The 115,343-nt window shown below is 40.1% G+C and carries 110 protein-coding genes, 2 tRNA genes and 1 pseudogene (1 of these 113 running past the window's edge); 54 read left to right on the forward strand and 59 right to left on the reverse strand.

Going from position 1 to position 115,343, the window contains the following annotated elements; genetic code table 11:
- Positions 1-307 (forward strand): FAD-dependent oxidoreductase (locus tag IEV36_RS00005; protein ID WP_188393539.1); only part of this gene is annotated, 307 nt, incomplete at its 5' end.
- Positions 308-355: 48 nt separating this feature from the next.
- On the opposite strand, the gene IEV36_RS00010 is transcribed toward IEV36_RS00005, so the two are convergent.
- The 6 genes from IEV36_RS00010 to IEV36_RS00035 form a co-directional block, all read right to left on the reverse strand.
- Positions 356-2,380, reverse strand: coding sequence for an esterase/lipase family protein (locus IEV36_RS00010; RefSeq protein WP_005257040.1), 2,025 nt, complete (start codon positions 2,378-2,380; stop codon positions 356-358).
- A gap of 121 nt (positions 2,381-2,501) precedes the next feature.
- On the reverse strand, positions 2,502-3,401 hold the full coding sequence (locus IEV36_RS00015; protein WP_005257042.1) for an ABUW_2363 family tetratricopeptide repeat lipoprotein: 900 nt from the start codon (positions 3,399-3,401) through the stop codon (positions 2,502-2,504).
- A gap of 112 nt (positions 3,402-3,513) precedes the next feature.
- The gene (cysE, locus tag IEV36_RS00020) at positions 3,514-4,326 is read right to left on the reverse strand and encodes a serine O-acetyltransferase (RefSeq protein WP_005257044.1); all 813 of its coding nucleotides are present in this window, start codon (positions 4,324-4,326) and stop codon (positions 3,514-3,516) included.
- Positions 4,319-5,158: an RNA methyltransferase gene (locus tag IEV36_RS00025; protein WP_005257045.1), complete on the reverse strand. Its 840-nt coding sequence runs from the start codon at positions 5,156-5,158 to the stop codon at positions 4,319-4,321. The genes cysE and IEV36_RS00025 overlap by 8 nt, the downstream gene beginning before the upstream one ends.
- 13 nt (positions 5,159-5,171) lie before the next feature.
- Positions 5,172-8,735: a DNA polymerase III subunit alpha gene (gene dnaE, locus IEV36_RS00030; RefSeq protein ID WP_005257047.1), complete on the reverse strand. Its 3,564-nt coding sequence runs from the start codon at positions 8,733-8,735 to the stop codon at positions 5,172-5,174.
- 417 nt (positions 8,736-9,152) lie between these two features.
- Positions 9,153-10,583 (reverse strand): pyridoxal phosphate-dependent aminotransferase, encoded by a 1,431-nt coding sequence (locus IEV36_RS00035; RefSeq protein ID WP_005257059.1) that lies wholly within the window; start codon positions 10,581-10,583, stop codon positions 9,153-9,155.
- 240 nt (positions 10,584-10,823) lie between these two features.
- On the opposite strand from IEV36_RS00035, the gene msrB reads away from it, so the two are divergent.
- The 4 genes from msrB to IEV36_RS00055 all read left to right on the forward strand — a co-directional run bounded on the left by msrB (position 10,824) and on the right by IEV36_RS00055 (position 13,291).
- The gene (msrB, locus tag IEV36_RS00040) at positions 10,824-11,243 is read left to right on the forward strand and encodes a peptide-methionine (R)-S-oxide reductase MsrB (RefSeq protein WP_004771736.1); all 420 of its coding nucleotides are present in this window, start codon (positions 10,824-10,826) and stop codon (positions 11,241-11,243) included.
- On the forward strand, positions 11,240-11,728 hold the full coding sequence (locus IEV36_RS00045; protein WP_004771737.1) for a glutathione peroxidase: 489 nt from the start codon (positions 11,240-11,242) through the stop codon (positions 11,726-11,728). Before msrB ends, IEV36_RS00045 begins: the two co-directional genes overlap by 4 nt.
- 21 nt (positions 11,729-11,749) lie before the next feature.
- Positions 11,750-12,595, forward strand: a complete 846-nt coding sequence (locus tag IEV36_RS00050) for a helix-turn-helix transcriptional regulator (protein ID WP_227591678.1) — start codon at positions 11,750-11,752, stop codon at positions 12,593-12,595.
- A 72-nt stretch (positions 12,596-12,667) separates the two neighbouring features.
- Positions 12,668-13,291, forward strand: coding sequence for a LysE family translocator (locus IEV36_RS00055; RefSeq protein WP_005257064.1), 624 nt, complete (start codon positions 12,668-12,670; stop codon positions 13,289-13,291).
- Positions 13,292-13,340: 49 nt separating this feature from the next.
- Here the strand turns inward: IEV36_RS00055 and IEV36_RS00060 are convergent, their stop codons facing one another.
- The 3 genes from IEV36_RS00060 to IEV36_RS00070 all read right to left on the reverse strand — a co-directional run bounded on the left by IEV36_RS00060 (position 13,341) and on the right by IEV36_RS00070 (position 18,321).
- Positions 13,341-16,493 (reverse strand): efflux RND transporter permease subunit, encoded by a 3,153-nt coding sequence (locus tag IEV36_RS00060; protein WP_005257069.1) that lies wholly within the window; start codon positions 16,491-16,493, stop codon positions 13,341-13,343.
- 1 nt (position 16,494) lies between these two features.
- A complete protein-coding gene (locus IEV36_RS00065; RefSeq protein ID WP_004771743.1) occupies positions 16,495-17,685 on the reverse strand; it encodes an efflux RND transporter periplasmic adaptor subunit in 1,191 nt (396 codons plus the stop codon).
- A 183-nt stretch (positions 17,686-17,868) separates the two neighbouring features.
- Complete coding sequence (locus tag IEV36_RS00070; protein WP_004771744.1) at positions 17,869-18,321, reverse strand: Lrp/AsnC family transcriptional regulator; 453 nt, start codon at positions 18,319-18,321, stop codon at positions 17,869-17,871.
- A gap of 152 nt (positions 18,322-18,473) precedes the next feature.
- On the opposite strand from IEV36_RS00070, the gene IEV36_RS00075 reads away from it, so the two are divergent.
- Both IEV36_RS00075 and IEV36_RS00080 read left to right on the forward strand, forming a co-directional pair.
- Positions 18,474-19,094 (forward strand): LysE family translocator, encoded by a 621-nt coding sequence (locus IEV36_RS00075; RefSeq protein WP_005257070.1) that lies wholly within the window; start codon positions 18,474-18,476, stop codon positions 19,092-19,094.
- 193 nt (positions 19,095-19,287) lie between these two features.
- On the forward strand, positions 19,288-21,492 hold the full coding sequence (locus tag IEV36_RS00080) for a TonB-dependent receptor (RefSeq protein ID WP_032863871.1): 2,205 nt from the start codon (positions 19,288-19,290) through the stop codon (positions 21,490-21,492).
- A 45-nt stretch (positions 21,493-21,537) separates the two neighbouring features.
- Here IEV36_RS00080 and dapC read toward each other — a convergent pair whose 3' ends face one another.
- The 4 genes and pseudogenes from dapC to IEV36_RS00100 all read right to left on the reverse strand — a co-directional run bounded on the left by dapC (position 21,538) and on the right by IEV36_RS00100 (position 27,146).
- Positions 21,538-22,707, reverse strand: a complete 1,170-nt coding sequence (gene dapC / locus IEV36_RS00085) for a succinyldiaminopimelate transaminase (RefSeq protein WP_004771749.1) — start codon at positions 22,705-22,707, stop codon at positions 21,538-21,540.
- Between the two features lie 25 nt (positions 22,708-22,732).
- Entirely contained in the window at positions 22,733-25,396 is a 2,664-nt protein-coding gene (gene glnD / locus IEV36_RS00090; protein ID WP_005257074.1) for a [protein-PII] uridylyltransferase, read from the reverse strand.
- A 22-nt stretch (positions 25,397-25,418) separates the two neighbouring features.
- Positions 25,419-26,636, reverse strand: coding sequence for a formate-dependent phosphoribosylglycinamide formyltransferase (gene purT, locus IEV36_RS00095; RefSeq protein ID WP_171068022.1), 1,218 nt, complete (start codon positions 26,634-26,636; stop codon positions 25,419-25,421).
- A 120-nt stretch (positions 26,637-26,756) separates the two neighbouring features.
- Positions 26,757-27,146 (reverse strand): annotated as a pseudogene (locus IEV36_RS00100) (tautomerase family protein).
- Between the two features lie 187 nt (positions 27,147-27,333).
- Here IEV36_RS00100 and IEV36_RS00105 point away from each other — a divergent pair.
- Positions 27,334-27,798 carry a hypothetical protein gene (locus IEV36_RS00105; RefSeq protein ID WP_005257082.1) on the forward strand — a complete coding sequence of 155 codons (465 nt, stop codon included), beginning with the start codon at positions 27,334-27,336 and terminating at the stop codon, positions 27,796-27,798.
- A gap of 64 nt (positions 27,799-27,862) precedes the next feature.
- Here IEV36_RS00105 and IEV36_RS00110 read toward each other — a convergent pair whose 3' ends face one another.
- Both IEV36_RS00110 and IEV36_RS00115 read right to left on the reverse strand, forming a co-directional pair.
- Positions 27,863-28,180 carry a hypothetical protein gene (locus IEV36_RS00110; RefSeq protein ID WP_005257085.1) on the reverse strand — a complete coding sequence of 106 codons (318 nt, stop codon included), beginning with the start codon at positions 28,178-28,180 and terminating at the stop codon, positions 27,863-27,865.
- A gap of 202 nt (positions 28,181-28,382) precedes the next feature.
- Positions 28,383-29,087 carry a Crp/Fnr family transcriptional regulator gene (locus IEV36_RS00115; RefSeq protein WP_005257087.1) on the reverse strand — a complete coding sequence of 235 codons (705 nt, stop codon included), beginning with the start codon at positions 29,085-29,087 and terminating at the stop codon, positions 28,383-28,385.
- Positions 29,088-29,193: 106 nt separating this feature from the next.
- On the opposite strand from IEV36_RS00115, the gene IEV36_RS00120 reads away from it, so the two are divergent.
- Positions 29,194-29,727, forward strand: a complete 534-nt coding sequence (locus IEV36_RS00120) for an Mpo1 family 2-hydroxy fatty acid dioxygenase (RefSeq protein ID WP_005257089.1) — start codon at positions 29,194-29,196, stop codon at positions 29,725-29,727.
- 135 nt (positions 29,728-29,862) lie between these two features.
- Entirely contained in the window at positions 29,863-30,432 is a 570-nt protein-coding gene (locus IEV36_RS00125; protein WP_005257090.1) for a hypothetical protein, read from the forward strand.
- Between the two features lie 88 nt (positions 30,433-30,520).
- Here IEV36_RS00125 and ychF read toward each other — a convergent pair whose 3' ends face one another.
- The 7 genes from ychF to IEV36_RS00160 form a co-directional block, all read right to left on the reverse strand.
- Entirely contained in the window at positions 30,521-31,612 is a 1,092-nt protein-coding gene (gene ychF / locus IEV36_RS00130; protein ID WP_005257091.1) for a redox-regulated ATPase YchF, read from the reverse strand.
- A 94-nt stretch (positions 31,613-31,706) separates the two neighbouring features.
- Positions 31,707-32,366 (reverse strand): methionine ABC transporter permease, encoded by a 660-nt coding sequence (locus IEV36_RS00135; protein WP_005257093.1) that lies wholly within the window; start codon positions 32,364-32,366, stop codon positions 31,707-31,709.
- Positions 32,347-33,417, reverse strand: coding sequence for a methionine ABC transporter ATP-binding protein (locus IEV36_RS00140; RefSeq protein ID WP_005257094.1), 1,071 nt, complete (start codon positions 33,415-33,417; stop codon positions 32,347-32,349). The genes IEV36_RS00135 and IEV36_RS00140 overlap by 20 nt, the downstream gene beginning before the upstream one ends.
- Before the next feature lie 11 nt (positions 33,418-33,428).
- Positions 33,429-34,259, reverse strand: coding sequence for a MetQ/NlpA family ABC transporter substrate-binding protein (locus IEV36_RS00145; protein WP_005257097.1), 831 nt, complete (start codon positions 34,257-34,259; stop codon positions 33,429-33,431).
- A gap of 35 nt (positions 34,260-34,294) precedes the next feature.
- Complete coding sequence (locus IEV36_RS00150) at positions 34,295-35,707, reverse strand: LLM class flavin-dependent oxidoreductase (RefSeq protein WP_032863874.1); 1,413 nt, start codon at positions 35,705-35,707, stop codon at positions 34,295-34,297.
- Positions 35,707-36,930, reverse strand: coding sequence for an SfnB family sulfur acquisition oxidoreductase (locus IEV36_RS00155; protein ID WP_005257101.1), 1,224 nt, complete (start codon positions 36,928-36,930; stop codon positions 35,707-35,709). Before IEV36_RS00155 ends, IEV36_RS00150 begins: the two co-directional genes overlap by 1 nt.
- A 13-nt stretch (positions 36,931-36,943) precedes the next feature.
- On the reverse strand, positions 36,944-38,155 hold the full coding sequence (locus IEV36_RS00160) for an SfnB family sulfur acquisition oxidoreductase (protein WP_005257102.1): 1,212 nt from the start codon (positions 38,153-38,155) through the stop codon (positions 36,944-36,946).
- Positions 38,156-38,513: 358 nt separating this feature from the next.
- Between IEV36_RS00160 and IEV36_RS00165 the strand changes: the two genes are divergently transcribed.
- The gene (locus IEV36_RS00165) at positions 38,514-39,284 is read left to right on the forward strand and encodes a glutathione S-transferase family protein (protein WP_005257103.1); all 771 of its coding nucleotides are present in this window, start codon (positions 38,514-38,516) and stop codon (positions 39,282-39,284) included.
- 460 nt (positions 39,285-39,744) lie between these two features.
- A complete protein-coding gene (locus IEV36_RS00170) occupies positions 39,745-40,215 on the forward strand; it encodes an Lrp/AsnC family transcriptional regulator (protein WP_004771770.1) in 471 nt (156 codons plus the stop codon).
- 43 nt (positions 40,216-40,258) lie between these two features.
- Here the strand turns inward: IEV36_RS00170 and IEV36_RS00175 are convergent, their stop codons facing one another.
- Together IEV36_RS00175 and IEV36_RS00180 are read right to left on the reverse strand one after the other, a co-directional pair.
- On the reverse strand, positions 40,259-41,008 hold the full coding sequence (locus IEV36_RS00175; protein WP_004653079.1) for a YebC/PmpR family DNA-binding transcriptional regulator: 750 nt from the start codon (positions 41,006-41,008) through the stop codon (positions 40,259-40,261).
- Between the two features lie 142 nt (positions 41,009-41,150).
- Positions 41,151-41,696 (reverse strand): 1-acyl-sn-glycerol-3-phosphate acyltransferase, encoded by a 546-nt coding sequence (locus IEV36_RS00180; RefSeq protein WP_032863876.1) that lies wholly within the window; start codon positions 41,694-41,696, stop codon positions 41,151-41,153.
- 277 nt (positions 41,697-41,973) lie between these two features.
- Between IEV36_RS00180 and IEV36_RS00185 the strand changes: the two genes are divergently transcribed.
- From IEV36_RS00185 to IEV36_RS00210, 6 genes are all read left to right on the forward strand, one after another.
- A tRNA-Ile gene (locus tag IEV36_RS00185) sits at positions 41,974-42,050 on the forward strand.
- A gap of 99 nt (positions 42,051-42,149) precedes the next feature.
- On the forward strand, positions 42,150-42,581 hold the full coding sequence (locus IEV36_RS00190; RefSeq protein WP_005257105.1) for a hypothetical protein: 432 nt from the start codon (positions 42,150-42,152) through the stop codon (positions 42,579-42,581).
- A gap of 266 nt (positions 42,582-42,847) precedes the next feature.
- Positions 42,848-43,738, forward strand: a complete 891-nt coding sequence (locus IEV36_RS00195; protein ID WP_005257107.1) for a LysR family transcriptional regulator — start codon at positions 42,848-42,850, stop codon at positions 43,736-43,738.
- A 159-nt stretch (positions 43,739-43,897) separates the two neighbouring features.
- Positions 43,898-45,478, forward strand: a complete 1,581-nt coding sequence (gene mdlC, locus IEV36_RS00200; protein WP_005257108.1) for a benzoylformate decarboxylase — start codon at positions 43,898-43,900, stop codon at positions 45,476-45,478.
- Positions 45,479-45,521: 43 nt separating this feature from the next.
- Positions 45,522-47,213 carry a D-lactate dehydrogenase gene (gene dld / locus IEV36_RS00205; protein WP_005257109.1) on the forward strand — a complete coding sequence of 564 codons (1,692 nt, stop codon included), beginning with the start codon at positions 45,522-45,524 and terminating at the stop codon, positions 47,211-47,213.
- 46 nt (positions 47,214-47,259) lie between these two features.
- Entirely contained in the window at positions 47,260-48,390 is a 1,131-nt protein-coding gene (locus tag IEV36_RS00210; RefSeq protein ID WP_005257110.1) for an alpha-hydroxy-acid oxidizing protein, read from the forward strand.
- Between the two features lie 94 nt (positions 48,391-48,484).
- On the opposite strand, the gene IEV36_RS00215 is transcribed toward IEV36_RS00210, so the two are convergent.
- The 7 genes from IEV36_RS00215 to IEV36_RS00245 all read right to left on the reverse strand — a co-directional run bounded on the left by IEV36_RS00215 (position 48,485) and on the right by IEV36_RS00245 (position 57,530).
- Positions 48,485-49,954: an aldehyde dehydrogenase family protein gene (locus tag IEV36_RS00215; protein WP_005257111.1), complete on the reverse strand. Its 1,470-nt coding sequence runs from the start codon at positions 49,952-49,954 to the stop codon at positions 48,485-48,487.
- 4 nt (positions 49,955-49,958) lie between these two features.
- Positions 49,959-51,287 carry an MFS transporter gene (locus IEV36_RS00220; protein WP_004771781.1) on the reverse strand — a complete coding sequence of 443 codons (1,329 nt, stop codon included), beginning with the start codon at positions 51,285-51,287 and terminating at the stop codon, positions 49,959-49,961.
- A gap of 659 nt (positions 51,288-51,946) precedes the next feature.
- Entirely contained in the window at positions 51,947-52,240 is a 294-nt protein-coding gene (locus tag IEV36_RS00225) for a hypothetical protein (RefSeq protein WP_005257112.1), read from the reverse strand.
- 268 nt (positions 52,241-52,508) lie between these two features.
- Positions 52,509-53,558 (reverse strand): fimbrial protein, encoded by a 1,050-nt coding sequence (locus IEV36_RS00230; RefSeq protein WP_005257113.1) that lies wholly within the window; start codon positions 53,556-53,558, stop codon positions 52,509-52,511.
- The gene (locus IEV36_RS00235; RefSeq protein ID WP_005257114.1) at positions 53,555-56,125 is read right to left on the reverse strand and encodes a fimbria/pilus outer membrane usher protein; all 2,571 of its coding nucleotides are present in this window, start codon (positions 56,123-56,125) and stop codon (positions 53,555-53,557) included. Before IEV36_RS00235 ends, IEV36_RS00230 begins: the two co-directional genes overlap by 4 nt.
- A 55-nt stretch (positions 56,126-56,180) precedes the next feature.
- On the reverse strand, positions 56,181-56,915 hold the full coding sequence (locus IEV36_RS00240) for a fimbrial biogenesis chaperone (protein ID WP_005257115.1): 735 nt from the start codon (positions 56,913-56,915) through the stop codon (positions 56,181-56,183).
- Positions 56,916-56,996: 81 nt separating this feature from the next.
- Complete coding sequence (locus IEV36_RS00245) at positions 56,997-57,530, reverse strand: fimbrial protein (RefSeq protein ID WP_005257123.1); 534 nt, start codon at positions 57,528-57,530, stop codon at positions 56,997-56,999.
- Between the two features lie 485 nt (positions 57,531-58,015).
- Here IEV36_RS00245 and IEV36_RS00250 point away from each other — a divergent pair, with 485 nt between their 5' ends.
- Both IEV36_RS00250 and IEV36_RS00255 read left to right on the forward strand, forming a co-directional pair.
- Positions 58,016-58,363, forward strand: a complete 348-nt coding sequence (locus IEV36_RS00250) for a hypothetical protein (protein WP_004771788.1) — start codon at positions 58,016-58,018, stop codon at positions 58,361-58,363.
- A 135-nt stretch (positions 58,364-58,498) separates the two neighbouring features.
- Entirely contained in the window at positions 58,499-58,711 is a 213-nt protein-coding gene (locus IEV36_RS00255; protein ID WP_005257124.1) for a hypothetical protein, read from the forward strand.
- A gap of 44 nt (positions 58,712-58,755) precedes the next feature.
- Here the strand turns inward: IEV36_RS00255 and bioB are convergent, their stop codons facing one another.
- Both bioB and queG read right to left on the reverse strand, forming a co-directional pair.
- The gene (gene bioB, locus IEV36_RS00260; RefSeq protein WP_005257125.1) at positions 58,756-59,745 is read right to left on the reverse strand and encodes a biotin synthase BioB; all 990 of its coding nucleotides are present in this window, start codon (positions 59,743-59,745) and stop codon (positions 58,756-58,758) included.
- 79 nt (positions 59,746-59,824) lie between these two features.
- The gene (gene queG / locus IEV36_RS00265; protein ID WP_005257126.1) at positions 59,825-60,949 is read right to left on the reverse strand and encodes a tRNA epoxyqueuosine(34) reductase QueG; all 1,125 of its coding nucleotides are present in this window, start codon (positions 60,947-60,949) and stop codon (positions 59,825-59,827) included.
- Between the two features lie 23 nt (positions 60,950-60,972).
- Between queG and IEV36_RS00270 the strand changes: the two genes are divergently transcribed.
- A complete protein-coding gene (locus tag IEV36_RS00270) occupies positions 60,973-62,466 on the forward strand; it encodes a bifunctional ADP-dependent NAD(P)H-hydrate dehydratase/NAD(P)H-hydrate epimerase (RefSeq protein WP_005257127.1) in 1,494 nt (497 codons plus the stop codon).
- Here IEV36_RS00270 and ruvC read toward each other — a convergent pair.
- Positions 62,463-63,008, reverse strand: a complete 546-nt coding sequence (gene ruvC / locus IEV36_RS00275; protein ID WP_004771796.1) for a crossover junction endodeoxyribonuclease RuvC — start codon at positions 63,006-63,008, stop codon at positions 62,463-62,465. The two genes, IEV36_RS00270 and ruvC, sit on opposite strands and share 4 nt — an antisense overlap.
- Before the next feature lie 320 nt (positions 63,009-63,328).
- Here ruvC and IEV36_RS00280 point away from each other — a divergent pair.
- From IEV36_RS00280 to IEV36_RS00320, 9 genes are all read left to right on the forward strand, one after another.
- Positions 63,329-63,405 (forward strand) — tRNA-Met (locus IEV36_RS00280).
- Positions 63,406-63,594: 189 nt separating this feature from the next.
- The gene (locus IEV36_RS00285; RefSeq protein WP_004771797.1) at positions 63,595-63,828 is read left to right on the forward strand and encodes a hypothetical protein; all 234 of its coding nucleotides are present in this window, start codon (positions 63,595-63,597) and stop codon (positions 63,826-63,828) included.
- A gap of 107 nt (positions 63,829-63,935) precedes the next feature.
- Positions 63,936-64,145: a cold-shock protein gene (locus IEV36_RS00290; RefSeq protein ID WP_004661816.1), complete on the forward strand. Its 210-nt coding sequence runs from the start codon at positions 63,936-63,938 to the stop codon at positions 64,143-64,145.
- 647 nt (positions 64,146-64,792) lie between these two features.
- On the forward strand, positions 64,793-65,002 hold the full coding sequence (locus IEV36_RS00295; protein ID WP_004771798.1) for a cold-shock protein: 210 nt from the start codon (positions 64,793-64,795) through the stop codon (positions 65,000-65,002).
- A 475-nt stretch (positions 65,003-65,477) separates the two neighbouring features.
- A complete protein-coding gene (locus tag IEV36_RS00300; protein ID WP_004771800.1) occupies positions 65,478-65,690 on the forward strand; it encodes a cold-shock protein in 213 nt (70 codons plus the stop codon).
- Between the two features lie 636 nt (positions 65,691-66,326).
- Positions 66,327-67,745, forward strand: coding sequence for an NAD(P)/FAD-dependent oxidoreductase (locus IEV36_RS00305; protein WP_005257129.1), 1,419 nt, complete (start codon positions 66,327-66,329; stop codon positions 67,743-67,745).
- Positions 67,746-67,918: 173 nt separating this feature from the next.
- Entirely contained in the window at positions 67,919-68,080 is a 162-nt protein-coding gene (locus tag IEV36_RS00310; RefSeq protein WP_005257131.1) for a hypothetical protein, read from the forward strand.
- A gap of 128 nt (positions 68,081-68,208) precedes the next feature.
- Positions 68,209-68,643 (forward strand): putative hemolysin, encoded by a 435-nt coding sequence (locus IEV36_RS00315; RefSeq protein WP_005257134.1) that lies wholly within the window; start codon positions 68,209-68,211, stop codon positions 68,641-68,643.
- 186 nt (positions 68,644-68,829) lie between these two features.
- Positions 68,830-69,402 (forward strand): FxsA family protein, encoded by a 573-nt coding sequence (locus tag IEV36_RS00320; RefSeq protein ID WP_005257137.1) that lies wholly within the window; start codon positions 68,830-68,832, stop codon positions 69,400-69,402.
- 49 nt (positions 69,403-69,451) lie between these two features.
- Here the strand turns inward: IEV36_RS00320 and IEV36_RS18735 are convergent, their stop codons facing one another.
- Complete coding sequence (locus IEV36_RS18735) at positions 69,452-69,637, reverse strand: hypothetical protein (RefSeq protein WP_005257139.1); 186 nt, start codon at positions 69,635-69,637, stop codon at positions 69,452-69,454.
- Between the two features lie 244 nt (positions 69,638-69,881).
- On the opposite strand from IEV36_RS18735, the gene IEV36_RS00325 reads away from it, so the two are divergent.
- Positions 69,882-70,139, forward strand: coding sequence for a hypothetical protein (locus IEV36_RS00325; protein WP_004771808.1), 258 nt, complete (start codon positions 69,882-69,884; stop codon positions 70,137-70,139).
- A gap of 57 nt (positions 70,140-70,196) precedes the next feature.
- Here the strand turns inward: IEV36_RS00325 and metK are convergent, their stop codons facing one another.
- Positions 70,197-71,363, reverse strand: coding sequence for a methionine adenosyltransferase (metK, locus tag IEV36_RS00330; RefSeq protein WP_004771809.1), 1,167 nt, complete (start codon positions 71,361-71,363; stop codon positions 70,197-70,199).
- Positions 71,364-71,746: 383 nt separating this feature from the next.
- On the opposite strand from metK, the gene tkt reads away from it, so the two are divergent.
- The 3 genes from tkt (at position 71,747) to IEV36_RS00345 (ending at position 74,853) form a co-directional block, all read left to right on the forward strand.
- Positions 71,747-73,735: a transketolase gene (gene tkt / locus IEV36_RS00335; protein WP_005257141.1), complete on the forward strand. Its 1,989-nt coding sequence runs from the start codon at positions 71,747-71,749 to the stop codon at positions 73,733-73,735.
- A 69-nt stretch (positions 73,736-73,804) separates the two neighbouring features.
- Entirely contained in the window at positions 73,805-74,338 is a 534-nt protein-coding gene (locus IEV36_RS00340) for a DUF3916 domain-containing protein (RefSeq protein ID WP_005257145.1), read from the forward strand.
- A gap of 17 nt (positions 74,339-74,355) precedes the next feature.
- Positions 74,356-74,853: a hypothetical protein gene (locus IEV36_RS00345; RefSeq protein WP_005257146.1), complete on the forward strand. Its 498-nt coding sequence runs from the start codon at positions 74,356-74,358 to the stop codon at positions 74,851-74,853.
- Between the two features lie 9 nt (positions 74,854-74,862).
- Here IEV36_RS00345 and IEV36_RS00350 read toward each other — a convergent pair whose 3' ends face one another.
- Complete coding sequence (locus IEV36_RS00350) at positions 74,863-75,273, reverse strand: OsmC family protein (protein WP_005257147.1); 411 nt, start codon at positions 75,271-75,273, stop codon at positions 74,863-74,865.
- 227 nt (positions 75,274-75,500) lie between these two features.
- Here IEV36_RS00350 and IEV36_RS00355 point away from each other — a divergent pair, with 227 nt between their 5' ends.
- Positions 75,501-76,079: a YceI family protein gene (locus IEV36_RS00355; protein WP_005257148.1), complete on the forward strand. Its 579-nt coding sequence runs from the start codon at positions 75,501-75,503 to the stop codon at positions 76,077-76,079.
- A 134-nt stretch (positions 76,080-76,213) separates the two neighbouring features.
- On the opposite strand, the gene IEV36_RS00360 is transcribed toward IEV36_RS00355, so the two are convergent.
- Entirely contained in the window at positions 76,214-76,891 is a 678-nt protein-coding gene (locus tag IEV36_RS00360; protein ID WP_004771815.1) for a LexA family protein, read from the reverse strand.
- A gap of 136 nt (positions 76,892-77,027) precedes the next feature.
- Here IEV36_RS00360 and IEV36_RS00365 point away from each other — a divergent pair, with 136 nt between their 5' ends.
- From IEV36_RS00365 to IEV36_RS00385, 5 genes are all read left to right on the forward strand, one after another.
- Positions 77,028-77,432 carry a hypothetical protein gene (locus IEV36_RS00365; RefSeq protein WP_005257149.1) on the forward strand — a complete coding sequence of 135 codons (405 nt, stop codon included), beginning with the start codon at positions 77,028-77,030 and terminating at the stop codon, positions 77,430-77,432.
- A gap of 162 nt (positions 77,433-77,594) precedes the next feature.
- Positions 77,595-78,143 carry a hypothetical protein gene (locus IEV36_RS00370; RefSeq protein WP_005257150.1) on the forward strand — a complete coding sequence of 183 codons (549 nt, stop codon included), beginning with the start codon at positions 77,595-77,597 and terminating at the stop codon, positions 78,141-78,143.
- 204 nt (positions 78,144-78,347) lie between these two features.
- Positions 78,348-79,571 (forward strand): hypothetical protein, encoded by a 1,224-nt coding sequence (locus IEV36_RS00375; RefSeq protein ID WP_005257151.1) that lies wholly within the window; start codon positions 78,348-78,350, stop codon positions 79,569-79,571.
- Positions 79,572-79,750: 179 nt separating this feature from the next.
- The gene (locus IEV36_RS00380; protein WP_004771820.1) at positions 79,751-80,146 is read left to right on the forward strand and encodes a hypothetical protein; all 396 of its coding nucleotides are present in this window, start codon (positions 79,751-79,753) and stop codon (positions 80,144-80,146) included.
- A 61-nt stretch (positions 80,147-80,207) separates the two neighbouring features.
- Positions 80,208-80,756: a hypothetical protein gene (locus tag IEV36_RS00385; RefSeq protein WP_005257152.1), complete on the forward strand. Its 549-nt coding sequence runs from the start codon at positions 80,208-80,210 to the stop codon at positions 80,754-80,756.
- 90 nt (positions 80,757-80,846) lie between these two features.
- Here IEV36_RS00385 and IEV36_RS00390 read toward each other — a convergent pair whose 3' ends face one another.
- Positions 80,847-81,353, reverse strand: a complete 507-nt coding sequence (locus tag IEV36_RS00390; protein WP_005257153.1) for a GNAT family N-acetyltransferase — start codon at positions 81,351-81,353, stop codon at positions 80,847-80,849.
- A 136-nt stretch (positions 81,354-81,489) separates the two neighbouring features.
- On the reverse strand, positions 81,490-82,023 hold the full coding sequence (locus IEV36_RS00395; RefSeq protein ID WP_005257156.1) for a lecithin retinol acyltransferase family protein: 534 nt from the start codon (positions 82,021-82,023) through the stop codon (positions 81,490-81,492).
- 174 nt (positions 82,024-82,197) lie between these two features.
- On the opposite strand from IEV36_RS00395, the gene IEV36_RS00400 reads away from it, so the two are divergent.
- Entirely contained in the window at positions 82,198-82,935 is a 738-nt protein-coding gene (locus IEV36_RS00400; protein WP_005257158.1) for a phosphodiester glycosidase family protein, read from the forward strand.
- A 49-nt stretch (positions 82,936-82,984) separates the two neighbouring features.
- Here IEV36_RS00400 and IEV36_RS00405 read toward each other — a convergent pair whose 3' ends face one another.
- From IEV36_RS00405 to putA, 4 genes are all read right to left on the reverse strand, one after another.
- Positions 82,985-83,212 (reverse strand): hypothetical protein, encoded by a 228-nt coding sequence (locus IEV36_RS00405; RefSeq protein WP_004771827.1) that lies wholly within the window; start codon positions 83,210-83,212, stop codon positions 82,985-82,987.
- Between the two features lie 249 nt (positions 83,213-83,461).
- Positions 83,462-84,547 (reverse strand): tRNA (uridine(54)-C5)-methyltransferase TrmA, encoded by a 1,086-nt coding sequence (gene trmA, locus IEV36_RS00410; RefSeq protein WP_005257160.1) that lies wholly within the window; start codon positions 84,545-84,547, stop codon positions 83,462-83,464.
- Between the two features lie 83 nt (positions 84,548-84,630).
- On the reverse strand, positions 84,631-85,104 hold the full coding sequence (locus tag IEV36_RS00415; protein WP_005257161.1) for a GrpB family protein: 474 nt from the start codon (positions 85,102-85,104) through the stop codon (positions 84,631-84,633).
- Between the two features lie 115 nt (positions 85,105-85,219).
- Positions 85,220-88,981 carry a trifunctional transcriptional regulator/proline dehydrogenase/L-glutamate gamma-semialdehyde dehydrogenase gene (putA, locus tag IEV36_RS00420; protein WP_005257162.1) on the reverse strand — a complete coding sequence of 1,254 codons (3,762 nt, stop codon included), beginning with the start codon at positions 88,979-88,981 and terminating at the stop codon, positions 85,220-85,222.
- Between the two features lie 120 nt (positions 88,982-89,101).
- Here putA and IEV36_RS00425 point away from each other — a divergent pair, with 120 nt between their 5' ends.
- Positions 89,102-89,593, forward strand: coding sequence for an Lrp/AsnC ligand binding domain-containing protein (locus tag IEV36_RS00425; protein WP_004771832.1), 492 nt, complete (start codon positions 89,102-89,104; stop codon positions 89,591-89,593).
- A gap of 44 nt (positions 89,594-89,637) precedes the next feature.
- Here IEV36_RS00425 and putP read toward each other — a convergent pair whose 3' ends face one another.
- Positions 89,638-91,134 carry a sodium/proline symporter PutP gene (gene putP, locus IEV36_RS00430; RefSeq protein WP_005257163.1) on the reverse strand — a complete coding sequence of 499 codons (1,497 nt, stop codon included), beginning with the start codon at positions 91,132-91,134 and terminating at the stop codon, positions 89,638-89,640.
- Positions 91,135-91,605: 471 nt separating this feature from the next.
- On the opposite strand from putP, the gene aspA reads away from it, so the two are divergent.
- On the forward strand, positions 91,606-93,054 hold the full coding sequence (gene aspA, locus IEV36_RS00435) for an aspartate ammonia-lyase (protein WP_155757680.1): 1,449 nt from the start codon (positions 91,606-91,608) through the stop codon (positions 93,052-93,054).
- A gap of 71 nt (positions 93,055-93,125) precedes the next feature.
- Here aspA and gcvH read toward each other — a convergent pair whose 3' ends face one another.
- The 5 genes from gcvH to gltS all read right to left on the reverse strand — a co-directional run bounded on the left by gcvH (position 93,126) and on the right by gltS (position 98,418).
- Positions 93,126-93,500, reverse strand: coding sequence for a glycine cleavage system protein GcvH (gcvH, locus tag IEV36_RS00440; protein ID WP_005257168.1), 375 nt, complete (start codon positions 93,498-93,500; stop codon positions 93,126-93,128).
- An 87-nt stretch (positions 93,501-93,587) separates the two neighbouring features.
- Positions 93,588-94,613: an AraC family transcriptional regulator gene (locus tag IEV36_RS00445; protein ID WP_005257172.1), complete on the reverse strand. Its 1,026-nt coding sequence runs from the start codon at positions 94,611-94,613 to the stop codon at positions 93,588-93,590.
- Between the two features lie 128 nt (positions 94,614-94,741).
- The gene (locus tag IEV36_RS00450; protein WP_005257174.1) at positions 94,742-95,182 is read right to left on the reverse strand and encodes a MaoC family dehydratase; all 441 of its coding nucleotides are present in this window, start codon (positions 95,180-95,182) and stop codon (positions 94,742-94,744) included.
- Positions 95,182-97,029: an ABC transporter ATP-binding protein gene (locus IEV36_RS00455; protein WP_005257176.1), complete on the reverse strand. Its 1,848-nt coding sequence runs from the start codon at positions 97,027-97,029 to the stop codon at positions 95,182-95,184. Before IEV36_RS00455 ends, IEV36_RS00450 begins: the two co-directional genes overlap by 1 nt.
- A gap of 159 nt (positions 97,030-97,188) precedes the next feature.
- A complete protein-coding gene (gene gltS / locus IEV36_RS00460) occupies positions 97,189-98,418 on the reverse strand; it encodes a sodium/glutamate symporter (RefSeq protein ID WP_005257177.1) in 1,230 nt (409 codons plus the stop codon).
- 542 nt (positions 98,419-98,960) lie between these two features.
- On the opposite strand from gltS, the gene IEV36_RS00465 reads away from it, so the two are divergent.
- The 11 genes from IEV36_RS00465 to IEV36_RS00510 all read left to right on the forward strand — a co-directional run bounded on the left by IEV36_RS00465 (position 98,961) and on the right by IEV36_RS00510 (position 106,481).
- Positions 98,961-99,278 carry a hypothetical protein gene (locus tag IEV36_RS00465; RefSeq protein ID WP_004771845.1) on the forward strand — a complete coding sequence of 106 codons (318 nt, stop codon included), beginning with the start codon at positions 98,961-98,963 and terminating at the stop codon, positions 99,276-99,278.
- Positions 99,279-99,411: 133 nt separating this feature from the next.
- On the forward strand, positions 99,412-99,606 hold the full coding sequence (locus IEV36_RS00470) for a hypothetical protein (RefSeq protein WP_004771846.1): 195 nt from the start codon (positions 99,412-99,414) through the stop codon (positions 99,604-99,606).
- Between the two features lie 93 nt (positions 99,607-99,699).
- Positions 99,700-100,005, forward strand: a complete 306-nt coding sequence (locus IEV36_RS00475) for a hypothetical protein (protein WP_005257178.1) — start codon at positions 99,700-99,702, stop codon at positions 100,003-100,005.
- A gap of 304 nt (positions 100,006-100,309) precedes the next feature.
- Positions 100,310-100,639, forward strand: coding sequence for a four-helix bundle copper-binding protein (locus tag IEV36_RS18740; protein WP_081402409.1), 330 nt, complete (start codon positions 100,310-100,312; stop codon positions 100,637-100,639).
- Between the two features lie 314 nt (positions 100,640-100,953).
- On the forward strand, positions 100,954-102,816 hold the full coding sequence (locus IEV36_RS00480; RefSeq protein WP_005257181.1) for a non-contractile tail sheath protein: 1,863 nt from the start codon (positions 100,954-100,956) through the stop codon (positions 102,814-102,816).
- 228 nt (positions 102,817-103,044) lie between these two features.
- On the forward strand, positions 103,045-103,377 hold the full coding sequence (locus IEV36_RS00485; RefSeq protein ID WP_004771849.1) for a hypothetical protein: 333 nt from the start codon (positions 103,045-103,047) through the stop codon (positions 103,375-103,377).
- A 108-nt stretch (positions 103,378-103,485) separates the two neighbouring features.
- Positions 103,486-103,770 (forward strand): hypothetical protein, encoded by a 285-nt coding sequence (locus IEV36_RS00490; protein ID WP_004771850.1) that lies wholly within the window; start codon positions 103,486-103,488, stop codon positions 103,768-103,770.
- An 84-nt stretch (positions 103,771-103,854) separates the two neighbouring features.
- Positions 103,855-104,304 carry a hypothetical protein gene (locus IEV36_RS00495; RefSeq protein WP_005257182.1) on the forward strand — a complete coding sequence of 150 codons (450 nt, stop codon included), beginning with the start codon at positions 103,855-103,857 and terminating at the stop codon, positions 104,302-104,304.
- 141 nt (positions 104,305-104,445) lie between these two features.
- Positions 104,446-104,727, forward strand: coding sequence for a hypothetical protein (locus IEV36_RS00500; protein WP_004771852.1), 282 nt, complete (start codon positions 104,446-104,448; stop codon positions 104,725-104,727).
- Between the two features lie 179 nt (positions 104,728-104,906).
- Positions 104,907-105,158 carry a hypothetical protein gene (locus tag IEV36_RS00505; RefSeq protein ID WP_004771853.1) on the forward strand — a complete coding sequence of 84 codons (252 nt, stop codon included), beginning with the start codon at positions 104,907-104,909 and terminating at the stop codon, positions 105,156-105,158.
- A gap of 150 nt (positions 105,159-105,308) precedes the next feature.
- Positions 105,309-106,481: a type I restriction endonuclease gene (locus IEV36_RS00510; RefSeq protein WP_004771858.1), complete on the forward strand. Its 1,173-nt coding sequence runs from the start codon at positions 105,309-105,311 to the stop codon at positions 106,479-106,481.
- Positions 106,482-106,531: 50 nt separating this feature from the next.
- Here IEV36_RS00510 and IEV36_RS00515 read toward each other — a convergent pair whose 3' ends face one another.
- The 9 genes from IEV36_RS00515 to IEV36_RS00555 all read right to left on the reverse strand — a co-directional run.
- Complete coding sequence (locus IEV36_RS00515; RefSeq protein WP_005257183.1) at positions 106,532-107,782, reverse strand: mechanosensitive ion channel family protein; 1,251 nt, start codon at positions 107,780-107,782, stop codon at positions 106,532-106,534.
- A gap of 117 nt (positions 107,783-107,899) precedes the next feature.
- Complete coding sequence (locus tag IEV36_RS00520) at positions 107,900-108,439, reverse strand: DUF2058 domain-containing protein (protein ID WP_004771861.1); 540 nt, start codon at positions 108,437-108,439, stop codon at positions 107,900-107,902.
- 3 nt (positions 108,440-108,442) lie between these two features.
- Positions 108,443-109,123 (reverse strand): YoaK family protein, encoded by a 681-nt coding sequence (locus IEV36_RS00525; protein WP_005257185.1) that lies wholly within the window; start codon positions 109,121-109,123, stop codon positions 108,443-108,445.
- Positions 109,124-109,129: 6 nt separating this feature from the next.
- A complete protein-coding gene (gene sstT, locus IEV36_RS00530; protein ID WP_005257187.1) occupies positions 109,130-110,332 on the reverse strand; it encodes a serine/threonine transporter SstT in 1,203 nt (400 codons plus the stop codon).
- A gap of 196 nt (positions 110,333-110,528) precedes the next feature.
- On the reverse strand, positions 110,529-112,229 hold the full coding sequence (locus IEV36_RS00535; protein WP_005257188.1) for a SulP family inorganic anion transporter: 1,701 nt from the start codon (positions 112,227-112,229) through the stop codon (positions 110,529-110,531).
- A gap of 85 nt (positions 112,230-112,314) precedes the next feature.
- On the reverse strand, positions 112,315-112,626 hold the full coding sequence (locus IEV36_RS00540) for an ArsR/SmtB family transcription factor (protein WP_004771865.1): 312 nt from the start codon (positions 112,624-112,626) through the stop codon (positions 112,315-112,317).
- Between the two features lie 564 nt (positions 112,627-113,190).
- The gene (locus IEV36_RS00545) at positions 113,191-113,757 is read right to left on the reverse strand and encodes a TetR/AcrR family transcriptional regulator (protein ID WP_005257190.1); all 567 of its coding nucleotides are present in this window, start codon (positions 113,755-113,757) and stop codon (positions 113,191-113,193) included.
- A gap of 479 nt (positions 113,758-114,236) precedes the next feature.
- A complete protein-coding gene (locus tag IEV36_RS00550; RefSeq protein WP_005257193.1) occupies positions 114,237-114,752 on the reverse strand; it encodes a hypothetical protein in 516 nt (171 codons plus the stop codon).
- 32 nt (positions 114,753-114,784) lie between these two features.
- Positions 114,785-115,343, reverse strand: partial view of a linear amide C-N hydrolase gene (locus IEV36_RS00555; protein ID WP_005257195.1) — the 3' portion only. Its footprint extends 497 nt past the window's final position; the window shows 559 of its 1,056 coding nt (coding positions 498-1,056); its start codon lies beyond the right edge, outside the window; it ends in the stop codon at positions 114,785-114,787.

The raw sequence follows: 115,343 nt of genomic DNA on the forward strand, positions 1-115,343 counted from the left end.
TGGCGCTCAAGTAACGGCATTAAAATACAAAGACCGTGCGACTGATGTTGAACATACGGTCGAGCTTGCAGGGATCTTTGTACAGATTGGGTTATTGCCAAACACGGATTTCTTAAAGAACAGTGCTGTCGAGTTGAGCAACCGTGGTGAGATCGTGATTAATGATCGTAACGAAACCAGTGTTAAGGGTGTGTTTGCCGCAGGCGACTGTACGACTGTGCCATACAAGCAAATTATCATTGCCACAGGTGAAGGCGCTAAAGCATCACTTTCTGCCTTTGATTATATGATCCGTTCTGGCGTATAAAGGATGTGATCGAAAAAAAGCCCCAATATTGGGGCTTTTTTATGGCATTTAGTTCTTTGGTTTATATAAACCATGATCAACCAGATGTTCGCGTAAAATACGACGAAGTTCTAATACAGCTTCAGGGGTTTCCTGAATGGAATGACCACCTTTGAAAATCTTTTCAGACACAGCACCATCTAGATGTGCACTTTTATAAGGAACAATTCCGTCGGTAATGACATTCGGATCATCACTCTTGGTAATGTTGCCCATAATTGAATGGAAAACTAGACCTTTTTCTGGTGGAATTGTGGCGGTTAATTCCATAAATTTGGATTTTTTACTCAGATCACTTGGCCCATTCTGGATCACGTCATTGGTCAAGGTTTTGACGAAATCCTTAAGATCCATATCATCACTAGTAAGTGTATCCGCTAAGGTTGTCAAGAATGTAGCAGGGAGCTTGATAATCTTACGGGCTGCCAAGGTAAACCAGCGATCAGCATAGTCTGTACCACGATGTGGGGCTGCCAAGAAAATGGCACGATCAAAGTTCGTAATCGGTTCCATCTTGAGACGCTCGCCGATCACAGGATGCTTTCTCAAACGCGCCTGTTGGCGGCTGTTCATCATGGTCAATGCTTCTTTGGAAATATCAGCATTGCTGACCAAAAGACGGCTGATAATGCCACCCATACTATGACCAATTAAAACAGCATCCTGAGCAGCTGCGTCTTTAGGATTGAGTGAGCCAAAAGCTTGCTTTAACACAGCATAGATTTGAAAGCGACTTTCCAGAATAGGCATATTGGTCGAATAGAAGACTTGCCAAACCTGATAATGCTCGCGCAATACTGCATCACCCATAATGTCGTTGGTTACGGCAATCCACGCTTCAGGACTACTTGCCAGACCATGCACCAGTACAATCACTTTTTTGTTCGGATTATAAGGTTCAAGCATATATAAATGCGGCATAGTGAGGTGCTGATCGCGGTCAATTAAAGTTAAATAAGCAGCAGTCCCTAAATTATTTTCAGCCAGCCAAAGCCCATAAGGCGCAGAGAAATTGGCGGCCAGAGAGTATTCTTTTCCAGCAATATTTACTTTCTCGACGCTATATGGATCGTAAACCTTGACTTCAAATTCTGGACTATTAAGCACATCGTCAACCGTTGCGGTTGTCTTTTTAGGTTGTGCAATAATGGTTGCAGCCAGATAACGTGCCTTATGAATATTTGGATTAACCCCATTGGGATAGCTATAACTTAATGGATCAAGGATGTATTTATTTTCACCATGAGCAGCACTATCGGTCGAAGGAAATACAGCCACGAAATCTGAACCGAAACCATCTCGACGGTTAATGGCTCTTAAACCAGAAAAGTTCATGTTATAGCTAGAAATAAACTTCTCGAGCTGCATGTTCTGCAAGCGTTGATAGGACTGAATATCAATGGTGTATGTGCTTTTACCAATTTTAATCGTTGGTGTAATGGTTTTGGATGGGTTTCTTAAACTATGGACATTAACCATTTTTGTCAAAGCCTGATTATAGAAATCCCGAATTTGAACTTGTCTGTTATCAAAAATTCGTTCCTGCGGCTGACGGGCAGTCTTAAATAAATAAGCATAACTGTAGCGAATACTTTTATCTAAAGCTTCAAGCTCCTGATCCAGACAGTTTTCATAGGTTTTCTGAATAGCTTTTTGTTCTTCTTCAGCTTTATGTTTGGTGAGTTTACTGACTTTACATTCAGAGGAGTCAGAAAGACTCATGGCTTTTGAAAGATATAATTCGCTGGCAGTAGATAAAAGTTGCTCATCCTGAATCTGCGGAATCTTATGCAGATCTGCAATACATTCATTAGGAGTCTGCATGCAGACTTTTGCTTCTTTGCCAGACATCGACAGGACATTTAGGCTGGCTTCGCTCAATTTTTTCTGTGTCAGAATACTATTACGCTCGTTCGCGATCGTCACATTGAGGTCTTGCTGTTTTAGACTGACGACCTGACAACCACTCATCACCATAGTACTGAGTAGGCTGATCGCAAATAAACGTTTATTCGGGGTAAATGCTAGCTTCATAAATCAGCAAGTTGGCTGGGAGATTGTAGCTATAATACGAAAATCGAATGTTTTTTCAATCATCCATAAAAAAATAGACTGTACACGACAGTCTATTTTTCATTACAGAATGGGACAGTAATTAGTTCAATACTTGCCAAACATTCCAGCGTTTTCCAGATTCAACTTCTTTGATCAAACGATCAGTAACTTCAGCTTCATCTGGGTAATTGATTTTGTAGTTCTTTAAGGTTTGAAGCGCATTTTTCTTTTGCTCTAACCAGAGATAGTTGTTAGCAGCAGAAAGATAAGCTTCTTGAACACCGCCTTTCATTGCCTTATCTAAATAAGGAATCGCTTCACGTTGACCGCCACCTTCAGACAAGCCAAAACCGAACCAGAAGTTCGTTTCAGCATCATTCGGGTTCATTGCAAGAATACGTTGAGCATAGGTCAATGATTTGGTGGTGTACGCTGTACCCAAATCCATATTACGTGCCATCACGCTTGCTTTAAAAGCACGTGTCAGTACGTCGATAGACGCATTTGGTTTTTCTGCCAAAGCATCTAATTTTTGAGTTGTTTCTTTCAACTTGGCTTCATAGCCTTTACGTTCTTGACGGTCAGGGAAGCGAGGTGGATAGTGGCGTGCCTTACCTTCAACCAGTTGTAGGAAGTCATCAATCTCAGTCACATCGACTTCATTTTCACCAGCAAGAACTGCATATTTTACATTGCGTTGTTTGCTGTCGATCGTCGGAACGATGAGTTTGTTGATATCTAATGTGGTGGTTTTTGATGGATCATTTTGTAATGACACAATCATTTTAGTCACAGGCTGAGCAGCAGCATCTTTAATTGCAACTTCGAAGCTTGGTGGCGCATCATATTTGATTGGATTTAAAGCATAGAACGGTGCTGTCGGTTCTGGCTCTTTGAATACAAATGGCTCAGAAGCTTTATCTTTTTTGACTGGGGCGATGCCACAGGCGGTTAAAAAAGAAGTTGAAAGTACAAGTAATGCCAAAGGCTTAAAATTCATGCTTACATCCATTAATTTTAGTTAAATGAGAAGTAGATCGTTGGTTTCACCAGTCTAGGAAAAGCAAAACCAACTTGCAATGATAAGCTTGTTACATTTCTTATATATTCGCTTAGGTTGCTGAAGTTTTGTTCTGTGCTTCACATTCACGTCTAACTTCTTCAATAATTTTAAGTTCTTCTTTACTCAATGGTTGATTTTTAGAACTTTGAGGTGAGAAACTCGGATCCAGTTCTGAGAGACGCTGGCACAGCACATTCATACGTTTTTCGTTTTTCTGCATACGATCCAGCAGCACACGAATACCTTCTAAAATTGGATCAGATTGATCTTGTGTCGTTGCATAAGGCTGGAAGCCGATACTTTCTGCATAGTCACGACGGCTGACTTCATCTTGTTCGACTTGGTTTTTATCTTTGAAGATGTAACGTGCAGGGTTACCGACCGCAGTCACATTTTCAGGGACTTCTTTGGTCACTACAGCATTCGAACCAACTTTCGCACCTTTGTGGACAGTAAATGGGCCTAAAATTTTTGCACCTGCACCGACTACAACACCATCTTCTAGGGTTGGATGGCGTTTGCCTTTATTCCAAGTGGTGCCGCCTAGGGTAACGCCATGATAAAGCGTAACGTCATTGCCAATTTCAGCCGTTTCACCAATCACAACACCCATGCCGTGATCGATAAAGAAACGTTTGCCAATTTTTGCACCTGGGTGAATTTCAATGCCTGTGGCAAAGCGGCTAAAAGAAGAAAGCAGGCGAGCCGTACCTTTATATTCTTTTTTCCACAATTCATGTGCCATACGATGCATGATCAGCGCATGGATACCGGGGTAGGTCGTTAGCACTTCCAGCGTGTTTCTAGCCGCAGGATCACGTGCAAATACAGCCTCGATATCTTCTTTAAGCTGTTTAATCATTTGAATGATCCTCCGTGTTTGTCTTTTTCCATGAACCTTTGGCAAGTGCCTGAACGCGACTGAAGATCCCACGTAATAAATGGTACTCCATACGATCTAATTGTATCCTTCCAAATAAACGACGCAAGCGTAATGGCAGTAAACGGGGATTATTCGGGTCTAAAAATTCGATTTCAGTCAGCATTTTTTCCAGATGAGGGTAGAACTCTTCCATCTGTTGCTGCGTCACCAGTGGTTCATCCCATTCCATGCTTTGCTGTTGTTTTAGTTGCATGTGGTCATCTGGTGTATCTGTAACTTGAGTATTTTGTTCAAGTGCAGCCATTCTCATTTCATAACACACCACCTGAATGGCTTGAGCGACATTTAGTACGCCGTACTCGGGATTGACTGGGATGGTTAAGTGGTAATTGGCTAAGGCCAGTTCTTCGTTGGTTAGTCCACGATCTTCACGACCAAAAACGATGGCAACATGTTGTTCTTTGCTAGCTGCCTGTAATGCTTCTTTTGCCGCAGGGCGAACATCGAGCAATGGCCAAGGAATGGTGCGACTACGGGCACTGGTACCGAATACGATATGACAATCCTGAATAGCTTGTTCCAGCGTCTCAACAATCTCAATCTGTTCAATTAAATCCTGTGCACCCGCTGACAGAGCATCAATATCGGGATGCGGATAGGTTTTCGGTGCAACCAATACGAGCTTGGATAAGCCCATGGTTTTCATTGCACGTAAAGCACTACCAATGTTGGCTGGTAGGGTGGTATTGACCATGACAATACGGACATGATCCAAATGTTTGGACACGTTATTTGAGTCAAACTGGTTCATATATTATCCAGAATTAAGAGTATTGAGAGACTTCTGCTTGATAGAGATCAAGCGCTTCATCCATTGACATGTTGTCAGGCGGCGGTGCGATGTTTGCCACTTTCGGGGCTTCTGCAACTTTGGCTGCTTTAGATTTCACTTGGTATTCGATCGCAATTGCTTCTTTACCAAAATAATCCCGCAACTTGCTCAGCAACTCATCCAGTGGCGCAACTTTCCATTGTGGGCCGAGATGTAGCTCGGCGGTTGCAAAACTTTGCTCAAGCTGGATTTGCAGGCCAATATGCTGGCACATATCAACATTACAATAAGGTAAAAGAATGGCTTGTAAATCTTTTGCTAAAGTTTTGCTCATCAGGTCTTGCGCTAAGCGAACCTGAATACTTTGGGCACGTTTCTGGCGAATTTCATTTAAACTGAATGCCTTACTTAATCGTGCCATTGGGCGGTCAAAGCCTTCACGTTCGTAGATTTCGCCTTCAATCACCACCACTTGTTCTAAGCGAACCACTTCTTTGTAACGCTGGAAACGCTCATGGTTACAGCTAATTTCGACACGGGCTGTGCCATCATCCAGTGTGATCATAATGCGGTTTGGGAAGTTGGCAATATCAACAACTAAACCTGCAAAAACTGTGGTAACACCACGACGTGTCGGTGTCAGCTCATTCAGTTTTGCTGAAATGAATGATTTTAATTCTGGACGATAGACATCAATCGGGTGACCTGTGAGGTAGAGACCCAGTGTGTCTTTTTCACCTTTAAGACGAACTTCGTCTGACCAAGGTTTCACGGGTTTGGCTGGTTTACGCTGAACTTCTTCAACTTCACCAAACAAGTCCATAATTCCTGTTTCACGGTTACTGCGCGCTTGTTCGGCTGCTTGCACGGCTTCTGGCAATTGTGCCATTAAGCTTGAACGTTCAATACCGAGACAATCCAGCGCACCCGCACGGATCAGGGCTTCTAAAGTACGTTTATTGATTTTTTTCAAATCAATACGATGACAGAAGTCGAATAAGTCCTTGTACGGGCCTTCGTTGATGCGTGAGTCGATGACCGATTGCATCGCTTGCTCACCAACGCCTTTAATTGCACCTAGACCATACACAATGGTTGCTTCATCGCTGGCATGGAAATGATACAAAGACATATTCACAGACGGTGGTAGCACTTCCAGCTTGTTATTACGGCAGTCGTCAATCAGGAACACGATACTGTCGGTATTCTGCATTTCCGAAGATAAAACCGCCGCCATAAATTCAGCAGGGTAATGAGCTTTTAACCAAGCGGTGTGGTAGGCAACAAGGGCATAGGCTGCGGCATGGGATTTGTTAAAACCATAGCCTGCGAACTTTTCCATATAGTCGAAGATATGGTTGGCAGTTGCTTCATCAATATCTTTTTTCGCCGCGCCTTCAATAAAGATCTGGCGCTGTTTGACCATTTCTTCAGGTTTCTTTTTACCCATGGCACGACGAAGTAAGTCCGCGCCACCGAGTGTATAGCCTGCACAGAACTGTGCTGCCTGCATTACCTGTTCTTGGTAAACCATAATCCCGTAGGTTGGTTCTAATACGCCTTCAAGCAAGGGATGAAGATATTCAAACTCACCGCCATGCATACGATGGATAAAGTCAGGAATAAGATCCATCGGGCCTGGACGATACAAGGAAACGAAAGCAATAATTTCTTCAAATTTGCTTGGTCGTGCTTCCTTCAACATCTTTTTCATGCCAACGGATTCAAACTGGAATACCGCAGTGGTATTTGCCTCTGCAAACACCAGATAAGCATCTTTATCGTCTAAAGGAACATTAGAAATGTTCAGTGGTATCTCGGATTTGATCCGCTTGTTGATATTCTGAACCGCATCTTCAATCACCGTCAGGTTACGTAGGCCCAAGAAGTCGAATTTAACCAGACCCGCAGCTTCAACATCATCTTTATCATATTGTGCTACGCGGTTGGTACCATCGGCATCACAAAGAACGGCTGAGTAATCGGTAATTTTACCGGGTGCAATCACAACACCACCCGCATGCTTACCTGTATTACGCGTGATACCTTCTAGCTTAAGCGCCATTTCCCAGATTTCAGCGGCATCATCATTGTCTGGATTTGACGGGTTGGTGACGATGTCTTTGAGCTGCGGTTCCATGTCAATCGCAGTCGCTAGATCGACACCCAGTGGCTTGGTTGGAACCATTTTAGAAATACGGTCAGCAAGACCATAGGATTTACCCAAGACACGGGCTACATCTCGAATCGCACCTTTTGCCGCCATGGTACCGAAGGTGGCAATCTGGGAAACTGCTTGACGACCATAATTCTGTGCAACATATTCAATCACACGGTCACGACCTGCAATACAGAAATCGACGTCAAAGTCGGGCATCGAGACACGTTCCGGGTTTAAGAAACGTTCAAAGAGTAGGTCATAACGTAATGGGTCAAGATCGGTAATTTTTAAGCTATATGCAACCAGTGAACCCGCACCTGAACCACGACCCGGCCCAACAGGCACGCCATTATTTTTGGCCCATTGAATGAAGTCCATGACGATGAGGAAGTAACCCGGGAATCCCATCTTGAGAATAATATCGACTTCATATTTGATCCGCTCATCATAAGGTTTGCGAATCTCGGCCCAGTCTTCGTCACGTTCAGCGATCGGATAAAGAACATTTAAGCGTTCTTCTAAACCTTCACGAGATAAATGCTCGAAATAGGTGTCGATGGTATACCCATCTGGAATCGGGAAATCAGGTAAGAAATAAGTACCGAGTTGTAATGCGACATTACAACGTCTTGCAATATGGTAGGTATTTTCAATCGCACTCGGAATGTCTGAAAACAGCTCAGACATTTGTTCGCCAGTTTTAAAATATTGTTCAGGGCTATAGTTTTTTGGGCGTTTATCATCGCCAAGTACATAGCCATCTGCAATACAGACGCGGGCCTCATGGGCCTCAAAATCTATTTGTTCAACAAAGTGCACATCATTATGGGCAACAACACCAATCTGATATTTGGCGGCCAGTTTCACGGCTTGCTGAATAAAATCTTCTTCGCCTACACGTTCAGTACGCGTTAAGGCCAAATAGACACGATTGCCAAATTTCTCAATCCATGCTTCCAGTAAAGGTTCAGCTTTTTGTGGATTGGAAGAACAGAGCATTTTGCCCACATCACTATGTTGGCCTAGCAAGACAATCAGGTCTTCTGCCTGTTCAAGTACCCACTCTTTTTGTACGCATGGGATACTTAACTGTTGGCCTTCGATAAAACCGCGTGACACGATTTCAGTCAGATTACGCCACCCAGTATTGCTCATTGCCAGTAAAGTTGCGCGATGTTCGGCATCATTGAGGCGAATGACACTGCCTAAAACGGGCTTAATGCCTTTCTTTAGACATGCTTCGTAAAATTTTACTGCTGCGTGCAGGTTGGATAAGTCTGTGAGTGCCAAAGCTGGCATCTCATCTTTTACGGCAGCCTTGACCAAATCAGGTATGCGAACAATCGATTCTGTAATCGAAAACTCTGTATGGATACCGAGATGAACAAACCGCATAGAAGGACTATCCTTTTTCAAACCAACGCATAGTTTAGCATGCAAACCGAAAATGACATGCTTAATATTTTGGCAAACCGTGTCTTTGCTTTGTTATTTTGCTCAAAAGTTAAAAATTAGTTTTTGATTTTTTCTATGTGTGGCTTAGTTTCACATAGTAATTAGACTGGGCGATGGCTTATCTGTCATGTTTAATATGAAAAGTGCTTACACGAGTAAAAGATATCCTATTGCTCTGAATGTGCTGAGAAACAACATCAAAGTAAAGCTGCACTGTTTGGAATTTGACTGTGTAAAAAGATATTTGATTTTGATTCAAAGTCTAGGGCACTGCTGTGGAAAGCGATCTAAAATCTAGACAACACATCTAAAGATTAAATATAAAAAAATCCCCCTGAATAAAAGGGGGAGTTCTTATTAACGCATTTTTGCCAAGAAACGGCCTAAGCGATTGATGGCTTCCCGAAGCTCATTTTCCGCAGGCAGGAACACCACACGGAAATGATCTGGCGTTGGCCAGTTAAAGCCTGTGCCTTGTACCAATAATACTTTTTCCGCTTTTAACAGATCCAGCATCAGTTTTTCATCATCTTCAATTGGATAAACTGCTGGATCAAGTTTAGGGAAGCAGTACATTGCGCCATCAGGTTTGACACAACTAAGACCGGGGATTTCATTCAGCATTTCCCAAGCAATATTACGCTGTTCGTATAAACGACCACCTGGGCGAATCAAATCGTTAATTGATTGATATCCACCTAATGCAGTTTGAATCGCATATTGAGCTTGGTGGTTGGCACATAAACGCATTGAAGCAAGCATATCCAAGCCTTCGATATAGTCTGCTGCACGTGCTTTGTTACCTGTAATCGCCATCCATCCTGCACGATAACCTGCAATACGATAAGCTTTTGATAAACCGTTGAAGGAAATACACAGTTGATCGCCAGCCAATGCAGCTACAGCCACATGCTCGATGCCGTCATAAACGATTTTGTCGTAGATTTCATCTGCAAATAAAATCAGGTCATGCTTTTTCGCCAATGCAACAATTTGCTCTAACACATGACGTGGATAGACTGAACCTGTCGGGTTGTTTGGATTGATAATGACAATACCACGGGTGTTTGGCGTGATTTTGCTTTCAATATCCGCAATATCGGGATACCAGTAGTTTTCAGAATCACATTTATAATGCACTGCGCTACCGCCAGACAGATTTACCGCTGCCGTCCATAAAGGATAGTCAGGCATTGGCACCAGCATTTCATCGCCATCATCCAGCAAGCCTTGCATTGCCATAACAATAAGTTCAGACACGCCGTTGCCCACATACACATCATTGACGTGCATATCAAAAACGCCTTTCTGCTGGTAGTACTGGCAGATCGCTTTACGTGCAGGGAAAATACCCTTTGAGTCGGTATAGCCAATTGCGTTCGGCAAGTTTAAAGCCACGTCATTAATAATTTCTTGTGGGGCTTCAAAACCAAAAGGTGCAGGGTTGCCGATATTCAGCTTGATAATCTTGTGTCCTTGCTCCTCCATTTCATTGGCGGCGCGCAGTACAGGTCCACGGATGTCGTAACAAACATGCTCAAGCTTAGATGATTTTTTAATTTCTCGGCTTGATTGATGAGACTGGGGAACAACAGTACTTTTAGACATAGCAGGATTCACTTTTGCATATCGGTATAAATAACTTTTAAAGGTTTCAACTGTTACCAGATTCAGGTCGTGCTGATCTCTCAGTAATTCAACAATTTTTTCGTGGGTAAAACCTGATTGTTGATATTGTCTGATGGTTGGTAATAAGTTTTGAAACACCACACTTTTTTTCTGAGACATTTTTTGTCCTATACAACCGTGCGGAACAAGAATATCACTATATTTGCTCACGCAAAAGACAATATTGTTAAAATTTGCTTACTTTGAATATTTAATTTGCTTTCTTTTTGCTATTTTTGGTTTAGATGCTTAAACTTCAATAAATTATACGATCTGAGACTAGAGTTTTTTTTGCGAATGGCGTAAATATAAAATCTGATCATCATGATATTTTTAACATCAGAATAAAAGGTGCAGGTTATGGGAAAAGTGAATAAAACAGACCGAGAATGGCAACGAGAGTTATCCGCAGAAGAATATCGCATTACCCGTCAGAAAGGCACAGAACCCGCATTTACAGGACAATATTGGAATAATAAGCAACATGGTACTTATGTTTGTCGTTGTTGTGGTGCGGAATTATTTTCTTCCGATACAAAATACGATAGCGGGTGTGGTTGGCCGAGCTTCTTTAAACCGATTGATAGTGTTGCAATAGAAGAACATGAAGATTTATCGCATGGTATGGTCAGAACAGAAATTGTCTGCCATGATTGCGATGCACATTTGGGCCATGTGTTTGAGGATGGTCCACAGCCGACAGGACTGCGTTATTGCGTGAATTCGGCATCATTACAACTTAAAACAGATGAGAAGAATGACGAGGAAACTTATCCATGAGTAACATTTATCAGTTTGAAGCTGAGTTGTTAGAGGGAGAAACAAAAGCGCTCGCTGATTATAAAGGCAAGGTCATGCTGATTGTAAATACTGCAAGTAAGTGTGGTTTTACCCCGCAGTTTGCTGGATTAGAAAAACTTTATGAAAAATATAAATCTCAGGGACTTGAAGTATTAGGATTTCCATGCAATCAATTTGGAGGACAGGATCCAGGCACCAATAAAGAAATCGGAACCTTTTGCCAGCGTAATTATGGCGTCAGTTTCCCCATGTTTGCCAAGGTCGATGTGAAAGGGCCTGAAGCACATGTGATTTTCCGTTATTTAACCCGTGAAGCGAAAGGGCTTTTAGGTAGTCGGAATATCAAATGGAATTTTACGAAATTTTTAGTTGGTCGTCATGGTGAAGTGCTAGAGCGTTATGCGCCAACAACTAAGCCAGAAGCCTTAGAAGCCGATATTGAAAAAGCTTTAGCCCAGAAATAATACGTTTTGGCTTGGAGTTAAATCATTTTGAACTCCACCGTTGAGTTTTGGAATCATCCTGACATGCCGTATGTTGAAACGCGTAGGGCATGTCAAAGTCGAATCTGTTATAAATCGCATAGTCATCCCACCTTTTCAATCGGCGCCGTAGATGCCGGGCAGAGCCATTTTTCCAGTTCTTTTGCTTCAGAGCAGCTGATTCAGGCGGGGAGCGTCGTAGTTATTCCTGCCCATGTTGAACATTCATGTAATCCTTTGCCTCAACAGGCTTGGAGTTACCAAATGATACATCTTGATGCAGCATGGCTTGCTGGACTGATCAATGAATTGCAACAGGAAATAGATTCGCACTTGGATTTAAACATCCCATATTTGCCGCAACTCAAACCCATAATTCTCCATGATCTGGATATTTACGCCGCATTTACTGGATTAAATCAGGTGTTGTTTGATCCTCAGATTCCAAGATTAGAAAAAGAACAATACTTAATTAAGACTCTAACTGAAATGCTCATACCGAATTTTCATTGGGAAAATATTGGGGCGGCAGGTTATTTCCAGCCATATTTACCGCGCTTAATTGAATGTCTGAATAGCAGTATGGATGATTTGTCGCTACAACAACTTGCTGATGAATTACAGATGAGTCGTTATGCGTTAATTCGGCTCTTTAAGCATTATTTGGGTTTAACACCACATGCCTATCAATTAAATCAAAAGGTGAATCAGGCGCGTTTACGCTTGCGTCAGGGCTGTGATCTGGCTCAACTGGCGTATGAGTTGGAGTTTACCGACCAAAGCCATTTTCATCGGGTCTTTAAACAATATACGGGGGTCACCCCAAAACAATATTCTAAAAAATCTTAGCTCCCGCAATTTTATACAAGAATAAAGTTTTAAGCTTTTTTAAGCTGGCTCTCCTTCATTTGGAGAGAAGGTATGGAGCTTTTTTTAACGATCGTGGTGACTCATTTTATTGCTTTGCTGACGCCGGGTGCTGATTTCTTCTTAATTTTAAAAACACTGATGCAAAGCAAAATAAAGGCAGCGCAATTGACTTGTATGGGAATTGCATTAGGCAATGCCATCATTCTGCTGATGATTTATTGCAGTCTGTTTCTGTTGGGGCAGGTCAATACTGAAATACTGGTCGCGATGAAATGGTTAGGTGTCCTTTATTTTGCTTATCTGGCGATTCAATGTTTTGGTGCGGCGCGTTCAGCACAGATCATCCCTAACACCGAGCCGGAAGATGTTGTAGCGTTGCAAAATAAGGCTCAATTTACGCACTTTTTACTGGGTTTAGGTTCAAGTCTACTCAATCCCAAAAACCTGATGTTTTATTCGGTCTTGGTGATTCTGGTTTATCCTCAATATAATTTTTTGCAAAACTTTTTGGTCTGCGTCTGGATGGTGGGCTTGGTGCTGATCTGGAATCTGGCGATGGTTAAATTGATGAACGCAACCATTTATCTGTCATGGTTAAATCAGCATATTCATTATTTATATTATCTGGCGGGCAGTAGCTTTCTCTTTTTTATGCTGGTACTGATTTTATCTTGAATATAAAAAAGACGATCAAATGACCGTCTTTTTCTTTTTTACTTAAATGCTATTGGGATGGTTCAATAGGTTGAGGCTGGGTTTTCCTGAAACTGTGTATCTTGCGATTAATATCGTCAATAAAGGTATACACCACAGGAATCACCAGTAAGGACAAGAAGGTACTGGTAATCAAGCCTCCAATCACCGAGATCGCCATAGGCGCACGGAAGCTCGGATCTGTACCAATGCCTAAGGCGATTGGTAACATACCTGCACCCATTGCCAGCGTGGTCATGATGATCGGGCGTGCCCGTTTATGACAGGCATCCAGCAAGGCATTGAAACGGGAGTAATGCTTCTCATCTCTAGCAATAATGGCGTAATCCACCAGTAGAATCGAGTTCTTGCTGGCAATCCCCATTAACATAATCAGACCGATCAAGCTTGGCATCGAGAAACTGCTTTTCGCCAATAGTAGCATCACAAACGCACCACCAAGTGATAAAGGCAAGGCCACCAGAATGGTAATCGGTTGCAGGAAATCTTTGAACAACAGCACCAGTACCACATAAATACACAATACGCCTGTTAGCATTGCCAAACCAAAGCTTGAGAACAGTTCCTGCATGACTTCGGCATCACCAATATTGGTACGTTTCACCGTTGGAGGCAGATTCTTCATGGTTGGGAGCTGGTCAACTTTTGCGGCGATATCACCCAGCGGCTGGTTATTCAGCTCAATGGTAAAGTTGATATTACGTAGTCGGTTAAAGCGGTCAATTTGTGATGGGCCACTTTCAATGTTGACATCAGCAATGGTGCCTAACATGACGGGCCCATGACTGCCTTTGACCATTAAGCGCTTCATCAACTCCTGATCCTGACGTGCTGATAGCGGTAGTTTGATCACCACAGGAATCTGACGTTGTGACAGGTTTAACTTAGCCAGATTCTGGTCAAAATCACCTGCAGTCGCGATACGCAAAGTTTCTGCAATATCATAGGTGGTGACACCTAAATCAGCCGCTTTGGCAAAATCTGGACGAATCACCAATTCGGGACGAATCAAGGCGGCACTTGAGGTGATACTCCCCACATTTGGAACAGTTCGTAATTCTCGTTCAAGGCTACGTGCTGTCGCCATTAATGTATCGGGATCATCGCCAGAAAGTGCAATTTGATATTGGCTATTGTTGCCTGCAAGTCCGACTTGGATGCGCGCGCCAGGCAGTGGTGCCAGACGTTGACGCAATTGGTCTTCTATGTCTTGCAAGCTGGCACTACGATCAGAACGCTCCGTGGTTTGAATGGTTAAAGTGGCTTTACGGGGTTCACCTGATGCGCCACCAGAAAATGGATCTGTTCCCGCAGCACCGCCACCAATAGTGGTATAGATACTTTTAATTTCAGGATGGTCTTTAATCAGGTTACGTGCGTATTCAGCCGTTTTAAGCGTATCTCCAAATTGAGAACCGGGTGTTAATTCCAGACGAACCTGTGTTTGTCCTGTATCTGGTGGAGGCACAAACCCAGTCGGTAATAAGGGAATCAACATGACCGAGGCAATAAAGAAAGCAATTGCGCCGCCTAAAGTGATCCAGCGGTGATTGAGACACCAAGTGACCAGACGCATATAACCACGCATGACTTTGCCATCTTTGGCGCGATCTTTCGCTAAACGTGCTGTGCCTTGATCTGCCGCCGTTTTGGTATCAGAAGCATCGTCCTGTTGTTCGACTTTGCCGATCCAAGGCTTCAGGATATAAGCAGACATCATTGGGGTGAGTAAACGTGCAACCAAGAGGGAAGCAAAAATTGCCAATGCTGCCGTCCAGCCAAACTGAACAAAGAATTTTCCTGCAATCCCACTCATAAAGGCAGTCGGAAGGAATACGGCAATCAGGGTAAAGGTGGTCGCAATAACGGCCAGACCAATTTCATCTGCGGCTTCCATCGCGGCTTCATATGGTGTCTTGCCCATGCGCAGATGCCGTATGATATTTTCAATTTCAACAATGGCATCATCGACCAGAATCCCCACCACCAGTGACATCGCCAGTAGCGTCACGGTATTGAGGGTAAAACCAAAGAAATACATGCCGATCATGGCGGGTAGGATGGACAACGGCAGGGCCGTTGCTGCAATAATCGTGGCACGCCAGTCGCGTAAGAATAACCACACCACCAAGATTGCCAGAATAGCGCCTTCATACAAGAGCGACATTGAGCCTTCGTAATTGTCGACTACAGGATTGACGAAGTTAAACGCTTCGGTGATCTTGATATCTGGATGTGCCGTTTTCAGTTTATCCAGTGCTTCAGTAACACCTTTTTGCACATCAACTTCACTGGCCCCTTTACTACGGGTGATTTCAAAACCAATGACGGGTTGTCCATTTAACAATGCAGCCGAACGTCTTTCAGCAATCCCATCCCGAATAGTGGCAACCTGATCCAGACGAATATGCCGACCATCACTTAACGCAATATCCATTGCACCAATTTCATCGGCTGTTTTGACCGTAGCAATGGTACGAATGGATTGTTCACTGCCACCTATTTTGGTTTGACCACCCGAGGCATCTTGCTGGATTAAGCGCAGTTGACGGGTTATGTCGGTCGCCGTTGCATTCAGTGCCAAGAGTTTTTCTGGATCAAGCTCAACATCAACCTGACGTGTGACACCACCCACACGTGCTACTGCACCCACACCTTTGACTTGGAGCATGGCGCGGGCAATATCGTAATCCACAAACCAAGACAGTGCTTCTTCATCCATCTTAGGCGATTGGATGGTATAGGTCAGAATAGGTGAGCCAGACAGGTTAATCTTACTGACAATTGGATCTCGTAAATCAGCAGGTAAATCGGAACGGACTTGTGACACGGCATTACGCACGTCATCCACTGCTTCCTGCAAGGGTTTTTCCAGCTGGAACTCGGCAGTAACGGTGACAACACCATCCTGAATATTGGTGTACTGGTTTCTGAGTCCTTGCAAGGTAGCAATCGAGTTTTCGATCTTACGTGCTACTTCGGTCTCAAGTTGTGGCGGCGCGGCACCCGGAAGGGCGGCGGTTACCGTCACCATGGGCAGTTCAATATCAGGGAACTGCTGGATCTTCATCCATTTAAAGCATAACAATCCTGCCAATCCCAGCATGATAAATAACAGGATGCCAGGAATCGGATTTCGGATCGACCAAGCGGAGAAATTCATCTTATTTCTCCTGTGTGGTCACGAGTTGTTTGGTGAGTGGTGTGTCTGGAATGTCTTTGGCAATACTGACAAGATCACCATCTGCCAAGAAACCTGTGCCTGAAGACACTACTTTGACATTCGGTGCTAAATCTAAAATTTCGACGCGATCGCCTAGACGTCGACCTACGTTGACTTTCTGTTGCGTTACACGATTTTTGTCATTGACCGTAAATACATAAGAAAAACCATCGCGTAACAACAGCGCTGTTTGTGGAACGGTTAATGCGGGTTTTTGGCCTAGATCAAATTCACCTTTGACGAACATCCCCATGCGTACAGCCTGCGTGGTTGGAATATCTACATACACCAGTCCATAACGGGTTTGAGGATCAATCACAGGTGCAATCATTCTCACTTTACCTGTTACGGCGGGCTGGGCTGGATCAGGTGAAATGATGTGCGCGGTCATGCCTTGTTTGAGTTTATACAAATCAGCGGTGGTCACTTCTGCGCGCCATTCCAGTCGATGGTCACGAATCAGACGGAAAAGTTCCTGTCCAGTTTGCGCTAATGAACCTACCGTAGCAGTTCGTGCTGAAATGACACCATTGTCAGGCGAGACCACTCTAGTTTGAGCTAAACGTAATTGATTGCTTTCAATCTGTGCTCTAGCTGCATCCAGCTTTGCTTGAGCAGTGGCTTGAGACGTTTGATATTGGGTGGCTTCCTGAGCTGAAATGGCGCCTGTGTTCTTGAGTTGCTGAATACGTTTGTTATTGGTGATGGCATCGGTAAGCACAGCTTGTGCTTCTGCATAACTGGCTTTCGCTGCTGCGAGATCGGCACGGATGGTTTCACTGTTAATTTCGGCTAAAACCTGACCGCGTCGCACCTCATCACCAACATTGACATTCACCCGAGTCAGACGCTGGCCAGAGAGTTCACTACCAATCACCACTTCTTGCCATGCAGCAATATTGCCATTCGCCGTAAATGTCTGTTTCCAGTTTTGCTGTTGAGGAGAAACCACGGTAACAGTCAGTGCCGCTTTCTGCGCGGTGGTATCAGCATTTTTTTGCTGTTTCGCAGCTGTTGTTTTCTTAGCAGTTCCAGTCTGCCAAACCACGATTACAATAATTAAAAGTACAACAACGATTGCTAAAATGAGCCAACCCTTTTTCTTTATTTTCTTGGGAGTTTGAGAAGTCATCTTTCCATAGTCATCAAGTTTTGATGGCTAAGTATAGACGAAGATTTCAACAGTAGGTCAAGATGCAATGGACAGATAAAAAAATTAATAAAGCTACCCATTTTGCTTACCTTTTACCTAAGAAAATAAGTGACTTTATTCACATTGATACATTTTAGGTTGTCCCAAAATGATAATGCCTTTTTATAAAGGCAACAGTCGGTTGGTGACTACATTTTTCATGACAATGGTCGAGGTCAGACGTTGTACATTTGGCAAGGCAGAGAGACTGTCATCATAGAGTTTCTGGAAACTTGCCAGATCTTTGGCAACGACATGCAGTAAATAATCAGGATTTCCGAATAAACGCTGCGCCTGAATCACATTGGCAATTTCAGTGACTTTTTCTTCAAAGCTGGAAAGGGCAGTTTTATCGCCATCTTTCAAGGTTACAAAGATAATCGCAGAGAAATTGAGACCGATTTTAGAGGCTTCTAGATCAGCGTGATAACCTTTGATCACGCCACTTTCTTCTAAAGCTTTGACGCGACGATGGCAAGGAGACAGGCTTAAGCCGATTCTTTCTGCCAGTTCAGTGATAGATAATCGTCCATTTGCCTGTAGTTCAGCAATAATTTTCTTATCGATGCGATCCAATTGGAAGAATCTCCCTGTTGGCGTTAAATAAATAGAAGTATTTGGAATAACATTTTCACCATTAAAGCATATCCTTTCTCAACAATCTTCACCAAATGGTGAAAAAGAAAGCTATTAAGAATAGCGTTGCTGATGCAGGAAGGGCTTGGCTTATGGAACTCAGTGTGATTTTTGCTTTCTGGTGTGTTTCGATCTTATTTGTGTTAACGCCAGGTGCAGACTGGGCCTATGCCATTCTTGCAGGCATTAAGGGGAATTTTGTCTTAAATGCGGTGACTGGCCTGATTTTGGGACATTTTATTGCAATCTTGTGTGTGGCTGCTGGGGTAGGTGCATTACTGCAACATTATCCAATACTGTTAACCACCATGACGATTTTAGGTGCCTGTTATCTGCTATGGATGGGTGCAAATTTATTGATTCATCCAGCCACCATTTCGAGTGATCACAATGAAACGCAAACCTTAGATTCTGCGCGTTCGTGGTTGCTGAAAGGTGTGGGGATTAGTGGGTTGAATCCCAAAGTTTTATTGCTGTTTTTTGCTTTATTGCCGCCATTTATTCATCCAGAAATGTCTTTTGCACCCACAACCCAGATTATTTTGCTGGGTATGATTCACTTACTGAGTTGTGCAGTCGTTTATGTACTGGTGGGAATTGCAGCGAACAAACTTTTGGCAACGCGTCCAATGGCTGTGAAAGTCGTCAGTCGGGTTTCTGGTGGTCTGATGGTGATGATCTCGATCATTTTATTTATAGGGCAGCTTGGCTAAGAAAATAGTGAAATTTCTTAAGAATAGGTAGCTTTAAATTTTATATTGATTGAATTCAGTCTGTTAATTTTAATGCCGTTTAAGTCTGGAAAAATCATGAAATTATGGAATGGCACATATAGATAAAAAATAGTGTAAAACGTATTAATTCTCATTTATTATGCGGTTTTTTTAAAGTCGGCTGAAATAAATCATGGGTAGAAAACTTAAACCATTAGTATTGATGATGACATGCGCTTCAATGGGGACAACGGCTGTTTTTGCAGATGAAGTGCAACAGGGGCAAGCAGCGGATGCAACCGTGACATTAAATACAATTCGTATTACTGCCAGTGCGGATGCATCAGCAGATGGTTTAATGGATCCTTTTGCAGGTGGACAAGTTGCCAGTGGTGGTCGCGTCGGGATCTTTGGTAATCAGAAGAATCTGGATACACCATTCAACTTAACCAGTTATACCAATGAATATATTCAGTCCAAGCAAGCTAAAAGTGTAGGGGATGTATTAAAGGCTGATCCAAGCGTTCGTGTTGGGCGTGGTTTCGGAAACTTTCAGGAATCTTATTACATCCGAGGTTTTAATTTAGGGTCAGATGATACCGCTTATAATGGTCTGTATTCGATTCTGCCGCGCCAATATATTCCAACAGAGCTATTTGAACGTGTCGAAGTGCTTAAAGGTGCTTCATCTTTCTTAAATGGTGCGATGCCGGGCAACGGCGGGATTGGTGGGGCAATTAATCTATTGCCAAAACGTGCAGGTAATGAACCATTAAATCGTGTTACGGTTGGTACAGATTTTAACGGTGGCCAAATTGCCAGTGATATGTCTCGTCGCTTTGGCGAAAACCAAGAGTTTGGTGCACGTGTAAACACAGCCTATCATGGTGGCAATACCAGCGTTGATAATGAGAAAAATTCATTAGGTTTAGCTTCTATTGGATTAGATTACCGTGGTGATCGCCTACGTCTATCTGGAGATATGGGCTATAGCAATAATCGTTTAACTGCGACACGGCCTAATATTTCACTTGCAGGTTTGACTGAAGTGCCTGCTGCAATAAAGGCGAGTCGTAACTATGCACAAAAATGGACCTATTCCAACGAAGAAGATGTATTTGGTAGTTACCGTGCAGAATATGATTTAACTGATGCTGTAACCGCTTATGCGGCTTATGGTTTCCGTCATGGTGAAGAGCAAAATAGTCTGGCAAATCCAACTGTAACCAATGTCTCTAATGGTGATGCGAAATATTCACGCTTTGACAATGGTCGGGTCGATATGGTGAATACTGGTGAAATTGGTATTCGCGGTAAGTTACAGACAGGTTCTATCCAGCATAATCTAGTGTTATCAGGCTCTGCATTCCAGCAAAATACCCGTAATGGCTGGGCCATGAGCGGAAGTAACACCACTAATATTCTTCATCCAGATTATAGCAATGCACCTGAGTTGACGATTGGTAATCCAGAGCGTGTCAATGATCCTAAGCTTGGCACACGTACCCGTCTAAGAAGTATCGCGATTGGGGATAATATTTCTGCGCTTGATGATAAGTTGATTGTGATGCTTGGCGCGCGCTATCAAAAGATCATGCAGGAAACTTATAACTATCAGACCGATGGAAGTAAAATCAATCCAGCATATAATGAGGCGAAATGGACGCCTGCTTTAGGTGTGACTTATAAACTGACGCCAGAATTTTCTGTGTATGCAAACTATATCGAATCATTGGCGAAAGGGTTAAGTAATACTACAGTGGATGTCACAACAACACTTAAACCTTTTGTTGCCAAGCAAAAAGAAATTGGTGCTAAATACGAAAATGATCGTTTAGGTGCGAGTATCAGTTTATTTGACATTAATAAGCAGCGTGGTGTCTTGCAAGATGGGGTGTTTAGTGATGCAGGTGAATACGTTCATCGTGGTGTCGAGCTAAATACCTATGGCAAGCTGACTGATTCAATTACGGTATTGGGCGGTGCGTCGTGGCTACATGCCAAGCAAAAGAATACAGGATCTACCTTATATGATGACAATAATGAAGTTGGCGTGCCAAAGTTCCAAGCCAATTTAGGTGCTGAATGGGCGTTGCCAGTTCCGCAAGATATCTCCTTAAATGCACAATTGACTTATACAGGTTCGACTTATGCAAGTCTGGACAATAAGTTAAAAGTGAATGACTGGACTACGCTAGATATCGGTGCAAACTATAAAACCCAGCTTGGACAAACACCAACCACTTTCAACTTTAAAGTGAATAATGTCTTCAATAAAGATTATTGGTCTTCTGTTGGCTTATCTGACAATATCAATAGCACTTCAAATACCAATAATGGTTATGTGGTTGCAGGTCTACCGCGTACCTTTATGCTCAGTGCAAGTTTTGATTTTTAATTTATAGCGCTAAAAAAATCCCCGAATATTCGGGGATTTTTTTATTTATAGAATGGCTTTGAGTCGTTTGACCACTTCTTCACACTGGGCTAAATCTGCAACCAGCGCCATGCGCACATGCCCTTCACCTGGATTGCCTTGTTCAGTCTCACGAGACAGATAACGACCCGGTAAAACTTTAATATGTGCTTTTTCCATTAACATCTTGGCAAAAGTTTCATCATTATCCACTTTTAACCAATAATAAAAGCCCGCATCTGGTTTTTGTAACGGCAATAAATGACCGAGTTCAGACTGGAATAAATCAAATTTAGCGCGGTATTGCTGGCGGTTTTCTTCAACATGCGCTTCATCATTCCATGCTGCGATTGAAGCCAGTTGATTTTGTACGGGCATTGCAGCGCCATGATAAGTGCGGTATTGCAAATAAGGTTTCAATAAAGCTGCATCACCAGCAACAAAGCCAGAGCGCATACCTGGCAGGTTTGAGCGTTTAGAAAGTGAATGGAACACGATACAGTTTTTATAATCGTCACGGCCCATTTCCGCACAAACTTCTAGCAGACCAATCGGTGCCTGATCAAACCAGAGTTCTGAATAGCATTCATCTGATGCAATTACAAAATCATATTGATCAGAAAGTGCAATCAGCTTTTTAAACTGTTCTTTTGACAGTACTGTTCCTGTTGGATTACCTGGGGTACAAACAAATAATAAAGCTGTTTTTTCCCATACTTCTGCAGGCACGGCGTCGAAATCGCCTAAGTAGCCATTTTCTTCGGTACAGTTAATAAAATAGGGTTTTGCACCTGCAAGTAGGGCAGCACCTTCATAAATCTGATAAAACGGATTTGGCATCACCACATACGGTGCATCTTCGCGTTTAATTAAGGCCTGTACAAAAGAGAAAATGCCTTCACGTGTTCCAGAAACGGGCAGAATATGATCCTCTGCACTGATCTGGTTCAGCTTAAAGCGGTTAGTGAGCCATTGTGCAATACTTTGGCGCAGTTCTGGCAAACCTTTACTGTTTGGATACGTCGATAAATGAGCAAAATTATCAATAATTGCTTGCTTCACAAACTCTGGCGCTGGATGTTTCGGCTCACCAATTGATAGGGGGATCAATGGTAAATTGGCAGGTTGTACCTCTTTAAAAAGCTGGTTTAACTTTTCAAAAGGATAGGGATGCAATAACGACAAGCTAGAGTTCATTTAAACAGTTACCAAACAATAAAATTTAAGATGGATTACAAATTTGATTCGATGCTTCATCCAAAGCGGCTTTTAGTGTTTCCACAAAAGTTTTGACTTCTTCATCGGTGAGCAAGACACCATTTTTCTTGGTGACAAAGAAAATATCTTCTGCACGTTCGCCCAAGGTCGCAATTCTTGCAGAATGGATATCCAGACCCTGTAGCATGAATAAGCCCCCGATACGTGCCAGTAATCCGGGTTGATCCAGCGTTGAAATCTCGACCATATGTTGCTGCAAGGTCGGGTTCAGGACGATATCCACTGTATTCTGCACATCAAAATGACGTAAATGACGCGGGATACGGCGTTGCATAATCCCCGGATATTGGTCTGAATGGCTTAAGGCATCGACCAAGGCCGCTTTCACTTTGCGTTCGCGATCTGGATCAGTCAACAAAGTACCAAAACGATCAAGAACCAAATAGGTGTCTAAACTGAATGACGTCGAAGCGGTAATAATACGGGCATCCTGAACATCCAGATTCATACGATCTAATACGGCTACAGTTGTGGCAAATAGATTTGGCTGATCGCGGGTATAGATAAAGATCTGCACTGCATCATCTGCTGCATTACGATGCGCACGTAATAACACCAGAGGTTCAGGATTATCGCCGTGTTGCAGAATCGCTTGGGTATGCCATGCAATTTCATTGGCTGATTCTTTAACAAAGTATTCATCGCCCAGTTCTTGCCAGACTTTCTCAACTTCAGCGAGAGAGAAGTCATTGACCAAGAGTTCACTGGCAGCAAATTTGGTGTCTTCAATCAGCATTTGATAATCGACTGGACGGCCCAAGCCTGAACGAATCACATCACGCGCATAGGTATACAGCTGACGCATTAACGATGCACGCCATGTATTCCAAAGCTTAGGATTCGTGGCATTAATATCGGCAACTGTCAGAGTATAGAGATAATCCAGATGCTCCATATCACCGACTTTTTCAGCAAATTCTCTGACTTCATCTGGGTCTGAAATATCTTTTTTCTGAGCCGTGAGTGACATGAGTAAATGATTATTGATCAGCCATGCCACCAGTTTGCATTCACGTTCGGTAAAACCATGCGTACGACAGAATTCAATCGCATCGATTGCGCCGAGTTCACTGTGATCACCGCCACGACCTTTGGCAATGTCATGGAAAATCGCAGCCATATACACGATGTCATGGCGGGCAATACGTTGGAACACAGAACTTACGACGGGAAATTCTTTGGCAAATTCGGGTTCTTTAAAGCGGCTCAAATTACGGAGCAGCAATAAAGTATGCGCATCGACGGTATAAATATGGAATAAGTCGTATTGCATTAATCCTGTAATTTGACCAAATGCAGGAATGTAATTGCCGAGAACGCCGTAACGTTTCATCGCCACCATGGTGTTATATAAATGCGGTGAACGGATAATCGACATGAATAGGGCTTGATGTTCTGGATTGTCGCGGAAACGCTGGTCAATCCGTTTTGCTGCAAGTACCAGCAGACGTAAGGTACGGGCACGAATCCCGGTAATTTCTGGTCGATTCGCCAACAGATAGAACAACTCCAGAATTGCGCTTGGCTCTTCTGAAAAGACTTTGTGATGCTGAACCGCAAGCTTGCCATCGACAATTTTAAAACGTTCATTAATATCGATAATGTGACGTTCATAATCAGGCAGGCGAGGTGTAATCACTGACTCATTGAAATAGGCCAGTAGCATTTCATTCAGCGTTGAAACTTGTTGCGCCGTTCGGTAATAGCGCTTCATGAACTGCTCAACTGCAAAATTTACAGGCTGACCTTCTTCACGGACATAGCCAAATTTTGCTGCAATATCGCGTTGATATTCAAATAACAGACGATTTTCATCGCGTTTGGCAAGACGATGCAAATGGGTACGGATTTCCCATAAAAAGCTTTCCGCTTCTTCGAGTACGCCGAGTTCAAATTCGGTAATAAAGCCCAAATGCACCAGATCATAAATACGATTGACACGGAAATGACGCTTGGCAATCCAGCCGATCTGGTTGATATCACGAATACCGCCCGGGGCATTTTTAATATCAGGCTCTAAGTTGCTTTCAGTATTGTTGTGCTGCGCATAACGCTTAGCTTGTTCAGCCATTTTGGCGTCATAGAAGGTTTGATCCGTCCATGTTTGCGCCACGATACGACGCGGCCATTTTGCCAGTTGCTGATTGCCGGTAATGAGTCGTGCTTCAATCAGTGTCGTAGCAACGGTTAAGTCATTAATGGCTTGTTCAACACAGTTTTGAATGGTACGAACACTGATGCCTGGTTTGAAATTACCGACATCCCATAAAGAAGAAATAAAGGTTGAGATCAGTTTTTCTTGTTCTTCACTGATTTCATCCTCAGACAAAATCATGATGTCGGTATCTGAATAGGGCAGCATTTCATGGCGGCCGTAGCCACCCACTGCAAATAGACCTAGTTCAGTTTGATTCAAACCAGCATGATTCCAGAGAAAGATCAGCGCCTCATCAATCGAATCTGAACGGGCACCAATCACTTCACGAATCGGTTGCCCATTTTCATAACTCTCCTGTAATTGATTTTCTACATCCGTTCGCCATTGGTTAATGGCTTGAATATCATGATGACTGGTGACGTAGTTCAACAATGGCGAGGTATTGATCATGAAAATGGGTCTACTCAATAGGTTAAGAGTTAGTGTGTACGCTCACTTGGTCTGCGGCTTGTTGGGCCAATTCACGCGCAAGATCTGTGGTCTCAGCACGTGCAGTGGCAACACCCATACGACGGCGTTTAAAGCCTTCTGGTTTTCCAAAGAGGCGTAAGTCTGTATCTGGATTTGCTAAAGCAAGATTCAAGTCAGCAAAGCTGAGGTTCTTCGCATCGACACCCGCATAGATGACTGCACTTGCTGCCACACTGTGACGCGCAGTATTTACAGGTAAACCTAAAATGGCACGGGCATGTAATTCAAATTCGCTTTGGAATTGTGAAGCCAAAGTCACGAGACCTGTATCGTGTGGGCGAGGTGAAACCTCACTAAACCAGACTTTATCGCCCTTAATGAATAACTCAACCCCAAAAATACCACAGCCACCTAAAGCTGTAGTTACTTTATTGGCAATACGTTTTGCTTCTTCAAGCGCGGCAGGCGTCATTTGTTGTGGCTGCCAGCTCTCGACATAATCACCCGCATCTTGACGATGTCCGATCGGATCACAGAAATGGGTTTCAATTTCGCCTGTTTCTGGATTTTTAGCACGGACGGTCAGCAGGGTAATTTCAAAATCAAAATCGATTTGCGATTCAATAATCACGGTACCTTGATTAACACGGCCGCCTTGCATAGCATAATCCCAAGCAGCGTCAACTTCATCAAAGCTCTTGACGCGAGACTGGCCTTTGCCTGACGATGACATCACAGGTTTCACGAAGTTTGGATAACCAATATCGTCACATGCGGCACGGAAACTTTCTAAAGTATTGGCAAAGCGATAAGCCGAGGTTGGTAGACCAAGTTCTTCAGCAGCTAAACGACGAATCCCTTCACGGTTCATAGTAAGGTTCACCGCTTTAGCCGATGGGATGACCGTAGCCGTTTTATTCTGTTCGATTTCAACCAAGACTTCAGTGGCAATGGCTTCAATTTCAGGAACAATCAGATTCGGTTTGATCTTTTCAATCAGTTGTTTTAATTCGGCTGGATCAGCCATATTCAGGGTATAAGCATAGTGAGCCACTTGCATTGCCGGTGCGTGATCATAACGATCTGCAGCATGAACCTCGACACCCAAGCGCTGTAAAGAAATTACAACTTCTTTACCAAGCTCTCCAGAACCTAACAGTAAAACCTTAAATGCAGAAGATTGAAGTGGAGTTCCAAGAGTGACGCTCATGCGAATAATCCTATCCTGAGTAATTTGTGTTTAAGCATAGCAGAACTTTTTGCCGAATTAAGCCTATATGACACAAAAAACATGCTTTTTGTTAGACAAAAATATTGTGAGTAAAGCCCTTTGATTTAATTAAACATTGACTTGATAATCTAGTTTTAATTCTTCCGCATTTTGCCCACGAATTCCCCAGCTGACTTTTGGTGTTTCAAAAATCGTGATTTCAACGTCATGAGGTGAAATCCCACATTGTTGTTGAATATAAGTAAAAATTAACTGGATTAGGTGTTTTTTTGCTTCTTTACTGCGGCCTTCAAACATTGATATTTCGATAATCAGATAATTGTCACTGCGATCCTCTGGATAAATAAAATCGTTGGTCGCAAGACTGATAAAATGCTGGAATTTCTTTTCTACAGGATAATTCAAGCTGTCGACCAGCGGCTGATGAATGGCATGAGAAAGCTGGTTTCTAAACTATTCAATTGTTTGTTGTAATGCATAAATTTTGATTTGTGATATGGGGATTTACTTCCTGATGAATAGTTCATTGTTTTATTCAAGTTAATATAGAGAAATTTAGCGCAAGACAAACCTGAAATCTTTCGCTGATATCGCAAATTCTATGCATGATAAAACAGTAACAATGATTGAGAATTATTCCCAAATTGACTAGCATAATGGCCTTATGTTTCATCGGCGATCTGATATGTCTAATCTAAACACTCGTGTAACAGCAATCATGTTGTGTAGTGCCTTTTTATTGGCTGCTTGCGGGAACTCAGGTGATGAGCCAAAAGAGAAGGTACAGATCAAGCCAGCGCCAAAACTCAATAATGATGCAACGACCTATGCCAATGCTGCATGGAAACTGATCAATGAAATTGATCCGATTGTTTATAACAAGCAATCGGCTGAAATTGAAGAGAAGGTTAGAAAACCATTACGCCAGCTCAGCACGGATTGGCGGATCAATGTCAAAATGACAGACTCGGTGACTGAAGGTAAATATGCGCTTTGCCGTAAGGCATTGACCAGTCTGGATACTTGGGCGCGTGATGTCAAAGATAAGGAAAATGTATCTGCCCAAAAGCAGGCAGACTACGAGCGTGATAAAGCACAATGTAAAGATGCGATTGATAACCCCGCGTTAGGAAATACCTCTCCAAAATAATTGGGTGCATATAAAAAAGCGAGATCATTGATCTCGCTTTTTTATGGTTAAAGCTATCGTTGGATTATGAGGTTTTGACTGTTTTTGCCGCTTCCTGTTTGGCTTGAGTCGCTGTGGTACTCGCTACTTTTTTGGTTGCCGAAGCAGCCTTCATCGACTCATGTTTAGTGGAGTCTTTGGCTTTAATGGCATCATGTTTTACGGTATGGGTTGCTTTGGTGGTTTCTTTTTTGGCTTTCACGACGCCAGCTGCGACACATTTTCCACCTTTATGATTTGGGCCAGTGCCACCCTGGAGTTGAGTTCCTTTTGGACATGCAAATGCGCTAGCGCTTAATACGGTAAATAAGCCTGCTGTTAGAATTGTTGCGATTTTTCTCATGATTATCATCTGCGAGGATAAGCGATAGTGCTTAGTTTTAATGTAGACGCATTGAGATAGGGAAAGCAGACTGATTTTGTGAAATATTTTAGAGCATGCGTAGCATTTTATAGTGAGAGTTTGTCTTTTAATTTAGCGTTAAGTTTAAAAGCATATTGCAATCCAGAGCTTAATCATTAAGCTGCATTGCTATCTCTTGATCTTAGATTTTTAGATCACTCACGGTTGCGAATTGTCTTAATCTATCTAGATCAATTACTGTAATTTTCTTGAATCCTAATTGAATCACCCCTTGCTTTTCAAACTGGTTCAGTTCGTGGTTGATCGTTTGTCTGGAGACGGTCAGCATATTGGCTAGTTGATCCTGAGAGATTTGAATATTAAAGTCCTGAATCGTTGAACGGTTGCCATATCCTTCCAGAATAAATAACAGACGCTGTGCCAAACGTTGGCTAATGCTTTGGGTTTGAATCGCGATTTGCTCTAAAAATACGTAACGTAGTTTTTGGCTGGTGAGCAGGGCAAAGTAATACCAGTAATAGGGATTTTTTAGCAAAAAATCATTGAGCGCTTGGGCTGGAATTTGCAGTACAACACTCTTTTTTAAGGCAATGGCATCATGCGAACGCGGTTGCTGATCAATCAGGGAAATTTCACCAAACCACATGATCGGCTCTGCAATGGCAGCAATCGCTTCATTGCCATTCACATCGATATATCCCAGGCTAATCGAACCTTCCAGCACGCCGTATACGCCATCAAAGCGATCTTGGGCATGAAAAACTGCCGCATTTTTCTCAACGCTGTACTTTTTGCCATGCTCGATAATAAAGTTTTGAAAAGGTTCAGCTAAATGGCGAAACCATAAATTTTCTTTTAAATGCTGAATATAAAGCGGCTCTAACACGATTTTTCCTTGTTTAAAAAGACATCCATTTGTCAGCTACATGACAACTTGATCACGCTATTTCTTATAGATTAACAGCATAAACGAATGATATGAGGAAAGAAAAATGACAAATCTGGAACGTTTACTGAGTCAATATGCAGCTTATCACTTAGATCGAAATAATATTGTGACTCATTTTGTGGGGATTCCTTTAATTGTATTTTCAATTTTATGCTTAACGGCCCGTGCTGGCGTAGAAATATCGGGCGTGTCAGTCACATTAGCTTCCATACTGATTGTGCTCAGTATTCTCTATTATATTTCACTAGATAAGCTGTTTGGTATCCTGATGCTGATCATCATGATAGTCGCTTACCCATTCGCTGTAAAAATTGCTGCGTTACCTATGTGGAGCTGGTTGGGCGCAAGTATTGGTTTTTTTGTGGTGGGTTGGGTGTTTCAGTTTGTTGGCCATTATTTTGAGAAGAAAAAACCTGCCTTTGTGGATGATCTGGTCGGTTTGGCAATTGGTCCTTTATTTGTTTTGGCTGAATTTGTTTTCTTGCTGGGTTTCCGTAAGTCGTTGCATCAACGGATTTTAAAAGAAGCACAAATGAAACGTGCTGAAATGGATATGAAGCCGCAAACAGTCGCTTGATGGGCTGGACTCATATATAAAAAGCCAAGTTGATCAAGCTTGGCTTTTTCATTTATTGGATTCAAAGATTCTAAAAAACTCATTCAGTTGCTAAGCTATCACTATTCAAATGTGGTGGTCAGAATTAAAAAACACATGACAGGAATTTACGAATATTGGTCATTACCTTGCAAATTAAATATTAAATGTCCCGCATGTCAGGCCAAGGCGGATTTTGAATTTGCCCGATTGGCGAAGATTCCGCTGAAAAAAGATGTCGATTATTTTCAGCAGCATGCAGATTTTGAATATGCGCGTTTTCAGGATGCTTGTGGCGGTTATTGGCATGCTGCATTTTATTATCCAAATCTTTCTGGCGGCATTGACCAGATCCATGACTTACCAGAAGGATATGATCCAACAGCTTGGAGTACGCGCTATTCAGTGCAAAGTCGGGGTGGGGTGATATGTGAATCTTGTGGTTATCGACAGAAACATGAATTGAACTGGCCGAATGATGCCTATTATGTGGTGATGTATCGGCAACAGCATTTATGGGCCTTTCACCGTGAAGCTGCACTTGAGCTTTACCATTATTTGAGTGAAGCCTTACGCGACCATAAAAAATATCGTTATTCGTTCTTTCTATTGCATATTCCGACAATCTTCAAGCAGAAAAAAGCACGGCAGCATGTGACTCAGCGATTGCAAAAATTATTGAGTTAATGGGCTGTTAACGTTGCAGTTATCTTTGAGAAAATAAAAAAACCGCCAATAAGGTCATTACTGGCGGTTTGGAAATCAAAAAACTGATTTATACGTTAAAGCGGAAGTGTAATACATCGCCGTCTTGAACAACATAGGTTTTACCTTCTAAACGCCATTTTCCTGCTTCTTTGGCGCCATTTTCACCGTTATATTGAATGAAGTCATCATATGCGACACATTCAGCACGGATAAAGCCTTTTTCAAAGTCAGTATGAATCACACCAGCTGCTTGTGGCGCAGTTGCACCGACTTTAACTGTCCAAGCACGAACTTCTTGTACGCCCGCAGTGAAATAGGTTTGTAGGCCAAGTAATTTATAACCTGCACGAATCACCACGTTCAAACCTGGCTCTTCCATACCCATTGCTTCAAGGAATTCAGCACGATCTTCATCTTCAAGTAATGAAATTTCTGCTTCGATCTGGTTGCAAAGCGGTACAACAATCGCATTTTCTTCAGCAGCAAGTTTTTTTACTGCTTCAAGATGCGGGTTATTTTCAAAACCATCTTCTGCCACGTTGGCAATGTACATGGTTGGTTTAAGCGTCATTAAACCGAAACCGCGAACTGCTTTACGTTCGTCATCAGAAAGGTCAGCCGCACGTGCTGGTTTACCTTCATCAAGCAAAGGCTGAATTTTTTCTAAAACTGCTTTGGTTGCAACTGCTTCTTTGTCACCGCCTTTTGCTGCTTTAGTTAAGCGTAATAATGCTTTTGCAACAGTATCAAGATCCGCTAGTGCCAATTCAGTGTTGATGGTTGCGATGTCATCTAATGGGTCAATTTTACCATTCACGTGAATGACATTTTCATCTTCAAAACAACGAACTACGTGTGCAATGGCATCTGTTTCACGGATGTTGGCAAGGAACTGGTTACCTAAGCCTTCACCTTTTGATGCACCTGCAACAAGACCCGCGATATCAACGAATTCCATTGTGGTAGGTAAAATACGTTGTGGTTTTACGATTGCAGAAAGTTTGTCCAAACGTGGATCTGGTACGGGTACGATGCCTGTGTTCGGTTCAATGGTACAGAACGGAAAGTTTTCAGCAGCAATGGCTGCCTTTGTTAATGCATTAAATAATGTAGATTTACCTACGTTTGGCAGACCAACAATACCGCAATTAAAACCCATGAAACCACTCACAAATGTGTAATATAAAAATTGCTGCTGATTTTACATGAAAGCCATGACAAAGTCATGGCTAGAGCGGATTATCAATTCGACATTAAACTTTGCGTTTATCGAACTGTTGGGCAATATGATCACCTGTGGTTTGAACCAGCATCACCAAAACAATCAGTACCACGATCACCGCCAGCATGACTTGCATATCAAAACGCTGATAGCCATAGCGATAGGCAATGTCTCCGAGCCCGCCTGCTCCGATCGCACCTGCAATGGCAGAAGAACTGATCATGGTGACAATGGTCACGGTAAAGCCTGCAATGATGCCTGGTAGAGCTTCGGGAAGGAGTACGTGCCAAAGAATTTGTTTGCGGTTACAGCCCATCGCTTGTGCGGCTTCAATTAGACCTTGATCGACTTCGCGTAAACTGACCTCTGCAATACGAGCAAAGAAGGGAATTGCGGCAATGGTTAAGGGTACAATCGCAGCTAATACACCATAGCTTGTTCCGACAATCCAGCGGGTAAACGGAATCAATGCCACCATTAAAATCAGGAAAGGGACAGAACGGGTAATGTTAATGACCCAGCCTAAGGACTGATTAATTTTCTTGGATGGATAGATGCCAAAATCTGCGGTACTCACTAAAATCAAGGCAATCGGTAGGCCAATCAAAAAGGCAATCAAGGCAGAAACCCCTACCATCACTAAGGTATCGATTGTGCCTGTCAACAATAGATCAATGAGTTGATTGTACATAACCGATCACCTCAAGTTGTGTAATGGCAGGATGTTGTTCAAATTGTGCATCATTTAAGTCAAATTCGAGATGACCAATGCCAATCACCAGTGAGCCAATGGTTCGCTGTTGAATGGTATCTATCTGACTGTGATAGACCTGAACGGGGCTATTAAAGCTGCCCAGCAATTCATACAGATCAGGAACCGATTTCGATTCACTGACATATTTGAGTTTTAAAATCTGCTGTGTGGTGCGCTGATCAGCAGATTGGCTCAGTTCAAAGGGTAAATTCACCTGTTCAAAATTGAGTAATTCTTGCGTGATCGGTTGTTGTGGATTCGAAAATACCGACCAGACTTGCCCAGACTCGATGATTTCACCATGATCAATCACCACCACTTGATCACAGATTTCCTGTATGACCTGCATTTCATGTGTGATCAAGACAATGGTTAACCCCAAGTCTCGATTGATCTGCTTTAACAAAGCGAGGATATTGGCGGTACTTTCGGGGTCGAGTGCCGAGGTTGCTTCATCACAGAGCAGAATTTCAGGCTGAGAAACCAAGGCACGGGCAATACCAACACGTTGTTTCTGCCCACCTGAAAGTTGGGAGGGGTAATCCTGATGCTTGGCACTTAATCCAACCAGTGTCAATACATCATTAACCCGTTGTTCAATTTCAGCCTTGCCATAACCCGCAATACGTAGCGGTAAAGCCACATTTTCCCACACTGTCTTTGCAGACATTAAATTGAAATGCTGAAAAATCATGCCAATTTTTTGTCGTGTTTTGATCAGTTCAGCATGACTCAACTCAGCAATATTCTGCTGGTGAATCAAAATACTGCCTGTATCAATCGCTTCCAGACCATTCAAGGTACGGATCAGTGATGATTTTCCCGCACCACTTTTCCCGATAATACCGACAATCTGCGCCTTAGGAATATCCAGATGAATGTCTTTCAAGGCATGTAAGCGTTGGCCTTGTACCTCATAAAATTTATTTAAACCGCGTATTTTCAGATGTGGAACTGAAAAATCGACCTGTGAACCAAAACTCACCATCATTGTTCTCCTTATTTCCAACCAGGGAACCAGAGCGTTGGGCCGAAATCGCTGTCTAATGCGGCTTTGACCTTCGGCGAATTTTGATAAATCTCGACAAATTTCTGTAGCTTGCTGTCTTTGTCCTGATAGTCATCACGCACCACAAATAAAATCGCATAACGTTTATTGGTATTGTCATCAAACAATAGGGCACTTTCAGGATCAGCCGTTTTTGCCAAGCGTAGGTAATGTGGATAGCCAAAAGCGAGATCAACATCATCAATCGCACGTGCAGTTTGAGGGCCTTCAACTTCGGTGAATTTCAGATTTTTCGGATTTGCAGTAATGTCTTTTAGGGCAGAAAGATGATTGTTGCTGTCTTTCAGTTCAATCAATTTGGCTTGTTGTAAAAGCAGTAATGCACGGCCTTGATTGACGGGATCATTAGGAATGGCAACAGTTGCGCCATTTGGAAGTTCATCGAAACTTTTATATTTCTTCGAATACAATCCAACATGTGAAGCAGCACCCGCAGCAAAGGATTTTAGCTTGAAGCCAGTTTCCTTAATCGCATTATCCAAGAAGGGTTGATGCTGGAAAAAGTTCGCATCAATGTCGCCATGACTAAGCGTAATATTCGGCGTATTCCAATCGGAAAATTCCACCAATTTCACATTGAGACCTTGTTGTTTGGCTTCATCCGCAGCGACTTGTAGTGGATGTGCAAAAGAAGGGCTAATCCCAATCACCAATTCACTGCTACTACTGTGTCTTTGTTTATTCCAGATGAATAACGCGATAATTGCGATAACAACGACAAGGCCAATACCCAACCATTTTTTTGAGGCAGTTTGAGCCATTTATTTCTCCAACTCTATTCTTAAACGTGTAAGTGCTAAGCACTAATTTCTTCAATTCTTTTTAGATCATCTGTGTTGTTATGCGTTCTACATCGGAACTGATCTGCAGGATGGCTTGCGGCTAAATGATCGCCTTGAGCAAACAGTTTGTTACGCAGTGAACCTGTTGCATATTCAGTTTTATAACGTCCACGTTGTTGTAACTCCGGAATCACCAATCGAATAAAATCATGATGTGATTCAGGGGCAACGGTACGGGTCAGGTTAAAACCATCAATGCCTGTTTGATCAAGCAGTTCTATTAGATATTCAGCAACCTCAGTGCCACTGCCGACAATCAGTGGATAACGGCCACCGAGAACATGCTGCGCTTTCAGATCATTTTTACTGATACGCTGTTCTTTAAATTTTTCATTGACGGAAGCAATGCTGTTGCTTTTTTGATAGGGGATCGCTTCATCATCTTCGAACTTGGCAAGGTCAATACCGACTGAACTGGCATAATGGGCTAAGCCCGCTTCAGGGCTGGCATATTGGCGATATTCAGCCAGTTTTTGCTGTGCGAGTTCGTGTGTTTCAGCCACAACAACGGTAATGCCGACAAAGATTTTAATGCCATGTGCATCACGACCTTGTTGCGTAGCCTGCTGACGTATTTTATTGACTTGCTGACGAATCTTTTCAGGTTGATCTCCGCCAATAAAAATACATTCTGCATGACGTGTGGCGAACTGTAATCCCTTCGGCGAAGCACCGGCCTGAAATAGGGTTGGAGTGCGTTGTAGTGATGGCGCCACCTGAAACACACCTTGGCTTTGGTAATATTGACCTTGATGATTGATCGTGTGGACTTTTTGGGGATCAGTAAAAATACGCTGTTGCTTGTCTTTCTTCAAGGCATCATTTTCCCAAGAACCTTCCCAATATTGATAGCAAAGCTGTAGAAACTCCTCGGCCTGATCATAACGCGCATCATGATCTTTTAAGCCTTTTTGTCCAATCAGGCGTTCGGCACTATCCAGATAACCTGTGACAATATTCCAGCCGAGACGACCTCGGGTTAAATGATCAAGACTGGCAAAACGGCGTGCAAATTGGTAGGGCTGTTCATAGCTTAGATTGACAGTCACACCAAAGCTTAAATTCTGTGTTACCAAGGCCATGGCCGAAATCAAGGTAGAAGGATCATGACTTGGCAACTGGATCGACTCTTTTAAGGTCAGATCGATACCATTTTGATAGACATCATAAACGCCCGTAATATCAGCTAAAAATAAACCATCAAACAAGCCTTGTTCTAAGGTTTGTGCCAATTCAGTCCAATAATTCAGCTCATTAAAGCGATGTGATTGATCACGCGGATGGGTCCATAAACCGTGATTGATATGACCAACACAGTTCATATCAAAAGCATTCAGTAAAATTTTCTTCGGGAGATTTTGACTCATCATAGCGTCCCTCGGCGTGGTGGTAAGATACCGTTCAGGACATAATTGCCAATAAAGTAATATTTCCAGCGTGCGGCATCGTGCAAGGTATGTACCCGTGCATTACGCCAATGACGATCGAGACCATCTGCACGTTGACTGCCGCGGCTGCCTGCCAATTCAATGAGTTTCGATGATGCTTTTAATGCGGTTTCCGTACTATGCGCACGAACTTTGGCGACATCAATTGAGGCTTTGGCTAAGTTCTCTGCATTAAGATCTTGTTTGGCAGCATCAACTGATTGAGCTGCTTGTTTGAGTAGGAGTTCACTGGCTTTAACATCAGTTGCCACGCGCCCCAATTCAGACAGGGTTAATGGATCTTGAGTTGCTGTTTCAATATTGGCATCAATCCAAGGGCGAGCCACACGCACGCGTTGTAATGTTTCCTCAAATGCAGCACGGGCAATCCCAACCTCAATCGCAGCATGCATGATTTGCGCAAAGGGGCCAACCAAAGACAGTTGTTTGAATGCGGTATCAAAAGGAATCACATCTTCTTTGGCAACAAAGACCTGATTAAACTTGACTGTGCCACTACCTGTGGTGCGTTGACCAAAACCAGACCAGTCATCAATCAGCTCAAGACCTTGACTGTCTCGTAATACAAAAGCTAAAAATTCACGTCCAGACTCATCCACCACTAAGGTTGGAATACGATGGGCGAATAAACTGCCTGTGCAATAAAACTTTTCCCCTTGAATCAGATAACCGTTTTCGCTTGGAATCAATGTGGTTTGCTTATGGGCAGAAGTACGCGTTTTAAATTCAGCCAGTGCATTACCGAAACGCGCACCTTGTAAAACTTCTTGATAGAGACGTTTCTTTTGTGCTTCCGTGCCTGTATTACGCAATACTTCCAAAGCATAGAAGTGATTTTGTGGAATTTGTCCAATCGAACCATCCGCACCACTAAACAGAGCAATCACTTTGGCAACAGTGAGGCTAGAAACTTCTGCACCGCCATACTGTTTAGGTACGGTAATCGCCCATAAACCTGATTGGCTATACGCTTCGATTTCTGTAAAAGGTAAGTCCCGATTTGCGTCGCGTTCCACCGCATTTTGCTTAAACTGTTGACTTAGTTGGATCGCAATTTCCAGTGCTTCTGCATCACTCTGAATAACATGCGCCGCTTTAAAATGAGTTTTGGCGAAACCTTGTAATTCTTGATATGAAGTCATGATGATTTACTCCTTAAATCCAGGCATGGCGGGCAGGGTGCGTACCATTGAGGTAATAGTCACCAATGGCATGGAATTTCCAACGCACAGGATCGTGTAAGGTATGTACACGGGCATTGCGCCAGTGTTGATCAAGATTGTGTTGGCTCAGACTGGCACGGCTGCCGCCAAGTTCCAGTAGTTTCTCGGAGATATGTAGGGCAGCATCATTGGCATAGATTTTTGCTTCAGCCACTAAAATTGAGGCGCGAGCAGCTTGCTCGGCAGAGATTTCAGTGAGTTGATCTAGTTCATCCAGATATTCGGCAGCATCATCGAGTAATAAAATGGCTGCATCGAGTAGGATGTTAAGCTTTCCGACTTCTTGCAGGGTGTAATGTTCTTCACTGGCTTTTTCTACACCTGAATCGATGATCGGTCTTGCCTTACGGATGCTGGACAACGTGTCATCAAATGCCGCTTCTGCAATGCCTACATCAATCGCGACTTGTAGCAATTGTGAGTAAGCACCACGCACATTCGGCGTATCGGCAATAATGCGTTCATCAAAAAATAATGAAGGATCAACCTCAACATTGTTTAATTTAACTGTGCCGCTGGCAGTGGTTCGTTGACCAAAGCCATTCCAGTCATTAATCACTTCCACGCCTTCGGCATGACGATCAACAATTACCAATACGGTATAACCTTCAGGATGGAGTGCGCGGATGGCTAACCAGTCTGCAAAGCTAGTTCCTGTGGAGTAAAATTTTTCACCGTTTAAAAAATATTTATCATGTTCAAAATTTAGCTTCGTTTGAATGGCTTTGGTATCTCTCGAATTTTTCTCAGGCCCACCATTGGCAATGCGTTTGCCAGCAAGAATTTCAGAATAGATAAATTGCTTTTGTGAATCTGAACCTGTGATATTGATAAAATTTAAAAGACCAAACTGGTTTTGTGGAATCTGTCCGACATTGGCATCGGCCTTAGTTAAAATTCGAAATACATGTGCCAAAGTTTTGTTGGAGACAAATGCACCGCCATATTGTTGTGGCACACGGATTCCACCGAGACCTTTTTGACTAAATTGAACGATTTGTTCTGTGGGTAAGACACGATTTTGATCTCGATTATTTCGATCTTCTAATGCAAAGTCAGCAACTTGATAGGCAGCATTAATGGCCTGCTGATCATTTGAAATCAGTTGTACTTGCGCTTGGATCACTGATTGATTACTGGACATGTGAGCACCTCTAATAGATAAGAGGAACTTTACAAAAGTTTTACTTTTCCACTAAACCATCAGTTATGGCTTAGTTATCACAATAATTCTTAAGCATTTTTTATGGTAAAAATAACAAAAAAATGAATATTAAATTTCCAGTTAAAATAATGGGTTATGAAAATTTAGACTTGAATGAATGGTACAAAAATCTTTTGCTATGAAAGAAATGAATAATCTCACCAAGAATATTGATAAAGAAAACTTCGCCAAAATTAAAAAAGATAGGCAGAAAAGGACATTGTATTCATTAGCTTTTACTTCTAAAGTATGAAAAACCTTATGTTTGATCGAGTAGAAAAATAAATCTGGAGAGTCTATGCGGGTTTTATACCAATTTCCTTTATCTCACTATTGTGAAAAAGCTCGCTGGTTGTTAGATCATAAGGAGTTGGACTATGTTGCACATAATTTGATTCCTGGCTTCCATCGTGCATTTACCTTCCTAAAATCAGGGCAGTATTTATTGCCAATGTTGAAGGATGATAAACACTGGATTGCTGATTCCACCCAAATCGCTTTATATCTTGATACGACATATCCTGAGCATGCGTTATTAAGACGTGATGAACAGTTACGTGAGCAGGCCTTAGAGATTGATAAGCTGGCTGATGAGTTAGGTGTGCATGTTCGTCGCTGGTCTTTGGCCCATGCATTATCCGTCGGGGATCATCCACTTGAAATCATGATGGGTGAGCAGGGCTATTTACGTCAGTTTGAAAAAATTTCTAAGCCGATCTTAAAAAGTCTGGTTTCAACCAATTATAAGTTGAGCCCTGAAAAAGTCGCGCAATCCAAGTTGCGGATGACGGAACTGATTACGGATCTCAACCAACGCCTGATCGATAATCAAGGGCGTTATCTGGTTGGTGACCGTTTAGGTCTGGCTGATATTGCAGTCTGTTCAATTCTCGCGCCTTTATTGGTGATTAAGGGAACGCCGTGGGAATTGGAAAATGATGATATTGAACAGTTTAATGGTGAACTGAAACAGTATTACGACTATTTATCGGACTTGCCGCTTGGACAATATGTGCAACGTATTTATGCCACTGAGCGTAATGCACGTGTCGACTGGCGTGGTTTATAAATAATTTTTCTGTAAAAGAAGCCCTGATTGGAACAGTCGGGGCTTTTTTTATGAGAAAGAAAATAGAAAAATTGCCAGAAAAGTAAAAAATTATTGGTGAATAAAATTAATTTTTAAAAGAAAATTCGTTTTAAGCAGAAAATAGTAGAAATAATTACCAAATTTACTTTAAAAAAACTGAAAAGAGGGAAATAATTGTAAAAAGGCTTTGTTATCTTATGTTTCAGGGTGTGATGGGGATCGAAACGAGTTGTCCAACTATTGGGAGATCAGTTGAACAGTTGCTCAAAAGGTCTTGTTTCGGCTTTGAGACAAAGATGAACCAAAAGTTTATCGGAATCATGTTTGCGTTATCCATGCAGCATCGTCAAAAGTTAAACGAATGTTTTCCCTTGACCCTTAAAATTACTGAGTGTAGACAGTTCCGAAAAAACGTAGATAAATTATGAGGACTGTAAAAATGGAATTGGACCGTTTTGATAAACAAATTCTAGAAATTTTAACCCATGAAGATGTCAATCTGAATGAACTATCAGAACGTATTAATCTTTCGGTCAGTTCAGTGCATCGCCGCATTAAAAATCTGATTGAATCCCAAGTGATGGGACAGCTCAAACGAGAAATTAATTTTAATAAGCTGGGGTTTAGCCTACATATTCTGTTGCAGGTTTCATTAAGTAAACATGATAGCGAAACTTTTGATAAGTTCTTACAAGAATTAGAAGATATTCCTGAAGTCACCAATGCATTTCTAGTAACAGGGCAGAGTGCTGATTTTATTCTGGAACTGGTGGCCCGTAATATGGATGACTATAGTGAAATCCTGTTACGCCGTATTGGTAAGATTGATAGTGTTGTGGCGTTGCATTCCAGCTTTGTCATTAAAGAATATAATGTTTTTAACTGCTATAAACTTTTAAACAAGCTATAAAAAATGCATCTAAAAAGATGCATTTTTTACTCAGCATAAATGTTTAAGCATCAAGTTGCGTTAAAACATCTTCAGAGAATTCAACGTTGGTATAAACGTTTTGAACATCATCAAGATCTTCAAGCATATCGATCATTTTCATGATCTGTTTCGCTTGATCAATATCATTGATTTCAGCTTTAGTTGATGGGCTCATTACAACTTCAGCATTGTCAGATTTTAGACCTGCTGCTGTAAGTGCATCCTGAACATCACCAAAGCTCTCTGGGCTAGTGATTACCAAGATACTATCTTCATCGATCTCGATATCATCAGCACCTGCTTCTAAAGCGACTTCCATAACTTTATCTTCTAAAGACACATCTTCAAAAGAAATTTCGCCACGTTTGGTGAACAGGTAGGCAACCGAACCATTGGTACCCAAGTTACCATTGGTTTTAGAGAAACAATGGCGAACGTCTGGAACGGTACGGTTCAGGTTATCTGTCATTGTTTCAACAATAACGGCAACACCACCAACACCATAACCTTCATAGGTTACTTCTTTTAAATCATCATTATCTTCGCCGCCAGCACCACGCTGGATCGCACGGTTAATGGTGTCACGTGTCATATTCACAGAAAGTGCTTTTTCGACAACAGCACGTAAACGTGGGTTGCTTGCAGCATCTGGTCCGCCTAAACGTGCAGCGGTTACGATTTCACGGATGTATTTAGTAAAAACTTTACCGCGACTTGCATCTTGTTTAGCTTTACGATGCTTAATATTGGCCCATTTAGAATGACCCGCCATGGAAGTAACTCCAAAAAATTAAAACTCAAAAAAGTGCAGGAATATTAGCATAGCGAAGGTTTTGTTGAAAACTGCCCTAACTCATATTCAAAATTTAAAATCTTGATCAAGCATCAAAGATTGATCAAATAGATTGAATCAATTAATTAATTTTTACATCAATATCGTATTCCGCATACAGCGCTTTGATTTTTTCCAGATCTTGCTGTAGATCGGTTGGGTAGATTTTACCCAAGATGCCGCCTTGTTTGGTACGTGCATTGGCATACATCAGAATGATGGGCACATTGGCAGCTTTTGCGATATGCCAGAAACCAGTACGGATCGGTTTACGCGCCTCACCATCTTTAGCACGGGTTGCTTCTGGTGCAATGACCAGATTAAAACGCTCATTCTGGTTAAAAAGCTCAACCATTTGCGTGACAATATCTTTACTGGCTTTGCGGTCAACAGGGATACCGCCTAAATGCTCTAAAATAGGCTTTAAAGGGCCTTTGAATAACTCTTTTTTAATCAGTGTATGAATTTTAATCTCTAAAATTTCAAATAAAGCCAGAGAGAGGATGGTATCGAGATTGGAGGTATGTTCAAAACCGATAATAACTTGTTTCTTTTCTAAGATTGCTGGATCAACGTTATATTTCCAACCTGTTGCTTTAAAAATAGATTTTCCTAAAAACTTTTTCATATCCGTGATCATTCGCAATGTGTGGTCGCAGTGTAATACGAGTTTTGAGGAAAATACATATCCGAAAAGTTCAGATAATAGAAATCTGGGTGGCTTTTTAATGATCAAAACCGTGCAATATTTGCTTTACTCATTATATAGAGATCAGATAGAATCAGCGCAGTTTATGATTTTTAACACTATTTTGGTGGTTTGATAAAATCATCTGCTTGTAATTTAAGTTAAATTTAACTAAGATCAGGCAGCATTGATCATATCGATATGATTGAAATTTATAGGGCCTATAGCTCAGTTGGTTAGAGCAGCGGACTCATAATCCGTTGGTCCCGTGTTCAAGTCACGGTGGGCCCACCATATATCAAGCACTTACATGCATTAATTGTAAGTGCTTTTTTAATGCTTAAATTTATGTAATTAGTATATAAATAAAATAAATTAAAATGGAGCAGCCTAGTGGAAGAGATTTTTAAAAACTCATGGTTAGGTCTAAGTGGTATTTCAATTTTTACTTTTCTTGTAGGGATTATAGTTGGGCATAAATTAAATATTCATAGAGATAAACGTAGTAGGCTCTTTGAGTTGTCAAAAGATTTAAAAAAGTACTTCTTGGATCAAGTTGACGAACCAACAATTTCTGATTATGAAAACATACACAAATCGATGAATGTTTATATTCATTACATGTCTAGTATTAATTATTTCTATAAGAAAAAGTCACTGAAATTACGTTACTTGAGTGACAATTTTTTCGAATATATTAAGAAAGCAGAATTAGCACCTAGTGAAAAGAGTGTAGGTTATTTTTATGTAAACTTATCACTCCCTAAAGATCCTGAACCAATAAGAGAGAAATCTAAAAAAATATTAGAGTTACTAAATGATTAATAAAAGGATGACTCTAAGCCCATATAAGTTTGCGGATATCTGTCAAACACCATCTGTAAGTACAATTCGTAAAAAACTTTTATTGGTACTATCTCAAGCTTGTAAAGTATGTCATAGCCTCTATACGTCCTCATAAGTAGTATGTAAGCAAATTCATTTTATTAGCATCCTCAAACAACAGATCGATTAAAAAGATCTCTGCAAGGGTTGACTCTACTATTGCTAAAAGCTTAGTTTTCTTGAGACTACTATTAGCAGTATCTATGATGATTGATCTCAATTTAGTAAAAGTATTTATAACAATTTACGATACGCAAAGCGTCAGTATCGCGGCAGAGCGTTTGAATATTACACAGCCATCTGTGAGCCATAATTTATCGAGATTGAGATATATATTTAAGGATCAGCTATTTACAAGAACAAAAGATGGCATGATTCCTACAGCGTATTCAACTCAGCTCTATGAGTCTTTAAATCAGCCATTCATTGATATTGAAAATACGATTAGTAAAGTCACCAATTTTGATATCGCCAATAGTGAACGCTGTTTCAAAATTGCGTTAACCGATATTGGGGCAATGTACTTTTTGCCAAAAATCTATGAAAGTCTGGAAAAAATAGCACCCAATATTTCTCTGGAAGTCGTTACTGTCGATATGAATAAGCTCACGGACTGGCTGATTACAGGAAAAGTTGATGCTGCGATCTGTAATAGAAATTTAGAAGATAGAAATTTAAATACCCTGAGATTATTTCAAGAAAAATATGTCTGTTTGCTCAGTAAAGATATCCAGCTAGTCAATCATCAGTTAACACTGGAAACCTTTTTAAAAGAAAATCACGCAGTTGTTTTGGCATCTACAGGACATAACCTGATTGAAAACTATTTAAACCAAAAAGGTCTGCGACGTAAAATTAAATTAAGGGTTCCTCAATTTAGTATTTTGAATGAATTGATTGAAAAGCATAATCTCATTGTGACTGTACCCATGAGAATTGGTGCTTTTTTTAAGTCAAATACCAATATTAAAATTTATGACCTCCCATTTGAGTTACCTGAGATTGATGTCACCTTACATTGGTATAAAAAAGCTGGAGATATAATGGCTCAGAAATGGTTTATCGATTTCTTACAGGATACGCTTTCGCAGAGCTGACTGAATGATTGAGAGTTTTTGTTTTCGCTTAAAAGTTATGTTGAATAAAAAGCCACTCTACATAGACAAGGGCTATAAGAGATAATATTTATTATTAATTTGATCTATATTTTGGCTGATTCTAAGATTTGTAGTGAATTACACAATCAAGGAAATATTGTGAAAACAGTTCAGCAGTATACTTATGATATTTTAAGAAAAAATAAAATTAACAAGGTATTTGGAAACCCTGGTTCGAATGAGCTTCCTTTCTTAAAAAATTTTCCAGCTGATTTCCAATATATCTTAGGTTTACATGAAGGTACGGTGGTTGGTATTGCCGATGGTTATGCTCAGGCAACAGGGCAGCCTGCATTTGTAAATTTACATTCAGCGGCGGGAACAGGTAATGCAATGGGGGCCTTAAGTAATGCATGGAACTCGCATACGCCTCTAGTGATTACATCGGGGCAGCAAACCCGTGCCATGATGGGGGTAGAAGCTTTATTAACCAATTTAGAAGCAACCCAATTACCCAAACCTTTGGTGAAATGGAGTCATGAGCCAGCAAGTGCCAATGAAGTTCCGCATGCGATCAGTCGTGCTATTGATCTTGCAAAAACTGAAGCTGCTGGGCCTGTGTATGTTTCCATACCTTATAGTGATTGGGATATCGAGGTTGATGAACAAAGCGAGCATTTATTAAGGAAGCATGTCGTATCTTCACAATGTTTATCCGATCATGATTTACAAACAATTGCTCAAAAAATTAATTCTGCTGAAAAAGTTGCTGTGGTTCTCGGAACAGATGTTGACCGTCAATATGCAAATGAAAATGCGCTTCAATTTGTAGAATCCTTAAATGTCCCCGTATGGATTGCACCGTCTTCACCGCGCTGTCCTTTTCCAACCATGCATCCTTATTTTCAGGGAATCCTGCCAGCGAGTATTGCGGGGATTTCAGCAATTTTTAAAAATTATGATTTGGTACTGGTTTTCGGTGCACCTGTATTTCGCTATCACCAATATGAACCTGGGCTGTATCTCGGAGAAAATACCGAATTAATTGCTTTTAGCTGTGATATTCATGAAGCTGCTAGAGCAGCAATGGGAATAAGCTATATTTGTGATTTAAAGGATAGTTTGGCGCGTTTAAGTCAGGTGGTAGAGAAAAAACAAGGTGAGGTTACGCCTCGACCACGGGCTAAATTGGCAGAACCTAGCCAAGGAAATTATATTAAGCCAGAACGATTATTTGATTTGCTCAATGATCTGGTGCCTGAGGATACGATTTTTACCAATGAATCTACCTCAACCATGAACATTCTCTGGGAGCGCTTGAATATTAAAGGACAGGGTAGCTATTTCTTTGCTGCTGCAGGTGGACTTGGATTTGGTATGCCTGCTGCTGTAGGAATTCAGTTGGCACACACACAACGTAGAGTTGTCGCAATCATTGGCGATGGTTCCGCTAATTACAGTATTACGGCATTATGGACTGCCGCTCAATATAAAATTCCTGTTATTTTTATTGTTCTGAAAAATGGAACCTATGGCGCATTACGTTGGTTCGCTGATGTTTTAAGAGCAGAAAATGTCCCCGGAATGGATGTTCCTGATATCGATTTTACTCAGATTGCACAAGGTTATGGTGTTGAGGCGCATCGCATCAGCAATGATGCGGAATTTATCAGCCGATTTAAACAGGCGCTTGCCTCTGATCAACCGACTTTACTGGAGATTGTTACAGTAGAAAATTAACGGGTCGAGGCAGATTTAAAATTACAAGATAGGATGCTGTTACATGCAAGAAAACCCAGTTATTGATGCATTTCAAGATTTGCTTAAACCCCGTCAGATTTTGCTGAAAGAATCTGCCAAGGCCCCTTATTTAAAAGGATTTCGGATTGGAAAAGGTGATGCAATTGCTGTGGTCATTCCTGAAACCTTATTGGAACTATGGAAGGTATTAGAGATTTGCGTGCAGCATGATGTCATCATGATCTTGCAGGCATCGAATACCAGCGTAACAGGCGGGGCTACGCCTGATTCAAATAATTATGACCGTGATGTGGTAGTCATAAGTACAAGCAAATTGAAGGGTTTGCAATTGTTGGAGCAAGCAACACAGTTAATTGCCTTTCCCGGTACCACGTTAACAGAGCTGGAAAATGCGTTAAAACCTTATGGTCGTGAACCTCATTCCGTCATCGGTTCTTCTTGTATTGGTGCCTCAGTCATTGGCGGTGTTTGCAATAACTCGGGAGGTTCTCTGATTCAAAGAGGGCCTGCATATACCGAAAAATCTCTATTTGCCCGAATTGATGAGAATGGAAGCTTAATTCTCGTCAATCACTTAGGAATTGATTTAGGTGCTACACCCGAAGAAATTTTTCAAAATTTAGAACAGAAAAACTATTTAACCGCGCACTCACAACATTGGGAAGGACGTATATGGGCAGATGATTATGCCGCAACCTTAAGAGATACGACTTCTGCAATGCCAACAAGATACAATGGCAATCCTGAATATCTACATGACAGTGCTGGATGTTCGGGTAAATTAGCGGTTTTTGCTGTGCGTTTACCGACTTTTGCCGCAGCTGCTGAGGCAAGTACCTATCTGATAGGGAGTAATGATGAATTGCAGTTCATTCAATTACGTAAATATTTATTAGAACATTTATCGGAACTGCCTATTCAAGCTGAATATATTCATAAAAATGCATTTGAGATGACCCAACGCTATGCAAAACATATGTATAAGGCGATTGATATCTGGGGTGCTGAGAAAATCCCGAATTTATTTGCATTTAAATCAAAGATTGATCAATTTTTCAAACAAGTTCCTTTCTTGCCTAACAATACAGCTGATCGTTGTATTCAGTTGTTTAATCGCCTTTCGCCGTCATGGATTGAGCCGCGTATACAAGAATTTCACCAAAAGTATCAGCATCTATTGATGATTAAGATTGATGCACAACAGAAAGACGAATTGCAAAAACTATTAAATGATTTCTTTTCTGGAAAGAAAGCACATTTCTTTCTATGCAATAAAAAAGAAGAGAAGAATGTATTTCTGATCCGTTTTGCTGTCGGTGGTTGTGTTGTTTACTACTGCGAAAGTCGATCAATTGATCCGAATCAGCGTTTGGTGTCGTTTGATGTCGCATTTAGACGAAATGATCAACAGTGGTTAATTCGTTTACCCGAGCATCTGCAAAAACAGGTGATGATGGAAAGCTGCTGTGGGCATTTCTTTTGTCTGGTATCACATCAAGACTATCTGCTTAAAGATGGTGTGGATGCCAAACAATTTAAAAATGAGGTTCTCTCTTATCTCAAGGCACGTGGTGCAAAATATCCAGCAGAACATAATGTTGGTCATCTCTATCAGGCTTCGCCAACGTATCAGGCACATTTAAGGCAACTGGATCCGACCAATAGTTTCAATCCTGGTATTGGTAAAACCAGTAAAGCGAAACATTGGCATTAGAAAACCACAAGGATCTGTCTGAAAAACCAATAGAAGGGAAACTGTTGTGTCACGTCAATTCATCAATGTTGAAGACTATCGACGTCATGCCAAAGCTCAACTGCCACGGATTATTTTCGATTATTTAGAGGGTGGTGCTGAGGATGAAAAAGGTCTACAGCATAATCGATCCGTTTTCGATCAATGGCGATTTAAGCCTCAGCGTTTCATTGATATCAGTCATCGTGACATTTCTTGTGAGCTCTTTAATAAGAAATGGGATGCGCCTTTTGCAATTGCCCCCACAGGTTTAAATAGCTCTTTTTGGCCTAAAGCAGATGCTTTACTGGCAAAAAGTGCAGCCCGCGCGAATATTCCCTTCATGCTTTCGACAGCTTCAAATATGTCGATTGAAGATGTTGCTCAAACATGTGATGGTGAAAAGTGGTTTCAGCTCTATGTTGTACACGAAGAATTAGCGGTTCAAATGGTTCATCGAGCACTAAAAGCGGGATATACCACTTTGGTCATTACTCTGGATGTTGGAGTAAATGGCTATCGAGAACGAGATATTCGCAATGAGTTTGCGCTTCCGCTACGATTTTCACCAAGTTTGGTGCTGGATGGTATGTTGCATCCAGCTTGGTCATTGCGGTTTCTTCAACAGGGAATGCCACAATTGGCTAATTTTGTAACTTCGGAGGCGCAGAGTCTGGAAATACAAGCTGCGTTGATGAGCCGTCAGATGGATACCCGTTTTAATCTGGAAAGTTTAAAAAAGCTTCGTGATATTTGGCCACATACTTTACTGGTCAAAGGTATTGTCCGTCTGGAAGATGCTCAAAGTGCCATTCAATGTGGTGCAGATGGGGTCATTCTTTCCAATCATGGTGGACGCCAACTCGATTGTAGTATTTCTCCGATGGAAGCCTTATACGATATTTCCAGTTCTATTCATCAACCCGTCTTTATCGATAGTGGTTTTAGACGTGGTTCCGATATTGTCAAAGCCTTATGTCTGGGAGCGAATATGGTATGTTTGGGCCGTGCGACTTTATATGGACTGGCTGCAAAAGGAGAGGTTGGCGTTAATGAAGTGATTGCATTGTTAAAACAGGATGTCGATCGTACTTTGGCACAAATCGGATGCCCATCGGTGAAGCAACTGGATACACGCTATATTACTCGAAGCCCATGAATTTAGAAGTTCGAGCCTTTTAATAGGGTACTCAGAAACCAATAAAAAAACCTAACTGAAGTGTTAGGTTTTTTTATTGCATTTAAATAGATATTTACAGTGGATATTGAATCCCTTTATCTAAAATACTGACCCATTGGCGCTGACTGAATTCATCAAAATTTGCTGGCCCACCGAAGCGCCCACCATATCCTGATTCTCCCATTCCTCCAAACGGTACATGATATTCATTGTTAACGGTTTGATCATTAATATGAATCATGCCGCTTTTAATATCTTTGGCTAAGTCATAGGCCCAAGCGGTGCGCGCCGTATGAATGGCAACAGCTAGACCATATTTAGATGAGTTTACGATTTCAATAGCTTCTGCAATATCATCAAAAATCAGGATCGGTGCGACAGGGCCAAAAATTTCATGTGTAAAAAGTGGATTGTCTTTACTGATATTGGTCACAACGGCTGGATGGAAGAATAATTGATCTCCTTGACCGCCGCATTCCAGAGTCGCACCTTGTTCAACCGCAGTTTCAACCATACGGCAGACTTTCTGATGTTGATTGGCATTAATTAATGGGCCCAATTGAGTTTCAGGTGAAGATGGATCGCCAACCTTGAGAGATGACGCCTTTTCTTTTAGTTTTTGAATATATTCATCTGCAATACTGCGATGTACTAAATGGCGACCTGTTTGCATACAAATTTGCCCTTGATGCAGAAAACTACCCCAAACGGCATTGTTTACAGCAGTATCTATATCTGCATCTTCGCAAATAATCATGGCGTTATTACCGCCTAATTCCAGCACGCATTTTTTCAATTGTTTGGCACAAGATTCAGCAATTTTTTTGCCTACAGCGGTTGAGCCAGTAAAAGAAATCAGATTAACAAGCGGATGATTGACCAATGCTTCACCGATCTCACTTTCGCCGCTGATCACCTGAAAATTACCCTCAGGTAATCCTGACATCTGGAAAAGCCACGCTAGCAAGGCTCCACCAGTAACATTACTAAATTCTGAAGGCTTAAGAATCACGCTATTACCCATTGCCAAAGCGGGTGCGATTGAACGAATGGATAGCAATAAAGGGAAATTCCACGGCGAAATGACGCCTACAACACCTAAAGGAACACGCTGCCAGACGTTTGTTCTGCCTGAAATGGAGGAGGGGAAAATTTCTCCTGCTGCTGCCATCGGCATGGAGGAAGCCATATATAACTGTTCTATGCAGGCATTCGCTTCCCAGCCAGCTTTTAACAATGTTGAACCACACTCCTGAACATTCCAGTCAATGAAGGTTTGAATATTCTCTTCAAAAAATTGCGCTGCTTTTCTGAGTATCTTGGCACGGCTTTCAAAGCTGGTATTTTTCCACGATTTTTGTGCTTCTACAGCGATTTCGACGGAACTGTTCACGTTATCTAGTGAGGCAAGTTGCACAGTTGAGATCATTTCGCCTGTTGCTGGATTGATAATGTCTCTTGATAAGTTATTTGTTTTAATCCAGTTTCCCTGAAAAATATATTCTTTCCAAATCTGTTCAACAATATTGGCTTGAGTATTCATCGTATTATCCTTTAACGATTTGTTGTACTGGGTTTAATTTCTGATGTGTAAAGAGGGCGATCGTAATTGCACCGATGATGCCGGGAATAGCAAATACCAAGAAGTTTTGCTCAAAAGGAAGATTAAGGGCGAGCAAGAAGCCACCAAATAATGGGCCAGCAATTGCGCCAAAACGACCGATGGCAGCGGCAAAACTGACGCCTGTGGAACGAATATTGGCAGGATAAAAATCTGCTGCGAGTGCATGTATCACCGCCATTGAGCCCACAGTTGCACCGCCAGCGATAATCAATAACAGGGTCAGAATGAGCTTGGGTGGATGAAAGCCGAGGCAACTAATCGATAGCGCAGCCAATATGTAGCCTAAAACAAGCGTTTTCTTGGCACCAAGTTTATCGGCAATGACGCCAAATACTAATGTCCCTAAAATTGCACCGATATTGAGTGTGACCAAAAAAGTAATACTAGAACCTAAAGAATAGCCACCAACATTCATAAGTTTTGGCAACCATGTATTCAGGCCATAAACCATTAACATCACCATCGCAAAGCTAGACCAGATCAGGAACGTCCTGAATGCTTTGCCTTCGGTAAATAGGCCTAGAACAGGGTTCTTCTGGGTATTGCTTGTCATCTCAACCACATAGTGCATTTGAGGTTGATGGATGTGATGAGGATTCAGCTTTTTTAATGTCTGGACGACTTCAGTCTGACGATTTTTATGAATCAGGTAGCTGATGGATTCAGGAAAGGTTTTCATCATAAAAGGGACGATGACAATACTGCTCCCCGCAATCCAAAAGGCAATTTTCCATCCAAAAGTAGAGATCAAGAACAAGCCTGCCAGACCTGAAATAATTGCGCCAACGCCATAAAAGGCGAGAACAAAATTGATTAAGCGGTTGCGATGAGTACTTGGCGACATTTCCTTCACGATCGTGACCAGATTCGGAACTGCCCCCCCTAAACCCAAACCCGTTAGAAATCGGCATATAAAAAAACTGATGACATCATGGGTAAAGCCATTCATGGTGACAGCAAGGCTCGACAGAATCGTACAGGCAATAATGACGTTTTTACGGCCAAATTTATCAGCTGCCATGCCGAGAGTAATCGCACCGACCATCATACCCATTAATGATGCTGCGCCCAGCAATCCTGCCGTCTGGGGGCTAAGCTGCCATTCAGTCATCAAATGAGGTAATACCGAACCGTAAATCACCAGATCATAGCCATCAAAAAGCATAATGATGGAACACCAAAAAACCAGAATTTTATGGTGCTTATTTAATGAAGCTTGATCAATCAACCTTGCAGCATTGATATTTTGCATTGAGTCCTTCCTTTGGATAATGAAAATTTCCTTTTCAGTTATTTTTCCTTTAAAATTTAATGAGATATCGAACTCATCCTTGAATTCTTGTTTTATAGCGCTCAATGTTAAGCTTAGATTTATTAGTAGTATTGATCAAATTGATAAATAATATTATTCAATATATATCCTATCTATAGAATCTGCCCATTTCTGCTTGAAGATGCTAGAGTTGTCCTATATTTTAGTTGATTAGTTTCAAATGGTTATTGATATTTTGTGGGTTTTTACGAGTACTATTCGACTGCATTGCAATAAAATTTCTTCATTTCTTCATTTCTTCATTTCTTCATTTCTTCATTTCTTCATTTCTTCATTTCTTCATTTCTTCATTTCTTCATTTCTCATCTGTGGATGTTTTAAGCTCATATTTACGGCATTTTTTATGCTGGGATGAGATCCAAAGCTTAATGATTGTTTTGTAAATTATATGAGTCAGTAAGATATTTTTTGAAGTAGATAGATATTTAAATACAAGGTAAATATATTGAGTTGGAATAAATTAGAATAAATACTCTTTAAAGCTAGTTTTTGATTTTTTATTTTGTGAATTTATTATATTTAATTGAATAAAGCGTGATTGGATTCACGCTTTATTTTGTATTTAAATGAGCTTCTTTTTAATAATAACTTGCAATCACAACAGCACTATTTTGCTCAGGTAACTGTTCAATACTAATGCTTGTGAGATCATTCTCTTGCATTTGATTAGTTAAATCATTCAGAGAGCTGGTTTGTACTTCAGCATTATTACGTAAGGTATTCAATGGCTGACAGTCAATGTTGTAGTGTTGCTGAAAGCAAGTATCTTCTACGATTTTACCACTAATCTGGATTGTACCTGTGGCATAACTAACCGAGGCAAATGCCATTAATGATAAAATTAGGGCAGATTTATAAATGTTTTTATACATATTTAATACCTTTTATAAATGTATTAAGTATTAATTAACATAAAAAATATTGCAGAATCAATCGTAAAAGAAAATATATATAAAATTTTTATTTAAAATGTGATCTATTTAAAGAATATTATATAAAATGATAATTAATATAAATTTCTTATTTTGTGCTGTGCATCACTTATTATTTATTTAGTGTGATTTGTTTTTAAAATGAAAAAATCCCTAAATCCTATATAAAAGATTTAGGGAGGAGGTGTGAAAGCGATTTTTTTAGAGCTTAATCGTACTGAATTGTTACTGTTGCCATCGCACGAACAGTACCAGCTGTTACTTTGGTGGCAGTTTGATAATAACGGGCGGTCAGCGGTATATTGAATTGTACGGTTTGATTGGAGCTGACAGAACCTATCGCTAATTTCTCACCTTTACTAATCACCTTATTCTGAGATAAAGGATCTACATTTTGATAAGTAGAAAGTAATTGTACGCCTACACCTTGAGCTTTAGTAGAATTCGGAGCGATATTGGTCATTACCTGATTATTATTGCCATCTTGTTGATAGTCAAAACTTAAACTAATCAGATTCTTTTCTTCGTAGCCCGTTGGATTCTCTCCGCCATTACATAAAATATTCAGATCAAAAGATTGTTCACCTTGAGTAGATCCAACACCTGTAAAACTGGCTTTAGTGACGGTTGGTAGCTGAACAACCTTATTAATATCTCCTTGAAGCTCACAAGAGGAAGATGCGATGGTAATTGCATTGCCGTAAACGTGACTCGTTAAAATAGGGCGACCCGGGTGACTTGTTAAATAATAACTACTATATTGACCCGGTACCAAAGCTCCAGATCCTGTTTGTGTCGCTGTTTTAACAATTTCTACGACAAAATAACCTGTATCGAGGGAGTAATTTGTACCGTTCCAGTAGGGGCCACCGGTAATTGTTCTTGCATATGGATAATAGCCTGAGAAGTTGGCATTATTTTGTGCTTCCCGATATAAACGGATACCAATACCGGGAATATTCGTTGTATAGATATTATTACCCAGAGAACTTACAGGATATTGCTGGGTTAAATCGGCTCTTACAGTACCAGATGAGTTTCTCGTACAGTTAATTGTTGAGTTATTTGGGTCGATAGTGAAGGTGGCTTTACGTAAGATTTTTCCAACATTATCAGATGGTCTAACAACAACACGACCTACAGCCATACTAATGGCTTTAGTGGTAAAACCAGCAGTTGGCGCACACGCCGCATTCGCTTCACCATATACACCAAGACCCGCTGTAAACAGAGCACTGCTTAAAAGTAATTTTTTCATTTACATACGGCCTCGGTCATGATCATGCTTTGCTGATCGTTAGAAAGTTGTGCGGTGACATCATAGTTGAAGTGGCATTGCTCATTGGCTTCATTGCCCCATTTTACATACAAATTACCTTGTGGTTCCTGAGTACGTAAATAGACCATGCTGCCTTGTGCCACGATCCCAATGGCTTCATCTTGAGCATTGAATACTTGTGCTGCAAATGGCAGGTTTTCACCTGTTTCAGTCTTGGTGTCAATATAAATGGCATAACCTTTTTTAGTAGAGAAATCTACTTTGGCAATTGCACCTGCATAAGGCGCAATACGCTGACTGGTTTCCTCAAGCTCGACATTAGTCGACATGTTTTGCGGATCTAAGGTAATGTCATTTAGACGATAAGGTGTCACATACGGAATAACTGCATAACCAGACTGATTAATACTCAGACCCGCTGTATTATTTACTTTAGCGCCTGCTGCATCTGGTGCATAAACCAATACCATAGTTTGGCCTTGTTCTGGGCCGAACAGCACACCTTGATCATGCGCTACGATATTACCGCTGACACTGAGCATCGTTTGTTGATAGGTATCTGCAATGCTATAAGAACCGCCCACAGTTGCAAAGTTAGTTCGATAGCGTGCATTTACGTTAAGGCTAGGGTTGTTTCGGTCTTCATGAGAAAACGATGAGCCATAGCTAAAACGATCGCCAACCATGCCACTCATACCAACAGTTCGGTTGGTTTGAGATTGGGTAGCATTGACGATAACAGAATTCTTTCTAAAATTAATCGGGAAAGAAAGCGTCATCAAATATTCAGTATCACGGGTTTGATTGTTACTGCCATATTCAATTTGACGATTGGTTGCAGAAAGCCCATAAGTTAACCCATGATAGCTATTGCTATAGCCGACCTGATATTGACGACTGGTTTCGTTACGGTTCCAGTAATCATTCCAAGAACCCACTGCATAGATATTTCCCCAACCCTCAGGTAAACCTTGGTTTAAGGTAATCTGGAATTCACTACGTTGTTTGCCAACGGCATAGGTATTGATCCCTTTATCTTCCAGATCACGTACCAGTAGGGCATCACGTAATTTATAAAAGTTTTCGGTCGAATAGCGATAAGCGGCCAAGGTCAGGTTGGTATTGGTCGGTGAAATGAGTTTGCTATAACTTAGACGGAAACTCTGACCCGTTTGTGAACCTTGTTTCTCAAAGTCTGCTTCTGAATGAGTAACGTCAAACGATACGGCACCAATTGGAGTCGCAAAGGCTGAACCTAGTAATACAGCCGCATATTTTTCAGCTAACTGTGCACCCGCATAGCCCGTAATATAGTTATTAATACCGATCTGATATTTACCTTGCGTGACCCACGGATCAAGATCAATTTCTTTGTCGCGGAACTGACCGGCAGTCAGCGAGTAACGGCTGAGTCCAGGACGTAACATTTGTACGACCGAAGCGTAGGGAACACCAAACTTCTGTACTTCACCATTTGATTCAATGACAGAGACTTCAAGCTCACCGCCAAATCCTGTTGGATAAAGATCATTAATCTCAAAATTACCTGGTGCAACTGTCGTTTGATAAATCAGTTGGCCTTGCTGACGAATTTCAACTTTGGCATTGGTTTTTGCATTACCACGGATACGGGGCGCATAACCCAGCATACTGTTTGGTAACATACGATCATCACTGGAAAAATCCAGTCCACGATAGCCAAATGAATCAAATAGTTCACCATTGGTAAAGCTATCACCAGCCGTTAATACGCCACGATATGCAGGGAAGGCTCTTTGTAAGTAAGTACTGGTTGCGTCATAAGTCGATTTTTTTTGTTTTTTTGAATCTAGCTGATTTTGTACGCCGTCTTGCCATTGCCACTGACCATTGTGACGCAATTGCCAACCCGCGATATTCATTCCTGCAGTGAGCGCCATGAAGGCATTGGTGGTTTCTTGATTATTGTCATTTAAACGGTTAAAGATTTTGTAGGCACTACCGCTATAAGATAAAAATCCTGCATTTACACCACGATCCCAGATACTTGGATCAACATAGCCTTGCGCATTTTTCTGTAATGCAACTTGAGGAATGGAAATATCAATTCGCAAACGGGAGGTATCAAAATCGTAGTAGGCGTCTTCGATCCATTCTTCGATTTTATGACAAGCATTTGGACTTGCAGCGGAAATCCGACTCGCAAGAACGTCCTGTTTTACGCCATATTCAAGTAATGAGTTTGCGGTAAAACAGGTAAATGCATTCTGATTTTGTTCTGTAGCACGAAACACAATACGGCGTTTGCCAAACCATTGACCGTTAATATAAACATCAATGTTATATTCCCCTGGTAAAACAGGATTGCCATATTTAAAGCGGGATATATCAATTTTTTGTGCATCACCAATCAGGAAGCTTGAGTCAAACTCTGCTTCCACAGCCGGCGCTTTTACTGAATCTTCCGCATGAACTAACATGGGAACCGTCATGGTCACTATCCCTGACGCAAGCGTATAGCAAATATGTCGCTTCAATAAGCGATATGATGTGTGCTTTTTTAACATAAGAGGTTCGCCTATTTCACATAGGTGCTTTAAATATTGAGCTTATATTTAAGGGTTACTGTAAGTTGATAGGCTGCTCGACGCGGCCACCATAGTCATTAACATTTACAAAGCTCATTTTTGCGGTATTTGTTGTTTTTAGTTGCACTTGATCTTCAGAGAAAGGACTGAGCATGAGGCCCTGAGGTAAAAGATCAACGCGCTTGTTGCCGTCAAATTGATAGATTGCTGTCATTGTAATGTGGAATGGCGTTGGGTTTTTAATGACCAACTTTTGTCCAGATTTACGCCATTGCAGTTTTTCTGCAGCGGTATTCGCATCAGATTTAATACTGGCAGGGCGATAGAAAAATTTAATACGCGAACGAATTGCAAGCTGTAAAAAGTTATCTGGAATGGTTTCCTCACCTTTAGCAGTCGGTTTTGGTGGAATATCCAGCACATTTAACCAGAGCACAGTTTCCTGTTTTTGATTCAGCTGCTTTGCATTCGGCAGTGCTGTAATACGCAATGACTGACTTTTGGCTGCTTCTACTCGAGAAATAGGCGGTGTAATCATAAAAGGTACTTTTGATTGGTCTGGTGTACTTTTAGGATCGCCTTCATCAATCCAGGCCTGAACGAGCGCTGGTTTGTTGCCATTGTTACTGAGCTGTAATGTTACTTCACGCGCATCTGAAGGATAGATTACACGTGTACCGTGTAGCACGATCTCTGCATGAGAAAGTGGTGTTACGATTGCAGAAGAAAGCGCTAAACCAAGCAAAAAATTACGACTGTTCAATGACATTTGAGTCTTCTCAATAAGGTTCATAGGAAAAGTGCGGTAAAAAGGTTTCTGTGCGAACACAGAAACCCAAGTATCAATAGATTATTGATAAATAATAGTATATTGAACTGAAGTTGTTACTTCACCAGCAGTAGAAGCGCCAGTTGCATAGTATTCTGCATAGTAGTTAAGGTCAGCAGCACCGCCTTCAACAACGTCAACCCATTGTGAGTTTTCTTGAGCGCCATTGCTACCAGCAGCAAGTACTGGAATTACTTGGTTGTTGCTACCTAAAAGTTGAACGTCAACATTTTTTGCGCCAGAAGCAGCTTGGTTTAATAAGCGACCTGTATTGAAGTCAACAGTTGCACCTGGTTCGAAGTAAGTTGCAACTTTACCTTCTGAACAGTTTGCCAAGTTGATTTGGAATGGTGTACGGCCAGCAACATCACCAGAGTTTGCAAGTGTTTGTTTTGAAACAGTAGGAAGAGCAACTGTAAAGTCTTTGCCAGCAGGAGTGATAATGTCACAAGTTTTATCTGTAACTAAGCCATTGATTGTAATTGTACCGTCTGCAGCTTGAGCTTGAGCAATACCGACAACCGAAAGTGCAGCGATTAAAGCAAGTTTTTTCATAATAATTTCTCGAATACATCAGCTTAAAAATGGAAGTACATTACTTTTCCCGATGGATTCTTCCCAGAAAAGTAATGCGACGAATATATCATTTTTATTAAAAACCGCAACTTACGTCACACTTTTGGTTTTATTTTAAGCGAAATTTCCGATTTAAAATAAATTGTTGATATGTATTATGTTTTATTGATTTATATAGTGTTTAAACCAACTTTTTTAGTTGGTTTATTTAATTTTGCTTATGATTTATTGTTTTTTTCATTAATAAAAATGACCAAACTGTTTAACTTTTTTGAATAATAGGTATGAGAGAAAGTGTGTATTTTTTAACAAATGGTAAAAAATAAATTAAGAAGTACTTAAGTATGATAACAGACTTTCTTGCTGTTAACAAAAACATCAAACTTTTTTTAAGAATTTTTTAAGATTGAAACCTTAGTTTTTTAGTCATGATTAGATGAAAAAAACACCGAAAGGAGCTTTCAATGAACATGCTTTATACCCACAAACCTAACTACTATTTCTTTGCACATAAGTTTGTTTTATTCCTAGAAAGCCATTTGAAGAGTCACCCATTGGAAGAGCAAACCAGCTTTAATCTACAAACTATCTATGATTTGTTTAGCCATGACCGCGCTTCAAGTACGACAAATCTGGAAGGTATTTTAAATATTGCTGATGAATATGTGCTTGAAACAGATGAAGGGCAGCAGTCATTGATTCGTTCGTATCACGTCCATTTAGACAATCACGTACTGACACTGGAATTTAATCCTAAAGCAGTTGCAAGCCTGAAATCAGGTCAGATGATTGTGAATCCAAAGGCTGCTTAAACTGAATCTTAAAAAGACCAAGGCTTATTGAGACATTTAGCGAAAATTCATATCGCTAAATGTCTTTGACTTAGCTGATTTAAAGCTGTCTATTCGCTATGATAGTGTCATGTATTCAATGATTAGATTGGCTTAATGGGTAAGGATTTTAAATCAGAAACGTATACTGCTGATGAAAATATGGCAGATACAATGACATGGTTAATGCATCATCAAGAAGTTTTCGATTCATTGCATTTTGATGTGCATACACAGGAACTTTCAGTTTCACATGCAGCAGGCGTGGATATTATTCGAGTCGGGATGTATCTAACTGCCAAGTATGGCATTCTGGTGACATCAATCTAATTTTCATCTAAAAAAAGCCTTGTCATTTGACAAGGCTTTTTCATTTATGCACTCATGGCATCGACCGAAAGTTCTGCAACAGTCGGTTTTGGTTTTTCTGCGGTTAAACCTAATTTAGCAAATAAGATCTGATCTTTGCCTTCGCCAGCATTTGGTGTGGTTAATAATTTGTCGCCAGAGAATAGCGAGTTTGCACCAGCCATAAATGCAAGCGCCTGATCAGAATCACTGAGTGACTCACGGCCTGCTGAAAGGCGGATATAACTATGTGGCATGATGATACGTGCAACAGCAATGGTACGAATCCATTCGGTTACATCCAGCTTTTCGACATCAGCAAGTGGTGTACCTTCAATAGGAACCAGCATGTTGATTGGCACTGATTCAGGATGTACAGGCATGGTTGCCAGTTCATGTAACAGGCCAATACGGTCATCACGGCTTTCACCCAAACCGACGATACCGCCACTACATACTTTCATCCCTGCTTGACGAACGTGATCTAAAGTATCCAGACGATCATCAAAAGTACGGGTGCTAATAATATGAGAATAGTATTCGCGAGAAGTATCCAGATTGTGGTTGTAATAATCGAGGCCTGCATCTTTTAAACGCTCGGCTTGCGACTGATTCAACATACCTAAAGTCATACAGGTTTCAAGACCTAACGCTTTCACTTCACGTACCATTTCCAGCACATAAGGCATGTCACGTTCATGCGGATTACGCCAAGCAGCGCCCATGCAGAAACGAGAAGAGCCAGACTCTTTTGCTGACTGTGCTTCACGAATGACTTTATCAACAGCGATACGTTTTTCAGCTTCTAGTTTTGAATCGTAATGCGCCGATTGCGAACAATATTTACAATCTTCAGGACATTTACCCGTTTTAATTGAAAGAAGGGTACTGACCTGAATCGAATTTGCTTGGAAATGTTGGCGGTGTACGCTTTGCGCTTTAAATACTAAGTCTAAAAAAGGTTGATCATATAGAGCTTGGATTTCATCACGAGTCCAGTCATTACGTAAGGTCATTGTTATATCCATGATGATTGATGACAAACATTGAGACTAATCATACAGAAATCGTGCCAAAGCCAAAGGGCAAAAAACATCATTTTTCTATTTGGAGTACATCGACCTGTTGCAATTGCTGCTGAATTGCCCAGTCAATATGTACATTGACAATCTCGTCGTGCCACATTTTTGCGTCTTGCAAGTGCGTGACAATTTCAGCTGAGTATGGAGCATTTCCCAGACCGATTGCAATATTACGTTTGAAGGATTGATATCCTGTACGGCGGATCGGGCTACCCTCAGTATTGGCAAGAAAAGTAGCTTCATCCCAGCGCCAGATATCAAGCAGGCTGATATTATCCAGACCATGTCTCGGATCAAAATCTGGAATAGATGCAGTTTTGGCAAAGCTATTCCATGGGCAAATCAGTTGGCAGTCATCACAACCAAAAATACGGTTGCCAATTCCTGCACGTAATTCTTCCGGAATAATTCCTTTATATTCAATGGTGAGGTAAGCGATACATTTTCTGGCATCGAGCATGTAGGGTTCAACAATCGCTTGGGTGGGACAAATGTCGATACAGGCAGTACATGAGCCACAATGTGCAGTCGCTGGTTCATCAAAAGGCAGTTCCAGTGAGGTAAATAGTTCACCTAAAACAAAGAAAGAACCTGACTTTTTATGAATCAATAAAGTATGTTTGCCTGTCCATCCCATTCCTGCACTTTCAGCAAGTGATTTTTCAAAAATAGGCGCAGAGTCAGCAAACGGACGTGATTCAAAATCACCGACTTTTTCCCTGATCCGCGTGGCTAAAGTTTTAAGTCGCCCACGCATGACTTTATGGTAATCACGTCCGCGAGCATAACGCGCAATAATGGCTGAATTTGGTTCAAAAGGGATATAACGGGGCTTCGGCGATGCCACAAGATAGTTCATACGCACACAAATAATGCTTTTTGTACCTGGTACGAGCAAGGTCGGATCTGCACGCTTTTCCAGATTTTCCTCTAAATAGTGCATGTCTGCATGGTAACCACGTTCTAAATATTCTTTAAAACGAGGCATTTGATCTTGAGCATCTGGTTTGGCAATGACACAATCAGAAAAACCCAGATCCAGAGCTTGTTGTTTAATCCAAGCCTTAAGTGCTTGTGGATCGAGCTGCTGTAGTTCAATCTTTTGAGATTGTGTCGGAGATGAAGAGGTTGAAGCCATAAACCAAGAATGAGGGAGAGAACATGCAAGGTGTAGTTTACCATAGCCAGAGTATCCAAGCATGGGAACAGCGTTGGTTTGCTCAGCAAAATTCATCATTAGGGCTTATGCAGCAAGCAGCTTGGGCGATCTCGCAACAGTTAATTGCGCAATTTAAGCCAAAGAAAATTCAAAAGATCGCAGTTTGGTGCGGACAAGGCAATAACGCTGGAGACGGTTACTATATTGCTGCCTATTTAAAGCAGCAGGGAATAAAAGTGACGATCTTTGCGGCTGAACTTGGTCAATCTGCAGATTTAAGACAAGCAGCAGCTTATGCACAAAAGCAGCAAGTTGATATTCAAAGCCTAGATTATGTCTTGTCTGAAAAAGCTGTCCATCAAGAAATTCCGACCTTTGACTGTCATATTGATGCTTTATTTGGAATTGGCTTGAATCGGGAACTCGACCAACATTGGCAAGATATCATTCAGCTCTTCAATGCACAAACGGGTTTAAAAATCTCTATCGATGTTCCTAGCGGTTTGCAGGCCAATACAGGGCAGGCTTTACCCGTTGCTGTGCAGGCGGATCAGACTTTTACAATTTTGGGTTATAAGGCAGGGCTATTCACGGGGCAAGGCAAACAATATGTCGGAAAATTACATCTTCTTCGTCTCATTCCAACAGATACAGAATTAAAATCGCTCGCTTATTTATCTCCAGAGAAAGTTATCTTGCCAAAGCGACAAGCTTTTGGACATAAAGGCAGCTATGGACATGTGCTGGTTGTTGGAGGGCATGCGGATATGGGTGGCGCCGTCATCATGTCTGCTGAGGCGGCTTTTCATGCTGGGGCGGGCAAAGTCAGTATTGTTTGTCATGCAAAACACCATCAGGCTATTTTGGCGCGTTCGCCCAATATTATGGTGCGCGACATCAATAGCTTGGATCAAGAAGAGATTGAGCAGTTACTTAAACAGGTGGATGCTGTATGTTTTGGCATGGGCTTAGGGCGGGATCAATGGGCTGAACATATTTATCAGCAATGGTTTGAACTACTGAATCAAAATTCACACTTAGAAGTGGTGCTGGATGCAGATGGACTCTGGTTTTTGGCAAAATATCCGCAACAATTAAATAATCATGTATATGCAACACCGCACTCAGGTGAGGCGGCGACCCTACTCGGTTGTAGTGCAAAAGAAATTGAACAAGACCGAATTGCAGCCATTCAGCAACTGCAACAAAAGTGCGGCGGACAATGGGTGCTTAAAGGCGCGGGCAGTCTCATTTTAGAGAAAGAATTATTTATCTGTACCCAAGGTAATGCTGGCATGGGCACAGGTGGAATGGGGGATGTACTGGCAGGCATGATTGCCAGTTTAAAAGCGCAGTTTCATCAGCAAATTGCTTTGCACGAGATTGTGACCTTACATGCACAGGCAGGTGATTTGCTGGCTGAAAATGGTATACGAGGTTTACAGGCGCATGACATGGGAAAAATGATTTATCAGGTGGTGAATCAGAATGATTAACGGCGTCTGGTGCTGGCACGGCTACGGCCTCGTGCCATGCCACCTAATGCATTGAGTACAGCCATTTTACTCATACTACCAGAAGCATGCGCATGACAAATGGCTGCGGCAAGGGCATCGGCTGCATCTGATTGTGGTTTGATACTTAGATTGAGTAAACGCATCACCATCATTTGGACTTGTTCTTTATCTGCTGCACCGTAACCGACCACAGACTGTTTAATTTGTCGTGCGGTATATTCAGCCACTTGTAAATCTAGATTCACCAGAGCGGCAATTGCAGCACCGCGTGCCTGACCGAGTTTCAATGCCGAATCGGGGTTTTGTGCCATAAAGACTTGTTCTACAGCCGCTTCAGTCGGGCCATGAAATTTAACAATCCGTTCAACCCCTGCAAAGATACGTTTTAAACGCTCTGGCATTTCCTGAGTTTCGGTACGAATGGTTCCTGCATCGACAAAACGTAGTTTATTGCCATCTTTTTCGATAATTCCATAACCTGTTAAGCGTGAACCAGGATCAATACCAATAATTAATGACATGTCGAACTATAAAAATGAAAGATTGTTGATATTGTTACATAGCGGGCTTTTCGATGCATAATATTTTTGTAGGATTTTGAATTATAAGAAAATAGAGGATTTATTCAGCAAATGCGGTTTGATCTGTTCAATATTTTTAAATTTTGGCTCATTTTTATAGATCAATCATTTAAGTAAATTGCGGGGGTATTTTGAACGATTTGTATTTAATTTGAGCATTAGGCCGTAAATTACGTGATTTTTATAAAAAAAATTTGCATTGTGGGGGAGATGGGCGTATAAAGCATCTCATTGATCGAAGATGTTGATCAATATGTTGTTGCGGGATGGAGCAGTCTGGTAGCTCGTCGGGCTCATAACCCGAAGGTCGTTGGTTCAAATCCAGCTCCCGCTACCACTTTTAAAGTTAATCGAATATTAGCTCTGTGATTATTGAGTTGTTGTTATCTGAAAGATTAGACAGCAATTAAGTTAGCTGAAATAACCCTAAAGAAAGCTAAAAATTATTAGATTCTAGAATTGTAGTTTACCTCTCTCCATATATCTAGCGTTATAGTAAATCCAAATCGATCACTTGAGCTCAGGAATGAGTGATTTTGTGTTGAAAATTATTAATGAATGGCGTGTAGCCAAAGCCAGTAATGGCAATGAAATTTGTGTGCAAATTATCCCGATGAAACGTCAACAGAATACGTTGAATGGTTTTAAATGGGTAGAAGTTGGAAAGAAGATCCAGCTAGAATCCGGTCAGGAAATTGACTTTAATCTAGATGGCAAAAGTTTCTATACCGATGTTAATCAGCTTTATCGATTAATATAGATAGTTTACGCACTTGAAGTATCTATTTGTTAAAGATAGATTGAGTTAGATCAATATTAAAAATTTGATTTAACTCATAAATGAACAAAGTTTAAAGGTTTAAAAGTATGTCTGATACAGTTACTGGTACTGTTAAGTGGTTTAACGAAACTAAAGGTTTTGGTTTCATTCAAGCTGACTCTGGTCAAGATGTTTTTGCACATTTCAGCGAAATCCAAAGCAATGGTTTCAAAGTATTAAACGAAGGCCAACGCGTTTCGTTTGTACTTGGTCAAGGTAAAAAAGGACCACAAGCAACAACGATTAAAGTTATCTAATAAGATTGCTTGAAAATGAAGCTCACTTTATGTGGGCTTTTTTTATACCTAGAAAATTGTCATTGATTGCCACTCACACATTTTGGTCAATCTATAAATCTTTACTTAGGGGCTACTGCCGAAACAGCATAAAAATTTAGTCACTCGTTATTCTGCCTTTGAAGCAGATGAGGTGAAGGGGCTTATTTCGATAGAATGAAAGTAAGCCACATAAGTTTGCTTAAACCGGAGTGAGTTCATTTTCTGATAGGAAAATGCTTGAGTGGCTCAAGGCTAAATTTGAAATGAAAAACCATTTTTTGGGTGAAATCATCATGCAAAAAATAACTCAAATGTAAAAAATTAAGATATTTTTTCTATGCACTACATTGATCTATTTGAGCTATTCACTATTTTACAGGTAAATTTTTGATGTAATTTTTTGATTTAAAAGTAAATCCTGTTTTTGGAACTAGGCGATTTATTAAAACGTAATATTGCTCACTTAGCAGATAAAACTTTTTATACTTCTATTAATCTACTATCTCGTTTGGCTTAAAGTTTGGTATGCTTGCAGTATCTATCAAATAAAGATAGATTAAGTTAAATCATGATTAGAAAATTTTGATTTAATTTATAAATGAACAAATTTTAAAAGGTTTAAAAGTATGTCTGATACAGTTACCGGTACTGTTAAGTGGTTTAACGAAACTAAAGGTTTTGGTTTCATTCAAGCTGATTCTGGTGAAGATGTTTTTGCACACTTCAGCGAAATCCAAAGCAAAGGTTTTAAAGTATTACAAGAAGGCCAACGCGTTTCTTTCGTACTTGGTCAAGGTAAGAAAGGACCACAAGCAACCCTTATCACTGTTATCTAATTTTTAGACCAGTAAAAAGAAAGCTCACCTCATGTGGGCTTTTTTTTGTGGCAAAAGGATTTTAGTGAACGGTTTAACACATAGGTCACGTAGTGGTTACTCTTGTAATTAACCTAAAAGCCTGTGAAATAATATGTTAAAAATTTATATCATTATCTGAGCTGATGACTTTTAAATTAAACCTGAATAATAATTAATTGAAAATTATTGGAAAAATCATAAGAGTAGCAAGAGGTGGTTGGTGTACCGATCGTCAAATAAGGACATCTGTATACGATCAAGAAATATTCATTGCGCCTAAAAAGTAAACTCGTGTATAGTAAATTACAACTAGAAGAATAACGCTGTTGATTCAGTAAATCTTGCATTTCATAGTTTAGATAAACCTTTCGTTTTATCAGATCTAATCTCAGAGTTTATGATTCCAAGTTACTTGCTGCTAAGCATCCCCAAATTTATTAAATAGGTTAAATATATGTCTAATACTGTGACTGGTACAGTGAAATGGTTCAACGAAACTAAAGGTTTTGGCTTCATTCATGCTGATTCTGGACAGGACGTTTTTGCTCACTTCAGTGAAATCCAAAGCAACGGGTTTAAAGTTCTCCATGAAGGCCAACGCGTAACATTTACAATTACTGATGGCAAAAAAGGACCACAGGCAACGGGTATTACCGTTGTTCCTTAGGACTAAGAAATAATTGAAAAAAGCTCACCTTAGTGGGCTTTTTTTGTATCGCTGCTTTTGCATTTCTTTAAATTAAATATTTAATTATTTTGAGTGAAGCGACTATTTTTGTCATAAATCAACTTTTTTGTGCAAAATTTGTGCTAGCCATATCTACGACTTTTTGCTAATTTTATTTTGTTAATTTGTTAGGCAAATTAATAAGTGCAGTACATTTAATGAGCGGTAAAGTTATGGAAAACTTGGAGTCATATGCTCAAGGGTTTGAGCATGAAGTTCATGTACATTGTAAAAGATCTTTAGGCACGTTGTTATTTAGTTTTGTGGTATTGCTTGCAACCAGCCTATAGAGAGAAAAGCACCTTCGGGTGCTTTTTTAATATCCAGACAAATCTGGTTTGCTTAGTTTTGCTGAGCTATTTTGTCAGCCATCTTTTTTATAATTTTTCCTTATGCTTCATTTTACGCCGAATAGCTAACCAGCGATAAAATTTAAGGTTTTAACGATTCACTTAAAATTATACTTATTCAATACCTATCAATATTATTGAAAGATTCTGGTTTTATTAATCATTATTTTGCGGCTAAGCTTGTCTCATTATTTAGTAAGAAAATTTATTTTTAGGTGAATTCCAAATGTCTAACGGTATAAAAAAACCAGCCCATTTAGATGATGTTGTCTTTAAAGAAAGTAAGGCATATCAAAATTCGAATGAGTGGAGTTGGGTGAATCCTAAGCATGGAAAATTTGAGCATCCAGCCAATTATTATGAAAGCGCTTTGGAAGATTGGCATACCTTTGATGCATTCGATTCGGATCAGGTGTGTGATGTCGTGGTCATTGGCGGTGGGTTACTGGGCGCTTCCGCGGCTTTGCATTTATCTGAACAGGGTGTAGATACGATTCTGGTTGAGAAAAATCGTATTGGTTCTTCTGCCTCAGGTCGAAATGGTGGACAGCTCACACCTGGGCTTGCACGTTGGGAAGCTGAGGAAATGATTAAGCGTTTTAGTTATGAAGATGCTAAAAAGCTTTGGCATTTTACCTCTACCGAAGCGATGTCATTAATTGATCAGATCAGTGAAAAATATGATGTTGAATTGGCACGTAAGCGTGGGCACATTACCGCTGCTGTGCATGAAGGGCATCTCATTGCACTGACGCAAGGCGCAGATGTGAGAAAGTATTTAGGTGAAAACAATACCAAGGTTATGGGCGAATATGAGCTTAAGGAATTAATTAAATCTGACCTTTATAAAGGTGGACTGGTTGATGATTTAGGTGGTCATATCCAGCCATTGGCTTTAAATCGTGCTTTGGTACATGGCTTTTGTAAAAACGGTGGTCAAGTTTTTGAGCAGACAGAGGTATTGTCTATTTCTGAACGGGCGGATGGTATCTATGTCAAAACCAAGACAGGCACCATTAAAGCACGTAAAAGTGTCGTTATTGCCGTGCATCACAATGCTTTTAAATTGCTGCCCGAAAAGAAGCAGACAGCGATTCCATTCCATACCTACATTGCGGTAACCGCACCTTTGGAGGTTCCTTTAACTGAATTATTGCCACAGGATCATCCTGTCTATGATACGCAGCTGCAGATTGACTATTATCGTGGCGTTTCGAAAAACCGTTTATTGTTCGGTGGGCAAGGAACGGGTACAAGCTGGAGTGTAGGTCGTATCAACCAATATTTGCTCGGTCGGGCAAATAAAGTATTTCCACAGTTAAAAAATGTGGAAATGGATTTCTGTTGGAGCGGAGTCAGTGATCTGACCATGAACGGCGCAACGGATAACCGAAAATTTGGAGAAAAATATCCAATATATGCGGTACATGGCTGGAGTGGTCATGGTGTGGCACAAACGGTTCGTATTGGTAAAGCGATTGCAGATGATTTTTCTGGTTTAAATACAGATTATGCAATGTTAACCAAGATCCAGCACAGTGATATTTTATTTGGACGTCTGCTGGCACCGCTTGCGATTCCAATGTCAAAAGGTTGGTACGGCGTTACGGGTATGCTGAATCCTGGAAAAATGGTCTCTTTCTAAATATCGATCTATCTTGTCCCTAAAAGTGCCTCTTATGTAGAGGCACTTTTTATATTGGGAGGGGAAGGAAATAGATCATGGCTGTATAAAAATCTGTTGATGAATCTGGCTATATTTTATTCTTTAGTAAAATGGGCTGAGTGTGCTAGGCTTAATAAAAAAGAGATCAGCTCATGGATATCATACAAGTCAAAGATTTTTCTGCACTCACTGGTTATACAGAAGCAATTCTGGCAATGGATGAGTGGATTAACACGCGACCTCATTTTTATATTATCAAAGAGCATTATTTAGTGGATCAGGCGATCCGATTAGAGTACGTGATTATTCAATAGTCATGAGTTAAGTATTGAATACATTTGGATCATATAAATAGAAAAATAGCCTCTTGTTTCAAATCATTGACATAAAAAGTTAAGTTATTTTGTTATCTTTGCTTTTTCACTTTATCAGAATTCAAACTATGAAAAAGATCTTACTTTTAGGTGTGGTACTTACTTCACTTGCAGCGTGTTCAGCAACACCAAATAAAGACACAACTCCACCAAAAATTGGTATGCCTAACCCAGCAAGTAAATACTGTGTAGACCAAGGTGGACAGTTAGAAATCCGTAATGAAACCAATGGTCAGGTCGGTTATTGTAAATTACCAAATGGTCAAGTGGTTGAAGAATGGGAACTTTTCCGCGCGAGTCAACCTAAATGTATCGCTGATGAAGCCGCTAAATTGGTTGGACAGTCTGGCTTAACAGAAGCGCAAATCAAGCAAAAAACTAAATCTGAAATTGTACGTAGTGTAGGTCCAAATCAGCCAGTGACCATGGACTATCGTGAGAATCGTGTGACTGTAACGATCGATCCTCAGTCTAAGAAGATTACTCAAGCAACTTGTGGCTAATCTTTAAAAAATATCTAAGCTCCCAATTAGATTTGATTTAGTTGGGAGTTTTTTTATACAAGCTATTTTATAAGACTTGATAAATTTTAAAATGTACCCATCATTAAGGGTATTGAGTTTATTTTATTTGTTGTGTCAGGATTGATTGTTCAATATTGCACAAGGTTTTAATTTTAGAGATTTGACATGAATCTACTTCTTATCGTGGTATTTGGCACAATTGCCGAGGTTTTAGTCTGGATTGGCGTGGGTGACCTCGTTGGAAGTATGTGGTATGTCTTTTTCTGGTTCATTATCGCATTCTTTATTGGTTTAAACCTGCTGCGTTCAAGTGCTTCAACGATTATGCCGCAATTACAGCAAATGCAGATGACAGGTCAGTTGGGTGGAGATCCAGCTGTGATCAAGAAGCTGGCGCTTGCGATGGCAGGTTTCTTACTGATGATTCCTGGTCTAATTTCGGATGTATTGGCGGTATTGGTGTTGATTCCATCTGTTCAAACGGCGTTCCGCAATGCCTTGATGAAAACCATGGCAAAACGTCAGCAAGCCATGATGGATAAGATGATGGGCGGTATGGGCAACATGGGTGGTGGTGCTGGAGGGCAGAACCCGTTTGCTGACCTGATGCGCCAGATGCAAGATATGCAAAATCAACAACAAGGTGGTGGTCAGTATCGTGACTCAACCATTATTGATGGTGAAGCACGTGAAGTAAAACCTGATCAGAAGAAAATTGAATTTAAAGATGTGAATTGATTAGATTCATATTTTGTAAAAAAAGCACACCTTATTGAGTGTGCTTTTTTTATGTTTGATCTTTTTGGATGGAATGATCGGGGTGTGATTCGGAATTCGTAGAAGTCTCTGTTTCTTTAGGCTGTGGTTGATATTGGCTAGGTTGCAGGGTAGTGATTTCATTTTCTGACTGTTTGTACTTGCGACTACGGTTGGCGCGTTCGCGAAATCCACCTTTATTAATCAATTGGGCCATCATCTCTTCCACAATTTGCAAAACGTTATTTTAACAAATAACATGAAAGATCAAAATAATATTAAGAACTTAATGATTTTCTTAAAATTAAGATTCTAATCAAATTGTCATAAAAATTTGTTAATTTGAATGCATAGGTCAGAAAACGTGATTGAATTATGGTTTTTTTTCTCATAGGATAAAAGTGTGACATATGAGTATTTGTTGTAAAAAGAAAATAAAAAAATAAAGAGAGGAGGTGTTAATGATGTTATATCAATATCATTGTGCATGTTGTGACAAGGTCGTCGCATCAACAGATAAAGAGTGCCCTTATTGCGGTTCTCAGCATATTCGCAGCCCTTATGGCTTGTGGATGTTTTGTGTTGCTGCCTGCCTAGCAGTGGTGGTGGTCATTAAACTTGCACATTTATATAGTCAGCATCATCAAGAAGATCAACCAGTTCAAAGCAATTCGCTGCTGGAGATGTTCAAACAGGATAATACCAATTCGAATAAATAATGATTGGGGTTATAAAAAAGCTCGCAATTGCGAGCTTTTTTATTGAAGAGCCGTGGATTAGAGTCCAGCTGCATCTTTCAGGATATCTACTTTATCTGTTTTTTCCCAAGTAAAGGCAGAGTCAGAACCTTCACGGCCAAAGTGACCATAAGCTGCTGTTTGCTTATACATTGGTTGAATCAGATTTAGCATACGGGTAATGCCGTATGGACGTAAGTCAAAGTGTTCACGTACAAGTTGAACAATTAACTCGTCTGATACTTTACCTGTGTTAAAAGTGTTGATTGAAATTGAAGTTGGTTCAGCAACACCGATTGCATAACTCACCTGAATTTCACATTTATCTGCTAAACCAGCTGCAACAATATTTTTCGCAACATAACGGCCAGCATAAGCAGCTGAACGGTCAACTTTCGATGGATCTTTACCAGAGAAAGCACCACCACCGTGACGAGCCATACCGCCGTAAGTATCTACAATAATTTTACGACCTGTTAAACCACAGTCACCTACAGGACCGCCAATGACGAACATACCTGTTGGGTTAATATGGAATTTAGTGCCTGCATGGAACATTTCAGCAGGGATGATCGGTTTAACGATTTCTTCAATGACAGCTTCTTTTAACTGAATTTGAGAAATTTCAGGATCATGTTGAGTTGATAAAACAACAGCATCTAAACGAACCGGTTTGCCATTTTCATAAGCAAACGTTACCTGGCTTTTCGCATCTGGACGTAACCACGGTAAAGCACCTGAACGACGTAATTCTGCTTGACGCTCCATTAAACGGTGAGCGTAAGAGATTGGAGCAGGCATCAACACATCAGTTTCACGGCTTGCGTAACCGAACATGAGACCTTGGTCACCTGCACCTTGATCTTCTGGCTTTTGACGATCGACACCTTGTGCAATCTCAGGAGACTGCTTACCGATCATGTTGATCACGGCACAAGTTGAACCATCGAAACCTAAGTCAGAATGGTGATAACCAATTCCATTTACGGTTTGACGTACAATCGCTTCAAAGTCCACATTTGCTGTCGTTGTGATTTCACCAGCAAGAACAACCGCACCTGTTTTTACTAATGTTTCACAAGCGACACGCGCATACGGGTCTTCTCTTAGGATTGCATCTAAAATTGCATCGCTAATTTGGTCAGCCATTTTATCTGGATGACCTTCGCTTACAGATTCTGAAGTAAAAACAGCATACTCGCGCATGAACGTCCTATCATTGGTATTTTCAAAAAGACAGAGTATGTTACATCGACTTGGCGCATAGGACTAGCACAAGCTGACTAAAAAGCGTGAATTTATTTCATTTTCATGATGTTTTTATTGATATGAGTATCAGGGAAATTGATATTTAGTGTTTTTTATATGAATAAATCTGTAATTTGCTGCTTAAATTTTTTACTTGATATTGCTGGTACTGCCTATCGTATGAACATTTACACACTTAATGCTAAATGATTGCGTGAAAAACAAGAAATATCGTCTATTGGACTTTACCCATTGGCGTTTTTTTAAGACAATAGTGGCAGTTTTTGAAAGATGGTTTCTCATCTTCTCTCATCTTATTTGATTTAATCGGATTCTGACTTATGACAACCCCTTTAAATGAACGTCGTATTGCAAATGCAATTCGTGTCTTGGCAATGGATGCTGTGCAACAAGCAAACTCAGGGCATCCAGGTGCACCAATGGGGATGGCAGATATCGCTGACGTGGTTTGGCGTGAATTTTTAAATCATAACCCGACCAACCCGCAATGGACGAACCGTGATCGCTTCGTATTGTCAAATGGTCATGGCTCTATGTTGCAATATGCGTTATTGCATTTGACTGGTTATGATTTATCTATTGAAGATTTAAAACAGTTCCGTCAATTACATTCTAAAACACCAGGTCACCCTGAATATGGTTATGCACCTGGTATTGAAACAACAACTGGTCCATTAGGTCAGGGGATTGCCAATGCAGTTGGTTTCGCACTTGCTGAAAAAACTTTGGCTGCACAGTTCAACAAAGACGATTTAAACGTTGTTGATCACTTCACTTACTGCTTCCTTGGCGATGGCTGCTTAATGGAAGGTATTTCTCACGAAGTATGTTCACTTGCGGGGACTTTAGGTCTTGGTAAGTTGATCGCATACTACGATGACAACGGTATCTCGATTGATGGTGAAGTGGAAGGTTGGTTCAGTGATGATACTGAACAACGTTTCAATGCATACGGTTGGCAAGTTCTTCATATAGATGGTCATGATGCTGCTGCAATTCGCCAAGCAACTCTTGAAGCAAAAGCTGAAACCAATAAACCAACGATCATTATCTGTAAAACGATTATTGGTCTAGGTTCACCAAACAAACAAGGTAAAGAAGATTGCCACGGCGCACCATTGGGTAAAGACGAAATCGTTTTAACCCGTGAAGCATTAGGCTGGAAAGAAGATTCATTTGTTATTCCTGAAGATGTATATGCAGCTTGGGATGCAAAAGCAAAAGGTCAAACATCTGAAGCAGCATGGAATGAATTGTTTGCTCAATACCAAGCAAAATATCCAACTGAAGCAGCAGAATTATTACGCCGTATCAATGGTGATTTGCCAGCTGAGTTTGCAGCACAAGCAGATGCTTTCATTGCTGAAACCAATGCTAAAGCTGAAACTATTGCGACACGTAAAGCAAGCCAAAATACATTACAAGCATTTGGTCCATTACTTCCTGAATTATTAGGTGGTTCTGCTGACTTGGCGGGTTCTAACCTAACACTTTGGAAAGGTTGCCAAGGCGTACAGGAAAATCCAGCGGGCAACTACGTGTATTACGGTGTTCGTGAATTCGGTATGACTGCAATTGCGAATGGTGTGGCTTTACATGGTGGTTTCGTTCCTTACGTTGCAACATTCTTGATGTTTATGGAATATGCGCGTAATGCCGTGCGTATGTCTGCATTGATGAAGCAACGTGTGATTCATGTTTATACACATGACTCGATCGGTTTGGGTGAAGATGGTCCTACGCATCAACCAATTGAACAAATTGCATCATTACGCGGTACGCCAAACTTAAATACATGGCGCCCATGTGACACAGTTGAAGCAGCGGTTTCTTGGAAATCTGCACTTCAACGTAAAGATGGTCCATCAGCGTTAATTTTCTCTCGTCAAAACTTACCATTCCAAGCACGTAATGAAGCTCAAATTCAAAACGTTGCAAAAGGTGGTTATGTGCTTGCTGAAGAAAAAGGCGAGTTAAAAGCAATCATTATCGCGACTGGTTCAGAAGTTTCATTGGCAATGGAAGCATACGCACAACTTGAAGGTGTGCGTGTTGTGTCTATGCCATGTGCTGAAGAGTTCATGAAGCAAGATGCTGCATATCGTGAAGCGGTATTGCCTGCACATATTCGTGCACGCGTAGCAGTTGAAGCGGCTCATGTGGATTACTGGTGGAAGTTTGTTGGTTTAGACGGCAAAGTGATCGGTATGACGACTTATGGCGAATCTGCACCAGCAAAAGACTTGTTCCAATTCTTCGGTATTACCACTGAAGCGGTTGTTGCTGCGGTTAAAGAATTGACTGCTTAATTGAATTAAGTGGTATAAAAAAGCGTCCTGAATAGGGCGCTTTTTTTATGTGATTAAATGGAATATAAAATGAGAAGGTTTGCATTATCAAATAAAAAAGAACGGGGAATTCCACGTAAATTAAGAAATCTTAAGTATTGGAGTGAAAGTTTTAAAGGGTGTTTCCCTGATTTAGATGGGTATGAAGAACGATATTATAATTGGAAAATACCTGTAGCTATGAATTTAGTTCAGGGAACGCATGCTCAACAAGAAATAAAGGCACAGTGTGCCCAGTATCTAATTAATGCATGTCAGTATTTAATTGAGGCAAAACCTGTTGGTATGAAATTCTGTAAAGTCGTATGTGTCATTATTCAGCCTGATATGTTTGCTAGCGAAATTTGTTTGTATCTAGATGAAGATTATTTTAACTCCCATACTTTGTCAGCAGAATATTACGATCCTCAATATCTTTTAGCGGATGACATGAGCTTATCTCGGAGATGGGGATTGGACGTTCCTGAGAAAATCAAGGAGCGAGGAATACTTATTCATTATATTGATCCAATGGATGAAGCAGATAATTATAGAGCTGATCAGTGGTACTTTATTGAAACTTGAAAGACTGAGGTATTGTGATGAGAAAGGAGTTCGAACTTCATGCTTTTGATGAAATATTAAATAAGGTCAAATCTTTATACTTTTTTAATTTGAACGTAGATAAAAGATTTTGGCAACATGCTGAATATGATTTTTTGATTCGTTTTCTCCACGAAAGTTCAAAGATAAAGGAGCATAAAAAGAGTGTTGATAACTATTCTTCTCGATTACATTCCTATTTTGATAAAGTAATTCAAAATAGACTTAAGCTAGATATAAATAAATCATCATTAAAATTAGAAGGCAAAATTTTAGCTTTCAATGTTTATTTAACCATGTTTGATAGTTTGGGTGAGGGTGAAACAGGTGGCTTTATCGACGGTTGCGATACTCCACCACCTGAATTTTGGATTCATTTTGATGGTGAAAATTTATATTCATTTATTCCTGCTGAATTCATCGAAATAGTAAATTCAGCAATAGAAGCTTCTATGGGTGAATCATTAGTATGGTATACAGATTTGATTGAAATTTAATAAAACTATCTATTCAACAGTTAAGTCTGTCTGAATCGAAATATTTGAAGTCAATAATTTATGAATCGGGCAGCTTTCTGCGACTTTTAACAAACGTTTGTGCTGCTCTTCAGTAAATTCACCTTTTAAGATAATTTTACGTTCAATATTATTTTGACCTGACTCAGGCTCCCCATTCGGATTCAGTGCTAAATCAACCTGAACATGCTCAAGCTTGATGCCCTTATGGTTGGCATACATTTCTAAGGTAATGGTTGTGCACGCACCTAAAGCGGAAAGTAACAGCTGAACTGGATTTGGCGCGGTATCTTGCCCACCTTTGTCTGTAGGTTCATCTGCATACCAGCTATGACCAGAAGCGTCTGTAAGCGTAACACGATAAGGCGTTGAAGTATTTTGAGCTTGAACTGTATGAGTCATATTCTACCTTGTTGTTTATCTTTAAGAATTTAAATCTAAATTTATCAATTGATCATGTTATTTCTCAGATCAATTGTCGAGTAGCGAATGGTCTTATAATAGGCGTTTTAAATAACAACTGTAACGCTTTTATTGTTGCATGGATGAAACATATCGTTTTATAAAGACTAGTGAATAAAAATACTTGATCTATACACTAATGGCTATATCAAACAAGGATACGAAAAATGCAATTTAAAACATTAAGCCTCGGTTTAGCAGTCGCGTTAGCAAGTTCAGTAACTTTGGCAGCGCCTGTAGACTATAAAATTGACCCAACGCATACAGCGACTGTATTCAGCTGGAATCACTTTGGTTTTTCTACCCCAAGTGCAAACTTCACTGACATCCAGGGTGTGATCAAGGTTGATAATGCAAAACCTGCAAATTCATCAGTTGAAGTGACTATCCCTTTAAGCAGCGTAAATACCAATGTTCCTGCTTTAGACAAAGAATTTCAGGAAGAAGCATGGTTTAATGTTGCAAAATATCCAAACATTACTTTCAAAAGTACCAAAGTAGAAACCAAAGACAAAAAGCACTTTAAAATTACAGGTGATTTGACTGTTAAAGGTGTGACTAAGCCTGTGGTATTAGATGCTGTGCTTAATAAACAAGGTGAGCACCCAATGGCAAAAGTACCTGCAATTGGCTTTAATGCGACCACTAGTTTTAACCGTTCAGCATTTGGTATCGGCAACTATGTGCCTAACGTGGGTGATAAGATCACTGTAAATATTACAACTGAAGCAACTGCTGCAAAGTAATATCGGAATTTAACAAAAAAGCCTGAATGATCAGCTCATTCGGGCTTTTTTATTTGCTTATTATTCATATTTTATTAATATACTAATATTTTATTATTATCAGAATACTAATTTTTTATGAGAAATCGTTACGTTTAACTGTGCTTTATCTTGGAACGACGTTTAGATTGATAAATATAACGAATTGAATCGACCACTTCACCAACGAAAATACATTCTTCATCTAAGGGAATAATATTAGGTTTAAATTCTGGATTCAGCGCCTGTAAATATCTTGAATTATCGGTTTCGATCACCAGTTTCTTGAAGGTTGCATCTTCATGTTTTCTGACCACAATCATGTCACCTGACTGCATATCACTATACTGGACTGTTGGATCAACCAGAATATAATCGCCTTCATGAAATACTGGATAATTACTTAAGCCTTGAACTTTAAGGTAAAAGCATTCATCACAATCATCGGGCAGCGGGAGCCATTCTTCAACTTGAGTCATATCAACAGATTGTACATTGGTAAAAATACCTGCTTGTACCCATGACAAGACAGGTGCCATCTTGGCCTGAACAGGCGAAATATTAATAGAATGTTCAGATTGTGTTGGATCTAGTTCAGCCTGACCTTCGCCTGTTTGTAGCCAATAAGCATCCACACCTAAAAATTTGGCAATAGAGGGTAGATGAGAGGATGAACTGACCAATCCTGTTTCTAGTTGACTTAAAGCGGATTGAGTAATCCCCACAGCTGCAACCACATCTTTTTGAGACTTCTTCGCTCTTTTTCTAGCTTCTTTGAGCCTATCTTTTAGCATTTCAATCGACCTCAAATTCATTGAATTCAGAATATTAGCAAACTAATGTGAAGTCAAATTAGTATTCTTATTGATTTAATATTAGTTTGCTAATATTATGGGTGTGTTATTTAAATTTCAATGTTGGAGGTAGAGTATGAGTAAGGCAATTAACCCAAACATGCATATCAAACAAAACTTAAATGCTGAAATTGAAGCTTGGCTGGCAAAAGGCAATGCAATCACGACGATTCAAAGTAAATTTCAAGCGCGAAGAGTGGAATACAGCAAAAAACTAAAAGCGATGCGACTAGAAGATGAGCAGAAACAATTAAAAAAACAAAAGCGTATCGAAAATCAGGCAACCGAACAACAAATCACAATGCTTAGCAGTTGGCTTAATGAACATAAGGGGCGAGCTAAAGCTTTGGTCGAAGTTCTCGGTTGCGCGCATAGTTATATTTCTCAAATCAAGAGCTTTACCCGACCGTGTAGCAAGGCTCGATTTGAAGAAATTAAGCATGCTATCCACCGTGTGGAGCAAGGAGAAAAATATCTTTAAAGCACATATTCAAAAGTTAAGTAGGGCTGCGTTATGCAGTAAATAAAGTCATTGGATGCGGAAGCAAGCATGAAAATGATGATTCAAATTGGCAGAAGATCTATCACTTTAAGGACAACATAGATCACGCCAGAAAAATAAATAATGAGATGAGGTGAAAAGATGAATGCAATGGTGACTAAGTTTGAAAAATTTGAGTGGTTAACACACGGTTTAAATGTACGTTCTTCAGGATTTGATCACTATGTGCGTGGTACAGGTGAGCGTTTAAACTATCAGGATCGTCTGGGTGCAATCGCTGCGATGGATACACAGTTGGCGAAGTCTGTAACTGCGCTAATTGTATTTGAAAATAAAACCGCCAGTGATTATGAATATGTTCGTCAGCATTTGGCTGATATTTTTATTGAACAGGCCGTAAGGGATAAGAAGCGTGAACCAGAACGCATTGCAATGTATCACTTGGCCTGGTTAGTGGCCAGAATGGTTTTAGACTTCGTTTTAGACCCCGATCTGGAAGAAAATTACACTGCGAAAGGACGTATGGCTTATGCAGGAATTCATCGTCATCAGATCAATGTAGAGAGCTATAGAAAAACTTGGAAAGCCTATGAAAATCTGATGGTTAAAACACTTGAAGCAGCAATTGAAGAAGCTGAAATTGTAATTGAGCAATATCGAAAAAACACTTACAAAAATATGCATAACTAAGGATTCCATTATTTCGGAAAGCACGCTATAGTTTTACTATACTGGTCGTATTAAAGATTAAATATGACAAAACTGAAAAGCTCATCAACAGATGGGCTTTTTTGTTGCCTAAAGAAAACTCGGTACCGTAATGGAGACCGAGTTTTTTTATATCTAAAACCTGAAAAAGGTTTGAAATTTATAAAGAATTTGAGGTGATTGAAGATGAATAGTATCAACAATACAAATAATATTCCGTATTTAGATCAAGGCGTAACACATTTTTCTCCTGCCGATATTGTCCCATCTAGCATGAAAATGACGCCAGATGCGGTTGGTGTGACCTTGATGGAATCTAACCCGTATCTAGGTTCATTAAATGTTATTAATGATATGCAGGAGCCCACATTGACTTATGATGATTATCAGTTAATTGAGTCACGAAATATGCTTATTGTGACGGAGGCCAAGTTTATACCAGATATGACTGCATTCCGTCCTGCAAACATGCAAGGAATGATCGAGCCTCTACAGGCAGATCGTGACTATAAAATTATGATTGGTGAGCAGGCTGAGACCCTGATTCTTTTTAAGAATGATCATGACCATGTCACGCTCAGTATCGAGGGTAAACGAGTTGCGATGTTCAGTAGTATATCGCTGCCGATCACCCTGAATGATTTTAATAAAATCGAGAATTTGGTGATTCGGGTAACAGAAAACGCTGTACAGTTGCTCAAAATCAATGATAAGACCGTTCACGCACAGACCTATCAGTTAGATAAGAATTTTGATCATGTGTTGCTGGAAGCCACTGAGTTGCCTTATGACCTTTCAAATGTATTTATCCAGTTGGGATGGGCCAATCAACTGACCAATGCGCCATTTTTATCTGCCTATTTTCAGGCATGTCAGGGTAAATTTTCGTTGAGCAACTCAAATGCACCACATCATGCTTTTATGATTGTCGGACTTGCGCATCAACCCGAAAAAAAGTGGATTGCTGATCAGGTGAAACAGGGATTTGTTATTTACAGTTTGTTTGTAGACGAGAAGTTCACGGTGATATTAGGGGATTATGGCAGCATGGATAACGTCACCTTTATGCAAGATGAGCCTTCTTTAAATCCAGTTGTCACTTTTGAAATTACGGGAAAGCATTCCATGAATGTTTATATCGATGAAAAACTGGTCGGGAGTTGGGTTTCAAGTCATGGATTGGAATTACCAGAATTTTATCAAGTCATTGCACTGGATGGGCTGACTCAACTGGATTTTGATTTAAGAGAAGCATATGCAGCAATTGGAGAAGAGGTCTGTGCTGTAAATACAAACAATGCAAAAACTTATGACTCAGTGCATAAATACAAGGTTTCGCCTAAGCGAATGAGAACAGGTCATTATTTACCTTTTTATCATTCGCCGCATTTGCCGCTTTCTCCACTGTGATTTATTAAATGAGTTGGCCTCCCACACGGGAGGTTTTTTTATAGATAAAACATTTGATGTGATAGGGAGTGAATAACAAGAGTGATGACTTCAATAAGAATAAGTCGGCTGCTTTATAAAATTATCGTATTTAAATAATGCCCTGTATTTCTCAGGGCTTTTCTTTTTGGAGGAGGAAAATGGTAGATCTCGTTTCAGCGGGTGCAGATATTGCAGCCGCAATAAAATCCTATGGTGTGTTTTTTATTGTCTTGATGGCGCTAAGCTTCATGCTTTTGGCCTGGATTGTTGTTGTGATGACACGGTTGCCAAAATCTAGGCGGGAGTGGGTGGTTTCATTAATTTCTACTTCGGTCGGCAGTATTGCTGGCGGTGGTTTTGTGATTCAGCATTTTGACTTGCAAGACTGGAGTAAGAATATGTTTGGCGCATTCGCCCTTGGTGGCTTGTATTTCCTTTGCGGCTTACCTGTGTGGGCACTCATTCGCTGGACTTTTAACTATATCAATGCAAGAGAGGATTCAACGATTCTAGACGTTGCAAGAGAAGTGAAAGACTTTAAAGACAAATTCTAACAATACAATTCAATCAACTACCGCCTCAGGGCGGTTTTTTTATTTTTATAAGGAAAAAATCATGACAATAATTCAAAACGGTTTCGATATTTTACGTGAAGCTTTTGGAAAACTTAATCAGGCTCAAGTGGATGGAATTAATTTTCTTGTTTCTGTTTTAGAGGAACATCAGGAGTTGAGTCTGGCGCAAGCGGCCTATATTTTGGCAACGGCTTGGCATGAAACAGCGAAAACCATGCAACCTGTCATTGAGTACGGTTCTGAAAAATATCTGAAGTCAAAACAATATTATCCTTATATCGGATATGGCTATGTGCAGCTGACATGGTTGTCCAACTATAAGCGTATGGGTGATTACCTAAAAATTGATTTAGTCAAAAATCCAAAACTTGCTTTACAGGCTGACATCGCGGCACGGGTCATGATCGTTGGCATGAAAAAGGGTATGTTTACAGGTAAAAGACTTTCTGACTACATCAATCAACATAAAAAGGATTATGTAGGCGCACGTTACATTGTCAATGGAACAGATAAAGCTGAACTCATCGCAGGCTATGCTGAAATCTTTGAAAAGGCTTTAGAGGCTTCTGAGGAGCTTGTTTGTCATTAAATGACTGCGTTGAATGTGAATGTATTCACTTTAAAATTCTACCATCATCTATGAGCGCTCAGCTTTAACTAAGGCTGAGCGCTAAAGCTATTATGCGGTCGCATTAAATGCTTCTGCATAAACCACATCGCCGTGAGGCATTTTTTCTGTGAAAGAAAGTGTCTGGAAATATTCTGCGGGAACACCTAGTAAAACAAGTTCTGGCTTCGCTTTAAAGCCGAAGCGAGCATAATATTCAGGATCGCCCAGTAATACACAGCCAGCAGCCTTTAATGTTTTCAGCTTATCTAAACCCGCATGGATTAGCTGAGAGCCAACCCCTTGATTTTGAAATTCAGGTTGTACAGAAACAGGCCCTAATCCGTACCAGTCAGTTGTTCCATCCGAGATAGAAACAGGGGAAAACGCAATATGTCCAATGATTTGGCCTTCATACTCAGCGACTAGCGATACGGTCAATTGTTGAGAGTCGCGTAAAGCATTGACAATAAATTGCTCTGTATGACTCGAATATTCTATATCTTTAAAAGCCGCTTGAGTGAGTTTAAAAATATTGGGAACGTCAGATGGTTGTTCATTTCGAATAGATATATTCATTATGATCTCTTGCTGATTTTAGTACCAAAAATCTTCAGCTTTATTTGAACTGAATTGATAATTGCTACAAGATAGCTTAAAGGGAATATTTAAAAATCAATAAAGTACTATACCTACAATGTTTCAAAAATCGTTTTTATTTTTTAGAATGTTTTTCTTTGAGATGTAAATAAGCGGGAATCGATTTCTTGGCCTGTCGACGTAGCATCATTTTAATGTAAAGCACAATCGCGAAGCAGGCGGTCGCAACTGTTAGCATCAAGCCATTCATATAACTCATGATTGAGCTGACATAACCTATCGTGGCTAAGCGGCGTTGCATTCGTTCAACCTGAGTACTGGATTCAACACCCGTAATCGCCCAGGTACATAAGTGTTCACAGTTATTGATAATTAAATGATAGTGATTTTCATGCATGCGTGAGCGCATACGCCGTACCACCGCTTTAGCTTTATAGCGCGGAGAAGGGTAATGTCGCGTATAGATCGGTTTGCCACGTGCGAAACGCTGGATTGAAGTCATTTCGATCGGATGCTTTTTAAAAATATGAGCAAAACCAGAATAATGAATGACTCGACCGCGACCCGCATAGATCCCGTGATGGCTATAACCAAAGTGTTTGACGATCAGATGCGCGCCAAGGGAGAAATGTTGATGTTTGTGCTGCATGTTGATACAAGATTATTGTATTTACTTCCTTATTTTACTCAAAAACAGTGAACCAATCGAGTCTATTTCTTAGCTCAACCCAAGGAATATGTGTCTGGATTGTATCTGCTGTTTTCTCCCTATAAAAAGTTATGGGAAAATTGAGTAAGGAGTTTACTTTAAGAAATATGAATGATGAAAAAATGGTGGTTAGCAATCTGTACCTTTGCTTTTATGCCAATGGCTTATGCGATGCAACATCAAACAATCACCGTTGATAAGGTGAACTATGATGTGATTCAAGTTGAACATTTAAGCCAGCTAAAATTATTTTTAAAAAATCCCAATACGGGACGTTATTATCAGAAGTTCTCCAATATTCAGAAAGAATTGCCAGCTTGCAAACAATTAAGTTTTGCCATGAATGGTGGTATGTATCATGCCGATTTTCAGCCCGTGGGTTTATATATCGAGCAGGGCAAAGAAGCGACAAAATTAAATCAGGCGAAAGGTTTTGGTAATTTCTTTATGCAACCGAATGGTGTGGTCGCGTGGAATGAGCAGCGTGCAATAATCAAAACAACGGCTGATTATAAGGAGAGTGGTTTTAATGCTAAATTTGCAACACAATCCGGGCCGATGCTGCTCTATAAGGGCAAGATCAATCGCCAGTTCATTCCTGATTCAAATTCTTTAAAGATCAGAAATGGTGTCGGGGTTAAAGATAATCAGCTTTACTTTGTGATTTCGCAGCAGCGGGTAAGTTTTTATCAATTTGCCCAATTTTTTAAGCAACAACTAAAAGTGGATAATGCACTGTATCTGGATGGTTCAATTTCGAGTTTATATTTAACGCAAAATAAACGTCACGATAAAGCCTTTAATTTAGGTCCAATCGTTGCGGAAGTGGTGGAAAAAGCGGGGTGTCATTGAGACTCGAGCCTAACCTCCTGATGTAAAGAGGTTAGGCCAAGCTTGTTTCTTATTGGATCGGAGGTTTGATCAGCGCAAGTAATTCTTTGCGGCTGTAGCCTCGAGAAATCAGTACTTTCTTAATGCCTTTAATGACATCTTCATCTGTTGCTTTGACTAAAGCGTCGAGTAGCTGTTCATTGGTTTTGCAAGAACAATCGTTTTCAACGCAAGAAGTTTGATTCTTGTGTTCGTTATATTGTTCGTCTGCATTGAACAATTTTTGCCAAAAACTCATAGAGCCTTCATTTACAACCTAACATAGCTCGAAATATAGCCACTTTAAAATAAAATACAAGTCAGCTTAAGTGATAAAAGCAGCAGTTGAACCTCAATTTTTTCGATAACTCTTCTTATCTCAAACGAAATTATGACGGTATGATGACTTGACCTTTGAAAATTATCACTTTTTTATCAATATACTTTGAGCAAAAATAAAGGGTTATTGAAACCCTTTATTAATTATTGTTACGTTGAAATAATTTGTTTAAATCTTTTCAAGTAAAACGCCTGACTCAACATGATGAGTAAAAGGGAACTGATCGAACATTGCGAACTTCACAATTCGATGGGTTTGGGTCAGTGTGTTGAGGTTGTCATGTAAGGTATTTGGATTGCATGAAATATAGAGAATACGCTCGAATCCTTGTAGAAGTTTTAACGTTTCATCATCAATTCCTGCACGTGGCGGATCGACGAAAACCGTGTCAAAGTCATAGCTTTGAATGTTGATATTGGCTTCTTGCAAGCGTCTAAATTCACGTTCGCCCTGATAAGCCTGAGTAAATTCTTCCGCAGATAAACGTGCAACCTGAATATTTTCAATCTGGTTTTGTTCAATATTCCATTGCGCTGCATAAACCGAAGATTTTGCCAGCTCAGTGGCAAGGACACGTTTAAACTTCAAAGACAATGGCAGGGTAAAGTTGCCGTTACCACAATACAATTCTAAAAGATCTTTTTGAGATCCTTGTGCTGCATCACAAGCCCATTCCAACATATGTTGACAGACTTTTGCATTCGGCTGGGTAAAACTACTTTCAATTTGTTTGTATTTAAAAGTACGGCCATGAACATTCAACTGTTCAACCACATAGTCTTCGCCAATAATAACTTTTTGACCACGGCTACGGCCCATAATTTTAATATTCAGCTTTTCTGCTAACGCTTTAGCCGCTGTTTCCCATTCTTCATCCAGTTTACGATGATAAATCAGCGTAACCAGCATTTCTCCGCTTAATGTAGCAAGAAAGTCCGCTTCAAAAATACGTTGCGATAAAATAGGGACTGCTTTTAATTCTTCTAACAGACGAGGCATCAAGTCATTAATGCTTTGATCCGCGATAGGAAACTCATCCACACGAACAACGTCTTTTTGCTTACCATCTTCAGCACGTTCAAACATGGCATAGAACATATCGTCTTCTGTATGCCAGATACGAAATTCGGCACGCATACGGAAATGTTGTTCTGGTGATTGAAACACTTCTAAAGCTGGTGGATTGAACGGAGCAAACTGTACGGTGATTCGTTCAACTTTCTCTTGAAGTTGCTGCTGGTAAGAGATGGTCATAAACAAGAAAACTATAGGTGAAATCTAAACAGGAATGGTATCAAAAAAAGTGCTACAAGGTGCAGGGAAATTATCAAATTTGCTTATTTGTAAGATGGTTCCTGATTTAGAACATTTTCAATAAATATCGATTTAAGCTCACGATATTGTTGTGGTGAGAAACCTGAACATCTTTGTTTGAGCTGATTGTATTGCTGGACTAGGTCTGGATGATGTCGCAATTGATCTCGGAAGGTGAGAAAGTTTTTAAATTCTGAGCCACTCACAACGATTTGCAATGCGACATCATGTTCCGAGGATTCAAGCATACACAGCTCTTGTGTGCGTAAAGTATCAAGTTTTTCCTTAAAATTAAGCTGTTCAATGGTCAGCACAAGATCTTTTGCTGATACTTCGATATAAATATCTAAATCACCTTTTGAAATCGCATTGGGTATAGCTGAGGAACCGATATGTTCAATCACGGCAAAAGGGATAAGCTGCTCGATCTTGTTTTTATAATCTTCGAAAAGCCGAGCGCAATTCGGCTGATATTCTGTGGACAAAAAGAACTGCATTAAAAGCGTCTCATTTTATTCTTGATATTATGTACTTCAAAATAATAAAAAACCCGAACCATGTAAACATGATTCGGGTCATTGAGAGATTCAGCATCTCTCGGAAAGGAGAATATTAGTCTTCAGATAAGGTCATCAAGCTTGCGTTACCACCAGCTGCTGCTGTATTCACGCTGATTGCGCGTTCAATCACAAGACGTTCTAATGGAATTTGCTCATTGGCTTGAAGCTGAGTAATTCCAACAATTGCGCCTGAACGGGCAGCAACTTTAGTTTGCAAATCTTGTAACTGTTCAACAGAACCATGATGAAGCACGGCATCAAAGGCATCTTTTTCAACACTTGAGATGACAGTGATCGCATCTAAAACATCTTTTGGTAAAGACGCTTTGTGTTTCACCAAGAATGCATTGTCTTTCAACACAGCCGCTGTACTGCTTACTGCGAAAATCGCAAGCAATTGTTGAAGCTGACTTGCATCATCATTGGCAATTGAAAGCACACGATGACGAGGCAGGATAATGTACTGGTTACTTTCGCCAGTCGGACCTTGCAACTCGTAGAATTTACCTACACCAAATGCTGGAATTGTAGGTACTGCTTGAGCCATGTGTTGTTTTGCCCAAGCCATCAAGCTTTGGTAAGCAACATTTGATACCGCATCAAAGTTAGAGATTTCAGCTTTCACCGCAAATGGGGTCGCCAATACTTTCTCTGAACAATGTTCCATCAAGCGGTACATATAAAGTGGACCACCAGCTTTCGGACCAGTACCAGACAAGCCTTCACCACCAAATGGTTGTACGCCTACCACTGCACCGACGATATTACGGTTGATATATAAGTTACCCACTTCCGCACGTTGAATCACCGTATTAATGGTTTCATCGATACGGGTATGTAGACCCATGGTCAAGCCGTAACCTTTTGCATTGATACGATCGATCAACTGCTCAAGCTCACCGTATTTATACGTGATGATGTGGAGTACAGGACCAAATACTTCACGCTCAAGGTCATCAAGGTTTGGTAATTCGATTGCTGTTGGCGGAACAAAAGTACCTTGTGCAAGTGCCTGTTGGCTTGCAGCATCGTTAAACATCAATTGATGAACAGGGTAACCCTTAGATTTCATCTTTTGAATGTGCGTATCGATGGTTTGTTTCGCTTCAGTATCGATGACAGGACCAATGTCAGTTTTTAAGATCGCTGGGTTACCTACGATCAACTGTTGCATTGCACCTTTCAGCATTTTGATAACGGTTGCAGCGCTGTCTTCTTGTACACATAAGATACGAAGTGCAGAACAACGTTGACCAGCACTGTCGAATGCAGAACTGACAACATCGAGAACCACTTGTTCAGTGAGTGCAGAAGAATCGACGATCATCGCATTCTGACCACCTGTTTCCGCGATTAACGGAATTGGTTGACCATTTGGAGATAAACGTTTTGCGACAGTCTTTTGCAAGATTTTTGCAACTTCAGTCGAACCCGTGAACATGATGCCCTGGATACGGTCATCTTGGCTCAATTGAGCACCTACAGTTTCACCGCGACCTGGAAGAAGTTGGACAACGCCGTGTGGCACGCCAGCTTCCCAAAGCATTTGTACGGCTTGTGCTGCAATCAATGGCGTCTGTTCAGCCGGTTTTGCAATAACACAGTTACCGCTCACTAATGCCGCTGCAATCTGACCAGAGAAAATCGCAAGAGGGAAGTTCCATGGGCTAATACACAATACAGTACCTAATGGCTTCACTTGTGCATTGGCAGGCAGGTTCTCAATTTGAGTTGCGTAGTAACGTAGGAAATCGACCGCTTCACGAACTTCTGCAATCGCATTGGCATAGGTTTTACCACTTTCGCGGCAAAGTAAAACCATAAGCTCCTGAATACGAGCTTCCATTAAGTCAGCCGCACGCTTTAAGCAAGCAGCACGTTCAACTTTATCGGTTGCAGCCCAGCTTTGTTCAGCTTGTACTGCAGCTTCTAATGCCAGTTGTACATCAGCGCTGGTTGCTTCGTTAACATAACCCACAACTTCGCTGTTTTGTGCAGGGTTTGTAATTGCAAGTGCATTACTTTGCTCGTGAACCGTTGATTCAAAACCAAGTAATGGTGCACTTTTCCAAATCTGGCTGCGTAGCTTTTGTGCAGTCGCATCCAAATCCGCTAATGGTTGATCGTTATTGAGATCAAAACCACTTGAGTTTGGACGTAATGGATAAAGATCATGCGGAAGTGGAATTGCAGGGTGTTTTAAACCAAGCTGGCCTTCATCTTTCGCTGAAGTCTCGATGTCTTTGATTGGAGACTGAATGAGGTCTTCAACTTTTAGAGTCTTATCTGCAATACGGTTAACGAATGAAGTATTGGCACCATTTTCAAGTAAACGACGAACCAAGTAAGCCAATAATGTTTCATGGTTACCTACAGGTGCGTAAACACGACATGGAACACCAAGTTTATTGTCTTCTTTAGAACCTACCACTTGCTCGTACAATGGCTCACCCATACCGTGCAAGCATTGGAATTCGTATTGACCTGGGTAATATTTGCTTGGATCTGCCAGATTGTAAATCGTTGCAAGTGATTGCGCGTTGTGTGTCGCAAACTGCGGATACACTTGATCTGGTGCAGCAAGTAATTTTTTCGCACACGCAATGTAGGACAAATCCGTGTGAACTTTACGGGTAAACACAGGGTAGTCAGTCATACCATCAATCTGTGCTTTCTTGATTTCGCTGTCCCAATACGCACCTTTCACCAAACGAATCATCAGACGTTTGTTGCTGCGTTTTGCAAGATCAACGATATAATCTACAACGTAGAAACAACGTTTTTGGTAAGCTTGAATAACGAAACCAATGCCTTTCCAATCCGAAAGTTTTGGTTCGAAACATAGGCGTTCAAGCAATTCGAGTGAAATTTCCAGACGTTCAGATTCTTCAGCATCGATGTTTAAACCGATATCGTATTGTTTTGCCAAGCATGCGAGTTCAAAAACCTTGTTGTAAAGTTCATGATGAACACGGTCGATTTGCGCACGTTGATAACGTGGGTGCAATGCAGAAAGCTTGATTGAGATACCCGGGCCGTCATAGACACCACGACCATTCGATGCTTTACCAATAGCATGGATTGCTTGAGTGTAGTCGTTGTAATAACGCTCAGCATCATGTTCAGTTAGGGCAGCTTCACCCAACATGTCGTATGAGTAGCGGAAACCTTTGTGCTCAAATGGTTTAGCATGTTCAAGCGCTTCACCAATGGTTTCGCCAGTCACGAATTGCTCGCCCATCATACGCATTGCAACGTCAACGGCTTTACGGATAATACCGCGACCACTGCGTGCCAATAGACCAGTTAAAACACTTGATAAACTGGTTTGCTTTGGTGTTTCCATTAACTTACCAGTTAACATTAGACCCCAAGCAGCGGCATTGACGAACATCAGGTTACTTTGACCAACGTGTTCTTTCCAGTTGCCTTGGTTGATTTTGTCGCGAATCAATAAATCACGTGTTGCTGTATCTGGAATACGAAGCAATGCTTCAGCCAAACACATGAGTGCAACACCTTCTTGTGAAGAAAGTGAGAATTCTTGAAGTAAACCTTGAACGATACCAGCTTTACCCGCTGAACTTTTACGCTCACGTAAGTTGTGCGCTAAGCTAAATGCAAGCTCATAAATTTTATGGTCAAGTTCAGGAGAGATGTTGGCTGCTTCAGCAAGTACAGCGACTGCTTCAGGCTCTGCACGGCGCCATGCCGTATTGATGCGTTGCTCAAACTCACTTTTTTCTTTAAATTCGGTAATATAACCGTCTGCGTGAGCTGTATCCATTTGTGCGGGAGTATCCAATGTATTCATGCTAAATTCCAATAACAATCTCTAAAATATATTGAGCAGAGAGGTTTAGATAATTTATCATTACAGAATAAATCCCGAGTAACTCACTATAATTTGCTTATTTTTTAGAGGAAAATTCAGTTGAATGGCCCTATTTATACCTTAGATCGAACCGATCTGAAAATTCTGGATATTCTTCAAGCAGATGGAAGAATTTCTAACAGTAAATTAGCAGAACTCGTGAACCTTTCACCAACTGCGGTGATGGCGCGTGTGCAGAAGTTGACGAAGGATGAGTTTATCTTGGGCTATGAGGCAAAACTCAATCCGAATAAGCTCAACGCCAATTTTTTAGTCTTTGTTGAGGTACTGCTTGATAAGACCACACCGCATGTGCTGGATGATTTTATTGACGCAGTCACGCAATATCCCGAAATTGTAGAATGTCATATGGTCAGTGGTGGTTTTGATTTTCTGATTAAACTGCGTAGTGCGGGTATGGAAGAGTTTCGTCGTATTGCAGGGCAGATTTTATGGCAACTGCCTGGGGTGAAGGAAACACGTAGTTATCCAGTGATGCAGGTGGTGAAAGACAGTTCGAAAATAAAAATTAAATCGCGTACAAAATTTTAAATCAAAAAAGGGGCTCGAAAGCCCCTTAAATTTTTTCAGAAAAATTATTTCATTTCGCGTGCATAGATTTCATCAGCTTGTTCGAAGCGACTTGTTACAGCAGCATTTGGTGCTTTACCCAATAAGCTCACCACCACAATACTGATCAAGGCGAAAACGAAACCTGGAATAATCTCGTAGATACCGGTGTAGCCAAAGAAGTTTTTCCAAAGGATGACCGTCAAAGCACCCACAACCATACCTGCCAATGCGCCGTTCAAGGTCATGCGTTTCCAGAACAAAGAGAGCAGAATCAATGGACCGAATGCGGCACCAAAACCAGCCCAAGCATACGCAACTAAGCCAAGTACCTTACTTTCAGGGTTTTGGGCTAGGAAAAGCGCAAGCATTGCAACAGCGATAACCATTGAGCGACCGATCCAAACGAGTTCTTTTTGAGATGCGTTTTTACGGATAAAGCCCTTGTACAAATCTTCGGTTAACGCACTTGAACATACCAATAACTGACAGCTCAATGTACTCATAATTGCAGATAAAATCGCAGCAAGGATCACACCCACAACCCAAGGGTTGAACAATATTTTAGTGAGTTCCATGAACACAGTTTCAGGGTTAGCTGTTACTGCTGCTGCAAATTCAGGATGCATCTGGAAGTATGCAATACCGATGAAGCCTGAACCGACTGCACCCGCTAAGCAAAGAATCATCCAGGTCATACCAATACGGCGAGCCGCTGGAATTGATTTCACAGAATCAGCAGCCATGAAGCGTACAAGAATGTGTGGTTGACCAAAATAGCCTAGACCCCAAGCCGCAGCAGAAAGAATCGCAACAACACTCAAGTTGGTCGCAAAGTCAAATGCATGTGGGCGAACACTTTCGATAACGGCAGTAAACTCTTCCATGCCAATGCCTAAAGACATGTAGGTCACGATTGGAAGGAGTAATAATGCGAAAATCATTAAGCCTGCTTGGAAGGTATCTGTCCAGCTGATCGCAAGGAAGCCACCAATACAAACATAACCGATTGTTGCGAATGCACCGAGCCATAATGCTGTGCTATACGGCAATTGGAACAATGTTTCAAACAAACGTGCGCCAGCGACCATGCCAGAAGCACAATAAATCGCAAAGAATACAAGAATAATCAATGCAGATGTGACGCGTAGGATTTTCTTCTGGTCATCGAAGCGACCAGTAAAATAATCTGGTAAGGTGAGGGCATTATTTTGCACTTCGGTGTGTACACGTAAACGGCCAGCAACCAGATACCAGTTTAACCATGCACCAATAATCAAACCGATGGCAATCCACGATTCTGATAATCCAGTTAAGTAAATGGCCCCTGGTAAACCCATGAGTAACCAGCCACTCATATCTGATGCGCCTGCGGATAAAGCAGTAACAAAACTGCCTAGACTTCGGCCTCCAAGAATATAATCATCAAGATTTTTGGTAGAAAAATAGGCGTATAAACCGATGCCAAGCATGGCCAGAATATAGACCACGAATACAACAACTGTGGGATTCGAAAAATTCATAATGGATGCCTGTCCTTACATATCCATAATTTGCAATCACACCTGAATAGTAAAAAATGAATGACTATTCTTGGGATTGATAAGGTCACAGATTCAAGCATGAATGATTTTTAAAACACTGTTATTTTTATGTATTGTGTTTGTATTGTTTATGTAATAATAAATAAGTGTATGAATCTTAATTTTTTTATTCAAAAAAGTGACTTTTTTTTCTCCAAAAAAGTTTTTTGTTTTGATTGAAATTTAACCTAAATGTTTTCAAAAGTTACAAAATAGAAAAACTACAGTTGTAGATTAAATTTTAACTGTTAAAAAGTGATCAAAAATTTTGACACATGATGTTACAAGTGCAACATTTTAGAGAAAGTCCTTAATAAAAAAATATCAGGTTAAGCAGTTTTGCTAATGAAAAGTAGCTTGAAATATTTCATATTAATTCATTGCACTATAAGGGTGCATTCTCTGAGAGAAATGGAAGTGAATACGGTTCAAGCGGCAACAATAAGAATAGAGCATGATCTACTGGGTGCAAAAGAAGTTCCAGCAGATTGTTATTATGGAATCCATACTTTACGCGCAATTGAGAATTTTAAAATTTCGTCGCAAAAGGTTGGACAAAATGGCTATTTTATCCGTGCCTTGGCGCAAGTTAAAAAAGCCTCGGCACAAACCAATTTAAGTTTTGGAAAATTAACCGAAACTCAAAGTCTAGCGATTCAGCATGCCTGTGATGCCTTAATTACAGAAACAGAAAAATGGCAAAATTCTTTCCCGATCGACATCTATCAGGGTGGTGCTGGGACTTCGATTAATATGAATAGCAATGAAGTCATTGCCAATATTGCACTTGAGTCATTAGGTCATCAAAAAGGCCAATATGATGTCATCCATCCCAATGATCATGTCAATAAATCCCAATCGACCAATGATGTTTATCCAACAGCAATTCGACTATCGACTTACTGCTCACTGGATCCCTTGTTTGTGCAAATGGATAAATTGATTACTTCATTTGAAAATAAAGCAGTTGAATTCCGCTACGTCTTAAAAATGGGGCGCACCCAATTACAAGATGCCGTACCTATGACACTTGGGCAAGAGTTTCGTGCCTTTGCAACTCTATTAAAAGAAGACTTGCGATTGATTAAGCGTACCCGTGAATTATTACTCGAAGTGAATCTGGGGGCGACTGCGATTGGTACAGGGGTGAATACACCTAAAGGTTATGCTGCGAAAGTCGTGTCTTGCTTGAAGGAGATTACAGGCTTAAAACTTGTGGGGGCAGAAGACTATGTCGAAGCAACCAGTGATTGTGGTGTCTTTATTATCTTATCAAGCGCGTTAAAACGTCTGGCATGCAAGCTTTCAAAAATCAGTAATGACCTACGTCTGCTAAGTTCTGGGCCACGTACGGGTTTAGGTGAAATTCAATTGCCCGAGCTACAAGCGGGTTCTTCAATCATGCCGGCAAAAGTCAATCCAGTCATTCCTGAGGTCGTGAATCAGATTGCATTTAAAGTGATTGGTAATGATCTTACGATTACTTTTGCTGCTGAAGCAGGGCAATTACAGCTGAATGTGATGGAACCTGTGATTGCAATTTCATTGAATGAATCAATTGAGTTATTAACGCATGCTATGCAAAGTCTGGATGAGAAATGCGTGCGGGGGATCAAGGCGCATGAACAGGCTTGTCATGATGCAGTGATGCGTAGTGTTGGAATTATTACCTTGCTTGATCCATTATTGGGTCATGCGCTCTGTGACGAAATTGGTAAGCAATGTATTGCTGAGAATAAAACCATTCAGGATGTAGTTTTAGAGCGAGGTTTATTGACTCAGGCTCAACTTGATGAAATTTTCTCTTTTGAGAATCTGGTTTCTGAGGTGGATGGCATCCCTGTAGATTACGTTGCTTAATGAATGTAAGAGTCTCAAAAACAAAAAAAGCCCAGTAAGTGTACTGGGCTTTTTGATCGAGATTTATAAAATTACAAACCTGATTCGTATTCGCTATTTGAAAGTAATTTTTCAACATCCGCCATATTGTCGGGTTTGATCTTGTAAATCCAGCCTTTGCCATACGGTTCATCATTAACGAAATCAGGATCATCTTCAAGATCGGTATTTACTTCAACGACTGTACCTGAAACAGGGGCATGAATATCTGATGCTGTTTTTACAGATTCTACAATACCTGCCTGTTCTGTCGCGGTTACATGGCTGCCCACTTCTGGGGTTTCCACATAAACCAAATCACCCAACTCATCTTGTGCATGGTCAGTAATGCCTGTTACAACGAGGTCACCCTCGACTCTTACCCATTCATGCGTGCGTGCATATTTCAATTCTGCTGGATGATTCATGACAACTCCTTAACAATCTGTCGTATCATTTTTATTTGGTTTATACATGCTTTTCAATAAAAACAAAAGCTTTCGGCATAGAAGATCTTATAAGTAAGGATCTTTACGCCAGTTACTTGGACTACGGCCACTCCAGCGCTTAAAGGCACGGCTAAAATTCGCAACATCCGAATAGCCAAGCTCATCTGCAATCTGTTCCAGACTATAATCCGTTCGGGAAAGCAGAGAGGTAGCATGACGATAACGAACTTCATCTACTAAGGTCGAAAAAGAAGTTCCTTCTGCTGCCAACTGACGCTTTAAAGTGCGGTCAGACATATGCAAACGTTCAGCTACACTTTCAATACTGAGGTAATGCTGTTCTGAATTGGTGAGAATATCACGGACACGCATCGCTAAACGACGACGTTCGCCAAGTGCTGACAGTTCAGTTTCACATTGATTAATGGCAATCTGACTGGCAATCGGATCGGCATTGACCATTTTCAAACCCAGATACTTTTTATCAAAGCTTGAGATTAAATGCGGCTGGTTAAAACGAATACTGCTACTGAGTTTATCTTTATATTTTTCAAAGCCTGCTGGTTCTGGGAAATCCAGATCCACTTCACCGCTTAAATCTTCTATTCCAGTTAAGGCTCTTGCCATGGTCATGATGCCAATGGTCAAACCTAAAATAATTTCGGTGCGTAAAGGCTCAACTTCAATATCACATTGCAGTTGTAAGGTCGCCTTAGGGCCGAAGGTTGAAAAATAAAGCTGTAAAAAAGGCAGACGTAATTGAATAAAGCGGCTTGCCAATGCAATTGCATCGGTAATGTCATGCGCCGTCATAATGGCATAACCAATAAAACCATGAATGGAAATTCGCATTTGCGTACCAAGGTGAAAACCTAGTGTACTTTCACCAGTAAGGCGCAAAGAATGCTTCACCAATTCATTGGCAATCGGCGTTGGAATTCGATAATTCGGATCAGCCAGTTGTTCGCTCGTTAAATGAAATGGAGCAAATAATGTTTCGTCGCTATATCCCCAGCGAGAAACCACATCTAATAGCAATAAGCCATAGACGCCTGGTATTCCTTGATCTTGACGAGTTGTGCTTGTTTTCATGTGCTTTCCGTGGCGCTCATCAATTTTGCCAATATCTTTTAAACTTTAAAGTCTTAAACATCTTTACATGAAATAAAATAATCAATCTTAAAAATTGTTGGACAAAACAGTCACTGAATGTCCAAGCCTTAAGCAGCTCTTCTAAATACCAAAATTTTGGTTGTAGATATTAATAGCACATCACCATGCTGGTTCAAAGCTTGGGTTACGTAGCTGACGATACCGCGGTCAGGTTTTGTTTTAGATGGAACAATTGCCGTAATTTCCACTTCAACATGAATTTTATCGCCCGCACGTGTCGGTCGTGGCCAGCGTAAGCTTGACTCTGTTCCCAGCAAGCCGCCTGCCACTGGAAAACATTCAGTCCAAAGGCGCATGGTCACGGCTGAAGTGTGCCATCCGCTCGCTGCCAAGCCTTGAAAAATAGGATGTTCAGCAGCAGCTTGCTCATCAGTATGAAAGGGTTGTGGATCGTATTGATTGGCAAATTGTTTTACTTCTTCAAGTGTCATTTCATATTCACGGCTGATGAAACGATCACCAATATTAAGGTCTTCTAAATACAACATTATTCTGTGTCCTGCGTTACCCGTTGTTCAACCAGAAAACCGCCTGTCTGACGTTTCCAAAGTTGAGCATATAAACCATCCTGAGCAATAAGTTGTTCATGTGTGCCTTGCTCAGCGATTCTGCCTTGATCAAGCACAATGAGACGATCCATTTGTGCAATAGTAGATAAACGGTGAGCAATTGCAATGACCGTTTTGCCAACCATCAAGTCATTTAAACTGCTTTGAATGGCCGCTTCGACCTCGGAGTCAAGGGCACTGGTCGCTTCATCTAATATTAAAATGGGTGCATCTTTCAGGAAAACCCGTGAAATTGCAATACGTTGGCGTTGTCCACCAGACAGTTTTACACCACGTTCACCCACATAAGCATCAAATCCAACACGGCCTTTCATATCGGTTAGCTGCGGAATAAACTCTTCCGCTTTGGCTTTTTTGACAGCCTGTTGAATTTCAGCTTCAGTCGCATTTGGACGACCGTATTTAATATTTTCGGCAACGGTACGATGTAACAGAGAAGTATCTTGTGTCACTAAGGCAATATTGGCACGTAAACTATCTTGGGTTACATCATGAATATTTTGTCCATCAATCAAAATGCGACCTTGGTTGATGTTATAGAAGTGCAAGAGCAGTTGAATCAGCGTTGATTTTCCGGCACCAGAACGACCGACAATCCCAATTTTCTCACCAGGTTTGATGGTCAGGTTAAAATGGTCAATCACATTTTTCTGATTATAAGCAAAACTAACATCTTCAAAACGAATCTCGCCGTGCTGTACTTTTAATTCAGTGGCATTTTCCTTGTCCTGAATCTGGATCGGTTTGCCCAGTGTTTTCATACCATCCTGAATGGTACCGACATTTTCAAACAGCATGGTAATATGCCACATGATAAATTCGGCTAGACTATCCAGCTTGAGTACCATCGCTGTAGTCGCAGCAATGACCCCAATTGCTGCCTGACCTTGTGTCCACAGCCAAACAGATGTTCCAATCACACTAATAAACAGGAACGCACTGAGTAAACGAATACTGATCTGGTATTTCACACCCAGACGCATTTGTTTATAGACCGTCACCATAAATTCCTGCATCGACTCTTTGGCATATTGGCTTTCACGACCAGCATGAGCAAAAAGTTTTACAGTTTGAATATTGGTATAGGCATCGGTGACGCGACCAGTCATGACTGAACGTGCATCGGCCTGTTGCTGGGAGATTCTACCCAGTCGTGGAATAAAGTAGCTGGCAATGGCAATAAATAGGGCTAACCATAAAATCAGGGGAACAATCAGCACTGGCGAAATTGCACCCATGACCAGACTAATGGTAATAAAGTAGACTAGTACATAAACCAGCATATCACCAAGAATCATCCAGAATTCACGTACTGCCAGCGCAGTCTGCATTACTTTGGCGGAAAGGCGGCCAGCAAAATCGGTATGGAAGAAATCCAGACTTTGTTGCAACAGTAAATTATGAAAGCGCCAACGCATACGCATTGGAAAGTTACTAAACAATACTTGGTGTTTGATAATCGATTGCAAGCTAACAAAGAAAATATTGGCAAACAAAATGCTGATCAGGATGGTTAAATTCTGCTGATTGTTTTCTAAAAAGGTGTTGGGCTGACTTTTAGTGAGCCAGTCGACCAATTTACCTATATAGGAAAAGAATAAAGCTTCAAAGCAGGCCGCAGCAGCAGTACATGCAATCAGTAAAAATAGAAAAGGGCGAATGCCTTGAGTGGATTGCCAAACGAAAGCAAAAAAGGTAGTCGGTAATGGTTTGTTTAAGTCTTTAGTGGGGTATGGATCGACTAGCTTCTCAAACCATCGCAGCATTTCGGTTTCCTCTAATCTAAAGTACTAATTCAGCTTGTTCTGTAGCATAGCAGAAAATCAGCAATAGAGATGAGAAAAGGATATCAATAAAAAAGCCATATCTTTTACAGGATATGGCCTAAAATGGTCTGATTTTATAGTTGTTCTAAAGAATGAGCATTAACCAAAAAATTGTAAAATCGTCTGAATAACAACAACATTTACAAGGTCAATGAAGAATGCACCCACAAGTGGAACGATTAAGAATGCTCTATGGGATGGACCATACATATTGGTAATGGCTTGCATGTTAGCAATCGCATTGGGTGTTGCTCCCATGCCAAAGCCGCATAGACCGGAGGCTAATACTGCCGAATCGTAATTTTTCCCCATTACGCGGAAAGAGACATAAACTGCAAATACCCACATTGCAATCGATTGAGCAATCAGTAAGATAATCATTGGAATCGCAAGATCAGCCAATTGCCAAAGTTTCAATGAAACCAAAGCCATTGCCAGGAATAATGCGAGTGCGGTATTACCAAACACATCAATTGAACGGTCAAAGATTTCCTGTTTTAAACCAGTTTCCAGAACGTTTCTCAATAGAATGCCGCCGCCCAATGCCCAGACGAAGGTTGGCAGTTCAAACGCCGTACCCATGGTTAAGTTCTTCATGGTTTCAGCAAATGCCAAGGCAAATGCAAACATACCTAAAGTCACAATTGCATTATCAGCAGTAATCAAGCGTACTTTCTGAGGTGCTTCAAAAGTGTATTCACTCTCTGTGAGAGGAGCCTCTTTATTTTCTGCACGGGTTTCTGCTTTTAATGGAGAAGCCAGATTATGTTTACGAATTAGGTAGCGAGCCAATGGGCCACCCATTAAGCCGCCGACTACCATACCAAAGGTTGCACTTGCAATTCCCATTGGCAAGGCGCCTTCAACTGCATATTTGGTTTCAAAGATTGGTCCCCAAGCTCCAGCAGTACCTAAGCCGCCGACTAAGGCAATTGAGCCCGCAATAACACCCATCAATGGATCTAGACCGACCATAGAAGCAATCACCATGCCTACGCCATTCTGGATTAAAACAAAGAATGAAATGGCAATCAGAAAGATGATTAATGGTTTCCCGCCTTCTTTAAGCTTTGCAAAGTTAGCACTTAAACCGATTGATGCAAAAAACATCAACATAAATGTATCTTGCATCGGTTTATTTACTGAAATGGTATAACCCGCAAACTGGTGGATTAAGTAGAAGATGATTGCACCAACCAGACCGCCAGCAACGGGCTCGGGAATATTGTATTTGGTCAAAAAAGGGATGCGCTGATTTAGAATGCGTCCTACATAGAGGACCAACACCGCTAGCATGAGCGTATATGTTGGATTAAGTGTGAAATCCATAGATGTCCTTAAAGAATGAATCACAAAGCATGCAAATGCTGTTGAGCGCGCTAGATTAAATTAAAAAAAATTCCTTTGAAATAATTGATTTTTGCTGAATCGTGAAGTTTTTAAAATTTATCCATGCTTTGAATGAGTGGAAGAAAAAAAGAAGAAAATTACAGTAAATTTAAGCATTTAATTTAATAGTTTTTTATAAAAAACTATCATTTTTCCTATGCGTTATCGTCGTTGAAAGCATGTCAATTTTCTGGAAATTGATCAATTGTCTGAAAGGCTAAATTTTATGCATCTATCACGATATCAACTTCAAAAAGTAGAATAAAAAAAGAGAGAAAGCGTTGTATCGAACATTTTTTATAAGCATAAATCAAATAATATTCACTTATTTCTATCGCACAAAATTTTTGTATTTCGCTGCTTTACATTTTCTGGTCAAAAGTATTCAAACACGATAAAAACCAAAACAGAAAGACCATTTTTTTAAATGAAAAAGACAATATATTGAGAGGCTTAATTTTTTTGTTGTATGAGAAACTTGAATGAATAAAAAACATATTATTTTGGCGACGATTGTTGGTTTGGTGATTGGCGGTTTGCTTGGCTCATTGGGCTATTCAAAAACAGCTGCGCGTTATGATGCGATGACGACAGCCTGTGTGATGGTCAATCAAGCGGTAGAAAATGAATTGTTAACACTAGAACAAGTGAAATTATTGGGGTCTTTAACTGGGCAGAGCCTCAAGCAGGACTATCCATCTGTTGCTGCAAAATTCAATTTTTCTGAAAAACAATTGGCCAATGCTTCAGAAGGTTCAAATTGCAGCCAGTTTATTGTGGGTGTAAATGAAGCGAAGTAATCTTTATTAATCAGAAAAGCCCAATTCGTATTGGGCTTTTTTTGTGATCTATGGGCGGTACAAAAGGGCATACCATGATGGATACAGTGAGCGTATACTGATGAGGTATACTAAAATCACATAGGATCAAAAAATGCTGATTAAATTTGCAGTTCGATTCATGAGTGTTTTGTTAAGTGTACTTGCTTTGGTCGCCATCGTTATCCATTTCTTCTTTTCAAGTCATTTAACGACTGATTTATGGATTATTATGGTTCCAGTGATCTTGGGGATTCCGATGCTAACATCTGTCGTTATTGCCAAAGATGAAGAGTTAAGCCTGCACTAGCAGTACCAATTTAATACTTTAAAAGTCCATCAAAAGGTGGGCTTTTTTTGTTTCTATGCTATAACAGGACTTCCAGTCATAAAGGAGTCTGAAGTGGTTATTTCCCAAATCAAGACAAGTTTAGATCAAGAATATGATTTATTCACGCAATCTCAAAGTTATCAGTTGTACAAAAATAGTGAGATACCTCTTAAAGCATTATTCTTTAGTGAAGCACTTAAATCACTTAAATATCCGCATAGTCATTTGATCCCTATGGGAGGCGGTATCTATAAATTTATGAATTTTAATAATTTTGAGTTAGATGTAAATTTATTTGATACGCCACAGTTTAAGAATAAAACTGGATTTATCAATTGGATTTCAGACACATTGCATAAAAATATTTATAGTCAGTAATTAATTTAAAATATTGACCAATTCGTCATATAAAACGCTCACTTTCAGCAATGAATTTGAGCGTTTTATGTTATGAAGATAAATAAAAATACTTAGTTCTTTTTACATTTCTTTTACGTAGTTATTAGCCTTATAAATCTGTCGTTTCTCTAGCGAATAAAGAGATATTTAATATTCATTTCTCATTCAGGTTACTTAAAAAAACATGGCTTACTTTTCATAACCGAACCTGTCTGTTTTGCATCTATTTATCTGGTTAGCTTGTTAAGTAATCACTTTTGATGATTTAGCTAAGGAGAAAAATATGGACACTATCCAGTTTTCAGATTGCGCTAAAGCTTGTCTGGTTTGCTCATTAACTTGTACCACGTGTGCATCGGCCTGTTTAGAAGAGGAAAAGGTCGAGATGATGCGGGAGTGTATTACCCGATGTCTGGAATGTTCAGATATTTGTATGTTATGTGCCAAAGCACATCAACGAGAATCAGTTTTTTTGGCTGAGATGTGCCAGATCTGCGCAAAAATATGTGATTGGTGCGCCAAGGAATGTATTAAACATGCCTCTGAACATTGTCAGCAATGTGCTGAAACCTGTCATCAATGCGCCATAGAATGTAGAAGAATGGCTGCCTAATTGAATCAAGATTGATGAAGAGAGCAGATTGTAAAGAAATTATAGCTGATACCAAAAATGAAAAAATGCTGATAAGAAATTGTGAAGACTATAAAGATAACGACCTGTCATATAGTCAAAATATTCACTCAGCTGAAAAGCAGCAATGATTGGAAAGCTTATCAACTGATAGGCTTTTTTATGTATGAACAATCCAAGTTACACAAACTCAATGTAAGTGCTTCGCTTTTGATCAAAGATTACCGATACAAACAGCTAAAAATAACAACTTTACTTAAGATAAAAACTTAATTATTAAATGAGAGCATTATCAAATGACGAATAACTTTGAAAAAAACTTTAAAAAATCTCCTAACTTAACTGTTACAACTTCGATCATCGATCGTTTTAATCCAAAGTTCTGGCGTGTAGACGGTGCGCAGACCATGTCTTTTGCAATTACGAATTTTGGTAACGGTTTTGAAGCATGTTTCCGTTCTCGTACCACCACTGATCTGGTCGGTGTTAGTTGGGATTCTTATGATGTAAAAGATCATAAATTTCTCGCTTATGAGACTAAATATGACTACAGCGGTACGATTTGGGATTTTGATATTGAATTATCGGCAAGTATGCCAACGTTAAATAATCCCGCTTTAACACCGACATTGACTGTGCAATATCATGAAAATGGGGTCGATAAAGTTGCCTATATAGTGCTGTTTAATTATGCGGATCAGCCAGCCTCACGATCAGCGCATATTCATATCAACTGGGATACCGTTAAGGCAGGGTTCTCTGCAACAGATCCATTTCCTGTAAGTAACATTCAGCGTATTTCTTTTTCTGGATTTACAATGAGTTACAATGGACACTCAACACTTCCATTGGCTCAGGCAGAAGATGGTTATATCCGAGTGACGAACTCCGTCACCACAGGCCCAAATGCCAAGCTGACTTTAAATCGGGTCTCAGTTCCTGCGCATGAGTATGGCATTTGTACCAGTTATGACGATCATTATGATCTTAATCCGCAACGACTGGTCGATAACATGGCGGCTTTGGGTTATCACGGCTTAATTAATCATTATTGTGGCATGTCTAAATATCCTGAAATGTCATGGAAAGCCGATATCAATAAATGGCAAATTCCAGATCCATTATTAAGCAATGCAGATGTGGTTAATCCATGTACCCGAAAATGGCACGAACATTTTGCTCAGGCATTACATTGTGCCGATATGCAGCCTGTTTTTGGGGTGAGCTTTGAAATGTATTCATTGGGGGCCAATGAATTCTGGGCACAGCGTGACTGGAATAGTGATCTGGGCCGTACAGGTTATGAGCCACCAAGTTATTTCTTTAGTCCATGTGATCAAAATGCGCAGGCTTATTTGCATAAAGCATTTATTGAGTTTGCAGATACCATGGTTGTTGGCGGATGTGAAGTGAATATGCAGATTGGCGAACCGTGGTGGTGGTATAACCAGGGCACAGATCTCCCATGTGTCTATGATTACCCAACCAAACTGGCTTTTAATGCAGATACTGGTTTGTATGCACCGAATCTAGGCACGATCTACGAAGCCATGAATAAGACGGGAACGCCGTATGATGAGTTTAAAAACTGGTTAAGAAACAAGTTGGGACAGACCTGTCAGGATATTCGTACTGTGGTTAAGACAAAATACCCTCAAGCCAAAGTCTGCCCATTAATTTTCTTCCCGACAATTCGCACGCCAATTGAGACTCTGGTGACGGATATCAATTATCCGCGTGAACATTATTCATATCCGAATTTTGATTACCTCATGACGGAAGCCTATGACTGGATTTTAGAAGCACGTTTGGGCTTGGCACATCAGGCGGTGGCAGAGATTCCGACGCAGGATCTGAATTATCCAGAAGGTAAGGTTGCATATCTGGCTGGCTTTGTACCGGATTCATCCATTGCTCATTTATATGGCTTTGACGCGAGCAAGGCTTATCGAACACCGATTTGGCAGCGCGTATTTGGAGATATGCAAAATAATCAACCGTTGGGGCTGATGAAACAATTCATTTGGGCCTATCCTCAGGTTATGGCTGATTCCGTCACAATCGATATTGCACAGGCACCAAGCGGTTTCTTTGTGGAGCATAGTTTATATTCTCCAGTCAGCGACGATACGCCGTATCCACCTGAAATTTATTTATAAAATTAAACTTATGATGAAAAAGGCTTTGTGATTCAAAGCCTTTTTTTAGATTCATATTTTGCAGAAAATAAATGGAATTTTTAGGGCAGCGTTTTTGCAGCACAAAGTTTAGGAAGTGTTCTATAAACTTTACGAAATAGACAAGAAATTGAAAAATAAATTCTCATTTATTCAAATGAAAACTGATATACACTAGCTTTTATTACTTTCTAGAACTTAAAGATCCTTATGAAAAACAAGATTCTATTCTTTGGTTTGATTGCAATCGTATGTGTAGGTTGTAATAAGCAGCCTGAAGTAAAGAGTGAAAAGGCTCAGGAAAGCTTCGAGACAGTAGATAATAAAATTTCTGAGTATATGGATATTCTGGATAATCCAGATACGCCTAAAGCGCAACAGACTAAAGTACTTTGTGAGGATTATCCAAAGCTGTATGAATCGAAATATATTCCAGCTTTGTTAAAGGTTGCACCAAAAGATTACACCAAAGAAAAATTGATGAACGATTTAAAAATATCGACAGATTACTACGCTGAAAAGCTGGATATTATTTGTAAATAAACAATAACGAACTGCAATAAAAAAGCTCCAATTTGGAGCTTTTTCTCTGTACAAAATTTGATATATTCATCACATAATATCAATCATTAGGCCTATTTAGGGGACAGTATGAGTGAAACCCAACACCATCTAAGAGAAAGCACAACCAATACCTTTATTGCGTGGGTTGTTATGATATTGGGATGTATTGCTGGCATTGCTTTTATTGTACTTTTCGGGCAAATAGAAACTCGAAACGATAATCTGGACATCGTTCAAGTTTGGTCTGGAAAAATTATTGCTGTCGGTATCGGCATCATTATGAATGGCTTATTGTTTGGCTATTTACTGCTCAAGGTCAGTAGTATTTTGCAATATTATGAGCAAAGAAAAATAACAAACATTGCAGACTAAGTGCGATCTGCATACAAACAACAGAAATTTCTAGTCATTTAAGCGTGTTATATCTACTCTAATAAGTTGGGGGGAGATAATTATATGTGGACAATCATTATTACGCTGGTCATCGGTTTATTGATCATATTATTTGCCAGAAAATTCCAAAATAATGAAAGTCTATCGACCTCCGCTTCAGAGGATGCTTCTTTTGCTGATAATGTCTTATATACCTTCGAGATTACTGGCGAACACTCTTATCAGCATCATCTAAGAGAAATTGCGAGAGCAACAGATCCTACTTCTAAGTTTGTGGAAACTACTGCGAGCGTTCGCTCTGAGCCATCAAATTCAAGTCATGACCACACGATTCGGGTAGAAATTCAGGGGTTAACGGTGGGTTATCTTAAAGATCAGGATGCAAAACAGTTGGCTGGTCATCACATTGATAAAAAAGTCTCAGCTGTGATCAGTTATGGCCGATTGAGTGGGCAAAATGAAGAGGGTTATGGGGTCAAGCTTGCTGTAAAGCGTTTAGACGATTTACGTTAAGTGGCGCTAATGAATCAATCTGATCACCAATTTGCGACTTATGCGCCAAAATATGTCGTTTAGTTCAATTTGATGACTTGAAAAAGTGGAAATAGAACATATTATATTTTTTTCTTATTCTGATATCACAGGCGGAATACAGTGAACGAAGAAATTTTGTTACCTGCATCACGAGCTACTGCAATTTCTAATGCCAATGTTAAAAAATTAACTGTAGATAAAATTCTCTCCAAGATTTCAAGTACCATTAAATTAAGAGCCAATGATGGCGACCGCGATGCCTTACAACAATTTTCAAAACATGAAGTGAGTAGTGAGGACGCAGATATTGTTGTCACTGAGTTAAAGGCTGCGGGTTATCGTGTTTTCCTTAATCCTAATTTTACCAATACCAATATCCAGTTCCAGCTTGAATGGGACTGAGGTAAAAAGTTAAAAAAAGCCCTAACTGTTTAGGGCTTTTTTTATGTGATCTAGAAAATATTAATTTCAATGCTTATGATGATTAAGTGGGGATAATTTTTATAAGATAAATTTTAATATCCTTAAGTGTTTAGGAAATATGTTTATAATGTTGAAAAAATAGCAATAGAGCGAACAAAATGACCTTAAAAGGGTTAGTGATTTCAATTTTAGCAATCACATTGATATCTGTGAGCTACCTGTATCTAGATTATAGAAAAACAGGGGGGTATCAGCTGAATAGTGACGGTTATTATGGTTATTCTTTCCCTGCTGATAACGGATTAAACAAAGTTGAGGATTGTGAACTCGCCAATACTGAACATCCTAATGAGCCTCCTGTATCGAAAGAATGGATGGAAGGGTGTAAGCGATATTTTGAGATGAATTAAAAAGTGATTGAAAATATTCATTTACTCTTAAGTTTTAAAATATTTGTACTCTATAAAATAAATTCTTTTCTAATGTTGCCATTGTTTAACCTTAAATATATTATGAAGTTAAAAGCAAATAAATAAGTATTAATAAAACGGGGTAAAACCATGGAAGAGTTTATTTCAAAATTAAAATCACATATTGAACATGTTAAAAGAGTAGGAAATCATTGTTCGACAGAAGAAACCACAAAACAAGCGTTAATTTTGCCGCTGTTGGATATTTTGGGTTTTAGTCCTTATGATCCAACTAAAGTTCTGGCTGAATTTGCAGCAGATTTTCCTGGAGTGAAAAGTACAGAACGAGTTGATTATGCACTATATTGTAATGGTCAACCAGTTATGTTTATTGAAGCAAAGCCTTATGTTGCTGATTTAACAAATCATGCTCCACAACTATCACGTTATTTTAATAGTAGCTTAGGTGTTACCATTGGGGCGATTACAAATGGTAGGGAATGGAGGTTTTTTACTGATTTGATTAATCCAAATATTATGGATGAAAAACCTTTCTTAGTCGTAGATTTTACAAAAAATAAAGCCGAAGAGTTGGTACAACTTGCTGAATTTAAACATGATAACTTTCATGCAGAAAAACTTCGTTTTTTTGCTGAAGAAAATCAATATATCCAACAGTTTAAAACAGTGATTAAGAAAAGTATTAATGAAGTAGATCTTGATTTTGTTCGATACGTCGCACAACAAGCAAGTATTCAACGACAATTAAATACGAAATTTTTAGAGTCTATTCAGCCTTTTGTAAAGCAAGCAGTTGAGCAGGCTATTAGTGATACAGTCGTTAAAGGTTTATCTTCGCCAACAATAATTACAGCCCAAGCAATTGAACCGACACTAAATGTTCCAGAAGAAAAACCTGTTAATATAATAGAGGAAGAGCCAGATTTCGTTGTAAATCCTGATAATGCAAAAATTATAACGACAAAGGAGGAGTTAGAACTTTTTAGGATTGTTAGCGAACTTTTCCCTGAAATTGAATTGGAAGCAAAAGATACTGAAAGTTATTATTCAGTTTTGTATCAAGGTAAAAATAATCGTTGGCTTTTTAGGTATGATGTAAACCGAAAACGTCCAACTATCCAATTTATTGTACCTTTAGATGACGAGCGTAAAAAAGAGCTTCAAAGAGCTGCTTTAGAAGTTCAATCTAATGGGCAAGTATTTTTAGAAAAACCTCAACATATTTATCGAGTAGTTGGAATACTAAGAGATTGTTTAGATTTTTGCATAAATGATGATAATTTTAAACGGACAGCGAGTTGAAAAAATAGCCTCATTTGAGGCTATTTTTATGTTTTAAATTCGAAGAGTTGTTACGCTTTTGTTTCTTGCTCAGTCGTAAGTAACTGGAAATCATGACCTGATGGCGCTTGATAAATTCTCAAACCAAACTCAGGAATAATCGCAATCAAGTGATCAAAAATATCAGACTGGATGGCTTCATAAGATGCCCATGCAATGGTATTGGTAAATGCATAGATTTCTAATGGTAAACCTTCACTGGTTGGCTGCATTTGACGTACCAGAATGGTCTGGTTCTGCGCAATCCCTTGATGCTGACGCAAATAAAACTCAACGTAAGCGCGGAACGTTCCGAGATTGGTTAAACGACGCTGGTTATAACGTGACTGGTTGCTTAGGTGATTATTGAACTCTTCAATTTCAGATTTTTTTGCATCCAGATATTGGTCGAGTAATAAAAAGTCTTTTAACTTTTGTTGCTCATCATCACTCATAAAGTGAACGCTACTTTGATCTAGAAAAAGCGAACGCTTAATACGACGGCAGCCCGATTCACTCATACCACGCCAGTTTCTAAAGGTATCAGTAACCAGTTTATTGGTTGGAATCGTTGTAAATGTCTTGTCAAAGTTCTGTACGGTCACCGTGTGTAATGACATATCAATTACATCGCCATCCGCATTTAACGATGGCATTTCAATCCAGTCCCCGATACGCACCATGTCATAAGACGCAATCTGTACGCTGGCAACCAGTGAAAGGATTGTATTCTGGAATACCAACATCAGGACTGCGGCCATTGCACCGAAACCAGCAAGCAATGTAAATACATCTTTCTTGAGGAAGGTACCCAAGATCATCAAGCCACAAACAACAAACAGGATCAGTTTCACCAGTTGCAAATAGCCTTTAATTGGCTTATTTCTTGATTTTGGATTGCGCTGATAGATCAGGTTAAAGATATTTAAAGCTTCACTCACGGTCAATGCAAGTGTAAGGAAGATAAATGCCTGCGCACCCATTTGAACCAAGCTAATGACTTTCTCTGGTAAGTGAGGAACGGTGCTAATACCATTCATAATCACAATAGCTGGAACAATATTTGCAAAACGGCGGGTAACACTATGTTGGGCAAATATAGACTGGTTCGGAGACTTAAATTTTGTAATTAAATGGCGAATCCCACGAACAATAATTCTTTTCGCAATAAAGTTTGCAAGCGCTGCAAATAAAATTAAAACAATTAAGGCCAATACCATCTCAAGCCAAGGATAATGACTTAATTCAACCCGAATATCACGGATAAAACCTAAATAATCCAAACTAATACACCTTAAAATTCTTTAAGAGAGAATTGTAAGGTGTATTTGATATTTATAATAATCTGATCACAGTTTATATACGTTCTGTAAGGCGTTTTTACATAACGCAGTGGTGTTTTACCACATTAAATCATCAGGAATGACATAAGCTGCGTATGGATCTTCTTCATCAGTAGTCTGGTCATTGTTCTCGGTATTGTTATTGACCAAGATAAAACCTTGCATTTTCTGGTCAATCTTGTCAGCCAGCGCTTTCGGCAGGTATGCATAATTGTCCTGATCTTTGGCAATGACCAGCGATCCTGAAACAAGTGCGTTATAAACCTGTTGTGAAAGATAGACTTTCTTGATTTTCCCTTCATCAATAAACTGATAGGTCACATCGCCGTTAATATCTTTCACTTTGTGCTGTTTAATCATCTGAATGATCGAAGCTTTTAGCGCTTTTTCTTCCAGAATCTTTTGCTTTTCCAGATTTAGTGCCTGATCTTTGGCTAATTTTTCTTGCTTGGCACGATCAATTTCAGCCTTGAGGACTGCATCGTCATTTTGTCCAGTACGTTGTTCGTGCTGCACCTGTTTGGTCAGTTTTTTCGCTTTTTTATTATCCACCAACCCAGCTTTTAATAATTGGGCCTGCAATGCATTTTTAACCATAATTCAATCCAAATGTGAGTTTGATGAAGAGCGAAAATAGAAAATCCAGTATGCCATACTCATTCCTAGACTTAAGCTCGCTGGAATAAGAAAGCTATTTAATTTTAAATAAGGATAAAGCGCACTCGCAATGAGTCCACCCAATAAAAAACCGATAAAAATGAGTAGATGTAGAAAAATCCGACGTTTTTCTACATTCAAGCCACGAGCTTTATATCCCAAAGCTAAACCAATATCCGTGAGCACGCCAGAAAGGTGGGTGGTTCGGATAATTGCGCCTTTGTAGTGGCTCACCATCGCATTCTGTACACCCATCGCGACACATGCCCAGAGCAAGCCATAGCGAGGGAAATAGGGAAGCAATAACCAGGTCAGCAACAGAAAGATGGCAACCAGACTAAGAGGAAGCCCATAACGCCGTCCAAATGCGACATTGCCATTTCCCAGAATCAGGCCGCTATAAAATGAGCCTGTGACAAAGCAGATGACGACTAAGGTGAGATAAATAAAATGTTCAGGCTGCCAGTCCAGCAAACTCATTGCCAAAATACTGACATTGCCTGTCATATGAGAAACAGATTGATGTAAGACCGTAAATAAGCCTAAAACGTTTACCATCCCTGCATTCAGTGCAAGTAAGAAGGCACCAAGTTGAATCCAGTTGGGTAAACGTTGAAGTGGCATATCAACCTATGAATTTGGACGGTCTCTGAAATCAACGGCAGCAGTAAAGAGAACATCGGTAGATGAGTTTAAAGCTGTTTCTGTTGAGTCTTGCAATACACTGATAATCATACCAATTGCAACGATCTGCATTGCAATTTCAGATGATATACCAAACAAGCTACAAGCAACAGGGATCAAGAGCAAAGATCCACCTGCAACACCTGATGCACCACATGCTGATACAGTCGCAACCACAGATAAAATGATCATGGTGCTTAGGTCTACTGGAATACCTAAGGTATGTACAGCTGCAAGCGTCAGTACCGTAATCGTCACTGCAGCACCGGCCATGTTAATGGTTGCGCCTAGCGGAATAGATACACTTGCTGTTGCTTCATTTACACCTAGACGATGAGCCAAATCCATATTGACAGGAATATTGGCCGCTGAACTACGGGTAAAGAATGCAGTGATACCGCTTTCTTTTAAGCATGTAAATACCAATGGATATGGATTTGCTTTCATTGTAATTGCAACCAGAATTGGGTTGATCACAAGCGCAACAAACAGCATGGTACCAATTAACACAAATAAAAGATGTGCATAGCTTTTTAATGTCGCTAAACCTGCATCGGCAAAGGTTACTGCAACCAGACCAAAAATACCGATTGGCGCAAAGCCAATCACAGTATGAATGATTTTATTCACTGCATCTGCAATATCTGTTAAGACCTGTCTCGTTGTATCTGAGCTATGACGTAAAGCCAGACCTAAACCAATCGCCCATGCCAGAATACCAATGAAATTAGCTTCACCAATCGCTTGTACAGGGTTTGCAATAAAGCTTAAAAGTAAATTCTTTAAGATTTCAGCTAGACTGCCAGGCGCTTGAAGTGCACTGTCAGTTGGTAAGTGCAAGAATAGCTGGCTTGGGAACATAATACTTGCTGTCACTGCACTAAATGCAGCCAGCAGCATACCCACCACATACAACACCAGAACTGGTCTGATATTAGAACTCTGACCAATCTGGAAATTTGCGATTGAAGCAAGAACTAAAACAAAAACTAAAATCGGTGCAACAGACTTTAATGCTTTAATGAATAATTCACCCAATAAACTTAAGTAGGGTGTAAAGTTAGGAAAGAGCAGAGCTACTCCAATCCCGAGAAAAATAGCGATAATAATTTTGCTAACTAAGCTCAAGCGAGACAATACATTAAACATATAAAGGCCTTATAAACCTATGCACGGTTTAAGGTTAAACAAGGGCGGTATTCTATACCTAAGAACCGTGAATAATAAAATTTTTTTTGCAATTCAATTACTTTAAAAATATCGAAAAAATTAAGACAATGTTTTTAAAAAAAAATTAGGAAAACATGACACATCCTTTTGTATAAAAATAATCCATTAAAATTGATCATTCTGCGAGCATATCAGGCGAAAGTGTTTGTATTGCTTGATAATGTGATAAAAATATTTGACCCGTAAGTTCCTTGGTCAGTTCTGATTTAATCAATTTATCCATCACAAAACTTTTCACTTCCGACAAATGCAACTGGATGTTTAACTGCGATAATTCACGGTTAAGATCTTCCAGCATTTCTAAAGCACTCAGATCAATATTGCTAATACTTGAGCAATTAATCACAACATGTTGCAGTTCTGCATTTTGGCTGACTTCCGTAATTACATGACCTTTTAACACATGCGCATTTAAAAAAGTCAGATTTTCATCAACGCGAAAGGCAACTACGGTTGGTGTCGTGATGACATCATAACGTGATACATTTCTAAAATGTTGAGTCCCTTCGATCAGACCAATCACTGCAATATGTGGACGACTAATTTTCCACAGCAATAGAACAAACGTTAAAATAATACCAATCATCAATCCTGTCGAGATATCAATACAGGTTACACCAAAAAATGTTGCCCACATGGCAAGGCCGTCTGCTTTTGAGTACTTCCATGTTTCAATAAAGGGTGAAAGGGTAACCAGTTTCCAGATAGAGACAAAAATTGTTGCAGCCAACACGGCTAAAGGTAGATTTTGAAAAAAGCCAGTAAAATATAAACTGACTGCAATCATAAATAATGAAGAAAGTACCCCTGAGATTGGAGTCTTTGCACCTGCATCCGCATTGACAACGGTACGGGATAAACTTCCAGAAACAGCAAAACCTGAATTTATCCCTGCAGCAATATTTGCCAGACCTAAAGCAATCAGTTCTTGATTACTGTTTAAATCATCGCGCTTTTGCAATGCTGTTGCCTGCGCAATCGCGAGTGACTCCACAAAGCTGATCATGGCAATCATAAAGGCACTCGGTAGAAGCTGCTGAACCAAGCTTAGATTCCATGTTGGAAAATGTAAGCTTGGTAAACCTGTCGGAATGATACCCACGGTTTTAATGCCCAGAGTATTCTCGTTCATCAAGCTCAGCAAAATAATAGAAGACAATACCAGCACCAGCGGAAGGATTTTATTTAAAAATCCAGAGCGGATAAATTTCGGCAGCAAAAAAAGTAATAAGACCGAGATCAGGCCAAAACTCATCCCTGTAAATGTAATAAGGTGAAAGTTCTGAGATAGGCTAATCAGAAATTCTGGAATATTACTGGCTTGTAAGGGAATATCGAGTAGAAACTTGAATTGTCCCAATGCAATTAACAATGCTGAAGCAATGATAAAACTTTGAATAACGGGATGACTAATCAGCTGGATCAAAAATCCGAAACGCAATAGTCCCAGAACCATCGAAATGATACCCACCAAAAGCGCCAGTAGACATGCCGCTTCGATATAGGCGGTAGAGCCCACAGGGAATAATGGATTTAATGCCGCAAATACCATCATCGAAATAATGGCGACAGGGCCGATAGATAGGGTTGTGCTACTTCCAGTAAATGCATAAATAATCATGGGTAATATACTGGCGTATATCCCCATGATTGGTGGCAGTCCAGCCAGCATGGCATAAGCCATACCTTGTGGCACCAGCATTGCCAGTACAATAAGCGCAGCAACCAGGTCTGACTTAAAGCTTGAAAGTTGATACTCGCTTAACCATTTTCGTGCAGGAAATAGTCTGGAAACATTTCGGTTGAACAATTTCATGCATCATAGTCTAAATCATAAATTTGTATATATTATGCAGAAAAAATGCTAAAGAAAGCTATGATGATCTTAATTTCTTCAACAATTATGTTTGAGGACAATAGTGCTCATATAAAGTGTTTAAAATTGCTTTGAGTTTTGGGTCAAGAATTGAATAAAAAATTTGTTTACCATCACGGCGGGTAGATACCGCATTGCTTTTTCTTAGCATCATGAGCTGTTGAGACAGGGTAGGTTGGAAGATTTGCGTGATTTCTTCAATCTGTGAAACATTTAACTCTTGTTTAGCTAAATGGCACAAAATAATTAACCGATCGGTATTAGCCAGAGATTTAAGTACAGTGACAATTGTACCCGCAGATTCTCTCATTGCGTCGATCTCAAAATCCTTTTGCATACTTATACTCATTACGTTACAGCCGTGGCTAGTATAAAGTCAGTGCAAGAAAAAGTTGTAGTAAAACTGCTTATTTGCAATGGTTTTTAATGAAAATATATATAAGTAAAACTGATAAAATGATTAAAAAATGCTGATTAAATCTTAATTTTTCTTTAAAGTGTTAATTGGTTAATTTTATATCTATTTATTGTGTTTTATATCTCATTTATATCGAATTAAACATCTTTTCAGGCAACTTTATTGTGTAGTTAAACTGAAAAATAAAATTAAGTGCTTAATATATTTAACAAATATAAAAAACTCGAAAAAAAGATTGTGCTTTGATAAAAAGTATATATAATGAAAAACAAGACAGAACGATCTGTCTGCATAAGAAGGATCGGGAGTGCGAAAGTACGACCGCCAGAGGGTAATAATATTTATTATTCTTTTTACACTCAGACGCAAGCGTGAGCCACAATAATAATTATAAATCACGCTTTATTTTTTTCAATTCTTTATTCAAATCTTGCTTAAATTTGTCTAATTATTATCCCTCTATTCATAAAGGGATAACATGACTTATGCAAATTCTTTTTCAAAATTGATCAGATGTTCAACGCGCTTCCAGTATTCATCCATTTCAACGGAATGTTTGTTGACGTGTGCTTGAATCGTCATACCATCTAAAATACTGACAATCAAAGTAGCGAGATGCGTCGGATTACGAATTTCGAGATTGGCAAGCAAGTTTTGAACGAGCGCAGTTAACCAGATTTTGTACTGCGTTGCTGGTTGTAAAGTCGATGGATAAATCTTGATCACTTCTTCTAAAGCTTTCTGGAACATACATCCATTGAAGTCTTCGCTATTAAACCAAGCCGAGTACCATTGAAAAATTGCTTTAAGCTGGCTTAGGTGATCCGTTTGGTCACACTCTGCCAAAGTTGCATTAAGAGAAGTCTGAAGGTTAATATTGCGTTGGATCAGGCACTCTTCAATAAGTTTTTCCTTTGAAGGGAAATATTTATAAAAGGTCATCTTTGCAACGCCAGATTCACTAATAATACGATCAACACCAATCGAGTTATAACTGTGCGAATTAAAAAGTCTTAATGCTGTGTTAATAATATCTTCTTTTTTTGACATACAACGCCTCAAGTTAGCCCATCACCAAGAGCACCATGTTGCATTTCATCATGCAATTTTCGCTGGGATTCTACATGGTATTTTAGAAAGATCATAGGGAAAAATAATAATATTTATTTAATTGATCCTTTGAGCTTTCTTTTCAAGGGGAGTATAAAAATTAACGATATGAATATTGAGGAAATAATCAGAAATACGTTTATTCAATTGAACTTTTGAATAGAATTATTGATCAAAATAAATGGATGATAATTCATCTAATTGTTTTTACAAGATATGTGGTTTTATTCAAATAATCTTTAACGTTTGGAAAATAATGATCAGTGTCTAATTGTTGTTTGCTATGGTTTATTTATTTATCAGAGAAAATATTTTTGAAAAATTGATTCTGGAACGGGTTTTTAATAAAACTGTAATATTTAAAAGTCAGTTATTTTAGTTAAAATAAATAACTGACTTTAATCGTATAATTTTCTTTTTTATGATTTTGAGGCTTGTGTTGGTAAGCCTGCAATCAGCTTGACAAAGTTCTGGTAAAGCGTGGACTGTTGATTTGGCGTGTAGACAGAGCGCTTAATGTTACCTTTGTCGGTTTCTATCGAAAGCTCAACATTCTGAGCTTTTCTTAACTCATAGAGAAACGAGCTTGGAACAATAAAGCTATTGGAAGAGCGTCTTGGGATTAAACGGTTAATATTTTTTTGTTCAGTTGGGCCCACAGGTTGGTAGGCGAAAGATCGCCCATCGATCAGGAAGGTGATGCTTTTGATATCGTAATAGTCATAACTACTATTGAGCACAGTTTCGACTCTTAATTGCTGTTTTTGTTGTTTATCCCATTCAACAAAAACATTGGGACACAGTTCATTGGCTTTACAGTTCAGTGAACCTGCTGTTGCAAGATTATCTAATGTGGCTGGTGTTGAAGAGTCTGGTAGAGTTGAACAACCGCTTATAGCGATACACAGGCTAAGCAGGCATAAAGTTTTATTCATTTTTCATTCTCTCGTGTATGAATCTTTCATGATTAACGATGGAGTTGTGGTCCAAGAAATGCAAACGGCTTGGTGACCTTGAATTGTTGGGTTGCATCACCGGCAAAAGTATTCTGTTGATCTTTTCCAAGATCAAGTTTGCGGGTTAAACCATCTTTAAAGTTAATTTTCTTTAAATCTACCCAGAACACGTTTGGCGAAACTGCTGATTCAAAGAAATAGAGTTGCTGTTTATGATCGGCAACTGTTCTCCAGCGTGTTGAGGAAATATTCGGTTCTTCTGCTGTATTTAAACCATATGGCACGGATGCATTACGAATTACACTAAAGACCGAGGCAAGGGCATCTTTTGGATCGTCATTTTTAGGAATGGCATTGATATAGAAAGAGGCACGGGCGAAACGGTCAGACGCGCGATTGGTACCAGGTAGCATCACAGTTCCACCAATTTGTTGCCAATACGTATTAAGCGCAAGTTGCTGGTCAAAGGTCGGTGAGTTGGTCATAACCTGATATTTTTTATCATGGTGAATGACTTGTTTACCGCCAATATACTCAATAATTGCACTGTCTCCAGTTTTATCTGAAATC

Source organism: Acinetobacter vivianii (assembly GCF_014635885.1).
GTDB classification, from domain to species: domain Bacteria; phylum Pseudomonadota; class Gammaproteobacteria; order Pseudomonadales; family Moraxellaceae; genus Acinetobacter; species Acinetobacter vivianii.

What these genes read in the sequence shown, in the direction of transcription:
- IEV36_RS00345 (WP_005257146.1), top strand. Translation starts at nt 74,356, where the DNA reads ATGAGAAAGGAGTTCGAACTTCATGCTTTTGATGAAATATTAAATAAG.
- IEV36_RS00170 (WP_004771770.1), top strand. Translation starts at nt 39,745, where the DNA reads ATGGAATTGGACCGTTTTGATAAACAAATTCTAGAAATTTTAACCCAT.
- IEV36_RS00550 (WP_005257193.1), bottom strand. Translation starts at nt 114,752, where the DNA reads ATGAATAAAACTTTATGCCTGCTTAGCCTGTGTATCGCTATAAGCGGT.
- IEV36_RS00525 (WP_005257185.1), bottom strand. Translation starts at nt 109,123, where the DNA reads ATGCCACTTCAACGTTTACCCAACTGGATTCAACTTGGTGCCTTCTTA.
- IEV36_RS00140 (WP_005257094.1), bottom strand. Translation starts at nt 33,417, where the DNA reads ATGGTGAGTTTTGGTTCACAGGTCGATTTTTCAGTTCCACATCTGAAA.
- IEV36_RS00510 (WP_004771858.1), top strand. Translation starts at nt 105,309, where the DNA reads ATGGAAGAGTTTATTTCAAAATTAAAATCACATATTGAACATGTTAAA.
- IEV36_RS00125 (WP_005257090.1), top strand. Translation starts at nt 29,863, where the DNA reads ATGACAGGAATTTACGAATATTGGTCATTACCTTGCAAATTAAATATT.
- IEV36_RS00080 (WP_032863871.1), top strand. Translation starts at nt 19,288, where the DNA reads ATGGGTAGAAAACTTAAACCATTAGTATTGATGATGACATGCGCTTCA.
- IEV36_RS00250 (WP_004771788.1), top strand. Translation starts at nt 58,016, where the DNA reads ATGAACATGCTTTATACCCACAAACCTAACTACTATTTCTTTGCACAT.
- IEV36_RS00075 (WP_005257070.1), top strand. Translation starts at nt 18,474, where the DNA reads ATGGAACTCAGTGTGATTTTTGCTTTCTGGTGTGTTTCGATCTTATTT.
- IEV36_RS00165 (WP_005257103.1), top strand. Translation starts at nt 38,514, where the DNA reads ATGCGGGTTTTATACCAATTTCCTTTATCTCACTATTGTGAAAAAGCT.
- IEV36_RS00305 (WP_005257129.1), top strand. Translation starts at nt 66,327, where the DNA reads ATGTCTAACGGTATAAAAAAACCAGCCCATTTAGATGATGTTGTCTTT.
- IEV36_RS00300 (WP_004771800.1), top strand. Translation starts at nt 65,478, where the DNA reads ATGTCTAATACTGTGACTGGTACAGTGAAATGGTTCAACGAAACTAAA.
- IEV36_RS00390 (WP_005257153.1), bottom strand. Translation starts at nt 81,353, where the DNA reads ATGAATATATCTATTCGAAATGAACAACCATCTGACGTTCCCAATATT.
- IEV36_RS00255 (WP_005257124.1), top strand. Translation starts at nt 58,499, where the DNA reads ATGGGTAAGGATTTTAAATCAGAAACGTATACTGCTGATGAAAATATG.
- IEV36_RS00340 (WP_005257145.1), top strand. Translation starts at nt 73,805, where the DNA reads ATGAGAAGGTTTGCATTATCAAATAAAAAAGAACGGGGAATTCCACGT.
- IEV36_RS00160 (WP_005257102.1), bottom strand. Translation starts at nt 38,155, where the DNA reads ATGTCCAGTAATCAATCAGTGATCCAAGCGCAAGTACAACTGATTTCA.
- IEV36_RS00520 (WP_004771861.1), bottom strand. Translation starts at nt 108,439, where the DNA reads ATGGTTAAAAATGCATTGCAGGCCCAATTATTAAAAGCTGGGTTGGTG.
- msrB (WP_004771736.1), top strand. Translation starts at nt 10,824, where the DNA reads ATGGGAAAAGTGAATAAAACAGACCGAGAATGGCAACGAGAGTTATCC.
- dnaE (WP_005257047.1), bottom strand. Translation starts at nt 8,735, where the DNA reads ATGCGGTTTGTTCATCTCGGTATCCATACAGAGTTTTCGATTACAGAA.
- IEV36_RS00375 (WP_005257151.1), top strand. Translation starts at nt 78,348, where the DNA reads ATGAATAGTATCAACAATACAAATAATATTCCGTATTTAGATCAAGGC.
- IEV36_RS18735 (WP_005257139.1), bottom strand. Translation starts at nt 69,637, where the DNA reads ATGGCCCAATTGATTAATAAAGGTGGATTTCGCGAACGCGCCAACCGT.
- sstT (WP_005257187.1), bottom strand. Translation starts at nt 110,332, where the DNA reads ATGTTTAATGTATTGTCTCGCTTGAGCTTAGTTAGCAAAATTATTATC.
- IEV36_RS00540 (WP_004771865.1), bottom strand. Translation starts at nt 112,626, where the DNA reads ATGCAAAAGGATTTTGAGATCGACGCAATGAGAGAATCTGCGGGTACA.
- IEV36_RS00245 (WP_005257123.1), bottom strand. Translation starts at nt 57,530, where the DNA reads ATGAAAAAACTTGCTTTAATCGCTGCACTTTCGGTTGTCGGTATTGCT.
- ruvC (WP_004771796.1), bottom strand. Translation starts at nt 63,008, where the DNA reads ATGTCATTAATTATTGGTATTGATCCTGGTTCACGCTTAACAGGTTAT.
- IEV36_RS00240 (WP_005257115.1), bottom strand. Translation starts at nt 56,915, where the DNA reads ATGTCATTGAACAGTCGTAATTTTTTGCTTGGTTTAGCGCTTTCTTCT.
- IEV36_RS00290 (WP_004661816.1), top strand. Translation starts at nt 63,936, where the DNA reads ATGTCTGATACAGTTACTGGTACTGTTAAGTGGTTTAACGAAACTAAA.
- IEV36_RS00310 (WP_005257131.1), top strand. Translation starts at nt 67,919, where the DNA reads ATGGATATCATACAAGTCAAAGATTTTTCTGCACTCACTGGTTATACA.
- dld (WP_005257109.1), top strand. Translation starts at nt 45,522, where the DNA reads ATGCAAGAAAACCCAGTTATTGATGCATTTCAAGATTTGCTTAAACCC.
- IEV36_RS00315 (WP_005257134.1), top strand. Translation starts at nt 68,209, where the DNA reads ATGAAAAAGATCTTACTTTTAGGTGTGGTACTTACTTCACTTGCAGCG.
- IEV36_RS00195 (WP_005257107.1), top strand. Translation starts at nt 42,848, where the DNA reads ATGATTGATCTCAATTTAGTAAAAGTATTTATAACAATTTACGATACG.
- IEV36_RS00480 (WP_005257181.1), top strand. Translation starts at nt 100,954, where the DNA reads ATGACGAATAACTTTGAAAAAAACTTTAAAAAATCTCCTAACTTAACT.
- IEV36_RS00450 (WP_005257174.1), bottom strand. Translation starts at nt 95,182, where the DNA reads ATGTTGTATTTAGAAGACCTTAATATTGGTGATCGTTTCATCAGCCGT.
- IEV36_RS00350 (WP_005257147.1), bottom strand. Translation starts at nt 75,273, where the DNA reads ATGACTCATACAGTTCAAGCTCAAAATACTTCAACGCCTTATCGTGTT.
- IEV36_RS00505 (WP_004771853.1), top strand. Translation starts at nt 104,907, where the DNA reads ATGACCTTAAAAGGGTTAGTGATTTCAATTTTAGCAATCACATTGATA.
- IEV36_RS00175 (WP_004653079.1), bottom strand. Translation starts at nt 41,008, where the DNA reads ATGGCGGGTCATTCTAAATGGGCCAATATTAAGCATCGTAAAGCTAAA.
- IEV36_RS00180 (WP_032863876.1), bottom strand. Translation starts at nt 41,696, where the DNA reads ATGAAAAAGTTTTTAGGAAAATCTATTTTTAAAGCAACAGGTTGGAAA.
- IEV36_RS00135 (WP_005257093.1), bottom strand. Translation starts at nt 32,366, where the DNA reads ATGTACAATCAACTCATTGATCTATTGTTGACAGGCACAATCGATACC.
- IEV36_RS00455 (WP_005257176.1), bottom strand. Translation starts at nt 97,029, where the DNA reads ATGCTGCGATGGTTTGAGAAGCTAGTCGATCCATACCCCACTAAAGAC.
- IEV36_RS00230 (WP_005257113.1), bottom strand. Translation starts at nt 53,558, where the DNA reads ATGAAAAAATTACTTTTAAGCAGTGCTCTGTTTACAGCGGGTCTTGGT.
- IEV36_RS00360 (WP_004771815.1), bottom strand. Translation starts at nt 76,891, where the DNA reads ATGCTAAAAGATAGGCTCAAAGAAGCTAGAAAAAGAGCGAAGAAGTCT.
- IEV36_RS00270 (WP_005257127.1), top strand. Translation starts at nt 60,973, where the DNA reads ATGCAAGGTGTAGTTTACCATAGCCAGAGTATCCAAGCATGGGAACAG.
- IEV36_RS00120 (WP_005257089.1), top strand. Translation starts at nt 29,194, where the DNA reads ATGACAAATCTGGAACGTTTACTGAGTCAATATGCAGCTTATCACTTA.
- IEV36_RS00155 (WP_005257101.1), bottom strand. Translation starts at nt 36,930, where the DNA reads ATGACTTCATATCAAGAATTACAAGGTTTCGCCAAAACTCATTTTAAA.
- gltS (WP_005257177.1), bottom strand. Translation starts at nt 98,418, where the DNA reads ATGGATTTCACACTTAATCCAACATATACGCTCATGCTAGCGGTGTTG.
- IEV36_RS00025 (WP_005257045.1), bottom strand. Translation starts at nt 5,158, where the DNA reads ATGAACCAGTTTGACTCAAATAACGTGTCCAAACATTTGGATCATGTC.
- IEV36_RS00400 (WP_005257158.1), top strand. Translation starts at nt 82,198, where the DNA reads ATGAAAAAATGGTGGTTAGCAATCTGTACCTTTGCTTTTATGCCAATG.
- IEV36_RS00035 (WP_005257059.1), bottom strand. Translation starts at nt 10,583, where the DNA reads ATGTCTCAGAAAAAAAGTGTGGTGTTTCAAAACTTATTACCAACCATC.
- IEV36_RS00470 (WP_004771846.1), top strand. Translation starts at nt 99,412, where the DNA reads ATGCTGATTAAATTTGCAGTTCGATTCATGAGTGTTTTGTTAAGTGTA.
- IEV36_RS00465 (WP_004771845.1), top strand. Translation starts at nt 98,961, where the DNA reads ATGAATAAAAAACATATTATTTTGGCGACGATTGTTGGTTTGGTGATT.
- IEV36_RS00380 (WP_004771820.1), top strand. Translation starts at nt 79,751, where the DNA reads ATGGTAGATCTCGTTTCAGCGGGTGCAGATATTGCAGCCGCAATAAAA.
- IEV36_RS00015 (WP_005257042.1), bottom strand. Translation starts at nt 3,401, where the DNA reads ATGAATTTTAAGCCTTTGGCATTACTTGTACTTTCAACTTCTTTTTTA.
- IEV36_RS00225 (WP_005257112.1), bottom strand. Translation starts at nt 52,240, where the DNA reads ATGTATAAAAACATTTATAAATCTGCCCTAATTTTATCATTAATGGCA.
- IEV36_RS00010 (WP_005257040.1), bottom strand. Translation starts at nt 2,380, where the DNA reads ATGAAGCTAGCATTTACCCCGAATAAACGTTTATTTGCGATCAGCCTA.
- IEV36_RS00385 (WP_005257152.1), top strand. Translation starts at nt 80,208, where the DNA reads ATGACAATAATTCAAAACGGTTTCGATATTTTACGTGAAGCTTTTGGA.
- IEV36_RS00235 (WP_005257114.1), bottom strand. Translation starts at nt 56,125, where the DNA reads ATGTTAAAAAAGCACACATCATATCGCTTATTGAAGCGACATATTTGC.
- IEV36_RS00065 (WP_004771743.1), bottom strand. Translation starts at nt 17,685, where the DNA reads ATGACTTCTCAAACTCCCAAGAAAATAAAGAAAAAGGGTTGGCTCATT.
- IEV36_RS00215 (WP_005257111.1), bottom strand. Translation starts at nt 49,954, where the DNA reads ATGAATACTCAAGCCAATATTGTTGAACAGATTTGGAAAGAATATATT.
- putA (WP_005257162.1), bottom strand. Translation starts at nt 88,981, where the DNA reads ATGAATACATTGGATACTCCCGCACAAATGGATACAGCTCACGCAGAC.
- IEV36_RS00045 (WP_004771737.1), top strand. Translation starts at nt 11,240, where the DNA reads ATGAGTAACATTTATCAGTTTGAAGCTGAGTTGTTAGAGGGAGAAACA.
- IEV36_RS00535 (WP_005257188.1), bottom strand. Translation starts at nt 112,229, where the DNA reads ATGAAATTGTTCAACCGAAATGTTTCCAGACTATTTCCTGCACGAAAA.
- IEV36_RS00145 (WP_005257097.1), bottom strand. Translation starts at nt 34,259, where the DNA reads ATGGCTCAAACTGCCTCAAAAAAATGGTTGGGTATTGGCCTTGTCGTT.
- IEV36_RS00295 (WP_004771798.1), top strand. Translation starts at nt 64,793, where the DNA reads ATGTCTGATACAGTTACCGGTACTGTTAAGTGGTTTAACGAAACTAAA.
- IEV36_RS00105 (WP_005257082.1), top strand. Translation starts at nt 27,334, where the DNA reads ATGTCTAATCTAAACACTCGTGTAACAGCAATCATGTTGTGTAGTGCC.
- IEV36_RS00320 (WP_005257137.1), top strand. Translation starts at nt 68,830, where the DNA reads ATGAATCTACTTCTTATCGTGGTATTTGGCACAATTGCCGAGGTTTTA.
- IEV36_RS00355 (WP_005257148.1), top strand. Translation starts at nt 75,501, where the DNA reads ATGCAATTTAAAACATTAAGCCTCGGTTTAGCAGTCGCGTTAGCAAGT.
- tkt (WP_005257141.1), top strand. Translation starts at nt 71,747, where the DNA reads ATGACAACCCCTTTAAATGAACGTCGTATTGCAAATGCAATTCGTGTC.
- trmA (WP_005257160.1), bottom strand. Translation starts at nt 84,547, where the DNA reads ATGACCATCTCTTACCAGCAGCAACTTCAAGAGAAAGTTGAACGAATC.
- aspA (WP_155757680.1), top strand. Translation starts at nt 91,606, where the DNA reads ATGGAAGTGAATACGGTTCAAGCGGCAACAATAAGAATAGAGCATGAT.
- IEV36_RS00545 (WP_005257190.1), bottom strand. Translation starts at nt 113,757, where the DNA reads ATGTCAAAAAAAGAAGATATTATTAACACAGCATTAAGACTTTTTAAT.
- IEV36_RS00485 (WP_004771849.1), top strand. Translation starts at nt 103,045, where the DNA reads ATGAAAAACAAGATTCTATTCTTTGGTTTGATTGCAATCGTATGTGTA.
- IEV36_RS00395 (WP_005257156.1), bottom strand. Translation starts at nt 82,023, where the DNA reads ATGCAGCACAAACATCAACATTTCTCCCTTGGCGCGCATCTGATCGTC.
- IEV36_RS00285 (WP_004771797.1), top strand. Translation starts at nt 63,595, where the DNA reads ATGAGTGATTTTGTGTTGAAAATTATTAATGAATGGCGTGTAGCCAAA.
- ychF (WP_005257091.1), bottom strand. Translation starts at nt 31,612, where the DNA reads ATGGGTTTTAATTGCGGTATTGTTGGTCTGCCAAACGTAGGTAAATCT.
- bioB (WP_005257125.1), bottom strand. Translation starts at nt 59,745, where the DNA reads ATGACCTTACGTAATGACTGGACTCGTGATGAAATCCAAGCTCTATAT.
- glnD (WP_005257074.1), bottom strand. Translation starts at nt 25,396, where the DNA reads ATGATCAATACCTCGCCATTGTTGAACTACGTCACCAGTCATCATGAT.
- IEV36_RS00445 (WP_005257172.1), bottom strand. Translation starts at nt 94,613, where the DNA reads ATGAAAACAAGCACAACTCGTCAAGATCAAGGAATACCAGGCGTCTAT.
- cysE (WP_005257044.1), bottom strand. Translation starts at nt 4,326, where the DNA reads ATGATTAAACAGCTTAAAGAAGATATCGAGGCTGTATTTGCACGTGAT.
- IEV36_RS00220 (WP_004771781.1), bottom strand. Translation starts at nt 51,287, where the DNA reads ATGCAAAATATCAATGCTGCAAGGTTGATTGATCAAGCTTCATTAAAT.
- IEV36_RS00110 (WP_005257085.1), bottom strand. Translation starts at nt 28,180, where the DNA reads ATGAGAAAAATCGCAACAATTCTAACAGCAGGCTTATTTACCGTATTA.
- IEV36_RS00365 (WP_005257149.1), top strand. Translation starts at nt 77,028, where the DNA reads ATGAGTAAGGCAATTAACCCAAACATGCATATCAAACAAAACTTAAAT.
- gcvH (WP_005257168.1), bottom strand. Translation starts at nt 93,500, where the DNA reads ATGAATCATCCAGCAGAATTGAAATATGCACGCACGCATGAATGGGTA.
- dapC (WP_004771749.1), bottom strand. Translation starts at nt 22,707, where the DNA reads ATGAACTCTAGCTTGTCGTTATTGCATCCCTATCCTTTTGAAAAGTTA.
- IEV36_RS00055 (WP_005257064.1), top strand. Translation starts at nt 12,668, where the DNA reads ATGGAGCTTTTTTTAACGATCGTGGTGACTCATTTTATTGCTTTGCTG.
- IEV36_RS00490 (WP_004771850.1), top strand. Translation starts at nt 103,486, where the DNA reads ATGAGTGAAACCCAACACCATCTAAGAGAAAGCACAACCAATACCTTT.
- IEV36_RS00150 (WP_032863874.1), bottom strand. Translation starts at nt 35,707, where the DNA reads ATGAGTCAAAATCTCCCGAAGAAAATTTTACTGAATGCTTTTGATATG.
- queG (WP_005257126.1), bottom strand. Translation starts at nt 60,949, where the DNA reads ATGGCTTCAACCTCTTCATCTCCGACACAATCTCAAAAGATTGAACTA.
- IEV36_RS18740 (WP_081402409.1), top strand. Translation starts at nt 100,310, where the DNA reads ATGGACACTATCCAGTTTTCAGATTGCGCTAAAGCTTGTCTGGTTTGC.
- IEV36_RS00405 (WP_004771827.1), bottom strand. Translation starts at nt 83,212, where the DNA reads ATGAGTTTTTGGCAAAAATTGTTCAATGCAGACGAACAATATAACGAA.
- putP (WP_005257163.1), bottom strand. Translation starts at nt 91,134, where the DNA reads ATGAATTTTTCGAATCCCACAGTTGTTGTATTCGTGGTCTATATTCTG.
- metK (WP_004771809.1), bottom strand. Translation starts at nt 71,363, where the DNA reads ATGCGCGAGTATGCTGTTTTTACTTCAGAATCTGTAAGCGAAGGTCAT.
- IEV36_RS00060 (WP_005257069.1), bottom strand. Translation starts at nt 16,493, where the DNA reads ATGAATTTCTCCGCTTGGTCGATCCGAAATCCGATTCCTGGCATCCTG.
- IEV36_RS00495 (WP_005257182.1), top strand. Translation starts at nt 103,855, where the DNA reads ATGTGGACAATCATTATTACGCTGGTCATCGGTTTATTGATCATATTA.
- IEV36_RS00415 (WP_005257161.1), bottom strand. Translation starts at nt 85,104, where the DNA reads ATGCAGTTCTTTTTGTCCACAGAATATCAGCCGAATTGCGCTCGGCTT.
- IEV36_RS00325 (WP_004771808.1), top strand. Translation starts at nt 69,882, where the DNA reads ATGATGTTATATCAATATCATTGTGCATGTTGTGACAAGGTCGTCGCA.
- IEV36_RS00370 (WP_005257150.1), top strand. Translation starts at nt 77,595, where the DNA reads ATGAATGCAATGGTGACTAAGTTTGAAAAATTTGAGTGGTTAACACAC.